General features: G+C 56.9%; 100 protein-coding genes and 2 tRNA genes (1 of these 102 running past the window's edge). 59 read left to right on the top strand and 43 right to left on the bottom strand.

What is annotated here, in order from left to right; genetic code table 11:
• The 6 genes in view from rho to ACR0NE_RS20410 are tightly spaced (at most 31 nt apart) and all read left to right on the top strand, a layout consistent with a single transcriptional unit that may run on beyond the window.
• A protein-coding gene (gene rho / locus ACR0NE_RS20435; RefSeq protein ID WP_170399438.1) for a transcription termination factor Rho crosses the window boundary here: on the top strand, nt 1-1200 show its 3' portion. The gene continues 72 nt to the left of window position 1, outside the view; 1200 of the gene's 1272 nt are visible here — the last part of the coding sequence; its start codon lies off the left edge, out of view; its stop codon occupies nt 1198-1200.
• Between the two features lie 31 nt (nt 1201-1231).
• Nucleotides 1232-2518, top strand: coding sequence for a tRNA uridine-5-carboxymethylaminomethyl(34) synthesis GTPase MnmE (gene mnmE / locus ACR0NE_RS20430; protein ID WP_170598486.1), 1287 nt, complete (start codon nt 1232-1234; stop codon nt 2516-2518).
• A 12-nt stretch (nt 2519-2530) separates the two neighbouring features.
• On the top strand, nt 2531-4399 hold the full coding sequence (mnmG, locus tag ACR0NE_RS20425) for a tRNA uridine-5-carboxymethylaminomethyl(34) synthesis enzyme MnmG (protein ID WP_170598489.1): 1869 nt from the start codon (nt 2531-2533) through the stop codon (nt 4397-4399).
• Nucleotides 4396-5019, top strand: coding sequence for a 16S rRNA (guanine(527)-N(7))-methyltransferase RsmG (rsmG, locus tag ACR0NE_RS20420; protein ID WP_170408802.1), 624 nt, complete (start codon nt 4396-4398; stop codon nt 5017-5019). Before mnmG ends, rsmG begins: the two co-directional genes overlap by 4 nt.
• Nucleotides 5012-5815, top strand: a complete 804-nt coding sequence (locus ACR0NE_RS20415) for an AAA family ATPase (RefSeq protein WP_170408801.1) — start codon at nt 5012-5014, stop codon at nt 5813-5815. Before rsmG ends, ACR0NE_RS20415 begins: the two co-directional genes overlap by 8 nt.
• 20 nt (nt 5816-5835) lie before the next feature.
• Nucleotides 5836-6729, top strand: coding sequence for a ParB/RepB/Spo0J family partition protein (locus ACR0NE_RS20410; protein ID WP_170399423.1), 894 nt, complete (start codon nt 5836-5838; stop codon nt 6727-6729).
• Here ACR0NE_RS20410 and ACR0NE_RS20405 read toward each other — a convergent pair.
• The 4 genes from ACR0NE_RS20405 to rph are packed head-to-tail and all read right to left on the bottom strand — an operon-like array spanning nt 6719 to nt 9544.
• Nucleotides 6719-7072, bottom strand: a complete 354-nt coding sequence (locus ACR0NE_RS20405) for a YbaN family protein (RefSeq protein ID WP_170408799.1) — start codon at nt 7070-7072, stop codon at nt 6719-6721. The two genes, ACR0NE_RS20410 and ACR0NE_RS20405, sit on opposite strands and share 11 nt — an antisense overlap.
• Nucleotides 7073-7075: 3 nt before the next feature.
• Nucleotides 7076-8230, bottom strand: a complete 1155-nt coding sequence (gene hemW / locus ACR0NE_RS20400) for a radical SAM family heme chaperone HemW (protein ID WP_170598493.1) — start codon at nt 8228-8230, stop codon at nt 7076-7078.
• Nucleotides 8220-8834, bottom strand: coding sequence for an RdgB/HAM1 family non-canonical purine NTP pyrophosphatase (rdgB, locus tag ACR0NE_RS20395; RefSeq protein WP_170598496.1), 615 nt, complete (start codon nt 8832-8834; stop codon nt 8220-8222). Before rdgB ends, hemW begins: the two co-directional genes overlap by 11 nt.
• Entirely contained in the window at nt 8831-9544 is a 714-nt protein-coding gene (rph, locus tag ACR0NE_RS20390; protein ID WP_170399411.1) for a ribonuclease PH, read from the bottom strand. Before rph ends, rdgB begins: the two co-directional genes overlap by 4 nt.
• Nucleotides 9545-9656: 112 nt before the next feature.
• Between rph and hrcA the strand changes: the two genes are divergently transcribed.
• Nucleotides 9657-10721, top strand: coding sequence for a heat-inducible transcriptional repressor HrcA (hrcA, locus tag ACR0NE_RS20385; protein WP_170399408.1), 1065 nt, complete (start codon nt 9657-9659; stop codon nt 10719-10721).
• A gap of 10 nt (nt 10722-10731) precedes the next feature.
• A complete protein-coding gene (locus ACR0NE_RS20380) occupies nt 10732-11295 on the top strand; it encodes a nucleotide exchange factor GrpE (protein WP_170399405.1) in 564 nt (187 codons plus the stop codon).
• 31 nt (nt 11296-11326) lie between these two features.
• Here the strand turns inward: ACR0NE_RS20380 and mutS are convergent, their stop codons facing one another.
• Nucleotides 11327-13939 carry a DNA mismatch repair protein MutS gene (gene mutS, locus ACR0NE_RS20375; protein ID WP_170598634.1) on the bottom strand — a complete coding sequence of 871 codons (2613 nt, stop codon included), beginning with the start codon at nt 13937-13939 and terminating at the stop codon, nt 11327-11329.
• 161 nt (nt 13940-14100) lie between these two features.
• Between mutS and ACR0NE_RS20370 the strand changes: the two genes are divergently transcribed.
• Together ACR0NE_RS20370 and ACR0NE_RS20365 are read left to right on the top strand one after the other, a co-directional pair.
• Complete coding sequence (locus ACR0NE_RS20370) at nt 14101-16356, top strand: NADP-dependent malic enzyme (protein WP_170426333.1); 2256 nt, start codon at nt 14101-14103, stop codon at nt 16354-16356.
• Nucleotides 16357-16359: 3 nt separating this feature from the next.
• Nucleotides 16360-17232 (top strand): ribokinase, encoded by an 873-nt coding sequence (locus ACR0NE_RS20365; RefSeq protein ID WP_170598499.1) that lies wholly within the window; start codon nt 16360-16362, stop codon nt 17230-17232.
• Here ACR0NE_RS20365 and msrA (ACR0NE_RS20360) read toward each other — a convergent pair.
• From msrA (ACR0NE_RS20360) to ACR0NE_RS20350, 3 genes are all read right to left on the bottom strand, one after another.
• Nucleotides 17229-17900, bottom strand: coding sequence for a peptide-methionine (S)-S-oxide reductase MsrA (gene msrA / locus ACR0NE_RS20360; protein ID WP_170598502.1), 672 nt, complete (start codon nt 17898-17900; stop codon nt 17229-17231). The two genes, ACR0NE_RS20365 and msrA (ACR0NE_RS20360), sit on opposite strands and share 4 nt — an antisense overlap.
• 91 nt (nt 17901-17991) lie before the next feature.
• Nucleotides 17992-18273, bottom strand: coding sequence for an SCP2 sterol-binding domain-containing protein (locus tag ACR0NE_RS20355; RefSeq protein ID WP_170598637.1), 282 nt, complete (start codon nt 18271-18273; stop codon nt 17992-17994).
• Nucleotides 18274-18408: 135 nt separating this feature from the next.
• A complete protein-coding gene (locus ACR0NE_RS20350) occupies nt 18409-19635 on the bottom strand; it encodes an argininosuccinate synthase (RefSeq protein WP_170408792.1) in 1227 nt (408 codons plus the stop codon).
• A 139-nt stretch (nt 19636-19774) separates the two neighbouring features.
• Here ACR0NE_RS20350 and ACR0NE_RS20345 point away from each other — a divergent pair, with 139 nt between their 5' ends.
• Together ACR0NE_RS20345 and ilvA are read left to right on the top strand one after the other, a co-directional pair.
• On the top strand, nt 19775-20542 hold the full coding sequence (locus ACR0NE_RS20345) for a hypothetical protein (protein ID WP_170408791.1): 768 nt from the start codon (nt 19775-19777) through the stop codon (nt 20540-20542).
• A gap of 57 nt (nt 20543-20599) precedes the next feature.
• Nucleotides 20600-21826 carry a threonine ammonia-lyase IlvA gene (ilvA, locus tag ACR0NE_RS20340; protein WP_170598505.1) on the top strand — a complete coding sequence of 409 codons (1227 nt, stop codon included), beginning with the start codon at nt 20600-20602 and terminating at the stop codon, nt 21824-21826.
• On the opposite strand, the gene ACR0NE_RS20335 is transcribed toward ilvA, so the two are convergent.
• A complete protein-coding gene (locus tag ACR0NE_RS20335; RefSeq protein WP_480459867.1) occupies nt 21823-22173 on the bottom strand; it encodes an Hpt domain-containing protein in 351 nt (116 codons plus the stop codon). The genes ilvA and ACR0NE_RS20335 overlap by 4 nt on opposite strands.
• Before the next feature lie 121 nt (nt 22174-22294).
• Between ACR0NE_RS20335 and ACR0NE_RS20330 the strand changes: the two genes are divergently transcribed.
• A complete protein-coding gene (locus ACR0NE_RS20330; protein WP_170598641.1) occupies nt 22295-23569 on the top strand; it encodes a SpoIIE family protein phosphatase in 1275 nt (424 codons plus the stop codon).
• On the opposite strand, the gene ACR0NE_RS20325 is transcribed toward ACR0NE_RS20330, so the two are convergent.
• Nucleotides 23566-24009, bottom strand: coding sequence for an NUDIX hydrolase (locus ACR0NE_RS20325; RefSeq protein WP_170399359.1), 444 nt, complete (start codon nt 24007-24009; stop codon nt 23566-23568). The two genes, ACR0NE_RS20330 and ACR0NE_RS20325, sit on opposite strands and share 4 nt — an antisense overlap.
• A 76-nt stretch (nt 24010-24085) precedes the next feature.
• On the opposite strand from ACR0NE_RS20325, the gene hslO reads away from it, so the two are divergent.
• The 8 genes from hslO to ACR0NE_RS20285 all read left to right on the top strand — a co-directional run bounded on the left by hslO (nt 24086) and on the right by ACR0NE_RS20285 (nt 33326).
• Nucleotides 24086-25072: an Hsp33 family molecular chaperone HslO gene (hslO, locus tag ACR0NE_RS20320; RefSeq protein ID WP_170399357.1), complete on the top strand. Its 987-nt coding sequence runs from the start codon at nt 24086-24088 to the stop codon at nt 25070-25072.
• Nucleotides 25062-25661 (top strand): CoA pyrophosphatase, encoded by a 600-nt coding sequence (locus ACR0NE_RS20315; RefSeq protein ID WP_170399354.1) that lies wholly within the window; start codon nt 25062-25064, stop codon nt 25659-25661. Before hslO ends, ACR0NE_RS20315 begins: the two co-directional genes overlap by 11 nt.
• A complete protein-coding gene (locus ACR0NE_RS20310; protein WP_170598508.1) occupies nt 25658-26812 on the top strand; it encodes a CCA tRNA nucleotidyltransferase in 1155 nt (384 codons plus the stop codon). The genes ACR0NE_RS20315 and ACR0NE_RS20310 overlap by 4 nt, the downstream gene beginning before the upstream one ends.
• Before the next feature lie 194 nt (nt 26813-27006).
• Nucleotides 27007-28845 carry an ABC transporter ATP-binding protein gene (locus ACR0NE_RS20305; protein WP_170598511.1) on the top strand — a complete coding sequence of 613 codons (1839 nt, stop codon included), beginning with the start codon at nt 27007-27009 and terminating at the stop codon, nt 28843-28845.
• Nucleotides 28842-30674: an ABC transporter ATP-binding protein gene (locus ACR0NE_RS20300; protein ID WP_170598514.1), complete on the top strand. Its 1833-nt coding sequence runs from the start codon at nt 28842-28844 to the stop codon at nt 30672-30674. The genes ACR0NE_RS20305 and ACR0NE_RS20300 overlap by 4 nt, the downstream gene beginning before the upstream one ends.
• A gap of 39 nt (nt 30675-30713) precedes the next feature.
• Nucleotides 30714-31937: a class I SAM-dependent RNA methyltransferase gene (locus tag ACR0NE_RS20295; protein WP_170598517.1), complete on the top strand. Its 1224-nt coding sequence runs from the start codon at nt 30714-30716 to the stop codon at nt 31935-31937.
• Between the two features lie 22 nt (nt 31938-31959).
• Nucleotides 31960-32745, top strand: a complete 786-nt coding sequence (locus tag ACR0NE_RS20290) for an ion transporter (protein WP_170515151.1) — start codon at nt 31960-31962, stop codon at nt 32743-32745.
• A 62-nt stretch (nt 32746-32807) separates the two neighbouring features.
• Nucleotides 32808-33326: a L,D-transpeptidase family protein gene (locus ACR0NE_RS20285; protein WP_170408782.1), complete on the top strand. Its 519-nt coding sequence runs from the start codon at nt 32808-32810 to the stop codon at nt 33324-33326.
• 7 nt (nt 33327-33333) lie between these two features.
• Here the strand turns inward: ACR0NE_RS20285 and ACR0NE_RS20280 are convergent, their stop codons facing one another.
• The 7 genes from ACR0NE_RS20280 to cysQ form a co-directional block, all read right to left on the bottom strand.
• The gene (locus tag ACR0NE_RS20280) at nt 33334-34767 is read right to left on the bottom strand and encodes a sulfotransferase family protein (RefSeq protein ID WP_170598520.1); all 1434 of its coding nucleotides are present in this window, start codon (nt 34765-34767) and stop codon (nt 33334-33336) included.
• A 6-nt stretch (nt 34768-34773) separates the two neighbouring features.
• Nucleotides 34774-36474 (bottom strand): DUF5927 domain-containing protein, encoded by a 1701-nt coding sequence (locus ACR0NE_RS20275; RefSeq protein WP_170598523.1) that lies wholly within the window; start codon nt 36472-36474, stop codon nt 34774-34776.
• A complete protein-coding gene (locus ACR0NE_RS20270; RefSeq protein WP_170598644.1) occupies nt 36471-37457 on the bottom strand; it encodes a glycosyltransferase family 2 protein in 987 nt (328 codons plus the stop codon). The genes ACR0NE_RS20275 and ACR0NE_RS20270 overlap by 4 nt, the downstream gene beginning before the upstream one ends.
• Nucleotides 37458-37603: 146 nt before the next feature.
• Complete coding sequence (locus ACR0NE_RS20265; protein WP_170598527.1) at nt 37604-38650, bottom strand: glycosyltransferase family 2 protein; 1047 nt, start codon at nt 38648-38650, stop codon at nt 37604-37606.
• Entirely contained in the window at nt 38647-39630 is a 984-nt protein-coding gene (gene galE / locus ACR0NE_RS20260) for a UDP-glucose 4-epimerase GalE (protein ID WP_170598530.1), read from the bottom strand. Before galE ends, ACR0NE_RS20265 begins: the two co-directional genes overlap by 4 nt.
• The gene (locus ACR0NE_RS20255; RefSeq protein WP_170598533.1) at nt 39627-40427 is read right to left on the bottom strand and encodes a 3-deoxy-manno-octulosonate cytidylyltransferase family protein; all 801 of its coding nucleotides are present in this window, start codon (nt 40425-40427) and stop codon (nt 39627-39629) included. The genes galE and ACR0NE_RS20255 overlap by 4 nt, the downstream gene beginning before the upstream one ends.
• Nucleotides 40427-41224, bottom strand: a complete 798-nt coding sequence (gene cysQ / locus ACR0NE_RS20250) for a 3'(2'),5'-bisphosphate nucleotidase CysQ (RefSeq protein ID WP_170426301.1) — start codon at nt 41222-41224, stop codon at nt 40427-40429. Before cysQ ends, ACR0NE_RS20255 begins: the two co-directional genes overlap by 1 nt.
• Nucleotides 41225-41346: 122 nt before the next feature.
• Here cysQ and ACR0NE_RS20245 point away from each other — a divergent pair, with 122 nt between their 5' ends.
• A complete protein-coding gene (locus ACR0NE_RS20245) occupies nt 41347-42174 on the top strand; it encodes an ABC transporter permease (protein WP_170567266.1) in 828 nt (275 codons plus the stop codon).
• 55 nt (nt 42175-42229) lie between these two features.
• Here ACR0NE_RS20245 and ACR0NE_RS20240 read toward each other — a convergent pair whose 3' ends face one another.
• Nucleotides 42230-42832, bottom strand: coding sequence for an alpha-ketoglutarate-dependent dioxygenase AlkB (locus ACR0NE_RS20240; RefSeq protein WP_170598536.1), 603 nt, complete (start codon nt 42830-42832; stop codon nt 42230-42232).
• A 213-nt stretch (nt 42833-43045) separates the two neighbouring features.
• On the opposite strand from ACR0NE_RS20240, the gene dnaK reads away from it, so the two are divergent.
• The 3 genes from dnaK (at nt 43046) to radC (ending at nt 47094) form a co-directional block, all read left to right on the top strand.
• Nucleotides 43046-44953 carry a molecular chaperone DnaK gene (gene dnaK, locus ACR0NE_RS20235; RefSeq protein WP_170399312.1) on the top strand — a complete coding sequence of 636 codons (1908 nt, stop codon included), beginning with the start codon at nt 43046-43048 and terminating at the stop codon, nt 44951-44953.
• A 74-nt stretch (nt 44954-45027) separates the two neighbouring features.
• A complete protein-coding gene (gene dnaJ / locus ACR0NE_RS20230) occupies nt 45028-46179 on the top strand; it encodes a molecular chaperone DnaJ (protein WP_170399308.1) in 1152 nt (383 codons plus the stop codon).
• A 159-nt stretch (nt 46180-46338) separates the two neighbouring features.
• Nucleotides 46339-47094: a RadC family protein gene (gene radC / locus ACR0NE_RS20225; RefSeq protein WP_170426295.1), complete on the top strand. Its 756-nt coding sequence runs from the start codon at nt 46339-46341 to the stop codon at nt 47092-47094.
• 3 nt (nt 47095-47097) lie between these two features.
• Here radC and ACR0NE_RS20220 read toward each other — a convergent pair whose 3' ends face one another.
• The 3 genes from ACR0NE_RS20220 to secA all read right to left on the bottom strand — a co-directional run bounded on the left by ACR0NE_RS20220 (nt 47098) and on the right by secA (nt 52415).
• Nucleotides 47098-48654 (bottom strand): phosphate ABC transporter substrate-binding/OmpA family protein, encoded by a 1557-nt coding sequence (locus ACR0NE_RS20220; RefSeq protein WP_170598538.1) that lies wholly within the window; start codon nt 48652-48654, stop codon nt 47098-47100.
• 25 nt (nt 48655-48679) lie between these two features.
• Nucleotides 48680-49597, bottom strand: a complete 918-nt coding sequence (locus ACR0NE_RS20215; protein WP_480459872.1) for a hypothetical protein — start codon at nt 49595-49597, stop codon at nt 48680-48682.
• A gap of 100 nt (nt 49598-49697) precedes the next feature.
• A complete protein-coding gene (secA, locus tag ACR0NE_RS20210) occupies nt 49698-52415 on the bottom strand; it encodes a preprotein translocase subunit SecA (RefSeq protein ID WP_170598541.1) in 2718 nt (905 codons plus the stop codon).
• Between the two features lie 176 nt (nt 52416-52591).
• Here secA and ACR0NE_RS20205 point away from each other — a divergent pair, with 176 nt between their 5' ends.
• The 3 genes from ACR0NE_RS20205 to mutT are packed head-to-tail and all read left to right on the top strand — an operon-like array spanning nt 52592 to nt 55066.
• Entirely contained in the window at nt 52592-53440 is an 849-nt protein-coding gene (locus ACR0NE_RS20205; RefSeq protein ID WP_170598544.1) for a peptidylprolyl isomerase, read from the top strand.
• 4 nt (nt 53441-53444) lie between these two features.
• Nucleotides 53445-54671 (top strand): bifunctional glutamate N-acetyltransferase/amino-acid acetyltransferase ArgJ, encoded by a 1227-nt coding sequence (gene argJ / locus ACR0NE_RS20200; RefSeq protein ID WP_170598547.1) that lies wholly within the window; start codon nt 53445-53447, stop codon nt 54669-54671.
• On the top strand, nt 54668-55066 hold the full coding sequence (gene mutT / locus ACR0NE_RS20195) for an 8-oxo-dGTP diphosphatase MutT (RefSeq protein WP_170334201.1): 399 nt from the start codon (nt 54668-54670) through the stop codon (nt 55064-55066). The genes argJ and mutT overlap by 4 nt, the downstream gene beginning before the upstream one ends.
• Before the next feature lie 16 nt (nt 55067-55082).
• On the opposite strand, the gene ACR0NE_RS20190 is transcribed toward mutT, so the two are convergent.
• Nucleotides 55083-55697 carry an LCCL domain-containing protein gene (locus tag ACR0NE_RS20190; protein ID WP_170598550.1) on the bottom strand — a complete coding sequence of 205 codons (615 nt, stop codon included), beginning with the start codon at nt 55695-55697 and terminating at the stop codon, nt 55083-55085.
• Nucleotides 55698-55781: 84 nt separating this feature from the next.
• On the opposite strand from ACR0NE_RS20190, the gene ACR0NE_RS20185 reads away from it, so the two are divergent.
• From ACR0NE_RS20185 to ACR0NE_RS20140, 10 genes are all read left to right on the top strand, one after another.
• Nucleotides 55782-57725, top strand: coding sequence for an AMP-binding protein (locus ACR0NE_RS20185; RefSeq protein ID WP_170598649.1), 1944 nt, complete (start codon nt 55782-55784; stop codon nt 57723-57725).
• A 75-nt stretch (nt 57726-57800) separates the two neighbouring features.
• A complete protein-coding gene (locus ACR0NE_RS20180; protein ID WP_170399285.1) occupies nt 57801-58619 on the top strand; it encodes an ABC transporter ATP-binding protein in 819 nt (272 codons plus the stop codon).
• A gap of 29 nt (nt 58620-58648) precedes the next feature.
• Nucleotides 58649-59635, top strand: coding sequence for a branched-chain amino acid ABC transporter permease (locus ACR0NE_RS20175; RefSeq protein ID WP_170408767.1), 987 nt, complete (start codon nt 58649-58651; stop codon nt 59633-59635).
• A 3-nt stretch (nt 59636-59638) separates the two neighbouring features.
• Nucleotides 59639-59896 (top strand): hypothetical protein, encoded by a 258-nt coding sequence (locus ACR0NE_RS20170; RefSeq protein WP_170408766.1) that lies wholly within the window; start codon nt 59639-59641, stop codon nt 59894-59896.
• 3 nt (nt 59897-59899) lie between these two features.
• Complete coding sequence (locus tag ACR0NE_RS20165) at nt 59900-60976, top strand: branched-chain amino acid ABC transporter permease (protein WP_170408765.1); 1077 nt, start codon at nt 59900-59902, stop codon at nt 60974-60976.
• 73 nt (nt 60977-61049) lie between these two features.
• Entirely contained in the window at nt 61050-62333 is a 1284-nt protein-coding gene (locus tag ACR0NE_RS20160) for an ABC transporter substrate-binding protein (protein ID WP_170408764.1), read from the top strand.
• 72 nt (nt 62334-62405) lie between these two features.
• Nucleotides 62406-63239, top strand: coding sequence for an ABC transporter ATP-binding protein (locus ACR0NE_RS20155; RefSeq protein WP_170399269.1), 834 nt, complete (start codon nt 62406-62408; stop codon nt 63237-63239).
• 19 nt (nt 63240-63258) lie between these two features.
• Nucleotides 63259-64476, top strand: coding sequence for an acyl-CoA synthetase family protein (locus tag ACR0NE_RS20150; protein WP_170598553.1), 1218 nt, complete (start codon nt 63259-63261; stop codon nt 64474-64476).
• A gap of 106 nt (nt 64477-64582) precedes the next feature.
• Nucleotides 64583-66247 (top strand): ABC transporter permease, encoded by a 1665-nt coding sequence (locus ACR0NE_RS20145; protein ID WP_170567252.1) that lies wholly within the window; start codon nt 64583-64585, stop codon nt 66245-66247.
• Nucleotides 66248-66325: 78 nt separating this feature from the next.
• A complete protein-coding gene (locus tag ACR0NE_RS20140; protein ID WP_170399260.1) occupies nt 66326-66676 on the top strand; it encodes a DUF2794 domain-containing protein in 351 nt (116 codons plus the stop codon).
• Here the strand turns inward: ACR0NE_RS20140 and ACR0NE_RS20135 are convergent.
• The 3 genes from ACR0NE_RS20135 to ACR0NE_RS20125 form a co-directional block, all read right to left on the bottom strand.
• Nucleotides 66673-67410 (bottom strand): NlpC/P60 family protein, encoded by a 738-nt coding sequence (locus ACR0NE_RS20135; RefSeq protein ID WP_170598556.1) that lies wholly within the window; start codon nt 67408-67410, stop codon nt 66673-66675. The genes ACR0NE_RS20140 and ACR0NE_RS20135 overlap by 4 nt on opposite strands.
• A complete protein-coding gene (locus ACR0NE_RS20130) occupies nt 67407-68789 on the bottom strand; it encodes a M17 family metallopeptidase (protein ID WP_170515411.1) in 1383 nt (460 codons plus the stop codon). The genes ACR0NE_RS20135 and ACR0NE_RS20130 overlap by 4 nt, the downstream gene beginning before the upstream one ends.
• Nucleotides 68790-68853: 64 nt before the next feature.
• Nucleotides 68854-69243 carry a hypothetical protein gene (locus tag ACR0NE_RS20125; protein ID WP_170399254.1) on the bottom strand — a complete coding sequence of 130 codons (390 nt, stop codon included), beginning with the start codon at nt 69241-69243 and terminating at the stop codon, nt 68854-68856.
• Between the two features lie 213 nt (nt 69244-69456).
• Here ACR0NE_RS20125 and ACR0NE_RS20120 point away from each other — a divergent pair, with 213 nt between their 5' ends.
• The 3 genes from ACR0NE_RS20120 to ACR0NE_RS20110 all read left to right on the top strand — a co-directional run bounded on the left by ACR0NE_RS20120 (nt 69457) and on the right by ACR0NE_RS20110 (nt 71653).
• A complete protein-coding gene (locus tag ACR0NE_RS20120) occupies nt 69457-69936 on the top strand; it encodes a phosphoribosyl-AMP cyclohydrolase (RefSeq protein WP_170399250.1) in 480 nt (159 codons plus the stop codon).
• Between the two features lie 86 nt (nt 69937-70022).
• A complete protein-coding gene (locus tag ACR0NE_RS20115; RefSeq protein ID WP_170408759.1) occupies nt 70023-70559 on the top strand; it encodes an SRPBCC family protein in 537 nt (178 codons plus the stop codon).
• A gap of 401 nt (nt 70560-70960) precedes the next feature.
• A complete protein-coding gene (locus ACR0NE_RS20110) occupies nt 70961-71653 on the top strand; it encodes a M48 family metalloprotease (RefSeq protein ID WP_480459875.1) in 693 nt (230 codons plus the stop codon).
• Between the two features lie 143 nt (nt 71654-71796).
• Here the strand turns inward: ACR0NE_RS20110 and ACR0NE_RS20105 are convergent, their stop codons facing one another.
• The 3 genes from ACR0NE_RS20105 to ACR0NE_RS20095 all read right to left on the bottom strand — a co-directional run bounded on the left by ACR0NE_RS20105 (nt 71797) and on the right by ACR0NE_RS20095 (nt 75155).
• Entirely contained in the window at nt 71797-72819 is a 1023-nt protein-coding gene (locus ACR0NE_RS20105; protein ID WP_170598560.1) for an aspartate-semialdehyde dehydrogenase, read from the bottom strand.
• Nucleotides 72820-72932: 113 nt separating this feature from the next.
• Nucleotides 72933-73967, bottom strand: a complete 1035-nt coding sequence (locus tag ACR0NE_RS20100; RefSeq protein ID WP_170598563.1) for a glycosyltransferase family 4 protein — start codon at nt 73965-73967, stop codon at nt 72933-72935.
• Nucleotides 73968-73982: 15 nt separating this feature from the next.
• The gene (locus ACR0NE_RS20095; RefSeq protein ID WP_170598566.1) at nt 73983-75155 is read right to left on the bottom strand and encodes an MFS transporter; all 1173 of its coding nucleotides are present in this window, start codon (nt 75153-75155) and stop codon (nt 73983-73985) included.
• Between the two features lie 145 nt (nt 75156-75300).
• Here ACR0NE_RS20095 and ACR0NE_RS20090 point away from each other — a divergent pair, with 145 nt between their 5' ends.
• Nucleotides 75301-76443: a DUF3095 domain-containing protein gene (locus ACR0NE_RS20090; protein WP_170598569.1), complete on the top strand. Its 1143-nt coding sequence runs from the start codon at nt 75301-75303 to the stop codon at nt 76441-76443.
• On the opposite strand, the gene ACR0NE_RS20085 is transcribed toward ACR0NE_RS20090, so the two are convergent.
• Nucleotides 76440-77849, bottom strand: coding sequence for a pyridoxal-dependent decarboxylase (locus tag ACR0NE_RS20085; RefSeq protein ID WP_170598572.1), 1410 nt, complete (start codon nt 77847-77849; stop codon nt 76440-76442). The genes ACR0NE_RS20090 and ACR0NE_RS20085 overlap by 4 nt on opposite strands.
• Nucleotides 77850-77976: 127 nt before the next feature.
• Between ACR0NE_RS20085 and hpaR the strand changes: the two genes are divergently transcribed.
• Nucleotides 77977-78411 (top strand): homoprotocatechuate degradation operon regulator HpaR, encoded by a 435-nt coding sequence (gene hpaR / locus ACR0NE_RS20080; protein ID WP_170408752.1) that lies wholly within the window; start codon nt 77977-77979, stop codon nt 78409-78411.
• A gap of 112 nt (nt 78412-78523) precedes the next feature.
• Nucleotides 78524-79489, top strand: a complete 966-nt coding sequence (locus tag ACR0NE_RS20075; protein WP_480780092.1) for a helix-turn-helix transcriptional regulator — start codon at nt 78524-78526, stop codon at nt 79487-79489.
• Here the strand turns inward: ACR0NE_RS20075 and ACR0NE_RS20070 are convergent.
• Together ACR0NE_RS20070 and ACR0NE_RS20065 are read right to left on the bottom strand one after the other, a co-directional pair.
• Nucleotides 79482-80696, bottom strand: a complete 1215-nt coding sequence (locus ACR0NE_RS20070; protein WP_170598578.1) for a DNA glycosylase AlkZ-like family protein — start codon at nt 80694-80696, stop codon at nt 79482-79484. The two genes, ACR0NE_RS20075 and ACR0NE_RS20070, sit on opposite strands and share 8 nt — an antisense overlap.
• 6 nt (nt 80697-80702) lie before the next feature.
• Entirely contained in the window at nt 80703-81728 is a 1026-nt protein-coding gene (locus ACR0NE_RS20065; protein ID WP_170598581.1) for a LacI family DNA-binding transcriptional regulator, read from the bottom strand.
• Nucleotides 81729-81842: 114 nt separating this feature from the next.
• Here ACR0NE_RS20065 and ACR0NE_RS20060 point away from each other — a divergent pair.
• Nucleotides 81843-81919 (top strand) — tRNA-Arg (locus tag ACR0NE_RS20060).
• Between the two features lie 88 nt (nt 81920-82007).
• Here the strand turns inward: ACR0NE_RS20060 and hmgA are convergent.
• Both hmgA and ACR0NE_RS20050 read right to left on the bottom strand, forming a co-directional pair.
• A complete protein-coding gene (gene hmgA, locus ACR0NE_RS20055; protein WP_170598584.1) occupies nt 82008-83369 on the bottom strand; it encodes a homogentisate 1,2-dioxygenase in 1362 nt (453 codons plus the stop codon).
• A 310-nt stretch (nt 83370-83679) separates the two neighbouring features.
• Nucleotides 83680-83766: transfer RNA gene (locus ACR0NE_RS20050), tRNA-Leu, on the bottom strand.
• A 197-nt stretch (nt 83767-83963) separates the two neighbouring features.
• On the opposite strand from ACR0NE_RS20050, the gene ACR0NE_RS20045 reads away from it, so the two are divergent.
• Complete coding sequence (locus tag ACR0NE_RS20045; RefSeq protein ID WP_170598587.1) at nt 83964-84947, top strand: complex I NDUFA9 subunit family protein; 984 nt, start codon at nt 83964-83966, stop codon at nt 84945-84947.
• Here ACR0NE_RS20045 and ACR0NE_RS20040 read toward each other — a convergent pair whose 3' ends face one another.
• Nucleotides 84948-85751 (bottom strand): undecaprenyl-diphosphate phosphatase, encoded by an 804-nt coding sequence (locus ACR0NE_RS20040; protein WP_170598590.1) that lies wholly within the window; start codon nt 85749-85751, stop codon nt 84948-84950.
• A gap of 228 nt (nt 85752-85979) precedes the next feature.
• Here ACR0NE_RS20040 and ACR0NE_RS20035 point away from each other — a divergent pair, with 228 nt between their 5' ends.
• The 7 genes from ACR0NE_RS20035 to ACR0NE_RS20005 all read left to right on the top strand — a co-directional run bounded on the left by ACR0NE_RS20035 (nt 85980) and on the right by ACR0NE_RS20005 (nt 97876).
• Nucleotides 85980-87413 carry an NAD(P)-dependent oxidoreductase gene (locus ACR0NE_RS20035; RefSeq protein ID WP_170598593.1) on the top strand — a complete coding sequence of 478 codons (1434 nt, stop codon included), beginning with the start codon at nt 85980-85982 and terminating at the stop codon, nt 87411-87413.
• 109 nt (nt 87414-87522) lie between these two features.
• A complete protein-coding gene (gene gltB / locus ACR0NE_RS20030; RefSeq protein ID WP_170598596.1) occupies nt 87523-92055 on the top strand; it encodes a glutamate synthase large subunit in 4533 nt (1510 codons plus the stop codon).
• Nucleotides 92056-92240: 185 nt separating this feature from the next.
• A complete protein-coding gene (locus tag ACR0NE_RS20025; RefSeq protein WP_170515346.1) occupies nt 92241-93191 on the top strand; it encodes a Hint domain-containing protein in 951 nt (316 codons plus the stop codon).
• A gap of 38 nt (nt 93192-93229) precedes the next feature.
• On the top strand, nt 93230-93970 hold the full coding sequence (mtgA, locus tag ACR0NE_RS20020) for a monofunctional biosynthetic peptidoglycan transglycosylase (protein WP_170598598.1): 741 nt from the start codon (nt 93230-93232) through the stop codon (nt 93968-93970).
• Nucleotides 93971-94030: 60 nt separating this feature from the next.
• On the top strand, nt 94031-94696 hold the full coding sequence (gene fzlA, locus ACR0NE_RS20015; protein WP_170399162.1) for an FtsZ-binding protein FzlA: 666 nt from the start codon (nt 94031-94033) through the stop codon (nt 94694-94696).
• Between the two features lie 76 nt (nt 94697-94772).
• On the top strand, nt 94773-95810 hold the full coding sequence (gene queG, locus ACR0NE_RS20010) for a tRNA epoxyqueuosine(34) reductase QueG (protein ID WP_170598601.1): 1038 nt from the start codon (nt 94773-94775) through the stop codon (nt 95808-95810).
• Nucleotides 95811-95872: 62 nt separating this feature from the next.
• Nucleotides 95873-97876 (top strand): hydantoinase/oxoprolinase family protein, encoded by a 2004-nt coding sequence (locus ACR0NE_RS20005; RefSeq protein ID WP_170598653.1) that lies wholly within the window; start codon nt 95873-95875, stop codon nt 97874-97876.
• 24 nt (nt 97877-97900) lie between these two features.
• Here ACR0NE_RS20005 and msrA (ACR0NE_RS20000) read toward each other — a convergent pair whose 3' ends face one another.
• Both msrA (ACR0NE_RS20000) and msrB read right to left on the bottom strand, forming a co-directional pair.
• A complete protein-coding gene (gene msrA, locus ACR0NE_RS20000) occupies nt 97901-98413 on the bottom strand; it encodes a peptide-methionine (S)-S-oxide reductase MsrA (RefSeq protein WP_170408742.1) in 513 nt (170 codons plus the stop codon).
• A complete protein-coding gene (gene msrB / locus ACR0NE_RS19995) occupies nt 98413-98859 on the bottom strand; it encodes a peptide-methionine (R)-S-oxide reductase MsrB (RefSeq protein WP_170399151.1) in 447 nt (148 codons plus the stop codon). Before msrB ends, msrA (ACR0NE_RS20000) begins: the two co-directional genes overlap by 1 nt.
• A gap of 143 nt (nt 98860-99002) precedes the next feature.
• Between msrB and ACR0NE_RS19990 the strand changes: the two genes are divergently transcribed.
• A complete protein-coding gene (locus ACR0NE_RS19990) occupies nt 99003-99524 on the top strand; it encodes a glutathione peroxidase (RefSeq protein WP_170598604.1) in 522 nt (173 codons plus the stop codon).
• Here the strand turns inward: ACR0NE_RS19990 and ACR0NE_RS19985 are convergent.
• The 6 genes from ACR0NE_RS19985 to ACR0NE_RS19960 form a co-directional block, all read right to left on the bottom strand.
• A complete protein-coding gene (locus tag ACR0NE_RS19985) occupies nt 99500-100387 on the bottom strand; it encodes a DMT family transporter (RefSeq protein ID WP_170598607.1) in 888 nt (295 codons plus the stop codon). The two genes, ACR0NE_RS19990 and ACR0NE_RS19985, sit on opposite strands and share 25 nt — an antisense overlap.
• Nucleotides 100388-100569: 182 nt before the next feature.
• A complete protein-coding gene (locus tag ACR0NE_RS19980; protein WP_170598610.1) occupies nt 100570-102117 on the bottom strand; it encodes a hypothetical protein in 1548 nt (515 codons plus the stop codon).
• Between the two features lie 174 nt (nt 102118-102291).
• Nucleotides 102292-102579 carry an HU family DNA-binding protein gene (locus ACR0NE_RS19975; protein ID WP_010442901.1) on the bottom strand — a complete coding sequence of 96 codons (288 nt, stop codon included), beginning with the start codon at nt 102577-102579 and terminating at the stop codon, nt 102292-102294.
• A 130-nt stretch (nt 102580-102709) separates the two neighbouring features.
• A complete protein-coding gene (locus tag ACR0NE_RS19970; protein ID WP_170399140.1) occupies nt 102710-104173 on the bottom strand; it encodes an AMP nucleosidase in 1464 nt (487 codons plus the stop codon).
• Nucleotides 104170-105972, bottom strand: a complete 1803-nt coding sequence (gene ade, locus ACR0NE_RS19965; protein WP_170598612.1) for an adenine deaminase — start codon at nt 105970-105972, stop codon at nt 104170-104172. Before ade ends, ACR0NE_RS19970 begins: the two co-directional genes overlap by 4 nt.
• A gap of 157 nt (nt 105973-106129) precedes the next feature.
• The gene (locus tag ACR0NE_RS19960) at nt 106130-107005 is read right to left on the bottom strand and encodes a LysR family transcriptional regulator (RefSeq protein WP_170598615.1); all 876 of its coding nucleotides are present in this window, start codon (nt 107003-107005) and stop codon (nt 106130-106132) included.
• 117 nt (nt 107006-107122) lie between these two features.
• Here ACR0NE_RS19960 and ACR0NE_RS19955 point away from each other — a divergent pair, with 117 nt between their 5' ends.
• Nucleotides 107123-107878: a class II aldolase and adducin N-terminal domain-containing protein gene (locus ACR0NE_RS19955; protein WP_170515321.1), complete on the top strand. Its 756-nt coding sequence runs from the start codon at nt 107123-107125 to the stop codon at nt 107876-107878.
• A 24-nt stretch (nt 107879-107902) separates the two neighbouring features.
• Nucleotides 107903-108889 carry a sterol desaturase family protein gene (locus ACR0NE_RS19950; protein ID WP_170399131.1) on the top strand — a complete coding sequence of 329 codons (987 nt, stop codon included), beginning with the start codon at nt 107903-107905 and terminating at the stop codon, nt 108887-108889.
• A gap of 65 nt (nt 108890-108954) precedes the next feature.
• Here the strand turns inward: ACR0NE_RS19950 and ACR0NE_RS19945 are convergent, their stop codons facing one another.
• Nucleotides 108955-109587, bottom strand: a complete 633-nt coding sequence (locus tag ACR0NE_RS19945) for a class I SAM-dependent methyltransferase (RefSeq protein ID WP_170598618.1) — start codon at nt 109585-109587, stop codon at nt 108955-108957.
• An 88-nt stretch (nt 109588-109675) separates the two neighbouring features.
• On the opposite strand from ACR0NE_RS19945, the gene ACR0NE_RS19940 reads away from it, so the two are divergent.
• From ACR0NE_RS19940 to katG, 3 genes are all read left to right on the top strand, one after another.
• The gene (locus ACR0NE_RS19940) at nt 109676-110533 is read left to right on the top strand and encodes an SDR family oxidoreductase (protein WP_170598621.1); all 858 of its coding nucleotides are present in this window, start codon (nt 109676-109678) and stop codon (nt 110531-110533) included.
• Nucleotides 110534-110579: 46 nt separating this feature from the next.
• Nucleotides 110580-111563: a glycosyltransferase gene (locus ACR0NE_RS19935; protein WP_170598625.1), complete on the top strand. Its 984-nt coding sequence runs from the start codon at nt 110580-110582 to the stop codon at nt 111561-111563.
• Between the two features lie 424 nt (nt 111564-111987).
• On the top strand, nt 111988-114189 hold the full coding sequence (gene katG / locus ACR0NE_RS19930; RefSeq protein ID WP_170598628.1) for a catalase/peroxidase HPI: 2202 nt from the start codon (nt 111988-111990) through the stop codon (nt 114187-114189).
• The last annotated feature ends 368 nt before the right edge of the window (nt 114190-114557 follow it).

Genomic DNA, 114557 nt, shown 5'->3' with positions numbered 1-114557 from the left:
GAGCTTGAGGTCGAAAACGCCTCAACCATGCGCAAGGGCGAGATGATGTTTCAGATTCTGCGCGAACGTGCGGATGAGGGCTGGACCATCGGTGGCGACGGCGTGCTGGAGGTTTTGCAAGACGGGTTCGGGTTTCTGCGTTCGCCCGAAGCGAACTATCTACCCGGACCGGATGACATTTACGTTTCGCCTGACATGATCCGCAAGCATTCGCTGCGCACTGGAGATACGGTTGAAGGTGAGATCAAAGCGCCTGACGAGAATGAACGTTACTTTGCGCTGACAAATGTCACCAAGATCAACTTTGAAAATCCGGACAAGGCCAAACACAAGATTCTGTTCGACAACCTGACGCCTCTGTATCCGGATGAGCGTCTGAAGATGGAAATCGAAGATCCGACCATCAAGGACAAGTCTGCTCGCGTGATCGATTTGGTTTCGCCGATTGGTAAAGGTCAGCGATCGCTGATCGTGGCGCCTCCGCGGACTGGTAAGACGGTGATCCTGCAGAACATCGCGCATTCCATCGAGCAGAACCACCCGGAATGTTATCTGATCGTCCTGCTGATCGACGAACGCCCGGAAGAGGTGACCGACATGCAACGCTCGGTGAAGGGTGAGGTTGTGTCTTCGACCTTTGATGAACCCGCGACTCGCCACGTGGCCGTGTCGGAAATGGTCATCGAAAAGGCCAAGCGCCTGGTCGAGCATAAACGAGATGTTGTTATTCTGCTCGATTCGATAACAAGACTTGGTAGGGCATTCAACACTGTGGTGCCATCTTCGGGTAAAGTTCTGACCGGTGGTGTGGATGCAAATGCTCTGCAACGGCCCAAGCGCTTCTTTGGTGCTGCGCGGAACATCGAAGAAGGTGGATCGCTGACCATCATCGCCACCGCCCTGATCGACACCGGCAGCCGGATGGACGAAGTGATCTTCGAAGAATTCAAAGGCACCGGTAACTCGGAAATCGTTCTGGATCGTAAGATCGCAGACAAACGCGTGTTCCCGGCAATCGACATCCTCAAATCCGGCACCCGGAAAGAGGATCTGCTGGTCGACAAGGGTGATCTGGCCAAGACATTCGTTCTGCGCCGCATCCTCAATCCGATGGGCACAACAGATGCAATCGAGTTCCTGTTGTCGAAGTTGAAACAAACCAAGACGAACGGCGAGTTCTTCGATTCAATGAACACCTGACAAGGTTCTGGCACTGACGCGGGGGCTATCAATGGATACGATATTCGCCCTGGCCAGCGCCCAGGGCAAAGCAGGCGTGGCTGTGATCAGGCTTTCTGGTCCGCAGGCATATGCCTCCGCCAATGAGTTGTCTGGCGGGGGCCTGCCAAGGCGTGGAATGACAGTACGAACACTCAGCGCGTCGGATGGATCGCGGTTGGATGAGGGCTTGGTTCTGACGTTTCAGGCCCCGTCCAGCTTTACCGGCGAAGACGTGGCCGAGCTTCAGATTCACGGAAGTATGGCGTCAGTCAACGCTGTGCTGACCTCTCTTTCGGATATGGACGATCTTCGGCTGGCCGAACCTGGTGAGTTCACGCGTCGTGCACTGGAAAACGGCAAGATGGATCTGGCGCAGGTCGAAGGCCTTGCTGATCTGATTGATGCAGAAACCGAAGCACAACGGAAACAAGCGCAGACGATTTTGGCTGGTGCTTTGGGCACATTAGCAGAAGGTTGGCGGCGTGATCTGATCCGCGCGGCCTCCTTGTTGGAAGCCGTGATTGATTTTGTTGATGAAGAGGTGCCGACAGATGTATCACCTGAGGTTCGGACGTTGATCTCTGGTGTGATGGCCGAATTGACCCAAGAAGCCAAAGGTGTTCGGATCGCCGAGCGCATTCGCACCGGCTTTGAGGTCGCCATAGTTGGTCTTCCGAACGCAGGAAAATCGACCTTGCTGAATGCGTTGGCAGGGCGGGAAGCCGCTATTACCTCGGAATATGCCGGGACAACCCGTGATGTGATTGAAGTTCGTATGGACTTGGACGGATTGCCTGTCACGCTGCTGGACACGGCCGGTTTGAGGCAAACCGATGATCACGTTGAAAACCTGGGAATTGAACTGGCGCGCAAACGGGCAGAGGCGGCCGATCTACGAGTATTTCTGTCGGATGAGCCTGATCAGCTAGGTGTACCGATGCAGGCAGATGACATTCATGTTCTGCCAAAATCTGACCTGCGTGAGCCCTTTTCCGGTGGTATATCGGGGAAAACCGGGCACGGGATTGACCAGTTGATAGACAACATATCGCGTGTACTGACTGTTCGAACAGCTAGCCATGGTATTGCAACGCGGGAACGTCACCGTATTGCGATGACTAAAGCATCGGACGCACTTGCGGCTGCGCGAGATGTTCTGGAATCAGGTCCGGACATGTATGATATAGCTGCTGAAGAGTTGAGAACGGCAATTCGGTCGCTTGAATCTTTGGTTGGCAGGATTGATGTCGAAACCCTTTTGGATGAAATCTTCGCAAGTTTCTGTCTGGGAAAATAGGGAGTGTTTCACGTGAAACATTCGAGATTTGATGTTGTAGTCATTGGCGCTGGACATGCCGGTACCGAAGCTGCCCATGCGGCAGCACGGATGGGTGCGAACACGGCGCTGGTTACTTTGTCCGAAAAGGACATTGGTGTCATGTCCTGCAATCCTGCGATCGGAGGGCTAGGGAAAGGTCATCTGGTCCGTGAAATCGATGCAATGGACGGGGTCATGGGTCGTGTGGCGGATCGTGCCGGCATTCAGTTTCGTCTATTGAACCGACGTAAAGGACCAGCTGTTCAAGGCCCAAGGGCGCAAGCGGACCGTGCGCTTTATCGGACCGCGATGAAGGAAGAAACGAAAAAACAAAACAATTTGTCGGTGATCACTGGGGAAGTGGTCGATTTCCTAATGGATGGTGACTACGTAATCGGTGTCAAACTAGCCGACGGTTCCGAGGTCCCAGCTCAGACAGTTGTTCTGACGTCGGGTACATTTCTGCGCGGTGTAATTCACATAGGAGACGTTACAAGGCCAGGTGGACGCATGGGGGATCGTCCATCGGTTAGGTTGGCTGAGCGCCTTGACGCTTTTGAATTACCGACGGCACGGCTGAAAACAGGTACGCCACCGAGGTTGGACGGACGAACCATAAATTGGGATATACTTGAACGACAGGATGGCGATGCAGAGCCAACACTGTTTTCATTCATGTCCCAAGCGGTGACGGCGCCGCAAATCGCCTGTGGAATAACTCATACCAATGCTCAGACGCACGGAATAATCGAGAAAAATCTATCGCGATCAGCAATGTATGGAGGTCATATTGATGGTGTTGGTCCCAGATATTGCCCTTCAATCGAAGACAAAATCGTCCGATTTGCGGAAAAAGAGTCACACCAGATATTTCTGGAACCAGAAGGCGTGCGGGATCATACGGTGTACCCAAACGGGATTTCAACGTCTTTGCCCGAAGATGTACAAGTCGATTATGTCCAATCCATCGTAGGATTGGAAAACGCGGTAATCCTACAACCCGGATACGCGATTGAATACGACTACGTTGACCCGCGCGTTCTATCTGCGTCTTTGTCTGTGCCCGATGTTCCTGGTCTATATCTTGCAGGACAGATCAATGGGACCACAGGATATGAGGAAGCGGCCGCGCAAGGCCTCGTTGCAGGTTTGAATGCAGCTCTGGAAACACAGGGGCGTGCGCCAATACATTTTACACGCTCAGACAGTTATATTGGCGTAATGATTGACGATTTGACAACACGAGGCGTTGCCGAGCCTTATCGGATGTTCACATCCCGTGCAGAGTTTCGCCTATCACTTCGCTCTGACAACGCAGATCAAAGACTGACCCCGATTGGCGAACAGCTGGGCTGTGTGGGTGAGCACCGCCGCAAGGTTTTTGCTGAGAAATCAGAAAAGCTTGTAAAAGCAAAGAATAAACTGACAGAGACCACATATACGCCAAAGCAAATTCGCGAGGCTGGTATCAGCGTAAATCAAGACGGAAACCGGCGCGATGGAATGGCGGTTCTTGCTTTTCCAGAAGTATCGTTTGAAGACATGGTTTTACTCGAACCCGATCTACAGAATACAGACGATGAAATTCGCCGTCAGGTCGAGCGCGATGCGTTGTATGCAAACTATATTGCGCGCCAACAACGGGATGTCGAAGCAATGAAGCGCGATGAGGCGCATGAGATTCCTCGGGATTTCAATTATTTTGCGCTTGATGGTCTGTCGAATGAAATGAAGCAAAAGCTATCGCAGGCGAAGCCTGCGAATATTGCGCAGGCGAGTCGGGTAGAAGGTGTCACGCCTGCGGCTTTAACTCTCGTCCTGGCGAAGCTCAGGCGCGATGTGAAAGCCAGAAAAGCATGAGTTATCAGAACGCCGTCTCTGCGGAGGCTCTGGATGTTTCACGTGAAACATTCGAACGCCTGGTGATCTATGTATCTCTGCTTGAAAAATGGAACCCAAAAATCAATCTGGTTTCAAGAAATAGTCTTGAAGAGATTTGGATCCGCCATATCAAGGATTCCATTCAAGTTTTTCAGAACGCAGATCGCGTAGATCATTGGGTGGATTTAGGCAGCGGAGGCGGCTTTCCAGGCATGGTTTGCGCCATCATGGCAATTGAATCTGCGCCTGAAACGCGTTTCACATTGGTCGAAAGCGACCAACGTAAATCCGCATTTCTTCGAAGTGTGACCAGAGAGAGTGGCGCCAATTGTTCCGTGATCTCTCGTCGAATTGAAGCCATTGATCCCTTGCATGCGGACGTGCTTTCAGCTCGGGCTCTGGCTGATCTGACCACTCTAATGTCATTTTGTGACAGGCATTTAAGTAAAAACGGTACAGCGTTGTTGCCAAAAGGCGCAACCTGGAAAAAAGAGCTGGAAGATGCGCGCAAAGAATGGAAATTCGAGGCTGAACCCATTAAGAGTTCAACAGAACCCCAAGCCGTTATCCTGAAAATCAAAGGAGTTGCACGTGGTTGATCTGTCTCGTCCTGCTGGGCCTCGGATTATCGCGGTTGCCAATCAAAAGGGCGGGGTCGGGAAAACCACTACAGCGATCAATCTGGCAGCCGGATTGGCCGAGGCCGGATGCAAGGTTCTTGTGGTCGATCTCGATCCTCAGGGAAATGCCTCTACGGGTCTAGGGGTCGAAGATCGCGACTGGACGACATATGATCTTCTTCTCGACGATGCACCATTGGAAGCTGTGGTGCAGGAGACCGAGATCGGTAATCTTTTTGTGGTTCCAGCGACCGTAGATCTCAGCTCAGCAGATATTGAGCTGATCTCGAATGAAAAGCGCAGTTATTTGCTGCATGACGCGCTTCGACAGACTGCAATTGATGCCTTCGATCTGGACTTTGTGCTGATTGATTGTCCGCCGTCCTTGAACCTGCTCACCGTAAACGCAATGGTAGCAGCGCATTCCGTCCTTGTTCCATTGCAAAGTGAGTTCTTTGCGCTGGAAGGCCTGTCACAATTGATGTTGACCATTCGCGAGGTTCGTCAGACCGCTAATCCTGACCTCAGAATCGAAGGTGTTGTGTTAACGATGTATGACAACCGCAACAACTTGTCCCGTCAGGTCGAAAAGGATGCGCGTGACAATCTGGGTGAGATGGTATTTAAAACCAAGATACCCAGAAATGTGCGGGTCAGCGAAGCACCATCTTACGCGCTTCCTGTGCTGCAATATGATTCGGGTTCGCTCGGGGCGATGGCGTACCGGTATCTCGCCCGAGAGGTTATGCACAAGAACAATAAGGTAGCCATTTAGGTGGCCGTGAGGAGGGCAACATGAATGCCAGGAAAGGAAAACCCCGAGGACTAGGTCGCGGGCTATCTGCGTTGATGGCTGATGTCGCACCAGAAGCTGACGGTCGGATTGTATCTGAACCCCGCCGTCCGGATCTCACGGTACCGATCGAAAAACTGCAGGCGAACCCAGATCAGCCGCGCCGCCGTTTCGCGCAAGAGCAATTGGATGAGCTTGCGGCCTCGGTCAAGGAAAAGGGTATTATCCAGCCGCTGATTGTCCGCAGCATCGATGGTGGCCAATACGAAATCGTTGCGGGTGAACGGCGCTGGCGTGCTGCGCAGATGGCGCAACTGCATGATATTCCAGTTATTGTTCGCGAATTTGATGACACCGAAGTGCTTGAGGTCGCGATTATCGAGAACATTCAGCGCGCAGATCTGAACGCGGTGGAAGAGGCGGCAGGCTTTAAGCAATTGATGGATCGCTTTGGTCACACGCAAGAAAAGCTGGCCGAAGCGCTTGGTAAAAGCAGAAGCCATATCGCCAATCTGCTGCGTCTTTTGTCACTGCCATTGGACGTACAATCCCTTGTAATAGAGGGAAAATTATCCGCTGGTCATGCAAGGGCGTTAATCACGGCAGAGAACCCATCGGAGCTGGCGAAACAGGTGGTTCGTGAGGGCCTTTCGGTGCGTGCGACCGAGGCATTAGTGAAAAAGCAGCAAGGTGGGACGGATAAGCCGGCTCCGAAATCCAGAAACCTGAATGCTGGGAAGGACGCAGACACCCGAGCGCTTGAAAAGGATTTGTCTGCGATTCTGGCGATGAAGGTGACGATCAACCATAAGGCCGGATCTGAATCCGGGCAGGTTGTGTTGGCTTATGAGAACCTGGATCAGTTGGATGATCTGTGCGCGAAGCTCAGCCGTTAGGTCGGGTCCAGATAAAGAGCATCACAGCGCTGAGCACAATGGCCTGAATGATCAGGACGTGAGAAGGAACCGACAGTAGAACCGATAAACCAAATACGGCGGCAACCGAAAGGGTGGCCGCCTTTTTTGCGCCGGGTCTGATCGCGCCAGAGCTTTGCCAATCGACGATCATAGGGCCAAAGGTTCGATGGCTCAGCAACCAGTTATGTAGCCGTGACGATGAGCGGGCAAAAAAGAACGCGGCCAACAGAAGAAATGGCACCGTCGGCAGCAGCGGCAGAGCGACTCCGATCATGGCAAGCGCAACGCATAACAACCCCAATCCGGCCCAGAGAAATTGCATCTGTTACTCCAACAGCTCTCGGATTACCGCATTGAGCACGGCGCGCCCGTTTGAAGTTGCGCGCAATTGATTGCGATCAAGGGTTAGCATGCCCAGATCGATCAGTGAATCAAGTTTGTCATGCGAAAGTTCTTCACCTGCAAGCCGAGTATATCTGTCTATATTAAGGCCCTCGACCAAACGCAGACACATCATAAGGTATTCTGAGGCTTGTTCACGTTGGCTAAGCTCGAACCGATTGCTTTCGCCGTGCCCGTTGGAGGCAGCCTTCAGCCATTTGTTTGGTGAAAGGTGAGTTTCTGTTGCGAATTTTTGGCCACCCTTTGTGATCCGCCCGTGCGCGCCGGGTCCAATACCGATGTAATCACCATAGCGCCAATAGATGAGGTTATGCCGTGATTCCGCTCCGGGCCGGGCATGGTTTGAAATCTCATAGGCAGGCAGCCCATGCGCTTCGCAGATTTCCTGCGTCGCCAGATACATATCCGCAGCGTTGTCATCCTCGGGCAAACCGCGCAGTTTGCCCAGGGCATAGCGATCACCAAAGGCTGTGCCTTCCTCAATGGTCAGTTGGTATAGCGACAGGTGATCAACTGCCATCGATAGGGCTTCGGTCAGCTCAGCACGCCAGGCGTCCAGAGTTTGATGCTGGCGGGCATAGATCAGATCAAAGCTCACACGGTCAAAGCAAGAGCGCGCGATATCGAAGGCAGCGCGAGCCTCGGCAACCGTGTGAATGCGCCCCAGACGACGCAGGTCATCGTCGTTCAAGGCCTGAACACCCATCGAGATGCGGTTCACGCCCGCATCATGATAGGCCGCGAACCGCCCGGCCTCGACCGAGCCTGGATTGGCCTCAAGCGTGATTTCCATTTCGTTGGCCGATCGCCAAAGGGCGCGGGCCTTGTCGATGATGGTGGCGACGGTCTCGGGGGCCATCAGTGATGGAGTTCCGCCGCCAAAGAAGATTGTGTTCAAAACCCGGTCAGGAGTTTCGATGGCCGAGCGGCTCAGTTCACTGAGATAACACTCAAGCCATTGTTTTTGATTAATATTCTTGGAAACGTGGCTGTTGAAATCGCAATAGGGGCACTTGGCCTCGCAAAAGGGCCAATGCACATAAAGGCCAAAGCCCCCGTTTCGCCAATCATCCGCCAAAGCAGCCTTTCACGAACATCTCCACCGCGCGCCCGCGATGGCTGATCTTGTTCTTTTCCCAGCGATCCATTTCGGCAAAGGTAATGACGTGCCCCTCAGGGACAAACATCGGGTCATAGCCGAACCCGTCCTTGCCACGGATCGGCCAAGTCAGGTGACCGGGCACGACGCCCTCGAACACTTCGTCATGCCCGTCGGGCCAGGCCAGAACCAGAGTGCAGCGAAATTGGGCCATACGCGGGTGGGGGGCGTTTTTCGCCTCTAGCTCATTATGGGCGCGAGTCATCGCCATCAGGAAATCGCGGCCATTGCCGGTTTCGGCCCAATCGGCGGTGTAAACACCGGGTGCGCCATCCAATGCATCGATGGTGATCCCGGAATCGTCCGACAAGGCAGGTAGGCCGGTCGCCTTTGCAGCTGCGTGGGCTTTGATCCGGGCGTTACCGACGAAAGTGTCCTCGGTCTCTTCCGGTTCTGGCAGGTTCATTTCGCCCGCGCCGACAACCGTTACGCCAAAGGGCTCAAGCAGATGCGCCATCTCCTCGAGCTTGCCTTTGTTGTGGGTGGCGACCAGCAGTCGATCACCTTCGAACCTGCGAGTCATGCGGTTGCAGCTTTCTGGGCAGCAGCAAGTTCACCCACGCCTTTCTCGGCCAGGTCCATCAGTTGATCCATTTGCGCGCGGCTGAAAACGGATCCTTCGGCGCTCATCTGCACTTCGATCAGCTTGCCCGAGCCGGTCATGATGAAATTGCCGTCAACGCCAGCTTCGCTATCTTCGGGATAGTCCAGATCTAGCACGGGCTGACCGGCATAAATTCCGCATGAAACGGCGGCAACAGGGTCTAATAAAGGGTCAGAGATCACATCGCCTGTTTTCATCAGCTTGTTCACGGCCAGACGCAGCGCCACCCAACCGCCAGTGATCGAGGCACAGCGGGTGCCGCCGTCGGCTTGAATGACATCGCAGTCAACAGTGATCTGCCGTTCTCCCAAGGCAACCCGGTCTACACCGGCGCGCAAGGCGCGGCCGATAAGGCGCTGGATTTCCACGGTGCGTCCGCCTTGCTTGCCGCTGGCAGCCTCGCGCCGCATCCGCGTATTGGTCGCACGGGGCAGCATGCCATATTCAGCGGTGACCCAGCCCAGGCCCGAGCCTTTGATGAACGGTGGCACGCGATCCTCGATTGTGGCGGTGCATAGCACATGGGTGTCGCCCATCTTGATCAGGCAAGAGCCTTCGGCATGTTTGGTGAACCCCGTTTCAATTGAAACGGCGCGCATTTCGTTTAGATCACGTCCTGAGGGTCGCATGAGAAATCCTTTATCTGCTGGGTTGGGGATACCGTCCTGCGGCGTTACGATGCAAGCCCGATTGACCTTTCATTTGCCTGCGATTTAATGACGATCCAGCAGAGGGCCGCCGATGAGCGAAGCAAGCAAAATTCTGGATGAGATGAATGACCGGTCGCGCGAGGTGTTCCGGTTGATTGTCGAAAGCTATCTGGAAAGCGGTGAACCCGTGGGCAGCCGGACTCTGACGCGCACATTGTCCGAGAAAGTCAGTGCTGCGACCGTACGCAATGTGATGCAGGATCTTGAATTTCTGGGTTTGCTCGACAGTCCGCATGTCAGCGCTGGTCGAATTCCAACACAGCAGGGGCTGCGCATGTTCGTGGACGGATTGCTGGAAATGGGCGATCTGGGTGCGGATGATCGGCAGAAGCTGGACGAAACACTAGGCTCTAACGCAGGCGATGTGGGTGGTATGCTCGATCGCGTCGGCGCGGCGCTATCACACGTGACACAAGGGGCTTCGCTGGTTCTGACGCCAAAGCATGAGGCCGAGATCAAGCATATCGAGTTCGTCTCGCTTGGTCATGACCGGGCCTTGGTGGTTTTGGTGTTTTCGGACGGGCAGGTAGAAAACCGGCTGTTTACACCTCCGCCTGGGCAGACGCCAAGCTCGATGCGCGAGGCCGCAAATTTCCTGAATGCACTGATCGAAGGACGTACGCTTGGCGAAGTGCGGCGGCAGATGCTGTCGCAGATCGACGCGCGGAAACAGGAAATCGATGTTCTGGCGCGTGAGATGGTCGAGAGCGGCATTGCCGCTTGGGACGGGGACGGCGGCGACTCGGCCCGGCTGATCGTGCGCGGGCGGGCGAATCTGTTAAATGAGCCGGGTCAGGCAGAAGAACTTGATCGAATCCGCACCCTGTTTGACGACCTTGAACGCAAACGCGATATCGCCGAATTCCTTGAATTGACCGAAGAAGGCGAAGGTGTGCGCATTTTTATTGGCTCTGAGAACAAACTTTTCTCACTTTCGGGTTCCTCTTTGGTGGTGTCTCCATATATGAACGCTGATCGTAAGATAATCGGTGCGGTTGGGGTCATTGGACCCACACGTCTGAATTACGGGCGAATCGTACCAATCGTGGATTATACGGCGCAACTGGTCGGCAAGCTGATTTCCGACCGGAGCTAGAGGGTAAGAGATGGCAGAGCCCAAGAACGAAGATTTTCTGGACGACATCATGTCCGCCGAGGCGGAAGAGTTTGCCGAAGATTTTGCTGAGATCAGCGATGAGGCGCTTGAGGTCGATCAACTGCGTGCTGAGCGCGATGATTACAAAGACAAGTTCATGCGTGCGCTGGCCGATGCCGAAAATGCGCGCAAGCGTGGCGACAAGGCGCGTCGGGATGCGGAACAGTATGGCGGGTCAAAACTGGCCCGCGATATGCTTCCGGTTTACGACAATATGAAACGCGCGCTTGAGGCCGCAACGGATGAGCAGAAAGAGGTTGCCGCCGGTTTGCTGGAAGGTGTCGAGTTGACCATGCGCGCGCTGAAGGATGTGTTCCAGAAGCATGGGATTGAGGTGATTACGCCTCAGGTCGGGGACAGGTTCGACCCGAATGTGCATGAGGCGATGTTCGAGGCCCCGGTGCCCGGAACCAAGGCCGGCGACATCATTCAGGTGTCGGCAGAAGGCTTCATGCTGCACGACAGGTTGTTGCGACCGGCGCAGGTTGGGGTGTCGTCAACGCCCGCAAGCTGAACAGTTCCTGGATCAACCGGGTTCGAGGTGGTCAGGATCTGGCCGCCTCTTTCAGTTTGTAGATCAAGTCCAAGGCTTCGCGGGGGCTGAGTTCATCTGGAAGGATGGTTTCCAGCATATCAGCAACGGGCGAGGTTTTTGGCGCAGGGGGAGGCGGCGGCGCAGCTGAAAACAGGGGCAGATCGTCGATAAGTGCTTTCTGCTTACCGCCTTCACGTTCGGTTTTTTCTAATTGATCCAACACGATACGGGCGCGGTCCACGACCGAGGCGGGCAAGCCAGCCAATTGTGCAACCTGAACGCCGTAAGACCGATCGGCAGCGCCTTTATGTACCTCATGCAGAAAGATGACTTCACCCTCCCATTCTTTGACTGCAACGGTCGCGTTTTCTACACCGTTCAGACTTCCAGCGAGTGCAGTTAATTCGTGGTAGTGGGTGGCGAACAATGCGCGGCATTGGTTTGCCGCGTGTAGGTGTTCCAGTGTGGCCCAGGCAATGGAAAGGCCGTCGTAGGTCGCGGTGCCTCGGCCGATCTCATCAAGGATTACGAGCGCGCGGTCGTCGGCCTGATTCAGAATAGCTGCGGTTTCGACCATTTCGACCATAAAGGTCGAGCGGCCCCGCGCCAGATCGTCTGACGCTCCGACGCGGCTGAACAATTGACTGACTAATCCGATTTGCGCCCGTTCCGCCGGAACATAGCTGCCCATCTGCGCCAGTAGGGCGATCAGCGCATTCTGGCGCAGGAAGGTTGATTTGCCGGCCATGTTGGGACCGGTGAGCAACCAAATTGCAGCGCCTGCATCGGCGCTCAGATCGCAGTCGTTGGCGATGAAAGCATCGCCGCTTTGCTGCCTCAGGGCATGCTCGACCACCGGGTGACAGCCTCCTTTGATGTCGAATGCGCGTGACCCGTCGACCTTTGGACGGCACCAGCTTTCGCCGCGAGCCAGATCGGCGAGTGCAGTGGTTAAATCCAGCTCAGCCAGTCCGCGCGCGGCCTGATTTAGCCGTGCGGCAATATCCAGAATAGCCCCAGAAAGCCTTTGATAGAGCCGTTTTTCGATCTCTAACGCGAGATTTCCGGCATTCAGAATCTTTGTTTCGATCTCGGACAGCTCCACCGTGGTGAAGCGCACCTGATTGGCGGTGGTTTGGCGGTGGATATAAGTCTCGCTAAATGGCGGGTTCAACATTTTCTCGGCATGGGTTGCCGTGGTCTCGATGAAGTAGCCAAGCACATTGTTGTGTTTGATCTTCAGTGACGTGATGCCGGTATGCTCGGCGTATTTCTGTTGGAAACCTGCGATGACCGAACGGCCTTCGTCACGCAAGGTACGCGCTTCATCCAATTCGGCATCAAACCCGGGGGCGATAAAGCCGCCATCGCGGGCCAGCAAGGGTGGATCAGCAACCAATGCTTCGTCCAGCAAAGCCAACAGATCGTCAAATCCGACAAGGTTCTGGACGGCAGTGGCCAGCAGAACAGGCAGATCCTGTGAGGCACAGGTTTCGGCGATTGTTGCGGCTTGTTCCAATCCATTGCGGATAGCGGCCAGATCACGCGGGCCGCCTCGATCCAGCGAAAGACGAGACAGAGCGCGATCCAGATCGGGTGTTTTGCGTAAAGCTTCGCGCAGATCTGAGGCGATCAGGTTATCTTCGACCGCTAAAGATACTGCGTCCAGTCGGGCGTGGATCACATCCAGATTACGCGAGGGGCTGGACAGTCGCTGTTCCAGAAGTCTTGCGCCACCTGGCGTTACTGTTCGGTCGACCACGGACAGCAGCGACCCGGCGCGCCCACCAGACAGCGACCGGGTCAGTTCCAGATTGCGTCGCGTTGCGGCGTCGATCTGAACCACGCGATCCTCGGATTCCTTTAAGGGCGTTTGCAGCAGGGGCAGTTTGCCCTTTTGCGTGATCTCCAGATAATCGATCAGCGCGCCCATGGCCGAAACCTCGGCGCGCCCGAAGTTCCCAAATGCATCCAGAGCGCCCACGTGAAACAACCCGCAGATGCGTTTCTCGGCTGCAGCGCTGTCAAAACTGGCGCGTCCGACAGGCGTAAGCGATATGCCAAGGTCCATGACTGTTTCATGCAGCTTTTCCTCGGACCCATCGGCCACGATCAGCTCGGACGGGGCCAGCCGAGCGAGTTCAGGGCTCAACCGGATTGACGTCAGCGGCATCACGTGAAACGCACCGGTTGAGATATCGGCCCAGGCCAGCGCGGCTTCGTCCCGAACCTCGGCATAGGCGGCCAGAAAGTTGTGCCGCCGCGCCTCTAGCAGGGCATCTTCGGTCAGTGTGCCGGGCGTCACCAGACGCACAACACCGCGCTTTACCACCGATTTAGAGCCTCTTTTCTTGGCTTCCGCCGGGCTTTCCATCTGCTCGCAGACCGCGACGCGGAATCCTTTGCGGATCAAGGTCAGCAAGTAGCCCTCAGCAGAATGCACCGGCACGCCGCACATCGGGATATCGTCGCCATTGTGTTTGCCGCGCTTGGTCAGCGCGATATCCAACGCCTCAGCCGCGTTCACCGCATCCTCGAAGAACATCTCGTAGAAGTCACCCATGCGATAAAACAGCAGGGCATCTGCATGAGCCTCTTTGATCTCAAGGTACTGCGCCATCATCGGCGTGACTGTGGACAAATTCGGCCCCCTTCTGGCGTGTTCCGGGCGCGACCTTACAAATCCCGCATCTTCAGTAAAAGGTGAAAACTCATTCTCGTTGAGGCGCGGCCCCGCCTGCGTTATGAGGCAAAAGCCCCAAAGTCATGGAAACGACCTGTAAGATGCCCAAAGCGAAGATCACCAAAGAAGAGGCGCTGGCCTTTCACCTAGACCCGACCCCCGGCAAGTGGGAGGTGCAGGCCACCGTACCCATGACCACGCAGCGCGATCTTTCGCTAGCTTACAGCCCTGGCGTTGCGGTTCCCTGTGAAGCCATCGCTGAAGCACCAGAGACGGCGTATGACTATACAAACAAAGGCAATCTGGTTGCTGTGATCTCGAACGGGACCGCCGTTCTGGGCCTAGGGAATCTCGGCGCGCTGGGCTCAAAACCGGTGATGGAGGGCAAATCTGTCCTGTTCAAGCGCTTCGCAGATGTGAACTCGATCGATATCGAGCTGGATACCGAAGACCCGGACGAGTTCTGTCGCGCTGTGCGCCTGATGGGCCCGACCTTTGGCGGAATTAACCTTGAGGACATCAAAGCGCCCGAGTGTTTCATCATCGAACAACGCTTGAAGGAAGAGATGGATATCCCGGTCTTCCACGATGACCAGCATGGCACAGCAGTGATTTGTGCGGCGGGCCTGCTTAACGCATTGCACATCTCGGGCAAAAAGATCGAAGATGTAAAAATCGTCCTGAACGGGGCAGGCGCTGCAGGAATTGCCTGTATCGAACTGCTCAAGGCCATGGGTGCACGGCACGAGAATTGCATCGTCTGCGACACCAAGGGCGTGATTTATCAGGGCCGGACCGAGGGCATGAACCAGTGGAAGTCGGCCCATGCCATCACGACTGATCTTCGCACTTTGGAAGAGGCCATGAAGGATGCGGATGTATTTCTGGGCGTGTCGGTCAAAGGGGCGGTGACACAAGACATGGTCGCCAGCATGGCTGACAATCCGGTGATTTTCGCCATGGCGAACCCTGACCCGGAAATCACCCCGGAAGAGGCGCACGAGGTGCGCGTTGATGCGATCGTCGCGACGGGCCGTAGCGATTATCCGAATCAGGTGAATAACGTTCTGGGTTTTCCTTACCTGTTCCGCGGTGCGCTGGATATTCATGCCCGTGCGATCAATGACGAGATGAAAATCGCCTGCGCCCATGCTCTGGCGCGATTGGCGCGTGAAGATGTTCCGGATGAGGTTGCCATGGCCTATGGCAAGTCGCTGACTTTTGGTCGCGACTACATCATTCCAACGCCTTTTGATCCGCGCCTGATCCACCGTATCCCGCCTGCGGTTGCCAAGGCTGGTATGGATACCGGCGCGGCGCGACGTCCGATCATCGATATGGACGCTTATGAGCTGAGCCTGAAATCCCGCATGGACCCGACCGCAAGCATCTTGCGCGGCTTGAACGCGCGGGCGCGTCAGGCGCAAAGCCGGATGATCTTTGCCGAGGGTGACGATCCGCGCGTATTGCGCGCGGCCGTAATGTACCAACGCTCGGGCTTTGGTAAGGCTTTGGTTGTGGGCCGGCCAGACGACGTAAAGGAAAAGCTCGAAGCCGCTGGTCTTGGGGACGCGGTGCGTGAAATTGATGTGGTGAACGCCGCCAACACCGCGCATCTCGAGGCCTATAAGGATTTTCTGTATCAGCGCCTGCAGCGTAAGGGCTTTGATCACAAAGATATTCACCGCCTCGCTGCACGGGATCGACATGTGTTTTCGTCTCTGATGCTGGCGCATGGTCATGCGGACGGTCTGGTGACCGGGGCCACACGCAAGTCGGCGCACGTGCTGGACCGTATCAACCATGTGTTTGACGCCGATGCCGCCCATGGCGCGGCTGGGGTTACCGCGTTGCTGCACAAAGGACGGATTGTCTTGATTGGTGATACGCTGGTGCATGAATGGCCGGACGAGAACGATCTGGCCAATATCGCTGAACGCGCCGCAGCCGTGGCGCGCCACATGGGGCTAGAGCCCCGGGCGGCCTTTGTCAGTTTCTCGACCTTCGGTTACCCGGTGTCTGAACGTGCTGAGAAGATGCACCGTGCCCCGGCAGTGCTGGACGAGCGCGGCGTCGATTTCGAGTACGAGGGCGAGATGACGGTTGATGTCGCCCTGAATGTTGATCAGCAGGAAGCCTATCCGTTCCAACGACTGACCGGACCAGCCAATATCCTGATTGTTCCTGCACGACACTCGGCCTCGATTTCGACCAAACTGATGCAGGAAATGGGCGGCGCCACCGTGATCGGCCCGATCCTGTCCGGCGTCGACAAGCCAATCCAGATCTGTTCGACGGTCTCGACCGCAAATGACATTCTGAACATGGCCATCCTGGCCTCCTGCGATATCGGGTAAATCATGACAATCTGGAACCTTGGCTCAATCAACGCGGATATGGTCTATGCCCTGCCGCATTTGCCCGAAGCGGGTGAGACACTGGCGGCCAGTGGGCTACAGAGGTTTCTGGGTGGCAAGGGCGCCAACATGTCTGTGGCGTCTGCACGAGCCGGATCGCGGGTATCCCATATCGGCGCGGTGGGCTCGGATGGCCTTTGGGCACGGGACCGGCTGACCGAGTATGGCGTGGACACGCGGCATATTGCCGAGGTGGATGTGCCGACCGGTCACGCCATCATCGCAGTAGATGCGCAGGGTGAAAACCTGATCGTTCTGTATCAAGGCGCCAACCATGCCATCTCGAACGACCAACTTGGGCAGGCGTTGTCTTCGGCTGTTTCTGGTGATCTGCTGGTGATGCAGAACGAAACCAATGCGCAGATTGAGGCCGCTAAACTAGGTTGTGAAATGGGGCTGACCGTCTGCTACGCCGCCGCCCCATTTCAGGCAGACGCAGTTCAAGCGGTTCTACCGTATTTGGATTTTCTGATCCTCAACGAAGTCGAGGCCGAGCAATTGCAGGATGCAACGGGTCTCGCCCCTTCAGACCTGCCGGTCGAACATGTGATCGTCACCTTTGGCTCAAAAGGTGCGCGCTACTATCAGCAAGATCATCAACCCCAAGCGTTTCAGGCCCATAAGGTCAACGCTGTGGATACCACCGGGGCAGGTGACACATTCACCGGCTATGTGTTGGCTGGAATGGACCGGGGTATGCCGATGGCGCAGGCGATTGCCCAAGCAAACCGTGCCGCGGCCCTGATGGTCACGCGGCACGGCACTGCAGATGTCATTCCTGATCTGAAAGAGGTGCGTGAAGCGCAGTTTGACTAGGACCCTGCAAAGGGCGCTTCGTTGCCCCACAATTGTTTGACCCGCGCATCGCGACCGCAGGCTTCGCGGTAGGCCTTATAGGCGTTCTTTTGGCGCTTGGGGCCAAAGCGGGTCAGTACCAGCTTGCTACCCTTGTAATAATCCTGGTGATACGCTTCGGCTGGATAAAACGTTCCAGCTTGCAGGATCGGCGTGACCACAGTCTGCCCCAGCGCGTTTTGTGCGCTGGTCTTGGCTTGCTGTGCCTGCGCCTTTTCCCCTTTGTTAGAGACGAAAATTGCTGTGCGATAGCTGTCGCCGCGATCGCAGAACTGGCCACCCGCATCCGTGGGATCGACTGAGCGGAAGAACATGTTCAGCAAGGTTGCACGGGAAACGCGGGCGGGATCGAAGGTGATCTGGACCGCCTCGTAATGCCCTGTTCCGCCTTTCGAGACCTGATCATAGCTGGGACTATCCGTCTTGCCACCGGTATAGCCCGAGACCGCGCCGATCACGCCGGGCACGGACTCGAAATCGGATTCCACACACCAGAAACAGCCACCGGCGACTGTTAGCGTCTCAGTGCCAGCGGCCGGAGCAGGTAAGGCGCGCAGCATTGCTGCCAACAAGATCAGCACAAACAGAAGTGAAGGTTTCAGGCAATCAAGGTAAGTGATCCGGGTCATGGCAGGTCTCCTTCCGAAACCAAGCTGCCCGCAGATTTTTGTGCTTGCAATGCGCTGACATGATTTGTCACGCGCTGGTGAGACGAGTTTATCAGCCCAGCAGCTGCCCCAGCTTCATCGCAACACCCATGTTGCCCGAGATTTTCAGCTTGCCCAGCGCAACCCCGGTCATTGGGTTCAGCTTACCGGTCAGCAACTTAGAGAGGTTCTCGCGCGAGATGCGGATGGTGCAGTCTGTGTCCCGATCCTGGGTTGAGGCAGTATTCTCCGCCAGAACGATCACGCCCTCGTCGCCACAATCGAACTTAAGCGATCCGTCAAAGTTTTTGCCGTTCAAACCCTTTTGAATTCCGTCGGCGATGTCTTGCAGCATTATCCGTCCTTCCCTGATTGACGTATGCGTAAAGTCAATCGCCTGATCCGGGCAAGCCCGACCCGACGGAAACCCGGCAAAGAAAAACCCCGGTGCCTGATCAGACACCGGGGCCAGATCTAAAATTCTAAACGCTTACTTGCTCAGCCGTTTGTCACGCGCGGCCAGAAGCTTCAGGCGCAGTGCGTTCAACTGGATGAAGCCTGCCGCATCTTTCTGGTCATATGCACCAGCGTCTTCCTCAAAGGTCACGTGCGCCTCGGAGTACAGCGAATGATCCGACCAGCGGCCCACGGTTGAGGCAAGACCTTTGTACAGTTTCACGCGAACGGTGCCGGTGACATGCTCTTGCGACTTGTCGATGGCTGCCTGCAGCATCTCACGCTCGGGCGAGTACCAGAAGCCGTTATAGATCAGCTCGGCATATTGCGGCATCAGCTGGTCCTTCAGATGCATCGCGCCGCGGTCCATGGTGATGGACTCGATCCCACGATGCGCTTCCAACAGGATGGTGCCGCCGGGGGTTTCGTAAATACCGCGCGATTTCATGCCCACGAACCGGCCTTCGACCAGATCGAGACGGCCAATGCCGTGCTTGCCGCCATATTCGTTCAGCTTGGTCAGGATGGTCGCGGGGCTCATCGCCTCGCCATTGATGCTGACCGCGTCGCCTTTTTCAAAACCGATCTCGATAAATTCCGGCTCGTTCGGCGCCTCCTCGGGGTGGACAGTGCGCTGATAGACATAGTCGGGTGCCATATCGGCGGGGTCTTCCAGAACCTTACCCTCGGACGAGGTGTGCAGCAGGTTGGCGTCAACCGAGAAGGGCGCTTCGCCGCGCTTGTCCTTGGCAATCGGGATCTGGTTTGCTTCGGCAAATTCCAGCAGACGGGTCCGGCTGGTCAGATCCCACTCACGCCACGGAGCAATGACCTTGATGTCGGGGTTCAGCGCGTAAGCGGCCAGTTCGAACCGCACCTGATCGTTGCCCTTGCCTGTTGCGCCATGGGCGACAGCGTCAGCACCGGTCGCTTCGGCGATCTCGACCAGACGTTTCGAGATCAGAGGCCGTGCGATCGAGGTGCCCAGCAGGTACAGCCCTTCGTACTGTGCATTGGCGCGGAACATCGGGAAGACGAAATCGCGGACGAATTCCTCGCGGATGTCTTCGATATAGATGTTCTCGGGTTTGATCCCCAGCAGCTCGGCTTTCTTGCGGGCGGGCTCCAGCTCCTCGCCCTGACCCAGATCGGCGGTGAAGGTCACGACCTCACAACCATACTCGGTCTGCAGCCATTTCAGAATGATCGAGGTATCAAGGCCACCGGAATAGGCCAGAACAACTTTCTTGGGCGCGGACATCTGACTTCCCTTTATGCGTAGAACGACTGGCCCCTAACGGGTTTTGGGCGTGGGGGCAAGCTGTGTGGATTGACGCAGCCCGGGAATTGGGGTGAAACGGGCGGATAGAGAACAAGGATTGGTTGAGAGGGCGGTATTTATGCTGGGATTAGAGATTTTCGTGCATTCGGTGAGGATGGTTCTTAGGAACCTGACGCAGGCGCTACAGATTTCAGTCGTACCGGCGCTCATTGGCGGCTTTTTAGCCATCGGCCTGTTCTTCCTGTTTGGCATCCCTTTCGAAGAATTCAACAGTGAAACCAACGGCTTCCCTGAAGGCGTAACGGCCGCGTCCTTCACCGGTTTTCTGCTCTGCCTTATGGCCGTTGTCTTTGGGGTCATGCTGTGGATTGTCGTGTCGTGGCACCGTTTTGTTCTACTTGAGGAATATCCAAGCGGTTTGGTTCCGCCTTTCAGGTTCGACCGTGTGCTCGCCTATTTCGGACGCCTTCTGATGCTCGGCCTAATCGCTCTTATCATCATGATACCGGGAGCGCTGATCATGGGCATGATGGCGCAATCCTCTGTGGCGCTGGGAATTCTGGTTTGGCTGGGTTTGATCATCATTCTCACGATCGGATTCTATCGGGCCTCCCCGATTTTACCCGGCGCAGCGATCGGAAAACCAATAAAGCTGTCTGAAGCGTGGCAAGCAACCTCGGGCGCAAGCGGAGCCATCGCACTTCTGGTCGTCTTATCCATCCTCTTCCAAATATTGCTTCAGCTACTGGCGTCTTTGCTGCTTTTCGTCCCGATCATCGGTGTCTTGATTGTCTTGTTTGCGAGCATGCTGATCGTCCCACTGATCAATGTCAGTATCCTGACGACGATCTATGGTGTGTTCATCGAAAAACGCGAGCTGGCCTAAGCCCGTACACATATGTATTCCTTGCCCTTTCGACGATGATGGGGCAGGGAATCCAACATGACTGATTTCACGATCCGCGCCCGCGCTGCCGAAAAGGCAATGCGCTCAGTGTTTCCGGCAACTCCGTTGCAGCGGAACGCCCATCTGTCCGACCGTTACGGCGCGGATATCTGGCTCAAGCGCGAAGACCTCAGCCCGGTGCGGTCGTATAAAATCCGTGGTGCGTTCAATGCGATGCGCAAGCAACAGGGGCAGGACCTTTTCGTTTGCGCCAGCGCTGGCAACCATGCGCAGGGCGTGGCCTATATGTGTAAGCATCTGGGTGTGCGGGGTGTGATCTTCATGCCGGTGACCACGCCGCAGCAGAAGATCCAGAAGACGCGCATTTTCGGCGGCGACAATATCGAGGTTCATCTAATCGGTGACTATTTCGATGACACGCTGGCTGCGGCGCAAAGCTGGTGCGCAGAACAGGGCGGGTATTTCCTGTCTCCGTTCGATGATGCGGATGTGATTGAGGGGCAGGCCTCTTTGGCGGTTGAGATCGAAGAGCAATTGGGCCGAGTGCCCGATCATGTAATTCTGCCGGTTGGCGGCGGCGGTATGTCTTCGGGGGTGGCGACCTGGTTCGGGGACCGGGCGCATTGCCTGTTCGTGGAACCGGCCGGCGGGGCGTGTTTGCGCGCGGCGCTGGCAGCGGGGCACCCGGTGGCGCTGGATCATGTGGATACATTTGTCGATGGCGCAGCAGTAGGCCGGATTGGTGAGAAACCGTTTGAATTGCTGAAATCGCGGCATCTGTCGGATGTGCTGACTTTGTCCGAAGACCGCATCTGTACCACCATGATCGAGATGCTGAATGTCGAGGGCATCGTTCTGGAACCTGCCGGTGCGTTGGCGGTTGAGGCTGTGGGTGACGTGCAAAGCTTTGTGCGTGGCAAGACGGTGGTCTGTGTCACCTCGGGCGGGAACTTCGATTTCGAGCGTTTACCAGAGGTCAAAGAGCGTGCGCAGCGTTATTCCGGGGTCAAGAAATACTTCATCCTACGCCTGCCGCAGCGTCCTGGCGCTTTGAAAGAATTTCTGGGTATTCTGGGGCCCGAAGACGATATCGCACGGTTCGAATACATGAAGAAATCGGCGCGCAACTTTGGCTCGGTCCTGATCGGAATCGAAACCCGAAAGCCCGAGAATTTCATGCGCCTGTTTGCGCATCTGGATGAAGCCGGGTTTACTTATACGGATATCACCGAAGACGAGACGCTGGCACAGTTTGTGATCTAGCGCAGGTTTTCGGCCAGACCGGCCTGAAACAGTTTTTTCGACTCGTCGTAGGTCGCGATAATCGCCGATAGATCAACGGCGGCGTTTTCACCTGCGGCTGCGCGTCGCTCACCGTCCTGGCACAGTTTCGAGAAACTATCAAAGCCAAGACTCAGCGCGCTGCCCTTCAGGAAATGCAGGTTCTGTTCGATCTCGGACCGGGTAGTGTCATCGCGTAGCTTAGTGATAACTTCCTGAACCTCGTCCAAAAAGATTTCGACAACCTCGGTGAACTCGTCTGCGCCGACTTCATCACGTAACTGTCTGACTCTGGACCACTGAATCATGCCACCCTCTTTCGGTTGCATATTGTTAGACCGTCGCGGGTAAAGATGGGGTTAAATCGCGGCGATTTGGTTTTTCATAGGATGTTAAGCTGAGAGGCATAGCGTTGCGACAACTGGAGAGTTGAGCAAGTACAGGGACTTCATGGTGCCGGATGCCAGTCAAGTAGAGGCCCGGGTCGAGCTGGATTTTGGCGCGATCCGCAAGGTTCTTGTTGTGGACGACAGCCGACTGCAGCGGCGCATTCTGGTGGCCTCGCTAAAAAAGTGGGGATTCGAGGTTCTTGAAGCCGACAGTGGTGAAGCCGCGATAGAGCTTTGCACCTCGGACCCGCCTGATCTTGTTCTAAGCGACTGGGTCATGCCAGGTATGGGCGGGCTTGAGTTCTGTCGGGCCTTCCGAGAGCTGGACAGTGAGCAATATAGCTATTTCATTCTTCTGACCTCAAAAAGCGAAAAGCAGGAGGTCGCGCGCGGTCTGGATGCTGGGGCAGACGATTTTCTGATCAAGCCGCTTGAGGCTGATGAGCTGCGTGCTCGCATATCGGCCGGGGCGCGTATTCTTGACATGCAACGCGAATTGTCCCGAAAAAACCAGTTGATCGAAACAGCGCTGAACGAACTGAAGCTTGCCCATGATGCGATCGATAAAGATCTAATGCAGGCCCGAAAGATTCAGGACTCGCTGGTGCCCGAATTGAAGGGAACCTTTGGCAACTCACAGGTCAGCCTGCTTCTGAAACCTTGCGGTCATATCGGCGGTGATCTGGTGGGGATGTTCTCGCCCGGTGTCAATCGGCTGGGGTTCTACAGCATCGATGTCTCCGGCCACGGGATCACCTCTGCGATGATGACGGCACGGCTGGGCGGGTATCTGTCCAGCACGCATTTCGATCAGAACATTGCGATGGAGCGTCGTTTCAATAAATTCTACGCCCTTCTGCCACCCGAAGAGGTCGCGTCGTTGCTCAACTCGCGTCTGATCGCCGATGCCGGGATCGAAGAATATTTCACCATGGTCCATGCCATCATCGATCTGCGCAACGGACATCTGAAAATGGTGCAGGCCGGACACCCGCATCCGCTGTTGCTGCGCCGTGATGGTAATACCGAATTTCTGGGAGAAGGCGGGTTGCCCATTGGTTTGCTGCCTGAGGCGCAGTTTCAGCAGACGGAAACCTATATGCAACCGGGCGACAAGCTGCTCTTGCATTCGGACGGGTTCACCGAATGCCAGCTCGCCGACGGCAGTCTGCTGGATGATGACGGGTTGAAGGCGATGGCTGTTGAATGCGCCGCCGATCACGGTGGACCGGAATTCCTGGATGACATGTTCTGGCGTCTCACACAGGTTATGTCACCGGACAGCGGAATTGCGGATGATGTCTCTGCAGTGTTTTTTGAATATAACGGACCTTAAAGCCCATGCAGGTGGCGCTGGGCGAAATGGGCGTCGCCCTCGTTGCCCAACAGATGAACGGCATCTGCGGTCTCCATCCAAATGGCCTCGTGAAGGTCTTCGGTCGGAGGGCCTAGGCGTCTGACCGGGTGGGCGCGGTAAATCAAGCAGACCTTCTCGGCCCACAGATCGTATTCCGGCATGTAGGTATATCGACGAAACGCACCCACTCTCCGGGGCGCGGCGATCAGCCAGCCGGTTTCTTCGTAAACCTCACGGTGAAGCGCTGTAATGGGTGATTCCCCCGGATCGATGCCGCCGCCCGGCAGCTGCAGATCGGGTCCGGGTTCCAGTTGACAGGTCAGCAGCAATCGGTTGCCTTGTGGCAATAGGGCATAAACGCCGACCCGCCGAGTGTATTTTCGCTCTGCCTCGGGGCTTTCACCGAACCGTCTGATCATGTAAGGCCCCTTTCAACCCAAACTGTTCAACCTATATGGTGGCGGTATGCCAACCTGTGGCGCTTAAGGAAACCCCATGTCTATTGGAACCAAAATCGCGTGGGACGATACCGTCCTGCCCTTTCAACTCGATATACCCGACATGCGAGGCCGCGTGGCCCGGCTGGACGGCGTGTTGGGCGGCATCTTGAAGCAGCACGACTACCCCGAGGTGGTCGAGGCGCTGGTGGCCGAGATGGCCCTGCTGACTGCATTGATAGGGCAAACGGTATCGCTGCGCTGGAAGCTGTCTCTGCAGGTGCAATCCAAGGGCGCGGTGCGGATGATCGCAACCGATTATTATGCGCCACAGGTCGAGGGCGAACCCGCGCAGATCCGCGCATATGCGAGCTTTGACCGCGACCGGCTGACCGATGCGGCCCCTTTCGATCAGGTGGGTGACGGGTACTTCGCCATCATGATTGACCAAGGTGAAGGTACACAGCCTTATCAGGGCATCACCCCACTGGCCGGGGGATCACTGAGCGCGTGTGCGGAAGCCTATTTCGCGCAGTCCGAACAGCTGCCGACCCGGTTTTCGCTGAGCTTCGGCAAATCGACCGAACCCGGCGTCGGTGAACACTGGCGCGCTGGCGGGATCATGCTGCAGCACATGCCCAAAGCCTCGCCCTTTGCCGCTTCCGGGGAGGGCAGCGGAGAGATCCTGTCTGCCTCGGATTTGGTGGATGGTGAAGAGGGCGAGAACTGGGATCGCGTCAACATCCTGCTCGACACCGTGGATGATCTGGAGATGATCGGGCCATCCGTTGCGCCAACCGACCTTCTGGTGCGTCTGTTTCACGAGGAACAGCCTCGCGTCTATGATGCACAGCAGGTAAAATTCGGTTGCACTTGTTCCGAAGATCGCGTGCGCCAAAGCCTGTCGATCTATTCGGCGCAGGATATTGCGACAATGACCACGGACGAAGGCACCGTCACAGCAGACTGCCAATTCTGCGGTGCGCACTATGTGCTGGACCCTGCGACCGTCGGGTTCGAGGCCGAAGGCCCGGATGGCGCGTGATCTGATCACAGACCTGACCGAGGCGCTGAGCCGTGATGGGTCCGGGTCCAGTGACTTTGATCTGAACCCGGAAACGGTGCTGCCGGCGGGACGCAAACTGCGCCCTGCAGGCGTGTTAGTGCCTGTTTCCGTGACCGGAGACGCACCCAGATTGATCCTGACCAAACGCTCTTCGGCGTTGAAACACCATCCGGGCCAGATCGCCTTTCCGGGTGGAAAACAGGATGAGGGCGACATCGACGTTACTGCGACAGCTTTGCGCGAAGCACAGGAAGAAATTGGTCTTCCGCCAGAACTACCCAGTATTCTGGGTCATCTGCCGACTCATGAAACCGTGACGTCCTTTTCGGTCACGCCGGTTGTTGCGATCCTTGAAGCCAGTTTTGAACCAGTCGCCGAACCGGGCGAGGTGGATGAGATCTTCTTCGTTCCGCTTGCGCATGTCCTGAACCCAGAGAATTATGTCGTCGAGTCGCGCCGTTGGCGTGGCCAAAGACGGTATTACTATGCTGTGCCCTATGGCCCCTATTATATCTGGGGTGCGACGGCACGGATGCTGCGGGGATTGGCAGCGCGGATGAGTGAATGAAGCGGATCACAGAAGATTGGTTAACCGACCAAGCCACGCAGGATGTATGCACCGCCCTGACCAACGGCGGGGCGCAGGCGCTATTCGTTGGTGGCTGTGTGCGCAATGCTCTGCTGCAGGCGCCGGTTTCTGACATTGATATCGCCACAGACGCCGAGCCGGAACACGTCGTGGAACTGGCGCAGAAAGCTGGGCTGAAGCCGATACCAACAGGGATAGACCATGGCACCGTGACGATTGTCAGCAAAGGTATCCCGCACGAGGTCACGACGTTTCGCCGTGACGTCGAAACGGATGGTCGGCGTGCTGTCGTCGCCTTTTCCGACAAGGTCGAAGAAGACGCCGCGCGTCGTGATTTCACCATGAACGCGCTTTATGCCAAACCTGACGGCACAATCCTTGACCCGCTGAACGGTCTGCCGGATCTACAGGCGCGTCGCGTGCGGTTCATCGGGGAGGCCTGTGATCGCATCCAAGAAGACTACCTGAGATCGCTCAGATATTTCAGGTTTCATGCTTGGTACGGGGATGCGGACGGTGGCTTTGACCCCGCTGCACTGGATGCAATAGCTGCAAATTTGGACGGGTTAGAGACACTTTCGCGCGAACGGGTCGGGGCCGAGATGCTTAAACTGCTCGCAGCGCCTGACCCCGCGCCGTCGGTTGCCGCCATGCGCGTCACTGGCGTTTTGGCGCAGCTTTTGCCCGGGGCTGATGACCGGGCGCTGGCGATCCTGGTTCAGCTGGAACAAGACGCCCATGCAGCGCCCGAAGCGATTCGTCGTTTGGCCGCGATTGCATCGCCCGAAGTGGCCAAAACCCTGCGTCTTAGCCGCGCGCAACTGCAGCGTCTGGCTCGGATGCGCGACGAAGCGATGGCGACGACCAGTGTCGCAGAATTGGGTTATCGCTATGGGTCGGAAGGCGGATTGCACGAGACACTTTTGCGTCATGCATTTCTTGAACAGCCTTGGTCCGAAGACCTGAACCGAGCTTTGCAAAAAGGGTCCGCGGCCAGTTTCCCGATCAAGGCGGCGGATTTGATCCCCGCCTTCTCGGGCCCCGCGCTGGGCGCAAAACTGGCCGAGCTTGAGGCGCGTTGGATCGCGTCGGATTTCGCGCTTAGCCGCGAAGAATTGCTGGCCGACTGATTTGAAGTCTCAAAAAGGGATGACAAACCCGATTTGATTTGGCAGGGTGCGCCTGACTCATATGGAGGGAGGAATGCGAATGTATTACGGGATCTGGTTCGGCTAAAGCCCGGAACACTTTGACCCGTAGGGGTGGTGTTCTGGCGCCATCTTTCTTCGCATGACCTATTTTCTGCTCAATCGGAGCACTCTCCATGTTTCGCTACTTCGAAAATCTCATTGACCCTTTTGTTGCCTATGAACAGGTTGACAAGCCACCGACGCGGCTGTGGCCTTTCATGCTGGGATACTCGCAGCCTTTCAAACGCGTTTTTGTATTGGCCGCGCTGATGTCCGTGGTCGTTGCTGCTGTCGAGGTCGGGCTGATCTTTTATATGGGTCGCGTTGTGGACCTGTTGGGCAGTTCTCCTGCTGAATTCTGGCAGGCGCACGGGACTGAATTGGTCGTGGTTGCCGCCTTGATCCTGTTTATTCGTCCCATCCTTCAGCTTGTTGACGTCTTGCTGCTCAACAACACAATCCTGCCGAACTTTGGCACTCTGATCCGTTGGCGGGCGCATAAACATGTTCTGCGTCAATCGGTTGGCTGGTTCGAGAATGACTTTGCCGGGCGCATCGCAAACCGGGTCGTGCAGACCCCACCCGCCGCGGGCGAGGTGGTGTTTCAGGTCTTTGACGCGATTTCATTCTCGATCGCCTACATGATCGGCGCGGCCATTTTGCTGATGGCAGCTGATCCGCGCCTGTTGCTGCCGTTGCTGATTTGGCTGGTGTTCTATGGGGCCTTGGTGCGGTGGACCGTCAAGCGGGTCGGCCCCGCGTCGCAGGCGGCGTCGGATGCAAGATCTACCGTGACGGGCCGGGTGGTGGACAGCTATACCAACATCCACTCCATCAAGATGTTTGCCCATGACATTCAGGAACAGGACTATGCGCGCGAGGCGATTGCGGAAACCCGCCGCACTTTCCAGATCGAGATGCGGATTTTCACCATCATGGATGCAGCACTAGTTGCGCTGAACGGTGTACTGATCGTGGGAGTCGTTGGTTGGGCGATCTTGCTTTGGACGCAAGGTAGCGCAACGGTCGGTGTGGTGGCCGCCGCCACAGCCTTGACGCTGCGGCTGAATGCCATGACCGGTTGGATCATGTGGGCGCTGACCAGCTTCTTTCGCGAATTGGGTATCGTTGCCGAGGGTATGCAGACCATCGCGCAGCCCATCGATCTGTTGGACGAACCTGATGCGAAACCTTTGCGGCTTGGTAATGGCCAGATCGAAATACGCGATCTGTCTCATCACTATGGACGGGAAACCGGTGGTTTGGATCACGTCAACTTGACCATCCGGCCAGGCGAAAAGATCGGCCTGATCGGTCGCTCAGGTGCGGGAAAATCGACCCTAGTAAAGCTGCTTTTGCGGTTTTACGACGTCGAGAAGGGTGCGATCCTGATCGATGGCCAGGATATCTCGAAGGTCACGCAGGACAGTTTGCGCAGCCATATCGGGATGGTCCAACAAGACAGCGCTCTTCTGCATCGATCGGTGCGGGCTAACATCCTCTATGGTCGTCCTGATGCGACCGAGGAACAGATGGTCGCCGCTGCGAAACAGGCCGAGGCGCATGATTTCATCCTTGACCTGCAGGACCCGGAGGGCCGCACCGGCTACGATGCGCATGTGGGCGAGCGGGGCGTGAAACTCTCGGGTGGTCAGCGACAGCGGGTGACGCTTGCGCGGGTGATCCTCAAAGATGCTCCGATTTTGCTGTTGGATGAGGCCACATCCGCCCTAGATTCCGAAGTCGAAGCGTCGATACAGGAAACACTCTACGGCATGATGCAAGGCAAGACCGTGATCGCCATCGCGCACCGGCTCAGCACGATTGCTCAGATGGATCGCATCCTTGTGATGGATGGCGGCCGGATCGTTGAACAAGGTGGTCATTCCGATCTGTTGGCGCAAGGAGGGCTTTACGCTCAGTTCTGGGCGCGGCAATCTGGAGGCTTCCTAAACCCGGAGGCCGCTGAATGAGGATTGCCGACCTCATCCAACCGTTCAAAGACACCGAAACGCCCCCGCCGCAAACGCTGGGGGCGTTCATCCGTTGGAGCTTGTCCGGCGCCTGGCCAATGCTGTTCGTCGCAGCAGCCTTCTCGGCGATCGCGGGTGCGATGGAGGCTGGCACCGCCTGGGTCCTGGGCCGCGTCATTGATCTGACCACCAACAGCAGCCCCGAGGCGTTTCTGACCGGCGGCAATCTCGCGATCATTTTGGGTGCTGTCGCATTCTTCATGCTTCTACGCCCCGCACTGTTCGGCCTGTCGTCGGTGGCAAACAACTACATCGTCATGCCCAACATCACGCCGTTGGTTTTGGCAAAACTGAACCGCTGGACGCTGGGCCAGTCTGTGACCTATTTCGATGACGATTTCGCCGGACGTATCGCCCAAAAACAGATGCAGACATCGAACGCCATGACGCAAGTGGTGTCCGAAACAATCAGCGCTATTGTCTTCGCTATTGCCTCACTTGCAGGCTCATTGCTTTTATTAGGGTCTATTCACCCGCTTGTGATGCTGCCATTTGTTGCCTGGCTTGTTGTCTATTTCCTGCTGGTGCGCTGGTATCTTCCACGCATCCGCGTACGCTCTGCCGCGCGGGCGGGGGCGCGGGCAATGGTGTCGGGGCAGGTGGTCGATACGATCACTAACATCAAGACCGTCAAGCTGTTTGCCCATTCCGAGTTCGAAGATCATACCGCCCGTAATTCCATGGTCGACCTGCGTGAACGGTCGCTGGAATTCGGCAAGCTATCGGCCAGTTTCCGGTTCATCCTAATGACTCTGGCGGGGGTGCTGCCGGTCCTGTTGATCGGCGCGACACTGTGGTTGTGGCAGGTGGGTACCGCGACGGCCGGGGACATCGTGGCGGCCGGGGCCGTGGCGATCCGCATCTCGCAAATGACCGGCTGGGTCAGTTTCACACTGATGGGTCTTTACGCAAATGTCGGTGAGATTGAAAACGGAATGCACACACTGACCAAGCGCGTTCGGGTCGAGGATGCTCCGAACGCATCGACACTTGTGGTCTCAGAGGGCGAGATTGCCTTTGACAGCGTCAGCTTTGCCTATGGCCGCGATATCGGTGGTGTTGCTAATCTTAATTTCACTGCCGCACCGGGTGAAAAGCTGGGCATAGTCGGGGCCTCAGGTGCGGGGAAATCCACTTTGGTTTCACTTTTGCTAAGGCTCTATGACGGGGAACATGGCGTTATTGCCATCGACGGGCAGAATGTCTCTCACGTGACTCAGGACAGCCTGCGTCAACAGATTGGGATGGTCACGCAGGAAACCGCGATGTTCAATCGTTCAGCGCGCGAGAACATCCTCTATGGTCGTCCTGACGCGACCGACGATGAGCTGATAGAGGCAGCGACCAAAGCCGAGGCGCATGAATTCATTCTCGGTCTAGAAGATGCGCAAGGACGCAAGGGCTATGACGCGCATCTGGGCGAACGCGGCGTGAAGCTGAGCGGCGGGCAACGACAGCGGATCGCTCTGGCTCGCGCTATCCTGAAAGACGCGCCGATATTGGTTCTGGACGAGGCGACGTCGGCGTTGGATTCCGAGGTCGAGGCAGCGATTCAGACGGCACTGCACCGGGTGATGCAAGGCAAGACCGTGCTGGCTATTGCCCACCGCCTGTCCACGCTTAGCGAGATGGATCGGATTATTGTTCTGGATCACGGTCATATCGTTGAAAGCGGGACGCACGAGGCTCTGCTGGAGCGTGGAGGGTTGTACGCCCGGTTCTGGCATCGCCAATCGGGCGGGTTCATTCAGGCCGAGGCTGCAGAATAAGGGGTTTTGTTGCGCTCAAACCCCAGTTATCAGGCCTCCATGACGCAGCAATACACAATAAGCCGCCTTGGACATCAGGGCGACGGAATCGCCGATGGTCCGATCTATGTGCCACGCACTCTGCCGGGTGAAGTGGTCAGCGGTACGTTGCTGGGTCAGTTTCTGAACGATATTCGCGTCGAAACACCCTCGGATCAGCGGGTCAAGGCACCCTGCCGTCATTACAAGGCCTGCGGCGGCTGCCAGTTGCAACATGCGACCGATAATTTTGTCGCCGAGTGGAAAATTGAGGTGGTGCGCAACGCGTTGGCCGCGCAGGGGCTCAATGCCCCGATGCGGCCCATTCACACTTCGCCTGAACGGTCCCGCCGTCGGGCCACCATCGCCGTGCGGCGCACCAAGAAGGGTACGCTGGCCGGGTTTCATGGTCGCGCTTCTGACACGATTACCGAAATCCCGGATTGCCATTTGCTGCACCCAACCTTGATTGCTGCCATCCCGGTGGCCGAAGCCTTGGCGTTGTTGGGTGGCAGTCGGAAAGGTGTGTTGGCCGTAACGCTGACCCTGTCCGAAGGCGGTTTGGATGTTGCGGTCAAGGGCGGCAAACCGCTGGATGGACCGTTGGAGCTGGCGCTCGCGCAAGCGACCGAGCATCACGGTCTTGCCCGGCTTAGTTGGGATGATGAGGTTATCGCCATGCGTGAGCCTCCGATCCAACGCTTTGGAACCGCTGGCGTCACCCCACCGCCCGGCGCGTTTTTACAAGCCACAAAAGACGGAGAACAGGCTCTATTACAGGCTGTTTCCGACGCTACGTCGGGGGCAAAGCGGATTGTCGATCTGTTCGCCGGATGCGGGACATTCTCGCTGCCGCTGGCACAGACTGCTGAAGTTCATGTAGTCGAAGGTGAGGCCGAGATGACGAAGGCCTTGGATCAGGGCTGGCGCAAGGCGCAAGGCTTGAAACAGGTCACAGTCGAGGCCCGAGACCTGTTCCGCCGCCCGCTCATGCCCGATGAACTCAAGAAATTCGACGCCGTTGTGCTTGACCCGCCGCGCGCTGGGGCTGAGGCGCAGGTGGCCGAGCTGGCGCAGGCCATGCGCCCGGTGGTTGTTTATGTCTCGTGCAACCCGATCACCTTTGCCCGTGACGCAAAAATGCTGGTTAACGCCGGATATGCCCTTGAATGGGTACAGGTGGTTGACCAATTTCGATGGTCGTCACACACCGAACTTGCCGCTCGGTTCATTTTGAACAAATAACCCTGAGATAAGGACCGCCCGCATGGTGATCGCCCAACGACTGCTGCCCATCATCGAAGCACCGGCTTTCGGGAAATTCATCACCGGTGTGATCCTGTTCAACGCGGTACTGCTGGGGATGGAGACATCGCCCACGCTGATGGACGCAGCGGGCCCGCTGATCGTGACGTTGGACAAGCTGTGCCTTACCATATTCGTCATCGAAATCGTCATGAAACTGATCGCCACAGGGCGCCGGTTCTTCACCAGCGGCTGGAATGTGTTTGATTTCGTGATCGTGGGCGTGGCCCTAGTTCCCAGTGCAGGGGCGCTTTCAGTTCTGCGGGCACTGCGTATCCTCCGGGTCCTGCGCGTCATCTCGGTCGCGCCGCGCCTGCGCCGAGTGGTCGAAGGCTTCATCTCAGCCCTGCCGGGCATGGCCAGCGTGTTCCTGCTGATGGCGATCCTGTTTTACATCGGCGCTGTGATCTCAACCAAACTTTTCTCGGGCACGTTCCCCGATTGGTTCGGCGATCTGGGTCTGTCGGCCTATACGCTGTTCCAGATCATGACGCTGGAAAGCTGGTCCATGGGCATTGTCCGCCCTGTGATGGAGGTGTATCCCTACGCTTGGCTTTTCTTTGTTCCCTTCATCATGGTGACCACCTTTGCGGTGGTGAACTTGCTGGTCGGTCTCATCGTGAACTCGATGCAGGATGCCCACCATGCCGAGGATGAGGTCAAGACCGATGCCTATCGTGATGAGGTTCTTGAAAGGCTGGAATCGATCGAACGCCGCCTGACGGAACAGTCGAACAGCAAAAAGTGATTTAAGTTTCGCGAAAATCTGGCATAATAATTGACAAAAAAGAGCATCAGGCAGTGAAAATAATGGATCGTCGAGCATTCGGAATGGGCGCAATGGCAACGCTGAGCCTTTCAGCATGTGCCTCAGCCAAACCCAGATTTCTTTCTTATCGCGGGCCCGAGGTGACCTCGATGGTCATCAACAAAGGTGCACGCAAGCTGTATTTGCTCCATAACGAGCAGATTTTGCGGGAGTATGATATCGATCTAGGATTTGCGCCCAACGGCACGAAAAACAAAAAAGGCGATGGTCGTACGCCCGAGGGTACCTATCTGATCGACCGCCGCAATCCGCGCAGCAGGTATCATCTATCGTTGGGTATATCGTATCCCAATTCGGAAGACTTGGCTAAAGCCAAGGCCGCAGGTGTTGATCCGGGCGGCGACATCTTCATTCACGGACAACCCAATCTGCGATCCGAGTTCAAGCGGGCTAAGAAGACCCCGGATTGGACGGCAGGTTGTATTGCGGTCAAGAATGATGAGATCGAAGAGATCTACGCCATGGTGAATGAAGGAACCGTGATTACCCTGCGCCCCTAAGCAAGGTTCAAAGCGGTTTCCAGTCACCAAATCCAAATACAGTATAGTCGCGCTGGTACGCTTCCTTCGCCAGCGCTTCAAGCTGTGCGTCGTAAATCTGATCAAGTGCAAACGGCGCGTCCGGCTTGGCCTTGTTTGGGGTTGGTGGGGCTGTATGCCCAATTTTGTAGGCAAGGTCGGGCAAGGCGGTTTCCATCTCATCCTCGCGAAGGATCAGGTCGGGCATGGTGAAACCGGCCATGCCTTCCAGCGTCTGCGCCTGTCCGCACCATTCCCCATCCACACGGATCGGGGTTTGACCCGCCAGAATACTGCGCAGCATGCCCAGAAAGGCCGCGAACGCCTCGGAATGCTGATCGCGGGTATAATTGCTGAGATCACCCTTGGCAGGTAGAGGCACCTTGTACCGTCGGCTCAGCATATTGCGAATGCTGACATATGCGCCGGGGCCTGTGTGCAGAATACGGTCGCAGAACACAGCGTGCGCGCGCGCCAGCGGATGGCGTAGCACCGTGAATTTGCGGTGACCGGGATGATCCTGCATCCATTGACGGGTCTGTTTTTGATTGCGGCCGGTGATCAGGTCGGCTTGAGACACCCCGTCCAGATCGGCAATCCACCGCACCACTTCAGCCTCGGGGCCGCCGCGCACCGGAAGGTACATCAGCGAAGTTTGCGCAGCACCCACATAGCGCGAAACAGCCGGTCCGCGGTGCGGCTCGTAACTTGGGATATGGTGTACCTTGAAGCGGTCACGTTGCGACAGGGCCAGCTCCATATCATCCGGATTGGTCACTTTCGACAGGGCAGGCGCTGGGTTTTGGCGTTTGAGATGCTGGTTCAGCTCCTTAAGACGTGCGCTGACGCCAAGCCACGCGGCAAGGCCGTTCAGAACGTCCAAATCTGTTAGATCGTCATAGTCGATGTAAAACGGTGTTTGCCCGGTGGTCTGCAGATGTTTGAGCACTGTTTGTTGAAATGCTTGCCGCTGGTCGAGCTGTTCGGCGAATTCTTCGGCATCGAAGTTGATCTGAGCCTCCCGCCGTTGCTTGATGTTCACCAACCGCCACTGCTTTGTTTCCAAAGCGATTTTCCACGATATGTAGCTATCCAGAGGGTTGCGCATCAGAATGATTTTGGCGCAGCGCGGATCATCCAGCGCCGGTGGCAGCGCCCGCGCATCGTGGTCGCTGAAAAAGCGAAAGCCGTTCATCTCGCCCGGCGCGTTTCGGATGGCGTCGATCAGCGCCATCGGGTCGCGTTCACGATCTTCCAGGGTAAAGCCCAGAACGCTGTCCAGTTTTGGCAGGCCGACGAAATAGGGGTTAAACGCTTCTCCGTGACACGTGACGCCATCCAGCGTGTTCAGCTGTAATTCAAGCAGGTTCGAACCGGTGCGCATATCGGCCAGAACGATGAAATAATCGAAGCGGCGGGTCATTTTATGTTACTGCACCAAATAGGGCTTCTTGAACGATTTGGATTGCGCGCCAAACACGTCATTCACAGGGAAATCCCCCATCAGATAGGGATGCATCCCTTGGTTCTTGAGGTTTTGCAGGAACTTTCCGAACCCGGTCAGATCCACCATCGTCGGTGCCTCGGTCAGATGGGTGGGCTTGGGCGCGCCCATGTCTTCCAGAACGGTCTGCAGTTGCTCCATAGGGGATTCCACAAACTCTGCCATCGTCCATATTCGAATGCGCGTCTTTGCGCGGGCGGCATCCAGCAGCTTGAGCTGTTTACTTTCGATCTGTTGTAGGCGGGCAGCTTCGCACCGGATATCGGCAAAATTCAGGTTCGAACGGAACAATGGAACCGCCCAGGCCCCCGAGATGACCGCAATATGTGCATTCTGGTCTTGCGTCAGGAATTCATTGATTTTCTGAATATCCGTTGGCCCGAATTGAAAGCACTGACGCTCGCCTCGTGTATTCCAGATGAGGTTCGACAGAAAGGCCGAGGGGTTATAGTCGCGTAGCGTGGCGCAATCGCTGAGCGCACCGTTGATGATCGTCTCATCTTCGGCAAATTGCGCCCGTTCGGAACCGAACAGGTGCCCATGCACCCGCCCGCCGATGGCGTTTGTCAGCCAGGGTTCGAAATCTTCGAACAACTCGGTAAAGCCTTGAAACACCGAATAGGGAAAGGCTGTCAGGCTGCGTTCCGTAGCCGCGCGGGGGAAGCGGCTTTGCATATAAAGACCATCTCGTCCGCGAACGCGCCGTTCGACCGCTTTGGAAAACACCCGGTCGATCTTGCCGGGGTTGGGCTCGGCCGGGGTCAGTGCGCCTTCGTGGTCGGTCAGGAAGGTCTGATACAACCGGTTCGCGCTGTGCCAGACTTTGCGCGCCACGAAACAGTCGGACCGGCGCAGCAATTGCAGGTGATCGTCGTAGAACATGTGCGGCCGACCTTGATAGTCGAACTTCGACAGGGTCAGCGATCGGCTTTCGACATGGGTGGAATAGAGTCGTGCCAGTGTCTGAAAATAGCTTTCATCGGGAATCCAGACCTGGCGGAAATAGCGATCATATTCGGCGCGCTTGGGATCCTGAAGGATGGCCGACAGGGTTTGGCGGGTCAGACACCACCACTGGCTGCCCATATGGGGCACCAGACCGTCTGGAATTCTGCGGCGCAGACCGAGGGCGCGTTGCAACCGCACGTAATTGTCAAACAGTTTTCGTTGCCTGCGCCACGAGAAGGGGAACCGCAGGGTGAAACGTTCCAGATCCAGACCGCCAATCGTCCAGCTGACGTCGCGCGTGGTTGCGCTTTCGATGAAATCGACACGGGGCCGGTCGGCCAGATAGTCGATCAGATCAGCGACCGGACGCAGCGGCAGACACGCGCCCGAGGACAGATATACATGCCGGACATCCGGAAACCTCTCCAACATCAGCGATGCGGCGGATTGCGATGCTGCGACAATACCCCAGCCGCCCCATTCGCAGACATGGCGTTTTGAAAACAGGATCAGCGGTTCATCCGAACAAGCGGCGACAAAATCGGAATAAGCCGGATCGCCGACTTTCTGATCTATATGAATGACCACAGGACAGCCCGAGGCGGCCCAATGGCGTGCCACCTGCTCAACCCGATCCAGCGCGGTGTGCACCAGCATTACGATGCCCAAGCTGCTCATGCCCAGTTCCCCTTGGACATCAGGCCGAGGATCTCAATCTGTCGCCAGTTGATGTATTTCTCGGACCATTTGTTCCAGAAAACCGGATTATCCTCTAACTGCTTGGCATAAGCCTTGTACTCGCCCGACGCAGCATAATGCTGTCCGCGTAGCAACTCTTCTTTAGCTTTTTCCCCAAGCGTATTGATCAGCTTTGCATGCAGCAGCGCTCCGCTGGTTTTTTCACCGCCCTGCTCTTCATAGACCTGATTGAGCCCGCGCGGCAGCAAGGCGTGGGTTGAGCTGACATAAGCGTAGCGCCGGTGCCATTTCACAAGAGGTATCTTGTTCAGGGCCGGAGCCTTCAGGGGATTGTTCTGAAAGAAAACCCGTGCGCGTGCACCGCCTTGAATCCACAGATTCCCATAGGTCGGGTTGCGGGTAATCATGAAGTTGCCTGAATCGAACCAAGGCGCGACTTCAAAGGGGTTCTGGCCCTCATGATAGGGCGAATCCATGATTCCGGTTTCGGGATACATGTCGATCAGCATGGTGCCGAAACTGCGCACACCAGTATCGTCCAGCCAGTCGGTCAGGGCGCGGATCGGGCGGGTATCGCAAAAAGGATAGATAAAGAATTCATCCGGATCGACCGTCAGAACCCAGTGCTTATGCGCATAGCGGCGCAGCAGGTAGTTGGACCAATCCAGACCAAAGGTCGCATTCTTGTAACCTACATCCGTCCACCACAGCGAAACGTCCGGCTGGCCGCTCAGGTATTCGTGGGTGCCGTCATCGCTGTTGTTGTCCACGCACAGGAAGTGATTGATGCCAAGCTTTCGATAGTAGTCTAAGAAATAGGGAAGGCGGATCTTTTCGTTCCGCATCACACTCATCAACAAGATGTCGTTTTCTTTGATCTTGTTGGTGTTATCTTGCACCGCTTTCAGATCCCGACGCCGACGTAGGCAACGCAGCAGGCGGCGCTTGCGCCGCAATCTCATGCGATAGGAATCCAAAAGGCTCACGCGGCTGCCCAACCTTTTTTGATACGCGCGTCTGCCCGGGGCCGCCTGAGGCCTGAGTGGTGCCGGACATTAACGTTTTATGACATCTCTGCACCTTGTGAGGCAACGGGTTTAAATCCGGTTTACTTCCCCCCTGTGGCAGGAAATCCGCCCGCGTTCATGAGCCCAAGGTCTTGTAACTGTTGCCAATCACCTAGTTTGACCGAGTCAGAAGTCCAAAGATCAGGCCCGCTGATGATCCCGTCATAATAGGCGCCGAACCGATCGGGGTCGTGAAAATGTTGCCGCCTCTGTTTTTCGATCCGCGATTTGTCGACAACCTCAGGCAGGAATTTCGTGTGGAGCAACACGCCCGAGGCGGTCTGCCCACCCGGACCGTCATATTCAAAATTCAAGAACCGGGGCAGCGCGGAATGGCACGAATTCACATAGGCCGTATGTCGTGACCACCGGGTCAGAGGGATCTTGTTCAGCGTCGGTGATTTTTGGGGCTGATCTGCAAAAAACACCCGCTCGCGTACGCCTCCCTGAACCCAAAGGTTGCCCATCGGCCTTTGGCGCTGGGCACGATAGGGGCCGGGGTCAAACCAGTTCAGGCAATCGGTTGGATCGGAATGCGGATCATAACTTTGCTTGCCCAACCGACCTTTGGGATAGAGGTCCAGCATCATCGCCCCAAACGTGGTTTGACCGCGCGCGTCCAGCCATGCAGCTAAATCGCGCATCGTATGGGTGTTGTGATGGGCGTAGATCAGCAACTCATCGGCGTCGACCATCAACGTCCAGTGGTCGTGCCCAAATTTCCACTGCAGCCAAGTCAGCCAATCCAACCCGAACCGAGACGCGCGATAGCTTGCCGTAGTCCGCCACAGCGACACATCCGGCTGTTTAAGCAAATACGGGACTGAGCCGTCATCGCTGCCATTATCCACCATCAGAAAATGATCAATGCCCAGCGTGCGATAATGGTGAAAGAACCACGGCAGGCGGGTGATCTCATTCCGCAGCGTGGTAAAGGCCAGAATGGCGCCGGGTGTGATCTTTTGCGTGTTGTCAGTCAACGACTTCAGTTGATGGCGGCTGCGAAAGGATCGCCACAACAGCCGCTTGCGTTTCAGGCGCAGCCTGTAACGCTCCACCCAGGTCAGCGGCTGATCCTCAAGGCTCACTTGGTGTAGCTACCATTCTGATGCCAGCGCCAGGCATCCGTGATCATCGTCTCTAACGTTGATCTTTTTGGTGTCCAGCCCATCTCTTCCTTGGCTCGGACCGAGCCTGAAACTAGACGCGTGCAATCCCCGGCTCGGCGCGGGCCGATGCTATACGGCACCGCACGGTTGGTGACGGCTTTGGAATGCTCGATGATTTCCATCACCGAAAACCCCGACCCGGTGCCCAGATTGAACACGCGGCTTTCTTTGCCCTGTTCTAGCCACTTTAGCCCCAGTACATGTGCATCGACCAGATCACAGACGTGTACATAATCGCGGATGCAGGTGCCGTCGGGTGTGTCGTAATCGGTGCCGAATACAGTCAAGCCACCCCGCTTGCCATCGATGGCGTCCAGCATCAGCGGCACCAGATGGGTTTCTGGTTGGTGAAACTCTCCAACTTCGGCATCCGGGTCGGCCCCGGCCACGTTGAAATAGCGGAAGATCACGTGCTTCAGGCCATATGCGGCTTGGAAATCACGTAAGATGTCCTCGATCGCTCGTTTCGAGGCACCATAGGCATTCAATGGCTGCTGCTGAGTGCTCTCGTCCAGCACAACGTTGTCATGTTCGCCATAGGTGGCGCAGGTCGACGAGAACATAAAGTTCAAACATCCCGCATCCACAGCCGCCTGTATCAGTGTCAGCGAACCGGTGACATTGTTCGACCAATACGTTCCGGGCTCAACCATCGCTTCGCCGACCTGACTGAGGGCGGCGAAATGTATCACGGCGGCGGGTTGGTATTTGGCGAACACTTCGTCCAGCCGGGCGCGGTCCAGCAGGTCGCCCTGCTCGAAAGGGCCGAATTTCACCGCGTCCTGCCATCCGGTGACAAGATTGTCATAGGTTACGGGCGTATACCCCGCCCTTGCCAGTGCCTTGCAGGCATGAGAGCCGATATAACCTGCGCCACCTGTAACCAGAATATTTGTCATTCAAGCCCCATAGCGGCCATCATTTCTTCGATCTTGGCCACGTCCTGCGGGTTGTTCAGCTCCCAGAACTGACGACCTTTGGCTTCAACTTCGACACACAGAACCTTGCGGCCGTTTTCCATGAAGCGCAGCTGTTCCAACCCTTCCAGTGTCTCCAGCGGACCGCTAGTCCAGCCCGGATAAGCAGTCAGAGCGTCAGGCCGATAGGCATAAACTCCGACGTGGTGGAATACCGGTGTCGGGCCACTGCTGGCATAGGTCTCGGCTGTGAAAGGGATCACTTCTTTCGAGAAGTAAAGCGCGCTGTGGTCATTGCCGAACACCGCTGTAGTGCCCCCGACCCGGCCTTGCTTGCGATCGTTCAGTAATCCGTTCAGGGCGTCCCCGTCACAGCGCAGCACGGGGGTGGCCACACCCGCATCCGGCGCGTTGCGCAGACCCGAGATCAGGTCTTCAACAAACCAATGCGGGGTCAACGGCGCATCCCCTTGTAGGTTGACGACGATGTCATAACCGCCACCCAGCGCCGAGTGCGCCTCGGCGCAGCGTTCGGTACCGTTGCGGCAGGTTTCTGAAGTCATCACCACCTCGGCACCGAACCCCTCTGAGGCTTCGCGGATACGGTCATCGTCGGTTGCTACAACCACGCGATCTACGCCTGACACGGAAATCGCAGCGCGCCAGGATCGTTCGATCAGAGTCATGCTGGTTCCGTTTGCCCCGGTCAGCGGAACCAGAGGTTTGCCTGGATAGCGGGTCGAAGCGTAGCGCGCGGGAATGGCAATCAATACTGACATCAGGCTTCCTTCAGCTCAACGCCTGGAGCATAGGCGATGAAAAATGGATTGGCATAGCCGTCTTTGCCATAGGTCAGCGGCGAATGGTCGTCAAAGCGCACCACATGTCCGCCCGCACCGGCCAGAACCGCGTGGCCCGCAGCGGTGTCCCACTCCATGGTGCGGCCAACACGGGGGTAGAGGTCGGCCTCTCCTGTCGCCACCAGACAGAACTTCAGCGACGACCCGGCACTTTTGCTGTCGCGCACCTGATATTTGTTGATGTAATCCTCGGTCGCCTGATCCCGATGCGACTTGGATGCAACGATCATCAGCGCCGAATTGTTTGGTTTAGAGACTGATATTGGCGTTGACGCACCCGGCTGATCTTTGTCCAGATCCCCGATTTCTTCAACCGATTGCCCGTCAGCTTGCGTATAGAACATCCGGCCGCGTGCAGGGGCGTAGACCACGCCACGCGTCGGTACGCCGTTTTCGACCAAAGCGATATTTACGGTAAAATCGCCGCGCCGATTTATGAATTCCTTGGTGCCGTCCAGTGGATCAACAATCAGAAAGGTCTCGCCCTTTTCGGAATGCGAAGCCGCCTGTTCCTCGGTCACCAGCAGGATATCTGGAAAAGCCTCGCGCAATCCGGCCGAGATCAAAGCATCCGCCGCCTCGTCCGCCTCGGTTACCGGGCTTGAGTCTGACTTGACCTTGACGTCGAAATCATCCGCTTCGTAGATCTGCATGATCTTGTCGCCTGCCTGCAAGGCCAGCCGCCGGATGACGGGAATAAGCGCGTCATAAGTCACAAAAAAGCTCCGTTCCTGTGGTTTATTGATCAGGGCATCTCACGGACTTATGATGCGATGGATACGGAACAGCAAGAATTTCGTGCCAATTTGCGGCTGACACAGCAGGAAAGAGTAGTCGAGTGTTTCACTTCAAGAGAAATCAGTCATTGCTGGGCGGGGCTTTCACCACCGCCGAGCTAATATTCCATGCAGTAGTTCGCAATATCCGGTCGCAGCACTCCAACGCGGTGATGGCAATCCTGATCAACATTGTTCAGGTCGTCCTTCTGGTGACGGCGTTTTATATACTTATGACGCTAATTGGTCGAATGACTGGCATGGCCAAAATCCGGGGCGAGATGGTTTTGTTCCTGCTCTCCGGTGTTTTTTTGTTCCTGACGCATATCAAGTCTGTCACTGCAATCGCCGGGGCTGGATCCGGCAACAATCCGATGACTCTGCACTCGCCAATGACAATGATGGTGATGTTGTCAGCATCTGCCTTCGGTATACTTTATACGCAGCTTATCTCGATCCTTGTCATCCTGTTCGTCTACAGCGTAGCCGTCTCGCCTCTTGTGATCCAAGAGCCCGGCGGTGCATTTGGGATGCTTTTGCTGGCCTGGTTCACGGGATGCTCGGTCGGTTTAGTGTTGTTGGCGCTGAAACCCTGGTTTCCCAATACGGTAAGCATCCTGAAAAATGTGTACCGTCGATTGAACATGATATTTTCGGGCAAGATGTTCGTTGGCAACGCGCTAGGTGGGTTCATGCTGACCTTGTTTGCCTGGAACCCACTGTTTCACATCATCGATCAATGTCGTGGTTTTGTGTTCCGAAATTATTTTCCCCGGAACACCAGTTGGGAGTACGCGCTTTGGGTCGGAATAGTTTTAACAATGATCGGCCTGCTGGGTGAGTTCTATACCCGCAGGCAGGTCTCGAAAAGCTGGGATGCGCGACGCTGATGTTTGCTGTGCGAGCTGTATTCTGAAAACCTGTTCCCGGATATTGGATCGCACTTCACGTTGCGACCCTCAATGTCAGGTTGATGCGTCCGCCTTTTGGCAAAAGTTTGGATGAGCCAAACCGGATGCGATCCACCCCGTGATAGGTCAAGCGTGCCAGGCCGCCCATGATCGCCACATCGCCCGAGCTCAGCCAGATCGACTCGGTCTTGCCACCCCGTGTGGCGTTACCGATACGGAACAGCGCGTCATCGCCCAATGAGATCGACAGGACGGGCCACGAGAAATCGGCCTCATCCTTGTCCTGATGCAGGCCCATCTTGGTGCCTTCACCGTAATAGTTGATCAGACAGCAATCGGGCTGGCGATCCGCGCCGGTCAGGTCCTGCCAGATGGTCAAAATCTCATCTGGAATCGCGGGCCATGTCATGCCCTTTGGGTGCGTGTCCTGATACCGATAGCCCGCCCGGTCAGTGACCCATCCCAGCGCCCCGGCCGAGGTCATGCGCACTGACATTTCCTTGCCCGAAGGTGTCACGGGCCGATAAAGCGGTGCCACTTTCAGAATCGGCCTAAGCAGGTCAACTAGATGCGACTGCGCCGCCGCATCCAAATAGCCTTTCCGAATATCAAATCCGCGCAATAACAGCCGCGCCATTCCAGAATCCCCAAACCTTGCCAAAACCTTGCCAAAAAAGGCCACAGATTCCCGAAAACCTGCGTTTCTGAACGCTTGCAGGCCCCTGTTCTCGCCCTTATATACGCCTCGACGCGCGATGGTGTAGTGCTGTCGCGCACATCAATCGGGGGCAGGATGCCGCAACGGGTCCAACCCTCGGGACATCGCCTTGAATGGAAAGGGATTGAAAATATGGGAAAAGTAATCGGGATTGACCTCGGTACCACCAACTCGTGTGTGGCCATCATGGACGGCTCGCAGCCGAAGGTCATCGAAAACGCCGAAGGGGCGCGGACCACGCCCTCGATCGTCGCTTTTACAGAAGATGAGCGTCTGGTCGGTCAGCCTGCAAAACGTCAGGCGGTCACCAACCCCGACAACACGATCTTTGGCGTCAAGCGTCTGATCGGTCGTCGTGTGGATGATGCAGAAGTCGAAAAAGACAAGAAAATGGTGCCCTACGCCATCGTTGATGGCGGCAATGGCGACGCGTGGGTTGAAGCCCGCGGTGAAAAGTACTCCCCAAGCCAGATCTCGGCCTTCACTCTGGGCAAGATGAAGGAAACCGCAGAAAGCTATCTGGGTGAGGAAGTCACGCAAGCAGTCATCACCGTTCCGGCATACTTCAACGATGCTCAGCGTCAGGCCACCAAAGACGCCGGTAAAATTGCCGGTCTGGAAGTGCTGCGGATCATCAACGAGCCGACAGCGGCTGCTCTGGCCTATGGTCTGGACAAGGAAGAAACTCAAACCATCGCGGTTTATGACCTTGGTGGTGGTACTTTCGACGTAACCATTCTGGAAATCGACGACGGTCTGTTCGAAGTCAAATCGACCAACGGTGACACCTTCCTGGGTGGTGAAGACTTTGACATGCGCATCGTCAACTACTTGGCGGATGAGTTCAAAAAGGAACACGGTGTCGATCTGTCTGCCGACAAGATGGCCCTGCAGCGTCTGAAAGAAGCTGCTGAAAAAGCCAAGATCGAGCTGTCCTCGACCTCGCAGACCGAGATTAACCAGCCGTTCATCTCGATGGGCTCGAACGGTCAACCGCTGCACATGGTCATGAAACTGACCCGTGCCAAGCTGGAATCGCTGGTTGGCGACCTGATTAAGAAGTCGATGAAGCCTTGCCAGGCTGCCCTGAAAGACGCGGGCCTGTCGGCTGGCGACGTGGATGAGGTTGTTCTGGTCGGTGGTATGACTCGCATGCCGAAAGTGATCGAAGAGGTCACCAAGTTCTTCGGTAAGGAGCCGCACAAGGGTGTGAACCCGGACGAAGTTGTTGCTATGGGTGCCGCCATTCAGGCCGGTGTTCTGCAGGGCGACGTCAAAGACGTGGTTCTGCTGGACGTGACCCCGCTCAGCTTGGGCATCGAGACGCTGGGTGGCGTATTCACCCGTCTGATCGACCGCAACACGACCATTCCGACGAAAAAGTCCCAGGTCTTCTCGACCGCCGAGGACAACCAGAACGCCGTGACCATCCGCTGTTTCCAGGGTGAGCGCGAAATGGCTGCGGACAACAAGATCCTGGGTCAGTTCAATCTGGAAGAGATCCCGCCCGCACCGCGCGGCATGCCTCAGATCGAGGTGACTTTTGACATCGACGCCAACGGCATTGTCTCGGTTTCGGCCAAGGACAAAGGCACTGGCAAAGAGCAGAAGATCACCATTCAGGCCTCGGGCGGTCTGTCGGACGAAGATATCGACAAGATGGTCAAGGATGCCGAGGAAAACGCCGAGGCGGACAAGGCGCGCAAAGAGCTGGTCGAAGCCAAGAACCAGGCCGAAAGCCTTGTCCACGCGACCGAGAAATCGATCGAGGAACATGGCGACAAGGTCGACCCGTCGACCGTCGAAGCGATCGAGCTGGCCGTTGCTGCGCTCAAGGATGAGCTGGAAACGGACAATGCCGACAAGATCAAGTCGGGCATCCAGAACGTGACCGAAGCGGCCATGAAACTGGGTGAGGCGATCTATAAGGCACAGGCGGAAGAGGGCGAAGATGAGCCCGCAGCCGCAGATGCCGCGCCGGGTGACGATGACATTGTCGACGCCGAGTTCGAAGATCTGGACGACGACAAGCGTAACTAACGGGTAACCGGGCCAATTTGGGCCGGTCCGGTTGCCGGGCCGGCCCGATTACGTTGAGGCAGAAGGAAATACTGATGTCCAAACGCGACTATTACGAAGTGCTCGGCGTGTCCAAGGGCGCTTCTGCGGATGAGATCAAGAAAGGCTTTCGCTCGAAAGCCAAACAGCTGCATCCCGATCGCAACAAGGACAACCCCGATGCCGAAGCGCAGTTCAAAGAGGCCAACGAGGCTTACGATGTTCTGCGCGATGCTGACAAGAAAGCCGCTTATGACCGCTTTGGTCACGCCGCGTTTGAAAACGGCATGGGCGGAGGCGGCGGCCGTCCCGGTGGCGGCTTCGGTCAGGGCGATTTCTCCAGCGCGTTCTCTGACGTGTTCGACGACCTGTTCGGCGACTTCATGGGTGGCCAGCGTGGGGCAGGCGGGGGCCGTCGCGCCGCACGCGGTTCAGACCTGCGCTATAACCTGCGGGTCACGTTGGAAGAGGCTTATGCAGGCCTGCAGAAAACCATAAACGTTCCTACGGCTGTGGCCTGTTCCTCTTGCGAGGGAACTGGTGCCGAAGGTGGTGTTGAACCTACCGCATGTCCGACTTGTTCCGGCATGGGCAAGGTTCGCGCGCAACAGGGCTTTTTCACGGTTGAGCGCACCTGCCCGACCTGCTCTGGTTTGGGTCAGATCATTAAGAACCCTTGTAAGTCGTGCCAAGGTGCGGGGCGCGTTGAAAAAGATCGCGCATTGTCCGTGAACATCCCTGCCGGTGTCGAGACCGGCACCCGGATTCGTCTGGCTGGTGAGGGTGAGGCCGGAATGCGTGGTGGTCCTCCGGGTGACCTCTATATTTTTGTCGAAGTTTCCGAGCACAAGCTGTTCGAACGTGACAGCGTGAACCTCTATTGCCGTGTGCCAGTCAGCATGGCCAAGGCAGCACTTGGCGGTTCGATCGAGGTGCCGACCATCGACGGTGGTCGCGGTCGTGTACAGATTCCTGCCGGCAGCCAGTCGGGTCGCCAGATGCGCCTGCGTAGCAAAGGCATGCCCGCCCTGCGTGGCGGAGGCATCGGGGATATGTTCATCGAACTTGCCGTGGAAACTCCGGTCAATCTGACCAGTCGTCAGAAAGAACTTCTGCGTGAGTTTGACGATTTGGGTGAAGATAACCACCCGGAATCTAAAAGCTTTTTCTCTTCTGTAAAGTCCTTCTGGGATGGCATGAAGGGTTAAACGGTTAAGCAGGGGGGCTCTGCCCCCCATCGCCCTTTGGGCGACCCCCCCGAGATATTTATGGCCAGATGAAGCAGGGGATCCGTGTGTTGCCGATCCGGCGGGCAGGGATAAGGCGCGTTAACTTTTCGGAAACCGATTCTGCGTCAGAGTGGTGTTATGACCCAAGACGCCTTTGCCGAAGCCCCCATGCTGTTCGATACGGATGAAGCACCGGCGCAGCCGCTGCCCGTTGGTCGGTTACCCTCCTACATCAAAGACCATCGCAAGCGGCTGCGCGAAAGGTTCATGTCTGGCGGATCAGCAGCGATGCCGGATTATGAACTGCTGGAACTTGCTCTGTTCCGATCCATCCCGCGTCAGGATGTGAAACCGCTGGCGCGCGCGCTGATGGAAGCGTTTGGTGATTTCAATCGTGTGTTGACGGCACCCGAGGAACGGCTGCGTCAGATCAAAGGGGTTGGGGACACGGTGATTACCGATCTGAAAATCCTTGAGGCCTGTGCCCATCGCATGGCGCGTGCCCGGGTGATGCAACGGCATGTGATCTCGGGATGGGATGCGCTTCTGGACTATTGTCACACCACGATGGCGCACCGCGAGATCGAGCAGTTTCGTGTGTTTTATCTAGATCGCAAGAATGTGCTGATTGCGGATGAAGAGCAGGCCAAAGGCACGGTGGATCATGTGCCGGTCTATCCGCGAGAGGTCGCGAAGCGGGCGTTGGAACTCAATGCCTCGGCTCTGATCCTGGTCCACAATCATCCATCCGGTGATCCGACGCCGTCGCAGTCGGATATCGATATGACCAACCGGATTCAGGATGCGTGTTCCGCCCTTGGGCTGACTTTGCATGATCACCTGATCATCGGGAAATCGGCTGAACTGAGTTTCCGCTCGCAAGGCTATTTGTAAGGGTTATCGGATCCAAACTTCGACCCGACGATTCACCTTGCGGCCCCATTCGGTGTCGTCGCAGGCCATCGGCATGGCCTCGCCAAAGCCCTCGACACTGATTTCGATGCTGTCGGGGAGGCTGGTTTCGACCGATGCCAGCACTGCGTTTCGGACGGTTTTGGCTCGCTGCAGGGCAATACGTGAATTGGCGACCGCCGCGCCCTCGCCGTCACTAAACCCAACAAAGATCAATTGACGCGCCTCCAACGTTCCGCTTTCCAAAGCTTGCGCAAGGTTCAAGATGTTTGACCGGGACTGAGCATCGGGTCGCGACGACCCCGGTTCGAACCGAAAGGACAAAGATAGCCGCGAAAGTGGACGGAGGGTTTCGATCATGCGCTGCAACTCTTCCAACCCGACCTCAGCTCCACCGGTGCTGATCGCATTGGCCAGCCGATCGCCTTGCAGCCCAACCTGGATTGTTTCAAGGGATTGATCGACAAATCCGGCTTGCCGGATGACCATCTGTGCGGCGCTGCTTTGGGTATAGGCCAAAAACTGTCGCGCGACTTTGGGCAATCGTCTTTGTGGCAAATAGAAAAACATGGGTGAGGTCAGCGGATAATCTTCGGTCTTGACCGATTGCCGTGTTGCCGACAGGGCATGTCCGCACCCACCGGTCAGAGGCAGGGCGCGCACAGTCCCGGCCTCGGCAAGACTGGCGACGCCGAGCGCGAACGGGTCGTTCGAGACCTTGCGCACCAGATCGCTGTTTCGATCGTGGCGCGTGATCTGAGCGGTCATATGTGCGTTGGCAGGTGCTAACAGCAAATCCTCGACCGCCTGATCCAGCCCGGAACCGACCTGTGGCAGATGCAGAGAGATCGGCGCATCAGGCCCACCGAGATCGCCCCAATTTGCGACCTCGGCGGTGAAAACCTTCACCAGATCAGCAAGCGATATCTGGCGCACGGGATTGTCGGCCGACACGATTGGCACGATTGCATCCAGAGCCAAGACGCGCGACCGGCGGGTTTGCGTCAGATCTCCGAGCCCAGCGGCTTTGGTCAACTCCAGTTCGTCTGATCGAATTTCCCGCTGCGCCAACACGACATCTGCGGTGTTCTCAACCAGATCGATAAAGCCGTCAGCCGTATCCTTTGCACGAAATATGAACCTCGCCAAAGGCGCCTGCCGATCAGGCTGATTCAGGGCGTAGATCCGCAGGTCTCCGGTGCCCTCGGGCTGTGACAGGGTTAACCCTTCCTCGATGGCAAAGCCCTGTGCAAGGGCGGGCAGCAGTGTCTCGGCGATCACTGATGAGCCAGAGAAACGAACTTCGGCCACAAAATCCGTCAGGTTGGGGCAGGCTGGGCCGTCGCAGGTGACCCCCGATCCATCGACCGTCAGCTCTCCGAATTGCGTATCGACACGGTAGAATTCACCGTCGTAACCAAGAAGGGTGCCGACCACTTCTACCTTGCCGTCATGCGAGGTCAAAGTGATGTCCTGCGCGAATACGCTTTGTGCCAAGGATAAGGCAAAAAGCGCGGCGAACGCCGCACGAAGAATGTTCATTGGAAACCGTAGATCTGCCTGCTGCTTATTTGGCAGCGATTGTCAGGTCTGAGAACAGATTATTCAACACCAGAAAATCGCCAGCTGCCTCACAACCGGGCATATCCAGCGACAGGTCGCGTGAGCGTAGCCGTTCCGCGCGCCATTCCAACGATTGCACGCTTAGGGGCTTGCCGCAATTTGCTTCGGTGACCTCAGTTTCAACCGACAGAGTGATACTTCCGGCCTCGGTTGCGGTCTCGATAGGGTATGAATAAACCTCGATATTGCGCGCGACGTCCGAACCGCCCTGACCCAGATGGATCACCGAGCCCGCGCCGCCGGTCTGGGACCCGGACCACACGTGGCCTTCTTCCCCGTAACCTGCGCCGAATTCCAGCGCATGAAGCTGCAGATCGGTTTCGCCCTGCCACTGCAAGGCAACCCGGTTGAAGCTGTTGATCTCGGGCACATGCGTCGTCGCAACGGTGCCTTTCTCATCCGGCAGCGAGATCAGGAAAATAGCGTATTCCGACAGCGCCGGGATGGTCAGGTTCAAGCCGCCAAGCGCATCGGTCTCGGTGCTGAAAACCAGCCCGTTGTGATGAACCTCAATGGTCTCATTGGCATGGCAGGGGGCCTTGACCCGCAGCCGTACGTTGGCGCCGGGCACAGCCATGGCGCGCGCGCTCATATCGCAATTCGAAGGCAAACGGCTGGTTTCTGGCGCTGAGCGTATGGATTGAGATAGATCCTTGGGACGCGCTTCTGTCGGGGAAGAAGAGGTCAGGACAACGCTTTCCAGTCCGGTCAGGTCCGAGTCCTGTTCCGAGATCGAAGCGACGCGTTCAACGCTCGGCTCAGCATTGGGTTGCTGCGCCGATCCGCTTTGCATCAAATATCCAATGGCCAGAGCGCAGGCAACGGTTCCGCCCGTGGTCACGTAGTTCTTAATGACAAACAAGACACCCTCCCCAGTTGAAGGAGCGAGTCGCAATTTGCTTCCCAATCAAGGCCAATATGTGGCCGTGAGGCGGACTCATTGTGGTGGAAAGCAGGTGACGTTAAGTCAACCTGCCGTGGCAATGTTTGAATTTTTTCCCCGAGCCACAGGGGCAAGGATCATTGCGTGACGGGTTACCCCAAGTCGAAGGATCATCCTCGACAAAACCCGGACGACTGTCACCAGACGCTTCAGCTTCGGCGATCACCTCAGCATTCCCGGCAGCTTGATCCACAGCTTTCTGCGCCTGTGCCTGTTGCGCCGCCATCTGCGCGAGCATTTCCTTCTGTTCTTCTTCGCTCAGCGGGCGCACGCGCGACAATTGCTGAGTGACGGTTTCGCGCAAGGAATCTAGCATCCCTTCGAACAGCTGGAAGCTTTCGTTTTTGTACTCGTTCAGCGGATCGCGCTGTGCATAGCCACGGAAACCCACGACCGAGCGCAGATGTTCCAGCGTCAAAAGATGTTCGCGCCATTTGCCATCGATAGTCTGCAGCAGAACCTGCTTTTCGATGTTGCGCATGTTTTCCGGGCCAAAGGCCACGGCCTTCTGCGCCATCATTTCATCGGCGGCCTTGATCAGACGTTCGCGGATTTGCTCGTCATCCACGCCTTCCTCGGCGGCCCAGCCCTGAACCGGCGCATCGATGGTCAGCTTGTCTTTGACCGCTTCGTGCAGACCTTCTGTATCCCATTGATCTGCATATGATTTTGGCGGCATGAATTCGTCGATCATATCGTCGATCACCTGCTCACGCATATCGGACACGACATCCGACAGATCATCCGCTGACATGATTTCACGCCGCTGGCTGAACACGACTTTCCGCTGATCGTTCATTACGTCGTCGAATTTCAGAACGTTTTTGCGCATGTCAAAGTTGCGACCTTCGACTTTGGATTGCGCCCGTTCCAGCGATTTGTTCACCCAGGGGTGAATGATTGCCTCGCCCTCTTTCATGCCCAGCGTGGTCAGGACCTTGTCCAGACGTTCCGAACCGAAGATGCGCATCAGGTCATCTTCCAGGCTCAGGTAGAACACGGTGCGGCCCGGGTCACCTTGGCGTCCCGAACGCCCGCGCAGCTGGTTGTCGATCCGGCGGCTTTCATGACGTTCGGACGCCATTACGTAAAGACCACCGGCCTGCAGCACCTTTTCCTTTTCTTCCGCGTGCTTGGCTTCTTCTGCCGCACGCAACTCGGCCGGGTCAGCCTCGGGGTTTTCGGCCAGCGCCTGCAGCACCTTCATCTCAACGTTACCGCCCAGCTGGATGTCAGTACCGCGACCCGCCATGTTGGTGGCGATGGTCACCGCACCCAGACGGCCGGCATCTGCCACGATCTGGGCTTCCTGTTCGTGCTGACGGGCGTTCAGCACATTGTGCTCGATACCCTCCTTAGTCAGCATCTGGCTGATCACTTCGGACTTTTCGATCGACGTGGTGCCGACCAGAACCGGCTGACCTTTTTCACCGGCCTTTTTGACCTGTTCAATAATGGCACCGTATTTTTCGGCTGTCGTGCGATAGACCTGGTCGTCTTTGTCCTCACGCGCGATTGGTTTGTTGGTCGGAACCTCGACCACACCCAGACCATAGATTTCCTGAAATTCTTCCGCCTCGGTCAGCGCAGTGCCGGTCATGCCGGACAGCTTGTCATAGAGGCGGAAATAGTTCTGGAATGTCACGCTGGCCAGCGTCACATTCTCGGGCTGAATCTGTACGCCTTCCTTGGCTTCGATGGCTTGGTGCAGACCTTCCGACAAGCGGCGGCCCGGCATCATCCGACCGGTGAATTCGTCGATTAGCACCACATTGCCATCCCGAACGATATAGTCCTTGTCACGTTGGAACAGTTTATGTGCGCGCAGGCCCTGATTGACGTGATGCACTACAGTGGTGCTTTCGGGGTCGTACAGCGAATGCCCCTCGGGCAGCAGACCCGCTGAAAGCAGTTGCTGCTCCAAAAACTCGTTGCCTTCATCGGTGAACGTCACGCTGCGGCTTTTTTCATCGAGCGAGTAATGATCGTCCTGCAGCGTCGGGATCACGGTATCGATGGCAGTATAAAGGTCCGATCGGTCTTGTGCCGGCCCCGAGATGATCAGCGGCGTCCGCGCCTCATCAATCAGGATCGAGTCGACTTCGTCGACGATCGCGAAATTGTGGTGCTTCTGATAGACCTGTTCCAGATCGGCCTTCATGTTGTCGCGCAGATAGTCGAAGCCCAACTCATTATTTGTGGCATAGGTGATGTCACACTTGTACGCCGCCATCTTCTCGGCATCCGGTTGGCCCGACCAGATCACACCGGTCGTCATGCCAACGGACGCAAACACCTTGCCCATCCATTCCGAGTCGCGCTTGGCCAGGTATTCGTTCACCGTGACCACATGCACGCCCTTGCCGGTCAGTGCATTCAGATAGGCGGGGAAGGTGGCGACCAGGGTTTTGCCTTCACCCGTTTTCATTTCCGAGATATTGCCCTGGTGCAGGAACAAACCACCCATCAACTGCACATCAAAGGCCCGAAGACCCAGGGCGCGCTTGGCCCCTTCGCGGACATTGGCAAATGCTTCCGGCAGCAAGTCATCCAGTTTTTCACCGTCCAGCGCTCGTTTGCGCAGCTCAGCGGTTTTCTCGATCAGGCCATCGTCGGTCAGGATCTCGAACTCCGGCTCCAGCGCATTGATCTTTTCGACCAGCGGGCGGGCCGCCTTGATCTTGCGGTCGTTCGGTGTTCCGAACACCTTTTTGGCGAGCGTTCCGAGTCCCAGCATGTTCACTCCAGCGGATCTGTTTTTTTCTTGGTTGCGACAGGCTTGCCCACCTTGCGCGCAGCCCCTAGATACGGGGGGTGAAAGGCGGCCCTGTCCAAGGCTTCAAAGCGATGTAAGGGGCAGGTTCCACAGTGTCAACGCTGCGCCCTGTCGCGGCAAAGAAATAGGATAATTCCATGCCCAAAGGCCTCACTTTTCTGCCATCGCTTGCGCTTGCTGCCGTGATGGCGTTGCCGCTGGCCGCCCAGGACGCACCGGATGCCAACACCGTGGTTGCGCGCGTGAACGGCGACGAGATCACATTGGGTCACGTCATCGCCACCGCCTCGGCGCTGCCGGCGCAGTATCAGCAGCTTGAAGATGAGGTGCTATATGATTTCATCCTCGAGCAACTGGTCCAGCAGCACCTGCTGAGCCTTGAACAGGAAGAGCTGAATACACTCAACGCCCTTCGACTGGAAAACGAAACCCGGTCCCTGCGCGCCGTGCAAACCGTCGAAGCGCTGACAGCCGCCAGTGTCACTAATGAGGCCATACAGGCCGCCTATGACACGCAATTCGCCGAGTTTCAGGGCGAAGACGAGTTCAATGCCAGCCACATTCTGGTCGAATCCGAGGACGAAGCCAAAGCTGTCAAAGCCCAACTTGAAGAAGGCGCAGATTTCGCTGAGCTAGCGAAAGAAAAATCCACAGGACCCTCTGGCCCCAATGGCGGTGCGCTGGGCTGGTTCGGCAAAGGCCAGATGGTGCCCGAGTTTGAAGGTGCCGTGCTTGGCCTTGAAAAGGGTCAGGTCTCGGATCCGGTGCAAACCCAGTTCGGTTGGCACGTGGTCACGCTGAACGACAAGCGCAAGACCGAGGCCCCCGAATTGGCGGTCGTGCGCGATGAATTGGCTCAGACCATTCGGCAAGAAGCAATTCAGGCCAAGATTGACGAGTTGACGCAGCAAGCGCAGATCGAGCGTCCCGCGCTCGAGGGCGCTGGCCCCGAGGTCATGCGCCAGCTGGAGCTGCTGCAGGAGTAACCCCGTGGCCACGATAACCAAGGTTTCACCGCTGGCCCCGGCGGCCTTCCCCGAATTGCCCGCGATCGACGGTGTGCGCTTCGCCACTGTCGAGGCTGGTGTCCGATATCAAGGCCGCACCGATGTGATGCTGGCCGTTCTTGATCCGGGCACTTCGGTGGCGGGGGTGTTCACCCGCTCGGCCACCCGTGCGGCCCCCGTTCTGGATTGTCAGGACAAGATCGGCGGGCCCCGCGACGGGCCTGCAGCGATCCTTGTGAATTCGGGCAACGCCAATGCGTTTACCGGCCATTACGGGCAGACCTCAGTGGCCGAGGTGACGCAAGCCGTCTCCAAAGCTACCGGAGTCGCGGTAGATCGGGTTTTTACCTCGTCGACCGGTGTCATCGGCGAGCCGCTGCCCCATGACCGCATCGTTGCACAGCTTGAGGCGTTGAAGGCGGGCCTCAGCCGTCACGCGATCGAGGACGCGGCGCGCGCGATCATGACCACCGACACCTTCCCGAAGGGGTCGTCGGCGCAGGTCGATATTGGCGGCCAAACAGTCTCTATTGCAGGGATAGCGAAGGGTTCCGGCATGATCGCGCCCGATATGGCGACGATGCTGGTTTATATCTTCACCGACGCTCAGATCGAGCAAACAGCGCTGCAAGCGATGCTGGGCGCGCAGACCGACCGGACCTTCAACTGCATCACCGTGGATAGCGATACCTCGACATCCGACAGCCTCTTGCTTTGCGCCACCGGGGCATCGGGCGTCGATGCCACCGGCAATGCCGCTTTCGCGCAAGCGCTGGAAACAGTGATGTTGGACCTTGCGCAGCAAGTGGTCCGCGACGGCGAAGGGGCCACGAAATTCGTAGAAATTCGTGTGACCGGCGCCGCCACGGATGCTGATGCCAAAACCCACGGGCTGGCTATCGCCAACTCCCCGCTGGTCAAAACCGCCATCGCGGGCGAGGACCCGAATTGGGGCCGCATCGTCATGGCCATCGGCAAATCCGGTGCTGCTGCAGACCGCGACCTTTTGAGCATATCGTTCGGAGACATCCTTGTGGCTGAAAAAGGCTGGGTCAGCCCCGACTACCGCGAGGAAGACGCTGCGGCCTATATGAAAGGTCAGGATTTGGTGATCGCAGTCGATCTGGGACTGGGTCAGGGCGCTTCCACCGTCTGGACCTGCGATCTGACCCACGGCTATATCGAAATCAACGCGGATTATCGCTCGTGAAGACAGTGTTAGTGTCTGCCGTGGCTCTGATCGACATCGAGGGCCGCGTCCTACTGGCTCAACGCCCCGAAGGTAAATCCATGGCCGGTCTCTGGGAATTCCCCGGCGGCAAGATCGAACCCGGAGAAACCCCCGAGGCCGCCCTGATCCGCGAATTGCACGAGGAACTGGGCATCGACACCTGGGCCTCATGCCTCGCGCCGCTGACCTTTGCCAGCCACAGCTATGACGATTTCCACCTGCTGATGCCGCTGTTTGCCTGCCGCAAATGGGAGGGGATACCGCAATCGAAAGAAGGACAGGCGCTGAAATGGGTGCGGGCGAATGATCTGAGGAACTACCCGATGCCTGCGGCAGATGTGCCGTTGATCCCGATTTTGCGGGATTGGCTATAAGCCCTTAAAAAAGACTCTAATCTGACTCAACTGGCAAAACGACAAAGCTTGGCAAATCACTGTGGTGCATGTCATTGCTGAACATATCGTTACGAAGGCAACCGACGTATTCTGCTTGAGGTTCCCGTTGTTCGATCCGGACTGGCCCGCCCTCACGCGTAGCAATTCCCGCATGCACCGCGGCCATACAAATGTTGCTCCACCAAGCGTACACTTCGCATCCCTGTACATTGAACGGCCGTATCCGTTGCGCCTCTTTTGTGCACATGCACTCAATGGGTAAGTCAAGTTCACCAATATGGCCGGGGCAATCCTTTAGCTCATCGGCTGAAATCGGTCCACTCCCGCTACCAGCGATCACAAAAACCGCGATGGCCACAAATATGATCTGTTGAGCTCTATGCATTATCAATTCTATCACGAACTCACGCGTTGCCCAAAAAAATGCGGCGGTTGTATTCGCTTTTGGCAGCGCTGGTTTATCCAGTTCAACGATTTTTACATCTTGTACAACTCGGAACTTCACCCCTCCACCCCTGTTACAATTCGTAAGAATTGAGAAAACATCAGGCAAAACTTGACGCTGATCGTTACGACGTCCCTTATCGGGGCATTGGCGTTCGGGCACCATCCCGAACCCGCCATTTTCGGCCCGGGGAGGGGTCGGATGGGGAGGAGAGAAAGATTGGCTCAGACGCAGTCGGGCGCTGAAGGGATGGACTCTCTTCCGGCGCTATTACACCGCAATGTGACCCAGTTCGGGGATGCCCCGGCCTATCGGGAAAAGGAATTCGGGATCTGGCAATGCTGGACCTGGGCGGAAGCCGCCAAAGAAATCCGTGCCATCGCGCTTGGGTTTCTAGAACTTGGCGTTGAAAAGGGTGACCATATTGCCGTGATTGGTCGGAACCGTCCCGCCCATTACTGGTCGATGGTTGCCGCTCAGATGGTAGGCGCGGTGCCGGTGCCTCTGTATCAGGATTCGGTCGCCGAAGAGATGGCCTATGTGCTGGAGCATTGCGGCGCGAAATATGTCGTCTGCGGTGACCAGGAGCAGGTCGACAAAGTCATCGAGATTCAGGAAAACCTGCATCAAGTCAAACACATACTCTATACCGACAAGCGCGGGATGCGGAAGTATGACCACTCGCAGATGAACGCGCTTGAGGACATCATGGCCGAGGGCAGTGCGGGGCACGCGCGGTTTGATGCGGAACTGGACAAGCGCATTGCGGCGATCACTTACGATGATACCTGCGTGATGCTTTATACCTCGGGCACCACGGGCAAGCCCAAGGGCGTGGTGCTGTCGAACCGCAATGTTATCGAAAGCGCTAAGAACTCGGCGGAATTCGATCATCTGACCCGGAACGAAGACATCCTGTCTTACCTGCCGATGGCTTGGGTTGGCGATTTCATATTCTCGATTGGTCAGGCTTATTGGTGCGGCTTCTGCGTGAACTGCCCCGAAAGCGCCGACACGATGATGACAGACCTGCGCGAGATCGGGCCGACCTATTTCTTTGCCCCGCCGCGGGTGTTCGAAACCCAGCTGACCAACGTGATGATCCGGATGGAGGATGCGGGCAAGCTGAAGCAGCGCATGTTCCATTATTTCATGGCCCATGCCAAGAAGGTGGGTGGCCTGTTGCTGGACGGCAAGGCGGTGGGCTTTGGCGACAAGCTGAAATACACGCTGGGCAATTTGCTGGTCTATGGCCCGCTGAAAGATACGCTTGGCTATGGCCGGTTCCGTGTGGGCTATACGGCGGGTGAAGCGATCGGGCCGGAAATTTTTGATTTCTACCGCTCTTTGGGCATTAACCTGAAGCAGCTTTACGGTCAGACCGAAGCGACCGTGTTCATCACCGTGCAGCCGGATGGCGAGGTACGGGCGGATACGGTTGGTGTTCCGGCCCCAGATGTCGAGCTGAAGATCGATGATAAGGGCGAGATTCATTACCGCTCACCTGGCGTGTTCGTCGAGTATTACAACAACCCGGATTCGACGGCTTCGACCAAGGATGCCGAAGGTTGGGTGGCGACGGGGGATGCCGGGTTCATCGAGGAGAATTCCGGCCATCTACGGATCATTGACCGTGCCAAAGACGTGGGCAAGATGGCTGATGGTTCGATGTTCGCGCCGAAGTATGTCGAGAACAAGCTGAAGTTTTATCCCGATATTCTTGAAGTCGTGCTGTTCGGGAATGGCAAGGATCGATGCGTGGCTTTCATCAATATCGATTTGACAGCGGTTGGAAACTGGGCGGAACGCAACAACGTGGCCTACGCGTCCTATCAGGAACTTGCGGGACATCCTCGTGTGTTAGAGACGATTCGGAGCCACGTTGAAGAGGTAAACAAGTCGGTCGCGGCGGATGAAATGCTATCGGGCTGTCAGGTGCATCGCTTTGTGGTTCTGCACAAGGAACTGGATGCCGATGATGGCGAGATGACTCGGACCCGCAAGGTGCGGCGTGGGTTTGTCGAGGACAAATTCAGCGACATTATTGCGGCGTTGTATGACGGGTCGTCGAGCGTTTCGACCACGACTGAAGTGACCTATGAAGATGGTCGTAAGGGATCGATTTCTGCGACGTTGGAAATTGTCGATGCGCCAGTGGTTCCGGTCGCGCAGCACAAGGTGGCGGCGGAATGAGTGGGCTGACGCGCGCCGCTCGACCTGCGGTCATCGCCCCGCCCGCCGTCCCGTTTTTGTGTCAGGGAGGTTCTGATGCTGGATAACTCCGAAGGATATGTCACCGAAGACGGCCGCAAGATCGGCGGTGTGGTGATGGAGATGAAGAACATCACCCTGCGCTTTGGCGGCGTGGTGGCTATCAAGGATATCTCGTTCGACATCCGTGAGGGTGAGATCCGTGCGATCATCGGGCCAAACGGGGCGGGTAAGTCCTCGATGTTGAACGTGATCTCGGGCTTTTATGTCCCGCAAGAAGGTGAGGTTTGGTTTCACGGCTCCAAGCGCCCTCCGATGCGGCCGTTTGAGGTGGCGCAGCAGGGGATCGCGCGGACGTTTCAAAACATCGCACTGTTCGAAGGCATGAGCGTGTTGGATAACGTGATGACCGGGCGTTTGGGTTTTATGAAGACCAATATTCTTCAGCAAGCGCTGTGGAAGGGCAAGGCCGAGGCAGAAGAGACCGAGAACCGCGAGGCGGTCGAGAAGATCATTGATTTCCTTGAGATTCAGCACATCCGCAAAACGCCAGTGTCCCGCCTGCCCTACGGGTTGAAGAAACGCGTCGAACTGGCGCGCGCGCTGGCGGCGGAACCGAAACTGCTGCTGCTGGATGAGCCGATGGCCGGGATGAACGTCGAAGAGAAAGAGGACATGAGCCGCTTTATCCTCGACGTGAATGACGAGTTTGGCACCACGATTGCGCTGATCGAGCACGATATGGGCGTGGTAATGGATCTGAGCGACCGTGTGGTTGTGATGGATTACGGCAAAAAGATTGGTGACGGCACCCCGGATGAGGTGCGCAACAACCAAGAAGTCATTGATGCCTATTTGGGGGTCAGCCATGACTGAGGTCCGGGCAGAATTGGGGAGGGGCTGGCATGCCTGAACAATTAATCTTCGCGATGGAGGTCATCCTCAACGGTCTGATGGCTGGGGTGCTGTATGCGCTGGTCGCGCTGGGCTTTGTGTTGATCTACAAGGCGTCGGGGATTTTCAATTATGCCCAAGGGGTTATGGCCCTGTTTGCGGCGATGACGCTGGTCGGAATCATGAACGGGCAGGTGCCTTTTGCGCACCTGATCAACGCGACTTTCGGCACGCACGTCTATAATTTTGGTTGGAATGTGCCCGCGTTGCTTGCGATTATTCTGACCATGGCCGTGATGGTGTTGCTGGCCTGGTGCGTGCAACGGTTCGTCATGCGCCATCTGGTCGGGCAAGAGCCGATCATCCTGTTCATGGCGACCATTGGTCTGGCCTATTTCCTTGAGGGCGTCGCCGACCTGATGTGGGGGTCCGAGATCAAGACGCTGGATGTGGGTCTGCCGCAGGGTATCAACCTGTGGATTGACGAGACGACCTTTAATATCTTCGACTACGGTTTCTTCATCGACAATCTGGACATCGTGGCCACGATCATCGCAGCACTTCTGGTGGCGGCTCTGGTCGCGTTCAGCCAGTACACCAAGCAGGGTCGGGCGATGCGTGCGGTGGCGGATGACCATCAGGCGGCGCTATCGGTCGGGATTTCGCTGAACTTCATCTGGATCATGGTCTGGTCGGTCGCCGGGTTTGTGGCGCTGGTCGCGGGCATCATGTGGGGCACCAAATCGGGCGTTCAGTTCTCGCTGTCGCTGATCGCGCTGAAGGCGCTGCCGGTGCTGATGCTAGGCGGATTCACCTCGATCCCCGGAGCCATCGTCGGTGGCCTGATCATCGGTGTGGGTGAGAAACTGTTCGAGTTCGCCATCGGCCCAATGGTTGGCGGTGCGACTGAGAACTGGTTTGCCTATGTATTGGCGCTGATATTCCTCGTGTTCCGACCTCAGGGCCTGTTCGGCGAGAAGATCATCGAGAGGGTTTAGGGCGTGACCAAGCTGATTGCTATCATCAACGTGATCGCATGGGCGGGGTTTTGGGCTTTCGGCTACATCGCCCTGACATCGAGCGATCTGACCGAGGGCCAACTTGTGATCGCTGTAATTCTGGCCTTTGCCGGGCTGGTCATGGGCATCCTGGCTTACATGAAACTGGTGCGCGCTTCCGAGGCCACCGGATATGCCAAAGGGTCCAATCAACTGGACGCCGCTGCCCGCAATCGGGCGCAGGAAGAATGGGGAAAGTAAGATATGTTCTATCGTGAGGCCGGGGATTTCAAAACCTCATATATCGCCGACAGCCAGACTTTCCCGATCAAGTTTGACCGGTATCGGTATTATGTCGTGCTGGCGGTGGCGTTCGGAATAATTCCGTTCATCATCAACGATTATTGGGCCAATGCGCTGCTTCTGCCATTCCTGATCTATGCCATCGCTGCGATCGGGCTGAACATTTTGGTGGGCTATTGCGGGCAGGTGTCGCTGGGCACCGGCGGGTTCATGGCTGTGGGGGCCTATGCCTGTTACAAGTTGATGACGGCTTTTCCGGATGTCAGCATGTTCATCCATGTGATCCTTGCAGGCGGCATCACCGCGATCGTGGGTGTCCTCTTCGGCTTACCTTCTCTGCGGATCAAAGGATTCTATCTGGCGGTGGCCACGCTGGCGGCGCAGTTCTTCCTTGTGTGGCTGTTTAACCGGGTGCCGTGGTTCTACAACTACTCGGCCTCGGGACAGATCAATGCGCCGGAACGCGATGTGTTCGGTATCATTATCACTGGCCCGAATGCTCCGGCATGGGCGACTTATTTGTTCTGCCTGATCTTCTTGACCGTCTGCGCAATCATCGCGCGTAACCTGACCCGCGGCACCACTGGTCGTACCTGGATGGCAATCCGCGACATGGACATCGCGGCCGAGATCATCGGGGTGAACCCGCTCAAGGCCAAGCTGACCGCCTTTGCTGTCAGTTCGTTCTTCGTGGGCGTGGCCGGCGCGCTGTTCTTTGCGGTCTATCTGGGCGCGGTCGAGGTTGGAGAAGTGTTCGGCATTCAAAAATCGTTCCTGGTGTTGTTCATGGTGATTATCGGCGGATTAGGGTCTATTTTTGGGTCCTTTGCCGGTGCCGCCTTCCTCGTGCTGCTGCCAGTCGTTTTGAAACTGCTTGGCGTCGATCTGCTGGGCTGGCCCACAGATATCGTGGCGCACCTGAACCTCGTCATCGTCGGTGCTCTGATCATCATGTTCCTGATCCTCGAACCGCACGGTCTGGCGCAGCTTTGGCGTGTGGCGAAAGAGAAACTCAGACTCTGGCCGTTCCCGCACTAGGGACCGGCCCAACGAAAAGACGGGTGTGAAACCCGAAACCCAACATCGGATCAACCAAGGGAGGAGACACCCGATGAAAAAGAAACTGGCAACCCTGGCGCTGGGCGCCGTGATGGCCGCAGGTCCGGTCATGGCCGACCTCGTATTCCCGTCGCTCAGTTACCGGACCGGGCCTTATGCGGCCGGCGGTATCCCATTTGCGGACGGATATGCCGACTACTTCACACTGCTGAACGAACGCGATGGCGGTATCGGCGGTGTTGCGGCCAACGTGATCGAATGCGAGACCGGATATAACACGGAAAAAGGCGTGGAATGTTATGAATCGACCAAGGGCGAAGGTGCTTTGGTCTATCAGCCCCTGTCCACCGGCATCACCTATCAGTTGATCCCTAAAGTGACCGCAGACGGCATTCCGCTGCACACGATGGGTTATGGCCGCACCTCGGCGGCGAACGGTAAGGTGTTCAGCAACGTGTTCAACTATCCTGCCAACTACTGGAACGGGGCGTCGGGCGCGATCAACTATCTGCTGGACGAAAACGGTGGCGACTTGAGCGGCAAGAAGATCGCGCTGGTCTATCACAACTCGGCCTATGGCAAGGAACCGATCCGTACGCTGGAAACACTGGCTGAAAAACATGGCTATGACCTGACCCTGCTGCCGGTCGACCACCCCGGTCAGGAGCAGAAGTCGCAGTGGCTGCAAATCCGCCGGGAAAAGCCCGACTATGTGATCATGTGGGGCTGGGGCGTGATGAACCAGGTCGCCGTGCAAGAAGCCGCCAATATCCGCTTCCCGATGGAGAACTTCATCGGTGTCTGGTGGTCCGGGGCCGAGTTTGATGTTGAGCCTGCGGGTGATAAGGCCACCGGCTACAAAGCGCTGACCTTCACCGGTCTGGGCGACGACTATCCTGTCTATGACGACCTGAAGAAATATGTCGTCGATGCGGGCAAAGCTGCAGGCGCCGGTGATCAACTGGGTACGGTGCAGTACAACCGCGGCCTCTATGCTGCGATGCTGGCCGCAGAAGCAGTGAAAACCGCGCAAGAGATGCACGGCACTGCCGAGATCGACGCATCGATGATGCGCGATGGCATGGAGGCGCTGGAGATCACCAACGCCAAGATGGAAGCGCTGGGTATGGCCGGTTTCGGACCTGAATTCGCGGTCTCATGCGAAAACCACGGCGGCCCAGGCCTTGTCGGCGTTGTTCAGTGGGATGCAGCGGCGGGTACCTGGAACTCGATTCAGGGCTTCGAACCGACTGACGCTGAGGTCATCAACGCACTGATCGACGAAGACTCGGGCGCATATGCTGCTGAGAACAATATTTCTCAGCGCTGCGAATAAGGTGCTCTGAACCAAACGGGGCGGCGGATCGCTGCCGCCCCGAACCCCACACTCGCACAAGGACACGCGCTGATGTTGGATGCGGCACAAACCACTGACGTGCAGGCGGAAACCCTGCTTGAGGTTAACAATATCGAGGTGATCTACAACCATGTGATCCTTGTTCTGAAAGGCGTCAGCCTGACTGTGCCCAAGGGCGGCATCACAGCCCTACTGGGTGGCAATGGTGCGGGCAAGACAACCACATTGAAGGCCGTGTCGAACTTGCTGCATTCGGAACGGGGCGAGGTCACCAAAGGCTCGATTAAATATCGCGGCGAGGGCGTGCATGAAAGCGACCCGGCTGCCTTGGTTGAGAAGGGCGTCATTCAAGTCATGGAAGGCCGCCACTGTTTCGAACACCTCACAGTCGAAGAAAATCTGCTGACCGGTGCCTATACCCGTAAGGACGGGTCTGCCGCGATCCAGCAGGATCTGGAACTGGTCTACAATTACTTCCCGCGCTTGAAGGAACGCCGCCGTAGTCAGGCCGGTTATACTTCGGGTGGTGAGCAGCAGATGGTGGCGATGGGCAGGGCTCTGATGTCACGGCCCGAAACCATCCTTCTTGATGAACCCTCAATGGGTCTGGCTCCGCAACTTGTCGAAGAGATTTTTGGCATCGTAAGGGACCTGAACGAGAAGGAAGGCGTGTCCTTCCTGCTGGCCGAGCAGAACACAAATGTGGCTCTAAGGTTTGCTCATTACGGTTATATTCTGGAATCTGGCCGCGTGGTGATGGACGGCCCCGCCGCTGAATTGCGCGAAAACCCGGACGTAAAGGAATTTTATCTCGGCATGTCTGACGAAGGCCGCAAGAGCTTTCGAGACGTGCGCTCATACCGCCGCCGCAAGAGATGGCTGTAAGCGGGTGGAGGATATTTCAATGACCTATTTTGATAAGCTTGAAACCCGATCCGCTGACGAGCGCACCGCTGATCACGCGCGCGCCTTGCCAGAACATATTGCCCGCGCGCAAAAAGCGCCCGGATATGCCGGCATCCTGTCCAACGTGGACGCCGGCACAGTGACAGACATGCAGGCGCTGGCACAACTGCCGGTTCTGCGAAAATCCGATCTGACAAAGGCGCAGGGCACCCGACCTCCGTTTGGAGGGTTCACCGTCAAACCAGCGCGGAATTTCCAGCATGTCTTTCAATCTCCGGGTCCGATTTACGAGCCCGGCAGCACTGATCACGACTGGTGGCGCATGGGCCGGTTCCTGAATGCTGCTGGGGTTGGTCCAGGCGATATCGTTCAGAACTGTTTTGGCTATCACCTCACCCCCGCGGGCATGATCTTTGAAAGCGGCGCGCAGGCCGTTGGCGCGTCGGTCCTGCCTGCAGGTACAGGTCAGACCGAGTTGCAGGTGACAGCTGCGCGCGATGTGGGTTGCACCGCATATGCAGGTACGCCTGACTATCTGAAAGTCATTCTGGATAAAGCCGAAGCCATGGGCGTCGCGCTGAAATTTTCCAAGGCCGTTGTGGGTGGCGGGGCGCTGTTTCCAAGCCTACGACAGGATTACGCCGATCGGGGCATCGTCTGCCTGCAATGCTACGCGACCGCTGATCTGGGCAACATAGCTTATGAAAGCCCTGCGATGGAGGGTATGATCATCGACGAACACGTGATCGTTGAGATCGTCACCCCCGGCACAGGAACCCCGGTTGCACCTGGTGAAGTAGGTGAGGTGGTTGTGACCACGCTGAACCCCGATTACCCGTTGATCCGTTTTGCCACCGGTGATCTGTCGGCGATCATGCCCGGAGAGTCTCCGTGCGGGCGCACAAATATGCGTATCAATGGCTGGATGGGTCGCGCCGATCAGACCACCAAGATCAAGGGCATGTTCGTCCGCCCCGAACAGGTGGCCGCGCTGGTCGACAAGCATGATGAAATCGTCAAGGCGCGTGTCATTGCGGCGCGACAGGGCGAGATGGATACCATGACCGTTCAGATCGAAAGCCCCTGCGAGAACGATGGTGCCTATGCAAAATCGGTGGTCGAAGTCCTGAAACTGAAAGGCGCGATTGAAGTTGTGGCGCCGGGCTCTTTGCCCAAAGATGGCTTGGTGATCGAGGATCAGCGCGTTTATGAATAGGGATCTGCGGCAAACATTGCCGCAGTTTTTGTTAGTCGGCCCACTGGTGTTTCTTAGAGTTTTAGTCGATTAAAGGCAGACCCTATGGGATTCTCAGTCAGACGCCATGGCCGAAGTCGAATATTCAGAACACGGAACGCATAATCGCGGCGCCTTAGGTACACGCTTTGTGGGCGGCATTGCCTATGTCGTGGCGGCCGCTTGTCTGTTGCCAATGGTGGCGGTTGTTCTGGCGGCGGTGACCGGTGGCACCGACACAATTTCCCATTTGTTAGAGACTGTTTTGCCTGGCTATGCGCTGACCACGGTGATCCTGGTGGTGCTGGTCGCAGCAGGGACGTTTTCGATTGGTGTCGGCGCTGCCTGGCTGGTCACGATGACCCGCTTTCCCGGAGTGCGGTGGCTGGAAATCGCTCTGGTCCTGCCGCTGGCCTTTCCGGCTTATGTGCTGGCCTATGCCTATACCTTCATTCTGGATCACCCCGGAATCGTTCAGACCACGCTGCGGGATGTGACCGGCTGGGGCCCGCGCGACTATTGGTTCCCCGAGATTCGCTCGACCGAGGGAGCGGCGGTGATGTTGATCCTGGTGTTGTATCCCTATGTCTATTTGCTGGCGCGCGCGGCATTTCTGCAGCAAAGCGCCACGGCCTTTCTGGCGGCCCGGGCGCTGGGCAATGGCCCCTGGCATGCCTTTTGGCGCGTATCCCTGCCGATGGCACGCCCGGCGATTGCGGGGGGCGTCTTGCTGGCGGTTATGGAAACCATCGCCGATTTCGGCACAGTCGCCTATTTCGGAGTGCAGACTTTTGCCACAGGCATCTACACAAGCTGGTTTTCCATGGCTGATCGCGCTGCTGCGGCGCAACTCGCCCTTTGTCTGTTGGGTTTTGCGCTTGTCATGGCCGTGGCCGAGCGGACACAGCGCGGCAAGGCCAAATACTATCAGGCAGGCAAGCGCCACGCAGGTCTGCCAGCGGCGCAACTCAAGGGATGGCAATCACTCGCGGCATTTCTGCTATGCGCAATTCCCGTCCTGTTCGGATTCCTTCTGCCTGTGGTTATCCTTGTGCAGATGGGGTTGGAATCCGAGCAGAACCTGCTGTCGCGCCGATATATCGGGTTCATACAGAACTCGCTGACACTGGCGGGGACTGCGGCGGTTATCACCGTCAGCGCGGCGATTTCGATAGGATTCTTCCAACGCCTGCGCCCCGGGCGCGGGTCCGCCATGGCGGCTTATGTGGCGCGGTTGGGCTATGCGGTGCCGGGTGGCGTGATCGCCGTGGGGCTGATCGTCCCCTTTGCGGGATTCGACAACGCACTGGATGCGTGGATGCGCCAAACCTTTGGTATCTCGACCGGACTGCTGGTCACTGGATCCATCTGGTTGTTGATCGCGGCCTATATGGTGCGCTTTTTGGCCGCCGCGCTCAGCGCCTATGAAGGTGGGCAGAGTACCGTTCACGCCAATATGGATGCCGCCGCGCGGTCACTGGGTCAAACCCCGTTAGGAACGCTGCGCCGGGTACATCTGCCGATCCTTACGCCTTCATTGCTGACGGCACTGTTGATTGTCTTTGTGGATGTGATGAAAGAGCTGCCCGCGACCCTGATCATGCGGCCTTTTAACTTCGACACGCTAGCAGTGCAGGCCTATCGTCTGGCCTCGGATGAGAGGCTTGAAGGTGCAGCGGTTCCGTCGCTGGTTATTCTGGCTGTCGGGTTGCTGCCGGTGATCTTGATTTGCCGTCAGGTTGGGCGCAGATAGCGGGCGGGCGATCCAAAAATACAACACCTTGATGCCAGTGGGCTTGATTCGACGGCGATTTCCGGCAAGGCTTGTCATATGAACATGCAGCCTCCCAGCCGGTTCGGGTCCGGCTCTGCCCAGATGCCGGTCGCGTTTGACCGGCGCGAGATGTCTCAAATCCTGTCTGTTTATGGCCGAATGGTTGCTGCCGGTGAATGGCGCGACTACGGAATCTCGAACCTGCGGGATATGGCGGTGTTTTCGATCTTTCGGCGCACGGCGGAACATCCCATTTACAGGGTCGAGAAGCACCCGCGCCTGCGGCTACGTCAGGGCATGTATTCCGTGGTCGGCATGGATGGGCGTATATTGAAGCGCGGGCACGATCTGCGCGCGGTTCTGAGGGTTCTGGAACGCAAGCTTATCCGTGCGGTTGACCTGGATTAGAGCCTTTTGTGCGCTGTAACCGGCCCGTCACCCTGGGCAGCGATCCGGGCAATCGCTTGATCCATCGGTTCGAGCGCGACGGCCATGTGATAGGCGTTGGCGTGAAGTAGAAGGTTTTCGGCGGCAACCCAGGCAACATGGCCTTTCCAGAACAGCAAGTCTCCGCGCCGTGCGTGATCGCCCTCGGGCACCGATCCACCAACTTCGCGTTCCTGATCGCCGCTGTCTCCGGGACAAGGAACGCCGCAGGCGAGCAGTGCGAGCTGTACGAGGCCCGAGCAATCCAGCCCGAATCGACTGTTACCACCCCAAAGATAAGGGGTGCCTAGAAAAAGTTCGGCCGCGGAAACGGGATCGGTCAGCAGGGAATAGGCGGGCACGGCATGCACCCCCGGAATGAACCCGATTGGCGTTTCCAGAAACCCGCCCTCCTCAGACAGAGCCCTGATTTTACTGCCAAAGCTCAGCGAGGTCAGATCGCGGCTTTTAATATCGGGCTTCTCATAGGCATGGGTCGAAGCGGCGACGATCCAGTGAGTCTGTGGCTCAATTGGTCCCAGATGGTCTGTCGCCACCCATCCGGTATAGCCGTCCTTGCTGGCTGAGATCTTGCTCCAGCCGCTTTGGTCGTCCAAAACAGTGACCGTGTCGCCAAACAACAATTGTCGGTCGCGCGGACCGTCAGGGTGGCGTAGCAGGTCTATGACCGGTTGAATGATGCGCGCCTGAGTCATAGGCCAAGGATCTCTGGCAAAGCCCCCAGGAGGGCACGCGGGCCTTGGCCCAAACCACCCTTGCTGCGACCGGGTTCCTTACTGCGTTGCCACGAATAGATGTCAAAATGCATATAGCGACTTTCGGCAGCGAACCGGCGCAGGAACAGTGCCGCGGTGATAGAGCCTGCAAATCCACCAGAAGGCGCATTGTCGAGGTTAGCGATGCCGGGTTCGATCATCGCTTCATAGGGGTCATGAAAAGGCATACGCCAGACCGGATCAGCGGCAGCCCGGCCAGCACGCGCCAGCACGTCCGCGGCTTTGTCGTCATCGGTATAAAACGGGGCCAGATCAGCGCCCAATGCAACCCGGGCCGCGCCAGTCAAAGTGGCCATCGAGATGAGCAGGTTTGGTGCCCCTTCATGCGCCAGAGCAAGGGCATCGGCCAGCACCAACCGACCCTCGGCATCAGTGTTGTTGATCTCAACCGTTAGCCCATTACGCGCCGTCAGGATGTCGCCGGGGCGGAAAGCATTGCCCGCTACTGCGTTTTCGACCGCCGGGATCAGGACCCGTAATTGCACCTTCAGATCCAGCGCCATGATCATACGGGCCAGACCCAGCACATTGGCCGCTCCGCCCATATCTTTTTTCATCAACCCCATCGAAGCACCGGGTTTCAGATTCAGGCCGCCGGTATCGAAACAGACCCCTTTCCCAACTAATGTTAGTTTTGGCCCTTGATCGCCCCAGTTCATCTCGATCAGACGCGGGGCCTGTTCGGCAGCACGCCCCACCGCGTGGATCATCGGAAAATTCTGTTCCAGCAACGCATCGCCTGAGATGACCGAGATGTCTGCGCCGTGTTCCCGTGCCAGTGCCTCAACCGCGTGTTGTAATTGCACCGGGCCCATGTCCGAAGCGGGTGTGTTGACCAGATCCCGTGTCAATGCCTCGGCATTGGCCATGATTTCGATCCGCCGGGCATCTACGCCCTCGGGCGCGATCAGCGTGGCGTTGGCCGGGCTTTGCGCTGCATAGCGATCAAAGGCATATCCCGTCATCAGCCAGCCCAGGCATTCAGCCTCAAGCACATCTGCGGGAACGCCCGAGGCGATATGATAGGTGCCCTTGGGCAGCGATTCTGCGGCAGCGGCTAGCGGAAATCGCTTGCGTACCCGTTTTGCCGCGCTGCCATATCCCGCCATGGCAATCTGCGGATTACCATCTGTGCCGGGCACCAGAAGTGTTTGACCCAGAGCTCCGGAAAACCCATCGGCCGCAACCCAAGCTCGGATATGATCCGGCTGATCGGTCAGCCAGCTTTCAAAATCTGATTGCTCTAACACATGTAGTGGCAGCGATGGGTCGGAGGCAGGGGCGAAGGACAGGGTCATGCGTGTCTCGGCTGGTTGGATTTTCGCCCAGACTATCTGTCTGCGGCGCACTCGCAACCCCCTCTCAGACAGATAGATCTTGTTGGTCCCAGACGGCAGTCAGCGATCGCTCGCCCACCCGGATCAGGCGGCTCAGAGTCGCCCCTGTCGCGACCGCATCGCCAGCGTCGACAGTACAGGCTACATCGCCTGCCACACGTGCCAGTGCTGTCATGCCGATTTGCTCGGATATGGCTACGAGAGATTTTGCGCATTTGCGCAGCCCGGCCCAATCGCGTTGCCGCCAAAACCGTTCACAATTCGACAGCCGCAACGCCAGTTCTTCAACCGTGCGGCACAGCACGTCCATCGCGTTGGTGTCGCCAAGCTGATTGTACAGGCTGCTCAGGCGGTCCGGGTCCAGACGCACGGGTTCTTTCTGTTCCAGTGTGATAATCTTGTCCACCACATTCACCCCAATTGAAATGCCCCCACGGCACTGTCAGAGATTGGCGGCAAATACTTTGCAAAACCTTGCACCGGTTCAAAAGAATGGGTCGAATTTTCTGAGAATTCAGGCTTCCACGCGGTTCTGTGGGCAAAACCGGGCGAGAGTCCGGTCACACCTCTTGCGTTGACGCTCACTTGCTGCCAGTACCATAGAAACCGGACAGAGAAGGACAGGATCATGCCGATTACCACTGACGAGCTGGCCGCTGCCCGTACCGCCTGGGGCGATGGGTTGATTGCGATCTCCAAAGCTTTTGAAGACGGTGGGATCGATGCGGCCCGTTCCGTTGCCGAGGGTGTTCTGGATGCGGCATACGGCTATAATCTGGGTCCGGTCCTGTTCAAACCAACTATGGCGTCCGGAGATCAAACCTTTCGCCCGACTCGCCACGGTGCACTGGCCTATTTTGTCGGTCACGATGCCGAATTTCCGCTTGATGGCGGTTTCGGAATCAAGGGTTGGCGCGAAATGGCAAGTGAGACATCGGCCAGCTTCGTCGAAGGCGATGTCGCCATGTGGATGGGCAAGGTCATTCTGACGGATAGCCAAGGTAACATCACGCAAGTCGACAAAAGCTTCGGCTACAAAAAGGACGCTGACGGAGTGCTTCGCATCGTGCTGCACCATTCGTCGCTGCCTTACCAGCCACCGGCCTGATCCTGCGGGTCATACGATCGGGCCTCTGAAATTACGTCGATTTTTTGATATGTTTCCGATGATGTTTTCAGAATCGGATCGAGCTCATGAAATTGATTAAACGCATTCTCGTCACCCTACTGGTGATCATTCTGGCGCTTGTCGGAGTATCATATCTTTTGCCTGGTCAGGCCGAGGTGTCCCGCAGCATCACAATCGACGCACCAGCCTCGGCGATCTTTCCCTATGTGAATTCGATGCAGGAGACCGAGAAATGGTCCCCCTGGCTGTCCCGAGACCCCGAAACCAAGCTGAGCTATAGTGGCCCGGAAGCGGGTGTCGGAAACACGCTGAACTGGGCCTCGGACAACCCGCAGGTGGGAACCGGTTCGCAGGAAATCACCGAGAGCACCCCGGATCAGTCCGTGCAAACCGCACTGGATTTTGGCCCGATGGGGACAGCCACCGCCTCGTTCCAGTTGCGGCCAGAAGGATCAGGCACACAGGTTACCTGGGGATTCGTATCCGACCTTGGTATGAACCCCATGTCCCGCTGGATGGGCCTAATGATGGACAATTGGGTCGGCGGAGATTACGAGCGCGGGTTGGAGAATTTGAAGACGCTGGTTGAGGGACAGGGGTGAAGGATCAGGCAGGAGGCATCTCTCTGATGACTGCTTTGAGGCCATACCAGAAACGATTGTTGAAATGTACGTGCGCCCATAGCAGTCCCTTTGCCGCGCAGGAGGCTGGGATCAAGCCATCGTGCAGCGCAAATAACCTCCGCTGACGCGGTGTTCAACTCGGTTCAAGCCCATACAGAACGGGGCGTGGATCGTTTGGTCCTTCGCTTCAATGCCATTTGTAGTGCCTACCATTTTGACGACAGCTTAATCGGGGCGACCACCGACAACCCGTCTGTTATTGAATATCAAATCGTGAAGACCGTAGGTTCGAATGTGCAAGTTGGTTTCTCGAAAGCCACAGATTCGATTTTGATGCTCTGAACATTTGGAAAGGTGTGTTTATGAGGCGAACGGTATTGATGTTAGCTGTTTTGGCATTAGCGGGATGCGCTTCAACCACCACTCCTCCATCAGCACCTATTCCAAACCCCGGTCGCGCGAGCGCGCCCGTCAGTTCACAACAGGCACAAATAAGGTTCCGTCAGGTCGCCTCACGAATAGAACCTGTGGCAGAACGAGAATGCCTCCGCCGCACTAAGAATGTGAATTGTGATTTTTTGATCCGCATTGATCCAGACAAAAAAGCACCCTCAAACGCGTATCAGAGTTTAAGCAGGTCGGGGCGCCCCGTTATCACAATGACTCAAGCGCTGATACGGAATGTAAACAACACTGACGAACTTGCATTTGTTATGGCGCATGAGGCCGCTCACCACATTCAAGGGCATTTGGCGCGACAGGCCCAAAATGCGGCGGCTGGTGCGGTGCTTTTGGCCGGTCTAGCAACAATTGCGGGGTCGGGGCCGAATGACATTGCCGCAGCACAAGACATTGGAGCCTTTGTTGGCGGCCGCAGCTATTCAAAGAACTTTGAATTGGAAGCTGATCGACTAGGCACTGTAATAGCCTACAAAGCGGGTTATGATCCACTCAAGGGTGCGCTGTACTTCGCACGAGTTCCTGATCCTGGTGATCGCTTTCTAGGGACGCATCCCCCAAACTCTCAAAGATACCATGCGGTAAAAGCGACAATGTCCCAGATCGGTGGCTGACCAACTGGTGCTGGATAGGCAATGGCAACGCATGCACAGGGCGGCTTTGCCCCGCAATATTGCCATCTCTGCCCGTCCACAAAATAATAAACCCCACTGGCGGTACAGCGGGGTTTAATAGAGTCATAACCAACTGGCGAAGGTTACCCCTTCTTCAGAACTTCACGGCCCAGCAATTCTGCAATTTGAACAGCGTTCAATGCCGCGCCTTTGCGCAGGTTGTCCGAAACGCACCACAGGTTGATGCCATTCTCAACCGTCGAATCCTGACGGATGCGGCTGATGAACGTGGCGAAATCGCCCGCGCATTCGATGGGCGAGACGTAACCACCGGCTTCACGCTTGTCGATTACCATGATGCCCGGTGCTTCGCGCAGGATGTCGCGGGCTTCGTCTTCGTCGAGGAACTCTTCGAACTCGATGTTCACGGCCTCGGAGTGGCCAACGAATACCGGAACGCGAACGCAGGTTGCGGTGACCTTGATCGACGGATCGACGATCTTTTTGGTCTCGACAACCATCTTCCACTCTTCCTTGGTCGAGCCGTCTTCCATGAAGACGTCGATCTGCGGAATGACGTTGAAGGCAATCTGCTTCTGGAATTTCTTCGGTTCAACCTCGGTCGTGGGATTATAGATGGCCTTGGTCTGATCCCAAAGCTCATCCATGCCTTCCTTACCGGCGCCCGACACCGACTGATAGGTCGACACAACCACGCGCTTGATCTTGGCACGGTCATGCAGAGGCTTCAGCGCGACGACCATCTGCGCGGTCGAGCAGTTGGGGTTGGCGATGATGTTTTTGTTTTTATAGTCGTGGATCGCCTCGGGGTTACATTCCGGCACGATCAGCGGAATGTCCGGGTCATAGCGATAGAGCGAGCTGTTATCGATCACCACGCAGCCAGCCGCTGCCGCCTTAGGGGCGTAAACCTTTGTGGCCTCGGAACCCACAGCAAATAGCGCCATGTCCCAACCAGTGAAATCGAATGTGTCCAGATCTTTGGTAGTGAGCGTCTTGTCGCCAAATGTCACCTCAGTACCCAGCGAACGACGGCTTGCCAGAGCAGCAAGTTCATCGACAGGGAACTGGCGTTCCGCCAGGATGTTCAGCATTTCGCGGCCCACGTTACCCGTGGCGCCGACGACTACGACGCGATAGCCCATTTCATGTCTCCAAAGTTAAGGACGCGCGTTCATAGCCGCGTTGCGGCAAAGAAAAAAGAGGCGTTTCGGCTTATTTCACCCCGTCACACCGATTTGACACAGTTCAGTACCGTTCAGGGTTGTTTCAGCAAGGATCGATAAACCTCGACAATCGCCTGCGCTTCGCCTTCGATTCGAAAATTCTGCTCGACATGGGCGCGCGCGGCTAGTCCCGCAGCGGCCAGCGCGGCGCGGTCCTGCACCATATCCTCCAGCGCGTCGGCCAGTGCAGGGGCATTGTCTTTCTCAACCAGTCTTCCGGTCTCACCATCCTTGATTTGCGCACTGAACGCTCCGACCCCGCGACTGGCTATGGCGGGCACGCCCGAGGCCATCGCTTCAAGCGGTGTAAGGCCGAACCCTTCGTGCCGTGCGGGCGCAACGAACAGATCGAGCGCGCAATAGGTCTCGACAATCTCATCCCAAGGGCGCTCACCCAGAAAATGAACGCGGTCGCCCAGCCCGGCGTCCTGCAGCTTTTGCTCCTGCTCAGCCTGAAACGCCTCAAATTCGTTGGTGGTACGCCCGGTAAAGATCACATGCGCATCGGGGTGATTAGGCAGCATCTTCAGGGCGGCATCGACCAGCAAGTCGACCCCTTTCTGAGGGCGGATACGGCCAAAACACCCGATCAGCAGCCCGTCTGGCAGGCCAAGTTTTTGGCGCAGGGCGCTTTTGTCCTCGGCTGGGTGAAACAGCTCGGTGTTGACGCCATGCATGATGACAGTAGCGGGATGCTCCAGAAAGGAAGCGGCCTGAGGCGTCGTCGCGATCAACGCGTCCATTTTCGAAATCAGCCGCTTGGTGAACCCGGAATGATCACGTTGCGCGGCTGAGGTAAATAGCAGTTTGTAGTTGCGCCGAAGCACAGTGCGCAGAAACAGACCCATCAACATCTCGGTATTCCGGCGCGCATGCCAAACCCGTTTGCGATTGGGTAGAAACAACAGTTTCCAGAGTCTGATATGGGGCAAATCTGGCGGCAGGCCGGGACCGGTGGCACGGATGCCGATCATTTTCTGCTGGATTGGCAGCAGTCGGATCACCGTCGTTGTCACGCCCGACAGGGAATGCTTCAGATTGGGTGCAATCACCTCAATGTCCTGCACGGGCGGTCTCCGGTTTCAGTCCACGCTGTCCCGACTGAATAGATAGATCACGCAGCCAATGGCAAGGGTGACCGCGAAAAAGCCGAAGATCGCCGTATAAGGTGCGGAGGGGCTGATCCCGGCGCTGGCCGCATGGATGCGCCCGGTGGCAAATTGCGCCAGACCAACGCCGCCAACGCCAAAAAGGTTCAGCAGGGTAACGCCCCGCCCGACCAGATGCGGCGGCACGAAGGCCCGGCCATGGGCCATGATCACCGGAAAACTGGCGCCCAGAAAGCCGATCACTGCCAACAGCAGCACCGAGACCCAAACGCCGCTGTCAATCCACAGGCACAGCAGGCCCAGTGCTGCGACTCCCAAGATATTACCGCCCAGGATCACCCATTTCCGGGTGCCCAGGATACGGTCCAGCGGCCCATAGGCGAAGGTTCCTGCGATCATCGCGGCCCCCATGATCAACGTTGCCGTCCCGATCTGAGCGGTGCTGAGCCCGAACACGTCATTCAAATACGGCCCGGCCCAAAGCCCTCGGATCGCACCCGATGGCGCATAAGACACAAGCATGAGCGGCAGAATGGTCCACAGCGCAGGTTCTTTCAGCAGGTCTAGAAGTGATCCTTTTTGCTCGGTTTTTACCTTTTCAGGGTCATGCACCGTCAGCCAGATCCCCGCAGCCACCGCAGCAGAGATAATCGCCAGACCGGCCAGCGTCGCGCGCCAGCCCATCAGCTCGACCGCCAGCGCCGTGGGGTATGAGGCGACCAGATTGCCGACAGATCCCACACCCAGCATCACCGCGGCGAGCGTGGCAAATTTGGCGGGTGGAAACTCTCGTGCGAAGATGTAGTAGGATGCCATCAGAACCGGCGAGCATCCTACCCCGATCAGCGCCATGGCGAGCGCCACATGGAACGGGGTCGTTGCGACCGCGAACAGGCCAGCCCCGCCAGCCCCGCCGATCAGTAGCAGCACCGCAGAACTGCGCCGAGGACCGACGCGGTCCAGTGCCCAGCCCACCGGAATCTGCATCGCCGCAAAGATTAGAAACCAAAGACCTGAAGCAAAGGCGAGGTCTTCGGGTGTTGCGCCGATATCGCGTCCCAGATCGGTAGTCAAAACTGCCAGAAAAGCGCGGAAAAACTGGCTGAGTACATAGGCCAGACACAAGATCACCAAACCTGCCTGCATTTCTTGACCTATTGTCTAGCTGCCCCGCCCCGATGCTTTGCACGCCGCGTTGATCGGCACAAGTGCCATGATTGAATCGATTGGGGCGGACATTCTTCACAATTGAGCTATCATCACGGCAGATTTTGGATTTCCCGAGTGTGTTATGACCCTCTCAGACTCTGTATTTTATGACTCCGTCCCCATTTCGGACAATTTCCTCAGCCTCAGTGACCCCGTGCAGTTCACACCTTTGCCAGAGACATGGGTTCTGGGCGTCGCCGATATCGTAGATTCGACCGGTGAAATCGCGCGGGGCCGGTACAAGACCGTCAACATGGTGGGGGCGGCCGTGATTTCAGGCATGATCAATGCGCTGGGTGGGCGCATATTTCCGTATGTCTTCGGTGGTGATGGTGCTGGATTCGCCGTATCGGGTGAGGATGCCGAGATCGCGCGGGATACGCTGGCAACATTGCAAAGCTGGGCCGAAACGGAATTCGCCATCACTCTGCGCGCGGCGCTGGTTTCGGTGGCCGACATCCGCGCCGCTGGACGTGATCTGCGTGTTGCTCGCTTTGCGCCTTCCACCGGCGTTGACTATGCGATGTTTACCGGCGGGGGACTGGCCTGGGCCGAGGCTCAGATGAAAGCCGGGCAACGTGTTGTGCAACCAGCCGGACCTGACGCGCAGCCCGATCTGACCGGCCTATCTTGTCGTTGGTCCAACAGTCCAGCGAGGGTTGGTCAGATCGTTTCACTGGTTATTCAGCCTACATCAGAGTCTAATGAGGCTGAATTCGCCGCCCTGACCCAATCCATCCTGTCCGTCGCCGAAGGGCTAGAACGCGCCGGTCACCCGGTTCCGGCCAAAGGACCTCCGATGAGTTTCCCTCCGCCCGGCGTCGATATCGACGCCCATGTCTCACGCGCAGGTCGGAATCTTCTGATGCAGAAAACACGCTTGATGATCGGGAATATGTTGATCGGCTTGTTGTTCAAAACCGGGATGCGCCTGGGTCAATTCGAACCCAAGCATTACAAAGAGATGGTCAGTCGCAACGCTGATTTCCGAAAGTTTGATGACGGTCTGAAAATGACGCTGGATTGTGACTCGAGCACGTTGGAACAGCTCACTCAGATGCTGGACGACGCGCAAACAAAAGGCAAAATCAGATATGGAATGCACGCCCAGCAAGAGGCGATGATGACCTGCTTTGTTCCCTCGGCCATGCGCGACGACCATGTGCATTTTGTTGACGGGGCCTCGGGGGGATACGCGCAGGCTGCAGCGTCAATGAGGGCCTAAAGCCCTCGAGCGATTTCAGTGATCACGTCATAGGCCATCATCACGTCCTGTTCTGTGGTTTCAAACTGACCGGCCTGAAAGCGGATGACCAGATCGCCATCCACGCGGGTCTGTGTCAGGTAGATCCGCCCATCATCATTGATTGCATTCACCAGCCGCAGGTTCAGATCATCCAGATCGTCGGCCCCATCCGGCTCGTATCGGAAGGTCCAAAGAGACCACATTGGAGGCGTCACGATCCGAAAATCCGGTTCTGCTGCTAAACGGTCATGCAGCGCGCGCGACCAATTGACGTGATTCCGCAGCCGTTCGCGCAGCCCCTCCAGCCCATAGGTGCGGATGACGAACCACAGTTTCAGCGCGCGGAACCGACGTCCCAATGGCACCGACCATTCCGAGTAATTGATGATCCCGTCCTTGCCGTGGGTTTTCAGATATTCCGGGCTGATCGCAAGCGTGCGGACCAGATCATCGGGGTTCTTCAGAAAATGCGCACAGCAATCGAATTGCACGCCCAGCCACTTATGGGGATTGAATACAATGCTGTCGGCCTGATCGATCCCCGGCCAGTAGTGACGATATTCGGGGCAGATCATCGCCGACCCCGCCCAGGCTGCATCGACATGGGTATAAAGGCCGTATTTCTGTGCAATCGCTAGGCAGTGATCCACTGGATCAGTTGCCCCGGTTCCGGTCCCTCCAACACAAAGGATCACGCCCGCCGGGTGGAAACCAGACTCTAAATCTGATTGTATCGCTGCTTCAAGCGCCTCGGGGTTCATTCCACGCCAATCACCTTGCACGGGGATGCGCACCAGATTGTCCTGTCCAATCCCCGCAACCCAGATGGCGCGGTCGATTGAGGTATGAACCTCGGAAGAGCAATAAATGCGCAGTGGCTTTTGACCGAACAGCCCCAGCGTGTTGCCCTGCCAGTTCATCGCCTTCTCGCGCATGGTCAGCACAGCCGCCAATGTCGCAGATGACGCCGAATCCTGAATGACCCCGGCAAAACCTTTGGGCAGGTCCAGCGCTTCGCGCAGCCAGTCCATCATTCGTGTTTCCATCTCGGTTGCGGCGGGCGAGGTCTGCCACAGCATACATTGCGGCGCGATGGCGCTGGCCAGGAACTCGGCCAGAACAGACGGGGCCGAGGCGTTCGAATTGAAGTAGGCGAAGAACCGAGGGTGTTGCCAATGGGTAATGCCGGGCATCACGATTTGTTCGAAATCATGAAAGATGTCCTCGATCGGCTCGCCCTGCTCAGGGGGATGCGCGGGCAGAGCGTTCTGGATATCGCCCGGCTCGGTCCGGGCGCGCACGGGCTTGTCGACCACCGTCAGGTGATAGTCTTGCGTCCACTCGGCAACCTTCTTGCCCCAATCGGAGAATTCATTCCATTTCATCTTATCCGCCTCGGTAGCCTTTTTGTCAGTATCATATGCTAAACAAGTTAAGTAAAGCCCAGTAAACGAAACTCAACCACAACCAACGTTCTATTGCGAAATATTTGGAATTGCGCGAAAATTCCATATGTCAAAGAACTTACCACAGACGTCCCGATCATTGCCGATAGCGCTGTTGCGCGCTCGGGAAAGGGTGATGGGGCCTATTCGTGGTGTGCTAACGGATGCTGGCGTCACCGAGCAACAATGGCGCGTTCTGCGCGTTTTGCAGGAAGAAGGGCCTCAGGAGCCTACTCAGATCGCCGAGCGCGCCTGCCTCTTGTTGCCCAGCCTGACGCGCATTCTGAAAAAGCTCGAAGACAGCAAGCTGATCATGAGGCGGCCGGATACCAAAGACCGCCGCCGACAGATTGTCGAAATCAGCGAGAATGGGTTGCAAATTATCGACGCAAATCTGGCGGAAATGTTGGAGTTGGCGGAACACACCCGCTCTTTGCTCGGGGCAGAGCAGCACGAGAAGTTGCTGGACCTTCTGGTAGAGCTTCACCAGCTGGAAGGCTGAGCGCAATGCTCAGAACAGGCTCTAACCAAGTTGTTTGCCGTCGTTCAGACCTCGTTTAAGGCCCCAAACGATAAGCATTGTGGGCGGAGAAGGTAATATTCGTTGCCCGTTGATGGTTCGCGTCGTAGCCTCATCCTTACCTTTAACAAACGGTTCAATGCAGATGGATGGGCCCAAACCGCCAGAACCGGCACCGCCTGCACATATTGCAAAGCAGGATTTAAGCGAGCGAGTGGGCGCGCGAGTACGCCGGGCGCGTCAAATGCGAGGCATCCCGCGCCGGATCCTGTCTGAGAACTCGGGCGTTTCCCCACGCTATTTGGCACAGCTTGAGGCGGGTGAGGGCAACATCTCGATCGGCGTGTTGCACCGTGTCGCACAGGCACTGGATTACAAAGCCGAATGGTTGATTGCTGAAGATGATCCGTGGGATTCGGATGCTTTGCAGATAGTTGAGCTTTTCCGACAAGCCAGCGACGACGTCAAAGAAAGCGTCAGGCGTGCATTGCAACCTCACTCAGATGAGGATGCACGTGCGCATCGGGTTTGTCTGATTGGATTACGCGGAGCGGGTAAGTCAACTCTTGGCGCTATGCTGGCCGCTGCACAAAGACTGCCGTTTGTTGAGCTCACAGCCATGATTGAAGAGATGGCCGGCATGCCCATGTCTGAAGTGATGGCGTTCTACGGGCAAGACGGGTATCGCAATCTGGAAGCGCAGGCGCTGGATCGGGTGATTGCAGAGCATGATCGGGTCGTGCTGGCAGTCGCGGGCGGGATCGTATCAGAGCCTTCGACCTATGCGACCCTGCTTGGCCGGTTTCACACCATCTGGCTGCGCGCGTCACCGACCGAGCATATGGACCGCGTGCGCGCCCAAGGCGACGAACGCCCGATGGCTGGAAATCCCAAGGCGATGGAGCAGCTCAAGAACATATTGGCCAGTCGCGAGGCTTTGTATGGGCGGGCAAATGCGCAGCTGGATACATCGGGCAGGGCGCCCCATGTTTCGCTGAACGAGCTGCGCCTACTGATTGAGGAACAAGGTTTCCTGATCGAAAAATTGGGTTCTATTTAGGATCTTTCAGCCAATCCTTTTCAAATTCCACCCCGTCCAGTTCCGCAAATCGCCGTACCCGGTCCAATTCGGCCTGCAGGCGGCGGGTTCTTGCGTCAGACCAACGCACCGACCGTTCTGGCCATACGGATCGGACTTGCAACAGTCCACGGTCTCGCTGGGCCTTCATGTCGATGCGTCCGATCAACCGGTGCCCCTCAAGCAACGGAAAGACATAATAGCCGTAGGTACGCTTGGGTTCGGGGACGAACACCTCGATCCGATAGTGGAATCCGAACAACCGCTCGGCCCGGTTCCGGTCACGCAACATAGGGTCAAAAGGGCTGAGAACTCTGATCCGGCCCGGCGCATCGGGCAGCTCTGTAGCGTGTTCACATAGACCGGGGCGGGCGAACACTTTTCGTTCCCGCCCGTCTGCGCATTCGACGAAGATCTCTTCGATTTCACCCTGTGTTAGAGCCTGTTGACACCAGGATTTTGCCTCGGCAGCGCTTACCGTATCCCAGAACGCGGCAAGCTCTCCCGATGTGGCGAACCCCAGCCGGTCGAGTGCGGCGTTACACAACCAATCCACAGTTTCATTTGAGTCGCAGTGCAAATTGCCGGGGCAAAGTTGAGTTTCTATAACCCGCTCTGTCAGGTCATAGCGTTTCTGAAACCCATCGCGTCCAACCACGGTCAGCGCGCCGGATCGCCAGAGATATTCCAGCGCGGTCTTGGATGGATGCCAGTCCCACCAACCGCCAGATCCCTTTTTCTCGTCTTTTCCCACATCGGACGAGCCAACCGGACCATGGTCGCGGATATGTTGCAGGACGGTTTCGAACTTTTGCTCAAACCCGTCACGCCGCCAGTTCTTCCAGCGAGCTTTCAACATGTCGGCATCGCGCAGGAACCGCAGATGCCAATGGCGATAGAATTCCATTGGGATCACCGCCGCATCGTGCGTCCAATGCTCAAACAGCGCACGGTCGCGTTCGTAGAGCTGCTTGAGGTAGCGCGAACGATAGCTGGGCTTACGCGCATATAGGATCATGTCATGCGCGCGGGCGACGGTGTTGATACTGTCGAGCTGGATAAACCCTAAACGATGGATCAGCTGTAACAAGTCATCGCCTTTGGAACTTCCAGTAGGCTGCTCCAAAAGCGCGTGCCGATCCATGAACAGCGCCCGCGCCGCGCGGTTGTCCAGACGTTGCTGCGCCATCTGGCGTTATCGCCGTTTCAGCGTGTCGCCATAGCTGATCTTGGGGGTTAGGGTAACGCGGGTTTCAACCTCGGAATCCGGATCGGCCAGCTTCGCCGCAATGATCTCGGCCGCGGTGCGCCCAATCTCGGTCCGGCAGGCATCCATGGTGGCCAGCTTGCGTGGTAGTCCCTGCAGCAGCTCTACGTTGTTGAATCCGGCCAATCCGATCTGACCGGGCACATCGATCCCTTGGTCCAGCAAATACAGCAGCCCACCCGCGCCGATCATATCGTTGGAATAATACAGAAAATCCAACTCGGGCGAGCGTTCCAGCATCGCTTGTGTCATCTCGCGCCCCTTGGCCAGCGCTGAGCCACCCGAATAAAATTCACGGTCCTCAATCTCGATCCCGTGCTTGCCCAATACTTCGGTGAAGCCTTCGAACCGTTTACGGGCACGGTGGTCTAACGGCATCTTGGTGCCCATAAACCCGATATGCTCATAGCCCGCCTTCAGGATTGCCTGTGCCATTTCGCGCCCGGCGCGGCGGTGAGAGATTCCCACCATCGCATCCACCGGTTTGCCATCAGTATCCATGATCTCGACCACTGGTATGCCAGCTGAATCCAGCATAGCGCGCGCGGCTTCGGTATGCTCAAGCCCGGCAATGATCACGCCTGAGGGCCGCCACGAGAGCATCTCGTACAGCACTTTTTCTTCTTTTTCTGGCAGATAGTCCGTGACGCCAACCACCGGCTGCAGTTCAGTACCTTCCAGCACCTGATTGATACCGGTTAGAACTTCGGGGAAGACCATATTTGACAATGACGGGATGATCACAGCGACCAGATTCACCCGGCTTGACGCCAATGCTCCCGCGATCTTGTTGGGCACATATCCCAGCTCTTTTGCGGCGGCCAAAACACGGGTACGGGTGGCATCCGACACATCCCCGCGATTACGTAGCACCCGGCTAACGGTCATTTCGGATACTCCGGACGCTTCCGAGACATCACGAAGGGTAAGCGGGCGTTTTGTTTCTGTTGTCACCGAGATACCTGCATTGTTTGTTTGGCCGATGGTAGCGTGAACAGGGCGAATTGTTCAACTGTTGTGCAAAGCCCATGACAATCTGAAAAAACCCCGCTAGAGAAAACGACGCGCGGCCCCGTGGCTCAACTGGATAGAGCAGCCCCCTCCTAAGGGGCAGGTTGCAGGTTCGAATCCTGCCGGGGTCGCCAAGCTTTTCTGAACGTACCCGATTAAATGCGTTACAGACCAAGCGTTCTAATTCTCTGCCCTTTGGGTGACGAAGGAATTATACCCTCGTCACTTCTTGCCGGGTGTGCCGTCGAATTTCTTTTCGATGTCGCTCCAACAGTCGATGTAGTCGTCCTGCAGCGGTGCCTCATTGGCGGCGAACGCTGTGAGATGCTGCGGAAAGCGGGTTTCGAACATGAAGGACATGGTGTTTTCCAGCTTGTCTGGCCCCAGGTTTGAATTCGACGCCTTTTCAAAGGCTTCGCGATCCGGTCCATGGGGCAGCATCATGTTGTGCAGGCTCATACCGCCGGGAATAAAGCCCTGCGGTTTCGCATCATATTGGCCGTAAATATTGCCCATCAGTTCGGACATGATGTTCTTGTGGTACCAGGGCGGACGGAAGGTATCTTCCATGACCATCCAGCGCTCGCGGAACAGAACAAAGTCGATATTTGCGGTGCCGGGCTGGCCTGAAGGTGCGGTTAGAACGGTGAAGATCGACGGGTCCGGATGATCGAACAGGATGGCTCCGACCGGGCAATAGGTACGCAGGTCGTACTTAACGGGTGCATAGTTGCCGTGCCACGCCACTACATCCAGTGGGCTGTGACCGATCTTGGTCTGGTGAAGCTGGCCGCACCATTTGACGGTCACGGTTGAGGGCACCTCGCGGTCCTCAAACGCCGCTACCGGGGCTTTGAAATCACGCGGGTTGGCCATGCAGTTGGCACCGATCGGACCGCGGCCCGGCAGTTCGAATTTCTGGCCGTAGTTTTCGCACACGAACCCGCGCGCAGGGCCTTCCACAACTTCGACCCGGTAGACAAGACCGCGGGGGAGAATGGCAATTTCCTTGGGTTCGAGGTCGATGATCCCCAATTCGGTGTAGAATCGCAGAACGCCCTCTTGCGGCACCACCAGCAGCTCGGAGTCAGCCGAGAAGAAGTAATCATCCTGCATCGAAGTGTTCACCATATAGATATGGCTTGCCATCCCGACCTGAGTGTTCACATCCCCGGCAGTGGTCATGGTGTGCATGCCCGTGACCCAGGTTGTCTGTTCACCGGTATGGGGCACCGGATCCCAGCGGTACTGTCCCAAGCTGACAACGTCAGGATCGACATTGGGCGCTGATTTCCAATAGGGAACATCGATTTTTTCATAGCGATGTGAATGCTTTACTGACGGGCGGATACGATAGCACCAGGTGCGCTCGTTCTGGTGCGAGGGTGCCGTAAACGCAGTGCCTGAAAGCTGCTCACCATAGAGGCCGTAATTGCATTTCTGCGGGCTGTTCATACCCTGGGGCAGAGCATCAGGAAGCGCTTCGGTTTCGTAATCGTTGCCAAAGCCCGGCATGTACCCTTCGTGCGGCCCTTTCAAGGATGGGGCAACTGTCATGCGTTCATTCTTGGTCAGCTCATTCATTTTGCACGTTCCTTCCGGACAGATACGATCGAATTTAATCGGTGTGGTAATAGTTGACTTTGTAACTAACAAGCGTGACGGGAAGGTATCTTCAAAAAAGATGAGTTTGATTTGCAGGAAATTGCCATAGCCTTGCACCATGTCCTTCTTAGACTGGCAAAAGGTAGTGCAACAGAGATTGTTAATTCCGGTAGCTACGGGTCGATTCTCGGGGTCAAACAAAGAAATTGACTCAGACAGGCCAAACCAGTCTGATTGTACATCGGTCAAGTGACCGGAAGTGCCAGGGGTTCAAATTTTATGGAAATTTTGGTGCCCAGGAGAGGACTCGAACCTCCACGTCCATACGGACACTAGCACCTGAAGCTAGCGCGTCTACCAATTCCGCCACCTGGGCAGGTGTCGTGGAGGGGCGTTTAAGCTGACTGGCAGGGGGCGTCAACCAGATTCGGGGGGTTTTTGAAAGTTTTTTGATGCGTGCCCCAACTTCTGGTTCACGCGACGGATTTTCAGAGAAGCGCGGCGTTATTGCGCCTTGTTCGACGGGCTCGTGGGCGCTAGATCAATTCAGACCAAGACAGCAGGAGCGCCATCATGTCGAAACTCGTCACGATTTACGGTGGATCGGGCTTTGTCGGCCGATATATCGCGCGGCGTATGGCTGCCGAAGGCTGGCGTGTCCGCGTCGCTGTCCGGCGGCCCAATGAAGCGATGTTCGTCAGACCCTATGGCGCGGTTGGTCAGGTCGAGCCTATCTTGTGCAATATCCGTGATGACGCCTCGGTCGCTGCAGCGATGCATGGTGTGGACGCAGTGGTGAATTGCGTAGGCGTATTGAATGAGCTGGGCAAGAATGCGTTCGACGCAGTGCAGGCCGAAGGTGCCGAACGGATCGCCCGGCTGGCGGCCGCTCAGGGTATCGACCGCATGGTTCATATCTCGGCCATCGGTGCGGATCCCGAATCCGACAGCGAATATGCGCGCACCAAAGCGCAGGGCGAGGCGGGCGTTTTGCAACACATGCCGGGTGCCGTCATTCTGCGCCCATCAGTCATTTTCGGCACCGAAGACCAGTTTTTCAACCGCTTCGCAGGAATGACACGGATGAGCCCGTTCCTGCCGCTTGTTGGGGCGGAAACGAAATTTCAACCTGTCTATGTCGATGATGTTGCGCAAGCGGCAGTTCAAGGCGTTCTGGGCAAAGCGTCTGCCGGTGTTTATGAACTGGGCGGGCCAGAGGTAAAGAGTTTCCGCGCCTTGATGCAGCAGATGCTCGACGTAATTCATCGCCGCCGGATCATCATCGGGATGCCTTTCTGGGCGGCGAAAATTATGGCGGGTGTGTTGGATATCGCGAAGTTCGTCAGTTTTCAGTTGTTTCCGAACAATATCCTGACCCGTGACCAGCTTAAAAATTTGCGGCGCGATAATGTGGCGGCGGATGACGCTAAAGGTTTTTCAGACCTCGGGATCGAGCCCGCAACGTTGGAGTCGGTGCTGCCAGAATATCTGTGGAAATTCCGCCCCGCGGGTCAGTATGACGATATTCAGAACTCGGCCAAGAACCTGCGCATCTGATCAGCTATAGGCAATCACCAGCAGGATTGCTCCGAGGATGACCCGGTAGATCACATAGGGTGTGAAACTGACGCTGCGCAGAAGCCGCATCATCAGGTTAAGCGCGAGCAGAGCCGAAACAAAGGCGAAGGCTGCGGCAATCGCGCCGTCCTTGGCCAGCTGTGTGTCCGCCTCACGGACGACGTCGACCGAAAGCAGGACGCCCGAAGCGACAATCGTTGGTATCGACATCAGCATGGCAATCCGCGCACCATCTTCGCGTGTATAGCCAAGCTGGCGAGCGCCTGTGATCGTAATCCCCGAGCGTGAAGTCCCCGGGATCAAGGCCAACATCTGCCACAACCCCATGATCATTGCGTCCTTTAAGCCCCAGTCCGAACTACGTTTGGTTTGTACCCCCTTTTGATCCATCCAATACAGCACTAACCCGAAGCCAAGCATCGCCCATCCGATGACGGCGACTGAACGTAGAGTCTGCTCAAGCCCCGTCAGGTACACGATCCCGCCCGCAATGACTGTCGGAATCGTGGCGATGACCAAGCCCAGTGCCAACCGCGCCTGAGGCGTCTCAATTCGTCCTCGGATAATTTGGGGTATCCCGGCTAGGGCTTGTTTCACATCTGACCAGAAATAAAGAATAACCGCGCCAAGTGTTCCTACATGGACGGCGACATCGATTGCCAGGCCTTGATCAACCGCGCCAGTCAGGCGGGGCAACAGGATCAGGTGCCCTGATGAAGATACAGGCAAGAATTCGGTGACGCCCTGAATGATCGCCACAAGAATCAAGTGAAAAAGGCTCATCTGCTCTGCCGGTACCGTGCTCGTTTTGTTGAGAACAATGGGTATAAGCGGGCAACGGGAAAGTGAAGTGCTCAGATAGGTCCGAATCGGAACTAAAAACACGACAAATTTCTCTGAAAAAACATCGAGCGATGCAGTTTTCTCAATATAGGTCAGTACCGTTGACTTTTCATCCAGAATGACATCACTTAAAGAACCCTGACCAAGCCAATTCATGGAGTCTGACCCGTGGCCAAGCAACCGATGCTGAAATTTGTGCAGATCGATCGTGTCATGCCTGAAAAGCGTGCCGCCAGTGACCGCAAAGAGGACTTCGATGAAATCTATGCCGAGTACGCCGCGGAGAAGGCGGCCGAACAGGCCAGCCGATGCAGCCAGTGCGGAGTGCCCTATTGCCAGTCCCATTGTCCGCTGCACAACAATATCCCTGATTGGCTGAACCTGACGGCAACCGGGCGGTTGGAAGAGGCGTATCAAACAAGCCAGGCTACCAACACTTTCCCTGAAATCTGCGGTCGCATTTGCCCACAGGACCGTCTGTGCGAAGGCAATTGCGTGATCGAGCAATCAGGCCACGGTACGGTCACCATCGGCTCGATCGAGAAATACATTACCGATACAGCCTGGGATAAAGGCTGGGTCAAACCCGTTCAGCCCCGTGCCGAGCGCGACGAAAGCGTGGGTATCATTGGCGGTGGACCCGGTGGATTGGCTGCGGCGGATATGTTGCGCCGGGCGGGTATTCAGGTCACGGTCTATGATCGATATGACCGTGCGGGGGGGCTGCTGATGTACGGCATTCCCGGATTCAAGCTGGAAAAGGATATCGTCCAACGCCGAAATGACCTGCTGGCAGATGGTGGTGTTGCATTTGAGCTGAACTGCGATGTGGACGCCGCGAAATTCGCGGAAATCCACGCGAAACATGATGCGGTGATTATTGCAACGGGCGTCTACAAATCCCGTGATCTGTCCATGCCCGGCAGCGGTCTGGGTGGGATTGAAAAGGCGATCGATTTTCTGACAGCCTCGAATCGCAAAAGTTTTGGCGATGCGGTTGATGACTTCGACAATGGCCGCCTGAACGCGGAAGGTAAGAAAGTGGTCGTCATCGGCGGGGGTGATACCGCGATGGATTGCGTGCGCACGTCGATTCGTCAGGGTGCGACGTCGGTCAAATGCCTCTATCGTCGGGACCGCGCCAATATGCCGGGCTCGCAGCGCGAGACCCAGAATGCCGAGGAAGAAGGCGTGATCTTCGAATGGCTTAGCGCACCCAAAGGCTTTACCGGCGATGAGCAAGTGAACGGTGTTATGGTGCAGAAGATGCGCTTGGGCCAGCCCGATGCCTCGGGCCGTCAGGCTCCCGAAGTGATTGAGGGCGCAGACTATGTCGAAGAGGCCGATCTGGTGATCAAGGCGCTTGGCTTCGAACCCGAAGACCTGCCCACCTTATTCGGCCAACCTGATCTGCCTGTGACCCGCTGGGGTACAATCAAAGCTGCGTTCCAGACCGGTGCAACCGAGATGGAGGGCGTTTATGCCATCGGCGACATCGTGCGCGGTGCTTCGCTGGTGGTCTGGGCGATCCGTGACGGGCGCGATTGCGCAGATGCCATAATTGAGCGTTTTAACGCCAAATCCGTCATCGCAGCCGAGTGAAACAAAACGCAAAAGCAATTCGAAAAATCCCGGCGGGTATGCGTTCGAAAGCGAACGCCGACAGATGAACAAAAGCCTGTGTGCCCCCTTGGGAAGAAGGAGACAGCCAATGACCAAATATGATGCCGATTGGGTGCGGGCCGAAGAAGCCAAGCGCAAATGGATGGCAGAAAACGGTCTCTATTCAGAGGAAGAAGAACATTCCTCGTGCGGTGTGGGCCTTGTTGTGTCCGTCGATGGTAAGCCGTCACGCAAGGTGGTGGATGCCGGGATCGATGCGCTAAAGGCAATCTGGCATCGCGGCGCGGTGGATGCGGACGGTAAAACCGGGGATGGCGCAGGTATCCATGTGCAGATCCCGGTCCCATTCTTCTATGATCAGATTCGTCGCACGGGTCATGAACCAAACTTGGATGAACTGATTGCTGTCGGTCAGGTTTTCCTGCCCCGCACGGATTTTGGCGCGCAGGAACAGTGCCGGACCATCGTGGAAACCGAAGTTCTGCGCATGGGTTACTATATTTATGGCTGGCGACATGTGCCGGTTGATGTGACCTGTCTGGGCGAAAAGGCCAACGCGACCCGGCCCGAGATCGAGCAAATTCTGATCTCGAACTCCAAAGGCGTGGATGAAGAGACATTCGAGCGTGAGCTCTATGTCATTCGTCGCCGTATTGAAAAAGCGGCGCTGGCCGCAGGAATCTCGGGGCTGTATCTGGCATCGCTGTCTTGCCGGTCGATCATCTACAAAGGCATGATGCTGGCCGAGCAGGTCGCTGTTTTCTACCCCGACCTGATGGATGAGCGGTTCGAGTCTGCTTTTGCCATTTACCACCAGCGCTATTCGACCAACACGTTCCCGCAATGGTGGCTGGCTCAGCCCTTCCGTATGTTGGCCCACAACGGTGAGATCAACACGCTGAAAGGCAACATCAACTGGATGAAAAGCCACGAGATCCGCATGACCTCGGACAGCTTTGGCGTCTATGCCGAGGATATCAAACCGATCATAGCGGGCGGATCGTCGGATTCCGCCGCATTAGACTCGGTATTCGAGGTCTTGGTGCGTGCTGGGCGCTCGGCGCCGATGGCGAAAACCATGCTGGTTCCGGAAAGCTGGTCCAAGCAAGCTATCGAGCTGCCGCAAAGCTGGCGCGACATGTATTCCTACTGCAATTCAGTGATGGAACCTTGGGATGGCCCTGCTGCGCTGGCAATGACGGATGGCCGCTGGGTATGTGCCGGTTTGGATCGGAACGGTCTGCGCCCGATGCGCTATGTGGTAACCGGCGATGGTCTGGTTATCGCGGGCTCCGAGGCGGGTATGGTGCCGATTGATGAGGCCACCGTGACCGAAAAAGGCGCGCTGGGACCGGGCCAGATGCTGGCTGTCGATATGAAAAAGGGCAAGCTGTACCGCGACAAGCAGATCAAGGACAAACTGGCCCGAGCACTGCCGTTTGGCGACTGGGTCGGCAAGATCAACGATCTGGACGAGTCACTTGCGGGCGTGACGGAACACCCGAAATTCATCGGAGAAGAACTGCGCAAGCGTCAGATCGCGGCCGGGTATTCTGTAGAAGATCTAGAACAGATTCTTGCCCCGATGGCAGAGGACGGCAAAGAGGCGCTGGCTTCGATGGGGGATGATACGCCCTCGGCTGTTCTGTCCAAGCAATACCGCCCGCTTAGCCACTTTTTCCGGCAGAACTTCAGCCAGGTGACGAACCCTCCGATCGACAGTTTGCGTGAATACCGTGTGATGTCGCTGAAGACGCGGTTCGGCAACCTTAAGAACGTGCTGGACGAAGACAGCAGCCAGACCGAGATCATCGTTCTGGAAAGCCCCTTTGTCGGCAATGCACAATGGGACACCCTGGTCAATCAACTGGGTTCACCCCTTGCGGAGATCGATTGTAGCTTTGAACCCGGCCGAGGCGCTCTGAGCGCCGCCTTGGCACGTGTTAGAGCCGAAGCAGAGGAAGCCGTGCGCTCGGGCGCGGGTCACTTGGTTCTGTCTGACATGAATTCAGGGCAAGGTCGTGTGGCGATGCCGATGATCCTGGCCACCAGTGCTGTGCATTCGCATTTGACCCGTCAGGGTTTGCGGACCTTTTGTTCGCTGAACGTGCGGTCTGCTGAATGTGTTGATCCTCATTACTTTGCGGTTCTGATCGGCTGTGGCGCGACTGTTGTGAACGCCTATCTGGCCGAAGATTCACTGGCTGATCGCATTGACCGTGGTCTGCTGGACGGCACCCTGACCGAAAACGTTGCGCGCTATCGCGAAGCCATCGACCAGGGTCTGCTGAAGATCATGGCCAAGATGGGTATTTCGGTGATCTCGTCCTATCGCGGTGGTCTGAATTTCGAAGCCGTGGGTCTCAGCCGCGCGATGGTGGCCGAGTATTTCCCGGGTATGACCAGTCGTATCTCCGGCATCGGTGTCACCGGCATTCAGACCAAAGTCGAAGAAATTCATGCCAAAGCGTGGGACAGCGGTCTGGATGTTCTGCCCATCGGAGGTTTCTACAAAGCGCGTAAATCGGGTGAGACCCACGCGTGGGAAGCAACCTCAATGCACATGATGCAAATGGCCTGTAACCGCGCCTCATATGAGCTGTGGAAACAGTATTCGGCCAAGATGCAGTCCAATCCTCCGATTCACTTGCGCGATCTGATGGATTTCAAGCCGCTGGGCAAGCCGGTGCCGATCGAAGAGGTCGAATCGATCACTTCAATCCGCAAACGCTTTGTCACTCCAGGCATGTCGCTGGGCGCGCTCAGCCCCGAGGCGCACAAGACACTGAACGTGGCGATGAACCGGATTGGCGCGAAGTCGGATTCCGGCGAAGGTGGTGAAGACCCGGCGCATTTTGTGCCTGAACCCAACGGTGACAACCCTTCGGCCAAGATCAAACAGGTGGCCTCGGGCCGGTTCGGCGTGACCGCCGAATACCTGAACCAGTGCGAAGAACTTGAGATCAAGGTGGCCCAGGGTGCGAAACCGGGTGAGGGCGGTCAGCTGCCGGGTATGAAAGTCACAGACCTGATCGCGCGTCTGCGGCATTCTACCAAGGGCGTGACCCTGATCTCACCGCCGCCGCACCACGACATCTACTCGATCGAGGATTTGGCGCAGCTGATCTATGACCTGAAACAGATCAACCCGCGCTGCAAAGTGACGGTTAAGCTGGTGGCGTCCTCGGGCGTTGGCACGATTGCTGCCGGTGTGGCCAAGGCGAAAGCCGATATTATCCTTATTTCGGGTCACAATGGCGGCACTGGGGCCTCACCTGCGACCAGCATCAAATATGCCGGCCTGCCATGGGAAATGGGCCTGACTGAAGCCCATCAGGTTCTGGCGATGAACAACCTGCGCGACCGTGTGACTCTGCGGACGGATGGTGGCCTGCGCACCGGTCGTGACATCGTCATGGCCGCGATGATGGGCGCTGAGGAATACGGCATCGGTACCGCCGCCCTGATCGCAATGGGCTGTATTATGGTGCGTCAGTGCCAGTCGAACACCTGTCCGGTGGGCGTGTGTACGCAGGACGAATCGTTACGTGCCAAGTTTACTGGCAACGCGGACAAGGTGGTGAACCTGATCACCTTCTACGCACAGGAAGTGCGAGAACTGCTGGCTAGCCTCGGCGCACGTTCGATTGACGAAATCATCGGTCGTGCTGATCTGCTAGCACAGGTCAGCCGCGGATCGGCGCATCTGGATGATCTGGACCTCAACCCGCTGTTGATCACCGTCGATGGCGCACATGATATCGTCTACAACCGCGACAAGGATCGTAATGCAGTGCCGGATACGCTGGATGCCGAGATTGTGCGCGATGCGGCGCGATTCCTGAAAGACGGTGAGAAGATGCAACTATCTTACGCGGTGCAGAACACGCATCGGACCGTGGGTACACGTGTCTCAAGCCACATCGTCCAGAATTTCGGCATGCGGAACACGTTCCAGGACGATCACTTGCATGTGAAACTGCAGGGTTCGGCCGGCCAGTCGCTGGGGGCTTTTGCCGCTCCAGGTCTCAAGCTGGAGGTCTCGGGTGATGCCAACGACTATGTCGGCAAGGGGCTTTCGGGCGGCATGGTCGTCGTACGTCCGCCGCAGGTGAGCCCGCTCAGGGCGGAATATAACACCATCATTGGCAACACCGTCCTATACGGTGCCACCGATGGCCACCTATTTGCGGCAGGCCGCGCAGGTGAGCGGTTCGCGGTGCGAAATTCAGGTGCCAGAGTGGTGATCGAAGGCTGCGGCTCGAACGGATGTGAATACATGACCGGCGGCGTTGCGGTTATTCTCGGCGATATCGGTGCCAACTTTGGTGCGGGGATGACGGGTGGTATGGCTTATCTGTACGACCCCGAAGGCAAGGCCGAAGCGCTGATGAACATGGAGACGCTTGTCACCTGTCCGGTGACAGTGGACCATTGGGAAGATCAGCTGAAAGCAATGATCGAGCGCCATGTCGCAGAAACCAATAGCCGCAAAGCCATTGATATCTTACAGCATTGGGATGTGGAAAAGACCAACTTCCTGCAGGTTTGCCCGAAAGAGATGTTGAACAAGCTCAGTCATCCTCTGACCACCGAGGTGGCGGCGGTTCCTGCAGAATAGGTCTTGAGAGATCTAAATCTTTGGCCCGGCGTGTCGTTCCCAACACGCCGGGTATTCTTTTGTCTGGCCATATTGTTTCCAATTCTTGTGTAATGCCGTGCATAACGCCTAGCTTTAGTCATAGTTTATTCGGGAAATGCAGGCATGCTGCTATCCCAATGATGTGAGTGAAGTGGAATATCGGTGTGCCCACGACGTATACAGACCAGTTTTTTGTGCTCGACCCGGCCAATCCGGGTGCGAACGGAACCGTTGTTGGATCCACGCTGAACGTCGAGTTCTTTGATATCATCGATCAGAATGACGATGATCTGGTCAACCGGCTGAATGGAGACTCGGTTGACGGATCTGACATCACTGCGTCTTACTTCAATGATATGGTGACGATCGAGTTGCCAGGTGGTGCGCAGGTTACATATACCGGCGTTACCTTCTACCTTGCTGACGGGCGCGAGGTTTTTACCCCGACGGACGGATCGGTTCTGCAGCAAGGCACGTTTGTTTCTTCTTCAGTCACCGATTTTAGCGATGATGGGGCTTCGTTTGGTTCGGTCGATATCGCCAACGGTGATCTCGGTCCGCCCTGCTTTACGCCCGGCACATTGATTAATACCCCCGATGGGCCCCGGCCGGTCGAGGACCTGAAACTTGGAGATCTGGTTACGACCGCGGATAGCGGCGCTAAACCTGTGCTCTGGATTGGTCGGACCAAGGTAGCAGCCGAGGGTAAACTGGCCCCAATTCGGTTCGAGACAGGGATGTTCGGGCTCACGCGCCCTCTGCTTGTTTCGCCGCAGCACAGGATGCTGATCGATGATTGGCGTGCACCCTACCTGTTTGGCCATGAAGAAGTTCTGATCGCTGCCCATTGTCTTGTGAACGGAACAACAGTCACGCGTGTCGAAGGGGGCGAGGTGGATTATATCCACATTCTGTTCCGGCGACATGAGATCGTGTTCGCCAATGGCGCCAAAAGTGAAAGCTACTACCCGGGACATGCACTGACCCAGGCCGAGCGTCGGACGCAAGCAGAAGTATTGGCCTTGTTCCCGGAGTTGGCGGCGCGCGGAGCAGCCTCAGTCAGAACTGCACGCCCGGTTGTGCGACCGCGCGGCGGACAGATGTTGTCGAAATAATCCGTTTCAAATACGCCCTTCGCGGCGTATAGCAAGGCATGGCAAAAAAAGCAGTCCGCAAACCGCGCGGTAAGAAAAAGAAGGCGTCCAGATCAAACAAAACAACAGGCCCCATCGCTCGGATACGGCGCTGGGCCCTTCGTGTTGTTCTGGCGATGGTCGTGGCTTTTGTGTCTTTGGTTCTGATCTATTCAGTCGTGAACCCGCCGGTCACGCATACGATCTGGTCCGAGTGGCGTCGGCTTGGGAAGGTTGATCGCGAGTGGGTGCCGATCGAAGAGATTGCACCGATCATGGCGCGGTCGGTCGTAGCAGCCGAGGATGCCAACTTCTGCCTGCATTGGGGCTTTGATGTCGAAGCGATCCGCGATGCGCTGGAAGATGGCGGCAGCCGGGGTGCATCGACCATCACGCAGCAGGTGGTCAAGAATGTATTTCTCTGGCAAGGGCGCAGCTGGGTCCGCAAGGCGCTTGAAACCTCGATGACTCCGGTTGTTGAAATCGTCTGGAGCAAGCAGCGCATTCTCGAAGTGTATCTGAACGTCGCGGAAACCGGACAAGGGATCTTTGGCGTCGAGGCCGCGGCGCAGAAGTACTATGGGGTAAGTGCGGCAAAGATGTCTCCGACACAAGCGGCGCGTGTGGCGGCGATTCTGCCATCGCCGCGCAACCGGTCGGTTACGGATCCATCGGTGCGGACCCGCAGGCGTGCCGCGTCAATTCTGGATGGAGCGGCCACCATCCGCGCAGATGGACGCGCCGCGTGTTTCGAGGATTGAAACCCAGACCCCTCAGCGGCTAAAGCTTGAAGGGTACTCTACTGGTTCGAATGGAAGTTCATGGCGCGTCTGTTTCACGTCCCCCTCTCGCCCTATTGCCGCAAGGTTCGCCTGTCTCTGGCCGAAAAGAAGATCGAGGTTGAGCTGGTCGAAGAACGATACTGGGAACAGGACCCGGATTTTTTGCGCCGCAACCCGGCGGGTAAGGTTCCTGTGCTGCGACTGGATGGTCAGATCATGGCCGAGAGCGCCGCGATCTGCGAATATATCGAAGAGACCCGACCCGAGCCACCCTTGATGCCTAAAAAAGCCGAAGCACGTTATGAGGTGCGGCGTTTGGTAGGCTGGTTTGATGACAAGTTTCACCACGAGGTGACCTCAAAGCTACTCTATGAGCGGGTGAACAAGAAAGTAACGGGGCAAGGCTATCCGGACAGCAAGAACGTCAAGGAAGGCGCGCGCGCGATCAAGTATCATCTGGATTATATGGCCTGGCTGCTGGATCACCGTCGCTGGCTGGCCGGAGATCAGATGACATTGGCCGATTTCGCCGCGGCGGCGCATCTGTCGGCGCTGGATTACATTTCGGACGTAGATTGGAACCGAAGCTCTGCGGTGAAGGACTGGTACGCCAAGATCAAATCCCGCCCGGCGTTCCGCTCGATTCTGGCGGATCAGGTTCCGGGATTCCGGCCACCGCCACATTACGCGGATCTGGATTTCTGATAGATTGAGGGGTAGGGGGCTGTCCGCCCCCTCTTGGCCATTGGGCCAATTCACCCCCGAAGGTATTTTTGGCCAGATGAAGAGCGGATCGGAGTTGAAACAGCGGTTGGTGGAGCAAGCCTTGTCTGAGGGGTTTGTCGCCTGTCGGGTTTGTCGTCCTTGGGATGTGCCCCGTGTTCCCGAACGGTTGGATGCCTTTCTACAAGCCGGATATCATGGCCAGATGGGCTGGATGGCTGAGCGGGCTCATTGGCGCGGTGATCCGTCTGTGCTGTGGCCTGACGCGCGGTCGGTGATCATGCTTGCGGAGAGCTATACGCCCGAGCATGACCCGACTGCGGTGCTGGCGCATTCCAACTTGGGCGCCATTTCGGTTTATGCGCAGAACAAGGATTATCACGATCTGGTTAAGAAGCGCCTCAAACGATTGGCGCGCTGGCTGATTGCCGAGGGTGGGGGTGAAGTGAAGGTGTTTGTCGATACTGCTCCGGTGCCAGAGAAGGCGCTGGGGCAGGCCGCTGGGCTGGGGTGGCAGGGCAAGCATACCAATCTTGTCAGTCAGGATTGGGGAAATTGGGCCTTTTTAGGGTCTGTTTTCACAACTTTGGATTTGCCTGTGGATGGCGCTGAGGTCGACCATTGTGGCTCATGCCGCGCGTGTTTGACGGCCTGTCCGACCGACGCGTTTCCGGCACCGTATCAGTTGGATGCGCGGCGCTGTATTTCGTATCTGACCATCGAGCATAAGGGGCCGGTGGAGGAAGAGTTGCGCGCGCTGTTGGGCAACCGAATCTATGGCTGCGATGATTGTCTTGCGGCCTGCCCGTGGAACAAGTTTGCGGTCGCGGCCAGTGACCTTCGCTATGCGGCGCGGGAGGAGCTAAAGGCGCCTCCGTTGGCGGAACTGGCGCAGCTGGATGATACAGCATTCCGCGCGATGTTCTCGGGCTCGCCGATAAAGCGGATCGGCCGGAATCGGTTCGTGCGGAACGTGCTTTATGCGATTGGGAACTCAGCGGTGCCGGCGTTACTGCAGGTTGCACAGGCGCTGACCGATGATCCGGATCCGACCGTGGCTGATGCCGCGCGCTGGGCGGCATCCCGGTTGTCGTAAACAGGCTGGACGCGCCGCAGGAAAACGCTACACCCGGTTCTGGCGAACAGATGGAGGACCCGATGGCGTTGGCTTTGGGGGTGGATACGGGCGGAACCTATACGGATGCGGTGCTGATCCGGGATGAGCGCGAGGTGATCGCATCGGCCAAATCGCTGACCACACGAGCGGATCTGGCGATTGGTGTGGGCCGCGCGGTTTCTGCTGTGCTAGAGACGGCTGATGTGTCTCCGGATCAGATTGGGATGGCATCGTTGTCGACAACGCTGGCCACCAATGCGTTGGTCGAAGGCCAGGGCGGGCGCGTGGCGTTGATCTATGTCGGGTTTCGGGAAAGCGACCTTGAGAAACACGGTCTAAGAGAGGCGTTGAAGGGCGATCCGGCTTTGGTACTGACCGGGGGGCACAACCATGCCGGGGGTCAGGTCGCCGAATTGGATGTTGCAGGGCTAGAGGCCTTTTTAGACTCACATTCAGGCATTTCCGGCTATGCGGTTGCGGCACAGTTCGCGACCAGGAATCCGGCGCATGAACTGGAAGTGGCGCGCGTGATTTCCGAGCGAACGGGAGTGCCGGTCACGTGCTCTCATCATCTGTCGGCCAAGCTGAATGGGCCAAAGCGTGCGGTGACCGCCGTGCTGAATGCACGATTGATCGGGATGATCGACCGCTTGATCGGGCGCGCGCAGGATCAGTTGCGCGCGCAGGGCATCACCGCCCCAATGATGGTTGTGCGCGGGGATGGCGCTTTGATGAGCGCCGAGCAGGCGCGGGAGCGTCCGATTGAAACGATCCTAAGTGGCCCTGCGGCCTCTATCGTTGGCGCGCGCTGGCTGACTGATGTTGAGAACGCGCTGGTGTCCGATATCGGCGGGACTACGACCGACGTCGCGCTGATCAGAGATGGCAAACCTGCCATCGACCCCGCAGGCGCGCAGGTTGGCGGTTTCCGGACCATGGTTGAAGCGGTTGCGATGCGGACTCATGGTTTGGGCGGTGACAGTCAGGTGCATGTGGTGACCGAAGGCTTGGGCGGCGGTGTCTTCCTTGGGCCGCGTCGGGTGCTGCCGGTGTCGCTGATCGCAGCTGAGGCCCCGGATGTGGTACATGCGGCATTGGATGAGCAATTGCGGGCGACGACCGTAGGTGAACATGACACGAGGTTTGCCCGTCGTGTGTCGGGTATCCCCGCCGATGGGGTCGGGCCGCGTGAATCAGTGTTACTGGACCGGTTGGAGGATCGTGTTGTGCCGCTCAGCAGTCTGTTGCAAACCCGGATGGAGCATGGGGCACTGGGTCGTTTGGTGGATCGCGGGATCGTACAGGTCTCGGGTGTCACCCCTTCGGATGCCAGCCATGCTCTGGGGCGGCTTGCGGATTGGGACTGCTCGGCAGCGCTCAAGGCGCTGGAACTGATGGCGCGTAAGCGGGTTGGATCAGGGGACAAGCTGGCAGCATCGCCTGAAGCGCTGGCTCAGCTCATTGTCGATCAGTTGACGAAACAAACCTCATTGACCTTATTAGAGACTGCTTTTGCCGAGGAAAGCCATGGGTTTGACCAGCCTGCAAGAGATCTGGCCCGGCATGTTCTGACGCAGCGCGGGCTGGCGAAACACCGTGGGTTGTTGGCATTGGATGCCGCGCTGAATGTGGATGTAGTGGGCCTTGGGGCTTCGGCCCCCAGCTATTACCCGGCAGTCGGAGAGCGGTTGCATTGCAAGATGGTCCTGCCAGAGCATGCCGGTGTTGCAAATGCCATCGGTGCGGTTGTCGGGCGGCTGACCCTTCGGCGGGCCGGTTCAGTTACGTCCCCGGCCGAAGGCCGCTATCGGGTACATCTGGAAGAGGGGCCGCAGGATTTCTCGGACTCGAATTCCGCTCTGCAGCTGCTTGAAGAGGTGCTGCGCAACGAGGCTGAGGGCGCGGTGCGCCAAGCAGGTGCCGAGGATATACGCGTGACAGTCGACCGCGATATCCGCACCGCCAAGATTGAGGCGCAAGAGGTATTCGTCGAAGCGTTGATCACGGTTGAAGCGAGCGGACGACCTCGGGTGGCGGTCGGATAGCCCCGCAAGGGGCTACCGCGCATATCATTCTGCCGCACTGGAGCGTTTTGGCAGCACCCAGTCCGGGCGCGGGAAATGGCAGGTGTATCCGTTGGGGATGCGCTCTAGGTAATCTTGATGCTCGGGCTCGGCTTCCCAGAAATCGCCGACGGGTTCGACTTCGGTCACCACATTGCCGGGCCAAATGCCGCTGGCGTTGACATCGGCAATTGTATCTTCGGCCACCTGTTTCTGGGCATCGTCCACATAGTAGATCGCCGAGCGATAACTCATTCCGCGGTCATTGCCCTGACGATTCAGGGTAGTCGGGTCGTGGATCTGGAAAAAGAACTCTAGCAGATCGCGATAGGTGATCTGGGTCGGGTCGAACCAGATTTCGATCCCTTCAGCATGGGTGCCGTGGTTGCGATAAGTTGCGTTTGGCACATCGCCGCCGGTGTATCCGACGCGGGTGCGCGAGACGCCGGGCAGTTTGCGGATCAGGTCCTGCATGCCCCAAAAGCAGCCTCCGGCCAGAACGGCGCGTTCATCGGTCATCAGATATCCTCCACATGGATCAGAAATTCGCCATACCCTTCGGCCTCCATCTCGTCGCGATGAATGAACCGCAGCGAGGCGGAATTGATGCAATAGCGTAGCCCGCCATGTTCGCGGGGGCCATCGGGAAACACGTGGCCCAGGTGGCTGTCGCCGTGTTTCGAGCGGACCTCGGTCCGGATCATGCCATGAGTGGTGTCGCGAAACTCTTCGACATGTTCATGTATGATTGGCTTGGTGAAACTGGGCCAGCCGCAGCCGGATTCGTATTTGTGGGTCGAGGCGAACAACGGTTCGCCCGAGACGATATCCACGTAGATGCCCGGTTCCTTGTTGTTCAACAGCTTGCCAGTGCCCGGGCGTTCGGTGCCGCTGCGCTGGGTGACGTGAAATTCTTCAGGTGAGAGGGCCGCAATGACCTCGGGGTCTTTGGTATAACGGGACATGGATCCTCCGGTGTTTGAATGATGATGTCCTATTTGGGCATAGATGCGCAGGAATCAAAACCATATTACAGCGCGCTCGCGGGTCTGTGCAGTTGATCCAAACGAATGCACGGCGCGTATGATTTATAACAGGAGGTGAAGTGATGTTCCGTATGGCTCTGTTGACTGCTCTGATCTTGTTGGGCAAAGCCCTTCAGGCGGCACCACTGACGGGCGAATTTTCATCAATCGATGGTGGGACAATATCACTGGAAGACTGGCGCGGACAGCCCGTGCTTGTGGTCAACACGGCGTCACTTTGCGGCTTTACCGGACAATACGCAGCGTTGCAGGAGCTGCACGAAACATATGAAGAACGCGGGCTGGTGGTACTGGCGGTCCCGTCGAATTCGTTCAAACAAGAGCTGGCGTCGTCGAAAGAGGTCAAGAATTTTTGCGAACTAAATTATGACCTTACGCTTCCGATGACGGATATCACTCCAGTGAAAGGTTTGGATGCCCATCCGTTTTACCGAGCTGTTGCTGCGCAGACTGGCTTTGTCCCGAAATGGAACTTTAACAAAGTGCTTATTGGCCCCGAGGGTGAGGTCGTTGCCACCTATGGGTCAAGCACCAAGCCAAATGCGCCTAATTTGATAGATCAGGTCGAGGCGTTGCTGCGCTGACCGGGCTCGCGCGACAGCTGTACGGCAAGAATACCCAGTGTTGTGATCAGAACCCCCACCGCATCCAATGGGCCCAGCTTCTCACCCAGTAAAATGGCGGCGATGGTCACGCCGAATACCGGGTTGAGGAAATGGAACGTTGCTGCACGGATCGGGCCGATGCGATCCAGTAGCAGGAACCAGATGAAAGTTGCCAGAAGGCCCGGGAATAACGTGGTGTAGGTGAAAGCCAGCATAAAAGGCAGTGTGGCGTGGATATGAATAGACTCGAACACCGGGGCGGCGAGAAACAGCACCGCCGATCCGATAAGCATCTGCAGCCCAACCACCATCATGAAGTTACCGCCCGAAGTCGCCCCCCGAACAGCCAAGGTGGCAAAGGTCAGCGCCAGCGCCCCGATTCCGCAGAGCAGAACCCCGAACAGATCGACACCAGCGTTAATCCGGCTACCCATGATTAGCGCGACACCGACAAAACCTGCCAGCAAGCCGACGATGCCCAGCGGGCGCATCCGCTCACCCAATAGCAGCCAGCCGGCTAGGGCTACCAGCAGGGGCATAGTCGAGGCGATAATCGCCGCGACCGAAGCCTCGACTGTCTGCATCGCATAGAAGTTTAGACCCAAATAAAGGGCATTTTGGCAGATTCCGAACAGAATAGTGGCGCGCCATTGGTTGCGAGTCAGGCGCCAGCTTTGCCCCATGGCGCGTGCGATCGCCACGCCCATTAGTCCCGAAATCAGAAATCGCAGCGCCAACGAGAACAAAGGCGAGGCATCGGCAACGATGATCCGCGCCGAGCTGAAGGCCGAAGACCAGATGAGGGCGAAAACAAGCCCCATGGCGATGGCGCGCAGGTCCATTACGGCCTCCTGATGAAATTCGGGCGACTGTTCCTGATTTTAACATGAGCTGCAAGGACCCATTGCGTCGAATAGCGGGGTCGCCCGATAGTTGGCATCAATGAGCTTGCGCGCAATGAGAATGAGCAGAGCTTTTTGTAGAAAAGCGCTGCTCATCATTATGATTCAGCTTGTCGCTTGATTCAGGCGAAAAAGCTAAGATCGTCCATCGAGAACCAACCCGCGTTCTCGACATGGTCATTGGTAATTTCACCTCCCGATGCAACGAACTCGACGTGATCAATATCGCGCCAGTCAAACTCGTGTGTGACGTGATCGAATGTCAGATCGACCTCTGCGGAGTGCACCAGCTCATCGCCATTATAGGCATTGATTGTGACTTGGTTTGCCCAGTTCGATTCAGGAATATACGTGGTGTCCGATCTGGAAGCATTGGCCAAGGAAACGCTGTTGAAGTTGAATTCTTCGCCATCGCTTTTGGAGAAGCCAACCGTTGCCCCCCAGGAATTGAATGCCTCCAGGTCGGGGTCGGGGTTTGAGCCACCGTATTCGTATGGGGTTAGAATGCCATCAGTGTTGCTCTGCCCTTTGCTAACACTTGCAATAAATACACCATTCAGCACCTGATCATTGTCTTTGATGCGGGTTCCGTCATTGAAATCCAGCACGAACTCTTCAAGCGGGTCAGGCGGGGTCAGTTCCGGGAAGTATTGGAACAAGGATTCAGGGATGTCCTCGACCTTTTCATACAAAGAAATCTCTTTCCCGGCTGCGTCTGGATAGCTGGTGACTTTCAATGCCCAAGAAGCACTGTCGTCCCCGTCCAGTTGCAGCACGTCAGAACGTTTTCCATCCGCATAAAGTGTAACGGTTACGTCCCCATTATCTTTCTCCAGCCGACGTTCCGAGATTTGTCCGTCCTGATAGGCGGTCGTGATCGAATCCCAGGATTTCGCATCCAGCTCATCAGTCTGGCTGATGCTGATGCGCTGGCCATTTGACCAGATCTCATGTTTCACGACTCCATTGTCATATGTCGTTGTCTTTTCAGATTTCTTTCCACTGCCATCAAATGAGGTGCTGATGGTTTCCCACGACTTTATGTCGCTTCCGTCTGTCTGCGTTACGTTGCTACGCTGTCCGTCTGTCCACGTTTCCTGTTTGACAATTCCATTGTCATAGGTGGTCGTCCGTCCGGTTGTCTCTCCGTTGACATCGAAGAACGTGTCGATCCGATCCCAGGATTTGGTTTGTAGAAAGTCCTGAACAGTACTGAAATGACCGGGCGCGAAGGCTTCAACCGTCCGGGCACCATTATCGTTTGTTATCGTGCGGCCTATGATATTGCCCGACGCATCATAGCGTAGAACGATCTGGTCCCAGGGTTTTGCACCGTCTCCGAAAAACCCATCTTGGATGAGAATCTCATCCGGAACACCATTTTGAAAGGTCTCGGTCACGCGGATACTGTCTGGATAAACCGTTCCGCGTTCGGTCATTATGCCATTGGCGTCATAGTCAATGAACCGATTATCAAAGCCCAATGCCTCTTCTGTTCCGACATAAAATTCCTGACGCAAAACGCCGTCTTCGTAAGTCCCGAAGACCTCGTATCCGGCATCAAAAGTCGTCCGCGTTGCAACGACAACATCGTCTTCAATCGTGTATTGGATGTTTGCCCAGTCGAATTGATTTTCTGTATCGAATTCAGTGGTTTGATATCGTGCCATAAATCGAGATTCCTCAATAATACTTCCCATTAAGCGAGTGGATGAGGAACATGACACAACTATGGCGATAGCGGCAAAAACTCGATATTAATCAGATGCTTACATAACTTATTCAGACAAAAAAAGGGCCGCCCGGTGGCGACCCCTTCGATCTTGCGATCTGTCTTCGGCGAATTAGCCGTTGACGCTGTCTTTCAGAGCTTTCGCGATGGTCATTTTGACCACTTTGTCGGCTTCTTTCTTGAACTGCTCGCCGGTGGCGGGGTTGCGCACCATGCGCTCGGGGCGCTCGCGGCAGTAGATTTTGCCAACGCCGGGCAGGGTGACTGCACCACCGGCCGAAACTTCGCGAGTGATAAGGCCGGTCATGGCCTCCAGCGCGGCATTTGCGGATTTCTTGTCAGTTCCCATTTCCTCAGCGAGAGCAGCCACCAGCTGAGTCTTTGTCATAGGCTTTGCCATTTCTTGGTCTCCTTAACGTGCCCGATCTATAGGGCCTCACCGCGTAACTGTAACGGGATATTGTGGCTGAACACAACGAATAGTAGCACTAAAAACCCCAAAAATAGGGGAAATTCGTTGCTTTTTTGCTTCAGAGAAAGGCCGTTTCGTCAAACGAACGCAATTTCCGGCTGTGTAACCGTTCCAGCGGCATGCCGCGCAAGTGCTCCATCGCCCGGATTCCGATCGCCAAATGACGACTGACCTGAGTGGTATAGAACGCCGAAGCCATGCCGGGAAGCTTTAATTCACCATGCAAGGGCTTATCCGAGACGCACAGCAAGGTGCCGTAAGGAACCCGGAACCGATAACCGTTGGCTGCGATTGTTGCACTTTCCATATCCAGCGCAATCGCACGGGACTGGCTGAGCCGTTGCACCGGGCCGGACTGATCGCGAAGCTCCCAATTGCGGTTATCGACCGAGGCGACTGTACCTGTTCGCATGATACGTTTCAGCTCGTAGCCTTCCAACTCGGTTACCTCGGCCACAGCCTGTTCCAGCGCGACCTGGACTTCGGCCAGCGGTGGGATCGGCACCCAGACGGGCAGGTCGTCGTCCAGCACTTTGTCCTCGCGCAGGTAGGCATGTGCCAGTACGAAATCCCCAAGCGCCTGCGTGTTGCGCAGACCGGCGCAGTGGCCGACCATCAACCAGGCGTGCGGGCGCAGAACCGCAATGTGGTCGGTGGCCGTTTTGGCATTCGATGGCCCGACGCCGATATTGACCAGCGTGATCCCAGACCCATCCGCGCGTTTCAGGTGGTAGGTTGGCATTTGCGGCAGTTTAAGGGGCTGTTCCAGTACGGCTTCGGCGTCCGTGATCTCAACATTCCCGGTCGAGACAAAGCTGGTATAGCCGCTGTCGGGATCAGCGAGTTGCGCCCGTGCGTAGCTCTCAAATTCCGAGACATAGAACTGATAGTTGGTGAACAGCACGTGGTTCTGGAAATGACCGGGGTCAGTCGCGGTGTAATGCGAAAGCCTTGCCAACGAATAGTCCACGCGCTGGGCCGTGAACAGCGCAAGGGGCCCGGCTTCGTTTTCCAGCTCGTGCACGCCATTCACGATATCGTCGTTTGTTGTATTCAGGTCCGGTACATCGAACGCATCGCGCAGAGTGAACCCAGCTGCACCCTGATGCGGGACAACCAGATCCGGGTTATTGGCGACAGCGAAATGGACCGGGATCGGCGTTTCCGAAGCTCCGATTGTGACCGGTTGATCGTGGTTCTTGATCAAAAGCGCGATCTGCTGGGTCAGGTAGGACCGGAACAGATCGGGGCGCGTCACTGTCGTGGCGTGCGTGCCCGGCTCGGACACGTGACCGAAGCTCAGCCGGCTGTCGACCTGCGCGTAAGACGAGGTCCTGATCCGGATTTCGGGGTAGAACGCCCGAAACCTCTCGGTAGGAGCGCCGTTCTTAAGTGCATTTGCAAACCTATCGCACAGGAATTTTGTCGCCTGTTCATAGAGCTCTTCCAAACGTGCGACAGCTGCAAGCGGATCGCTAAATTTCTCGGGGTTGGGAACGTCAGGTGTTCGGATAGTAGTCATGCAAGGGGTTCCAGAAGATCGATCTTTTCAAATGTGCGCACGTCCACCAGCCCAAGATCCGAGATCCGCAGCTCAGGGATCACAACCAAGGCCAGCAGAGAGTGCTGCATATAGGCGTTGTTAAGCTGACAGCCGCAGGTCTTCATCGCCTCGACCATTTGTTCAGCCTTGGCGGCAACGTCAGTCGCTGGGCTGTCGGACATCAGGCCTGCGATAGGCAGTTCCACCAGGGCCAGTTCTTCACCATCGCGAAAGATTGTGATGCCTCCGCCCACTTCGGCCAGCCTGTTCGCGGCCAGTGCCATCTGTTCACGGTCGGTACCGACAACAATCATATGGTGGCTGTCATGCGCAACGGTCGAGGCCATGGCCATTTTGCCTTGATACCCAAAGCCCGAGACAAAGGCGTTGGTCACACCTCCGGTAGCGCGATGCCGTTCGACCAATGCGATTTGGCACACATCGCCTTCGCCTTCAACAAGCCCTTCGATAATGGGCAGCTCCGATTTCAGTGCCTGCGTCGGGGCCTGATTTTCAACCACCCCGATCACGTTGGCCGTGACACGGTTCGCTCCGGCAGGGGCTGCGATCTCAAAGTCTGTCGAGGTCAGCGCGTGCCCTAGGTGTACGGTATTTCGCGCCTTATCGGGCCAGTTCAGATGCGGGCATTCGACCGTTACCGTCCCGTTTTCAGCCACAATCTGACCGCGCGCGACCACGGTTTCGATCGGAAGCTCTACCAGATCAGAACTCAGGATAATGTCAGCGCGCCGCCCGGGTGTGATCGAGCCGATCTCGCGTTCCAACCCAAAATGGGTCGCCGTGTTGATCGTCGCCATTTGCAGCGCAACCAGAGGATCGCAACCACAGGCAATCGCATGTCGCACTACGCGGTTCATGTGTCCGTCATTTACCAGCGTTCCCGAATGGCAGTCGTCGGTGCACAAGATGAAGTTGCGCGGGTCCAGCCCTTTTTCAGTCACCGCAGTAATCTGGCTTTCCACATCATACCAGGCCGACCCCAACCGCATCATTGACCGCATTCCCTGACGGACACGTGCGATGGCGTCGGCCTCGCAGGTGCCTTCATGATCATCGGCAGGGCCACCAGCGACGTAAGCGGCAAATTCAGGCCCTAAATCAGGCGAAGCGTAGTGCCCGCCAGCGGTTTTTCCGGCGCGCTGTGTGGCCGCGATCTCTGCCAACATCTTCGGATCGCCATGAATGACACCGGGAAAGTTCATCATCTCACCCAGACCGATGATACCGGGCCAAGACATCGCCTCAACCACATCCTCGGCGGTGATCTCATACCCTGTGGTCTCAAGCCCCGGTGCTGAGGGTGCACAGGACGGCATCTGGGTGAAGATGTTCAGCGGCTGCATCAGCGCCTCGTCATGCATCAGTCGCACACCTTCTAACCCCATCACATTGGCGATCTCATGCGGGTCGGTGAACATCGAAGTTGTGCCATGCGGAATGACTGCGCGGGCAAATTCTGCCGGGGTCAACATGCCCGATTCGATATGCATATGAGCATCGCATAACCCCGGCACCAAATAGCGACCGTGCGCCTCGATGATCTGAGTCTCAGGACCGATACAATGCGCGGCGTCCGGCCCCACAAAAGCAACGCGCCCCGCAGCGATCGCCACGTCATGGTCAGGCAGGGTTTCGCGGCTATGCACATTGACCCAGACGCCGCCACGGATCACCAAATCGGCAGCCTCGCGGCCAGCAGCCACGGCGATGAGACGAGGGGCGGTATCGGGCCAACTTGGGAAGGGAGTGTATTCCATGACCCAACTTTCCCGAATGCGGCGCAAGGTGCAACCCCCACTATTAAGGTATCATGGAATCATCACAAAACCTGCCATCCGCAGCGCGCCAGCGCTGCCACGCCCAACCAGAGGAGATGCCCAAAGGGCATCAACGATGGGCGGGAGCGACCCGCGATTAGTTGTGGCGATCGGCTTCAATCTCTGCGCGCAGCCAGTCGACAAACGCCAACGCGCCCGGCGTTTCCTCGGCTTGGGGCGATAGCAATAGATAATAGGCCTCGGGCATAGCAGCGCGATGGATGAACGGCGCGATCAGGCGGCCTTCTTCAATCAACCGTTTTGCGATCATGTCGTGGGCTAAACACAAGCCTCCTCCGGCCATCGCAACCGACAGGCTGACCAGATAGGTCGTCGAATAGGTCACCTTAGGTTTCCCCCAAGTTAGACTCTGATCTGTGATCCAGCTCTCCCAATTCGACAACAAATTTGAACAGTCGAACAGGGGCTGTTCCTGCAGGGTTTCCAGCGTCACCGGGAAGTCGGGGGCACAGACAGGATAGTAGTGATCTGTCCGTAGCAATTCCGTTCGCACCGTATCGGCCGGGCGCAGCGAATAGCGGATTTCCACCGCCGCGCCTTCGGCCATTTCGCGCGGCTCCCAGAGCTCAGTAAAGATATTCAGATGTACATCCGGATGCAGTTCCCGAAACCGGGGTAGGCGCGGAGCCAGCCAGTTGACGGCAAATGTGATGTTGCTCTGGACCTGAACCGCGTTTTGTTGTGCGCCCGTGACGGCTTGTGTCCCCCTTACCAGAGTTCGAAAGGCTTCACGCACGACCGGCAGATAGGTGATACCAGCTTCGGTCAGCTCCAATGCACGCGGACGACGTAGGAATAATGGCTGACCCAAATAGCCCTCTAGTGATTTGATTTGCTGGCTGACTGCGCTTTGCGTCATGTTCAAATCCCGCGCCGCCCCCGTGAATGACAAATGACGGGCCGCCGCTTCAAATGTGCGTAGCCAGCCGAGCGGTGGAAGTGATTTCTGCATGCTCATAACTCTGCCAGTAGTTTTACTAATGAACTAGGCATGTTTTTTTCGTTGGTCAAACGTTTGCGGTGAAGGCACGATTTCCCAGAAGTCAATTGACCAGCGAAGGAGCCCGGCATGAGCGTTACAAACCTGCGTCCCAACATCGATCATTGGTCCGAACGCGTGGACATGGCCGCCGCATTCCGCTGGACCGAACGGTTGAACATGCATGAAGGGGTGGCGAACCATTTCAGCCTTGCGGTGAACGAAGACGGCACGCAGTTCCTGATGAATGCCAACCAGATGCATTTCGCGCGTATCAAGGCGTCAAATCTGCTGCTGCTTGATGCCAATGACAAAGATGTCATGGACCAGCCCGGCGCACCGGATCCGACGGCTTGGGGGCTCCACGGATCGATCCACCGCCATTGCCCGCATGCGCGCTGCGTGATGCACGTGCATTCGATTTTTGCGACGGTTCTTGCCTCGCTGGCAGACAGCAGCTTGCCGCCGATCGATCAGAACACCGCAACTTTCTTCAATCGCTACGTAATCGATGAAGAATTCGGAGGTCTGGCTTTTGAAAACGAAGGTGAGCGCTGTGCCGCGATGCTGTCGGACCCGAAAAAGAAAGTCATGATCATGGGCAACCACGGGGTTTTGGTGATCGGCGACAGTCCGGCAGATGCCTTTAACAGACTCTATTATTTTGAACGCGCCGCAGAAACGTACATTCGTGCTCTTCAAACCAGGCAACCTTTGCGCGTTCTGTCCGATGAGATTGCTGAGAAAACCGCGCAAGAGCTTGATGAATATCCCGGTCAGGCCGAAGCACATCTACGCGAAATCAAATCTGTTCTGGATGCCGAAGGCTCGGATTACGCAACCTGAAGCGCACTGTTAGGAGTTTCAGCCATGACCGATATGCATGATGCAGAAGCCGCCCGATGGAATTACCGCCCCGAAGGGCCCGTCGGTTTGAACCCTTTGTTCAACTGGCCGCCGCGTCCTGCGGCTATCCTGAACTGGTACAAAGGGGCTTGGCTTCCCCTTACGTCGCTGACGCTTTGCATGGTGATGGCTTTTGCCGCCTATTTCGTGTTTTTACCTCCATTAGAGACCATGCAGAGTTTCGCGCCCGGCTGGATGTTCCGTATCTGGCTGCTGAACATGGTGCCTCAGATCATGATAGCAGGAGGTCTGCATTGGTGGCTTTACATGCGCAAAGGGCAGGGCATGTACAAGAAATTCGACCGGCGTGATCTGACACGTGACAATGGGTCGTTTACCTTTCGAAATCAGGTTTTGGATAACATCTGGTGGACGCTGGGAAGTGCGATGACTGTGGCGACGGTCTATCAGTGGCTGATCTACTGGGCGATGGCGAATGGCTATGCGCCAGTGATAACCTGGGCCGCGGCCCCCGTTTGGTTCGTGATCTGGATGCTTTTCATCCCGATGTGGTCAGGGCTTCATTTCTACTGGGTGCACCGATTGGAACATCACCCGAAACTCTACAAGCACGTTCATGCTGTGCACCATCGTAACGTCAATATCGGACCATGGTCGGGAATATCGAACCACTGGTATGAAAACCTTCTTTATTTCACCACCTACTTCATCCATCTGATTGTACCCTCGCATCCGCTGCATCTGCTATTTCACGCCTACTTCCAGCAGATCAGCCCGGTACTGTCTCACTCGGGTTTCGAAAAGCTGAAGGCTGGTGAAACGGATGCCGCGCGGGCCGGGGATTTCTTCCACCAGCTTCATCACCGGTATTTCGAGTGTAACTACGGCACATCCGAGATTCCGTTCGACAAGTGGTTCGGCACTTATCACGATGGTTCAGCCGAGGCGACAACGCGGACACGGGCTTTCAAGAAGCAGATGTATACTTAGACACAAGGGCGTTCTGCCCCGCCGAGTTCTGCATAGGTCCGTATATGACCTACGCAGAGCTTTGGTCAGGTTTTCTCAAACAACGCGATCAAAGCGACGTCATCTTTGTTGGGGCCGGCAGCAAGATCGCCGTAAATCCGGACCTGCGTTAAAGATAAGTCTCTGATCTGATCCGCCTCGAGCCGGCGGAAGGTATCGGCAAACCCGAGCGCCTCAAAGTGTTTTGCGTTGATCGACAGGGCGAACTGCGCACCGTGGCGTGCGACACGCAAGAGCGCTGGCAAAACTTCTGGCCCAAGATGGCCATGGGTGAACGTTCCGGACGAGACGACACCGGCATAGCTGCCGCGCGGAACCGGCAGGCCCTGATTGAGATCGGCTTCGATCGCGTCGCGATAGATATCCTTGCGCATCGCCTCGTCCAGCATTTCGGCGCTGATATCGGTGGCGTCGATCGGACCCACGCCTAACCCGGCCAGAATAGCTCCGCATAACCCCGTGCCCGCGCCTACATCCAATACCGGGCCTTGTCCGCCTGCACCCACAAAAGCGCGCGCCGTGTGGTTGTGGAGTTGATAATCCTCAAGCGCTGCGAAACTGTCGTCATATTCCCCTGCCCATTCCGCATAAAGGCGCTTGTTCTCCTCGGGCGATTTCAGGGAGTAGGCTGCGTGCAAGTCAGGTGTCTTTTTGGTCATTTCTCAATGAATGCGCATCAGAGGATTCGAATCAAGTGCGTCCATCCGGCGCTTGCATCCACGTGCCGGGCAGATCATCAAAGGGACCATGACACAGACACTATTCTCCTTCGGCCACGGCTATTCTGCCCGAGCGATATCGAAGCAACTGGATCCAACCGCATGGCGGGTCATCGGAACCACGCGTGATTCCCAACAACTTGAGACAATTCGCGATTCGGGTGCCGAGCCTCGTGTCTGGCCAGGGGATCGGCCTGATCTGGACGGGGTGACGCATCTGCTTGTCTCTACAGCACCCACAGCCGAAGGTGATCCGGTGCTGGCGGAATTGAAGGATGAGATCGCCGCGCGGATCGGACAGTTCAAATGGGTCGGCTACCTGTCGACCACAGCCGTTTACGGGGATCACCAGGGAGGCTGGGTGGATGAGACGACGCCCGCCACACCGACGGCTGAACGTGGCCTTTGGCGCGTGCGTGCCGAGGAGCAATGGGGCGGCATTCCGGGCCTGCCCTTGCATATCTTCCGACTGGCAGGGATTTACGGGCCGGGTCGCGGGCCGTTTTCAAAGCTGAAACGCGGTGGGTTGCGGCGGATCATCAAGCCGGGCCAGGTGTTTTCGCGCATTCATGTTGACGACATTGCACAGGTTTTGATCGCGTCGATGGCCAAACCCAATCCGGGTGCGATCTACAATGTCTGTGATGATGAACCGGTGCCGCCGCAGGATGTGATCGGCTATGCCGCCGAATTGCAAGGTCTGCCGATGCCACCTGCTGTTCCGTTTGATGAGGCTGATCTGACCCCGATGGCGCGCAGTTTCTATAATGAGAACAAGCGCGTTCGGAATGACAGGATCAAGGATGAACTGGGCGTCTCATTGCTCTATCCGAACTACCGTGTAGGGTTGGAAGCACTGATGCAGCATCAGAAGGATGCCACTTGATCACCGCGCCTTGCCAAGAAACCGGCACGGATTGTATGGGATTTCGATGAAAGACCGCTCTGTCCCGCTGAACATTACCGTTTCGACCCTGACCCGGCGGCGGCCCGAGATGCTGGCCGCTTTGATTCGAAGCTGGGGAGAGATGAAGCTGCCGCCCGACTGCTCGGTGCGATGTTTGGTGGTGGAAAACGACAGCGCCGCGCTCAGCGAAGGTACCGTGCAGGCAGTAGGGGAGAAGCTGCCTAATGGAGCAAGTCTGAACTATGTCCTTGAGACCGAACTCGGCATCCCGTTCGGACGCAACCGAGCCGCACGCGAAGCGTTGGAGAATGGCTCGGATCTGCTCTGTTTTGTCGATGATGACGAAGTGGTGGCGGTCGATTGGCTTGAAAGGTTGGTCGCCGGGTATCGCAACAGCTCTGCCGTGCTAATGGGCGCTCCGCTTCGTGCGGCGGGGCCATCGGGGCAGGAGACCGCGATTCAGCGGCTGATGTTGCGCAATATCAGCAATCGTTACCTCGACAAGGAAAACGCGGCTGCAAAGAAAGCCACGTTGAACAGTACCGGTGGCGTGACCATCGTGACAAACAACTGGCTGGGCGAGACACGCCTGTTCAGCGAAACCGGCCTTTGGTTCGATGAAACCATGCGGATGACCGGCGGGACGGATGCAAAGTTCTATGCCGAGACCGTTGCTGCAGGCTTACCGGTCGGCTGGGTGCCCGACGCTTTTGTGTACGAGACCATTCCTCCCGAAAGGTTGTCATTCTGGTATCAGACCGCCCGGGGAAGGGACCAGTCCAACACCCATATGCGCCGTAAGCTTGATCAGAAGCCAACAAAGGCGATCTTGGGGTTTTTGAGCACCCCCTTCCGCTTGTTGGCGCTGTTAGGGGCAATCCTTCTGTTTCCGTTCCAACCAGATCGGCGATTGATCCAGATCGCCCGAACGGTTGGGTGGCTTGTCGGGGTATTGGGAATTCCCTTCGGCTATAAATCGGCCCTTTATAAGAAGGTCAGTGGCCACTGAATCTGGGCCGGTCAATCCGTTTTGCGTTAGACTCAGTTCAGTCGTTTCATGCGCGGCCATCATCGTAAGCTTATTTGCGTCTACTCTCTCTCGTGCCCGACTTGCGAGGCATGGTTAAGCTTGGCGGTGCAATCGCAATCACGCGCTTCAGGGTCAGGCTGCGCGCAGATGTTCAAGTGATAGCCCTGGATTATCAATATCATCAAAAAACAAAACTTATATGAATGGCTTGGATTTGCTAAATCTACATCCAAACAGAAAGAACGAGTCGTTAATGCTATTTCCTACAATGAAGGCAGGGCCGATCTGCGCGATCCCGCGTAATGCCCATTCCAAGGACGAGCGCAAAAACACTCAAGACCCCTGTTTCTCGTTTCAAAGTTAACCGCGCGACGCACACATCTAGCCAGGACTGGAGATCGATATGGACGGAAGTGATACCCCCAACATGGGCAAATGCCCGGTAATGCATGGCGCCGAGGCCCGGTCCAACCGGGATTGGTGGCCGAACCAACTGAACCTGTCGATTCTGCATCAGCATAGCCCTGCATCGAACCCGATGGGCGAGACATTCGACTATGCCGAAGAGTTCAAGAAGCTCGACCTGAAGGCACTGAAGGAAGACCTGTATGCGCTGATGACAGATTCGCAAGATTGGTGGCCCGCAGATTATGGTCACTATGGCGGTTTGTTCATTCGTATGGCCTGGCACGCAGCGGGCACCTACCGCACGGCAGATGGCCGCGGTGGCGCATCGACCGGCAATCAGCGGTTCGCTCCGCTGAACAGCTGGCCGGACAATGGCAACCTGGACAAGGCGCGCCGTCTGCTTTGGCCGATCAAGCAGAAGTACGGCAACCAGATCTCGTGGGCTGACCTTTACATATTGGCGGGCAACTGCGCGATCGAATCCATGGGCGGTACAACATTTGGATTCTCCGGTGGTCGTGAAGACATCTGGGCACCCGAAGAAGACATTTATTGGGGTGCCGAGACCGAATGGCTGGCCCCAACTGAGAACCCGCACAGCCGCTATTCGGGCGAACGTGATCTGGAAAACCCGTTGGCCGCTGTTCAGATGGGTCTGATCTATGTGAATCCCGAAGGTCCAGATGGTCAGCCAGATGCCTTGGCTTCAGGTCGCGATATTCGCGACACCTTTGGCCGAATGGCGATGAATGACGAAGAAACCGTTGCTTTGGTTGCGGGTGGCCACACCTTTGGTAAGGCCCACGGCGCCGGTGATCCCGGTCTTGTCGGTCCCGAACCCGAGGCCGCCCCGATGGAGGCGATGGGCTTTGGCTGGATCAACGATTTTGGCAGCGGCAAGGGTGATGATACCACCACCAGCGGCATCGAGGGTGCCTGGACCGCAAACCCGACCAAGTGGGACAACGGTTACTTCGACCTGCTGTTTGGCTACGACTGGAACCTGACCAAGAGCCCAGCGGGCGCGTGGATCTGGGAACCTGTTGGGGTCAAGGAAGAGGACATGGCCCCGGCAGCGGGTGATCCATCGAAAAAGGTCAAGACTATGATGACCACCGCCGACATGGCGATGCGCATGGATCCGATCTATGGCCCGATCTCGAAGCGCTTCCACGAAAACCCGGACGAATTTGCCGATGCCTTTGCTCGCGCGTGGTTCAAACTAACCCACCGCGACATGGGTCCGCGTGCGCGTTATCTTGGAGCCGAGGCTCCCAGCGAAGAGCTTATTTGGCAAGACAACGTCCCGGCCGTCGATCACGCGCTTATTGACGACGCTGATGTAGCCGATCTGAAAGCCAAGATACTCGCGACGGGATTGTCTATCTCAGATCTGGTGTCGACCGCATGGGCTTCGGCCTCGACCTTCCGGGGATCGGATATGCGTGGCGGTGCCAACGGTGCGCGCGTTCGTCTGGCCCCGCAGAAGGATTGGGAGGTCAACGAACCGTTGAAACTGTCCAAGGCGCTGGATGCGCTGGAAGGCGTTCAGAAAGCGTTCAATGACGCACAGTCTGGTGGCAAGAAGGTCTCATTGGCAGATGTCATTGTCTTGGGTGGTGGTGCTGCCATCGAACAGGCAGCCAAGGCTGCAGGTCATGACGTTGATGTTCCCTTTAGCCCCGGCCGCACCGATGCTTCGCAAGAGCAGACGGATGTCGAGTCTTTCACGGTGATGGAACCGATGGCGGACGGTTTCCGCAACTACCTGCACAAGGAATACTCGGTTCCGGCCGAGGCCCTGCTGGTGGACAAAGCGCAACTGCTGACGCTGTCGGCACCGGAGATGACCGCGCTTGTAGGTGGGATGCGTGTGCTGGGCACAAACTTTGACGGAACTTCTCATGGTGTGCTGACCGAACGGGTCGGCACGCTCAGCACCGATTTCTTCGTGAACCTGCTGGATATGGGCACCGAATGGAAACCATCCGGTGACGGCGTCTATGAAGGCCGCGACCGCGCAAGTGGTGACGTGAAGTGGACAGGTACCCGCGTGGATTTGGTCTTTGGGTCGAACTCGCAGCTGCGGGCACTGGCCGAGGTCTATGGTCAGGACGACGCAGGTGGCAAATTTGTCTGCGATTTCATCTCGGCCTGGAACAAGGTGATGAACGCGGATCGTTTTGATCTGAAGTAACCCTATAACCATCGCAGTAAATTGCGCCGCCCGAGGAGAGTCGGGCGGCGTTTTCATGCGCCTGACTCAGGGCGCGTACCAAGCATTGGGTACGATTCCGCCGAGAGACTGTTCTTTCTCTTTCTATAAACCTCCTTTTTGTGAGTTCTCGGGAGGATTTGTTAAGCTAACCTGTTGTTTTTATTAAGGTGAAGAAGAAGGTGGTCGGAAATGTGAAGTTTTTTCAAATTGGGGGTTGCAGGTCCCAGACCTAATCCGTAAATACCCCTTCACCGGCGCTGCTGAGGTGCTGGGACGCGGTGGAAGCTGCGGAGACGCTCGGGAGAGACTGGGGGCATCTGAGGTTTTTGATTGGGCGGTGGCGCTGA

Source organism: Ruegeria sp. C9 (assembly GCF_056537585.1).
The sequence above is the reverse complement of the archived record's forward strand: the minus strand, read 5'-3'. Positions and strand labels throughout refer to the sequence as shown.

What these genes read in the sequence shown, in the direction of transcription:
- mnmE (WP_170598486.1), top strand. Translation starts at nt 1,232, where the DNA reads ATGGATACGATATTCGCCCTGGCCAGCGCCCAGGGCAAAGCAGGCGTG.
- rsmG (WP_170408802.1), top strand. Translation starts at nt 4,396, where the DNA reads ATGAGTTATCAGAACGCCGTCTCTGCGGAGGCTCTGGATGTTTCACGT.
- ACR0NE_RS20410 (WP_170399423.1), top strand. Translation starts at nt 5,836, where the DNA reads ATGAATGCCAGGAAAGGAAAACCCCGAGGACTAGGTCGCGGGCTATCT.
- ACR0NE_RS20405 (WP_170408799.1), bottom strand. Translation starts at nt 7,072, where the DNA reads ATGCAATTTCTCTGGGCCGGATTGGGGTTGTTATGCGTTGCGCTTGCC.
- rdgB (WP_170598496.1), bottom strand. Translation starts at nt 8,834, where the DNA reads ATGACTCGCAGGTTCGAAGGTGATCGACTGCTGGTCGCCACCCACAAC.
- rph (WP_170399411.1), bottom strand. Translation starts at nt 9,544, where the DNA reads ATGCGACCCTCAGGACGTGATCTAAACGAAATGCGCGCCGTTTCAATT.
- hrcA (WP_170399408.1), top strand. Translation starts at nt 9,657, where the DNA reads ATGAGCGAAGCAAGCAAAATTCTGGATGAGATGAATGACCGGTCGCGC.
- ACR0NE_RS20380 (WP_170399405.1), top strand. Translation starts at nt 10,732, where the DNA reads ATGGCAGAGCCCAAGAACGAAGATTTTCTGGACGACATCATGTCCGCC.
- mutS (WP_170598634.1), bottom strand. Translation starts at nt 13,939, where the DNA reads ATGATGGCGCAGTACCTTGAGATCAAAGAGGCTCATGCAGATGCCCTG.
- ACR0NE_RS20370 (WP_170426333.1), top strand. Translation starts at nt 14,101, where the DNA reads ATGCCCAAAGCGAAGATCACCAAAGAAGAGGCGCTGGCCTTTCACCTA.
- ACR0NE_RS20365 (WP_170598499.1), top strand. Translation starts at nt 16,360, where the DNA reads ATGACAATCTGGAACCTTGGCTCAATCAACGCGGATATGGTCTATGCC.
- msrA (WP_170598502.1), bottom strand. Translation starts at nt 17,900, where the DNA reads ATGACCCGGATCACTTACCTTGATTGCCTGAAACCTTCACTTCTGTTT.
- ACR0NE_RS20355 (WP_170598637.1), bottom strand. Translation starts at nt 18,273, where the DNA reads ATGCTGCAAGACATCGCCGACGGAATTCAAAAGGGTTTGAACGGCAAA.
- ACR0NE_RS20350 (WP_170408792.1), bottom strand. Translation starts at nt 19,635, where the DNA reads ATGTCCGCGCCCAAGAAAGTTGTTCTGGCCTATTCCGGTGGCCTTGAT.
- ACR0NE_RS20345 (WP_170408791.1), top strand. Translation starts at nt 19,775, where the DNA reads ATGCTGGGATTAGAGATTTTCGTGCATTCGGTGAGGATGGTTCTTAGG.
- ilvA (WP_170598505.1), top strand. Translation starts at nt 20,600, where the DNA reads ATGACTGATTTCACGATCCGCGCCCGCGCTGCCGAAAAGGCAATGCGC.
- ACR0NE_RS20335 (WP_480459867.1), bottom strand. Translation starts at nt 22,173, where the DNA reads ATGCAACCGAAAGAGGGTGGCATGATTCAGTGGTCCAGAGTCAGACAG.
- ACR0NE_RS20330 (WP_170598641.1), top strand. Translation starts at nt 22,295, where the DNA reads ATGGTGCCGGATGCCAGTCAAGTAGAGGCCCGGGTCGAGCTGGATTTT.
- ACR0NE_RS20325 (WP_170399359.1), bottom strand. Translation starts at nt 24,009, where the DNA reads ATGATCAGACGGTTCGGTGAAAGCCCCGAGGCAGAGCGAAAATACACT.
- hslO (WP_170399357.1), top strand. Translation starts at nt 24,086, where the DNA reads ATGTCTATTGGAACCAAAATCGCGTGGGACGATACCGTCCTGCCCTTT.
- ACR0NE_RS20315 (WP_170399354.1), top strand. Translation starts at nt 25,062, where the DNA reads ATGGCGCGTGATCTGATCACAGACCTGACCGAGGCGCTGAGCCGTGAT.
- ACR0NE_RS20310 (WP_170598508.1), top strand. Translation starts at nt 25,658, where the DNA reads ATGAAGCGGATCACAGAAGATTGGTTAACCGACCAAGCCACGCAGGAT.
- ACR0NE_RS20305 (WP_170598511.1), top strand. Translation starts at nt 27,007, where the DNA reads ATGTTTCGCTACTTCGAAAATCTCATTGACCCTTTTGTTGCCTATGAA.
- ACR0NE_RS20300 (WP_170598514.1), top strand. Translation starts at nt 28,842, where the DNA reads ATGAGGATTGCCGACCTCATCCAACCGTTCAAAGACACCGAAACGCCC.
- ACR0NE_RS20295 (WP_170598517.1), top strand. Translation starts at nt 30,714, where the DNA reads ATGACGCAGCAATACACAATAAGCCGCCTTGGACATCAGGGCGACGGA.
- ACR0NE_RS20290 (WP_170515151.1), top strand. Translation starts at nt 31,960, where the DNA reads ATGGTGATCGCCCAACGACTGCTGCCCATCATCGAAGCACCGGCTTTC.
- ACR0NE_RS20285 (WP_170408782.1), top strand. Translation starts at nt 32,808, where the DNA reads ATGGATCGTCGAGCATTCGGAATGGGCGCAATGGCAACGCTGAGCCTT.
- ACR0NE_RS20280 (WP_170598520.1), bottom strand. Translation starts at nt 34,767, where the DNA reads ATGACCCGCCGCTTCGATTATTTCATCGTTCTGGCCGATATGCGCACC.
- ACR0NE_RS20275 (WP_170598523.1), bottom strand. Translation starts at nt 36,474, where the DNA reads ATGAGCAGCTTGGGCATCGTAATGCTGGTGCACACCGCGCTGGATCGG.
- ACR0NE_RS20270 (WP_170598644.1), bottom strand. Translation starts at nt 37,457, where the DNA reads ATGAGATTGCGGCGCAAGCGCCGCCTGCTGCGTTGCCTACGTCGGCGT.
- galE (WP_170598530.1), bottom strand. Translation starts at nt 39,630, where the DNA reads ATGACAAATATTCTGGTTACAGGTGGCGCAGGTTATATCGGCTCTCAT.
- ACR0NE_RS20255 (WP_170598533.1), bottom strand. Translation starts at nt 40,427, where the DNA reads ATGTCAGTATTGATTGCCATTCCCGCGCGCTACGCTTCGACCCGCTAT.
- ACR0NE_RS20240 (WP_170598536.1), bottom strand. Translation starts at nt 42,832, where the DNA reads ATGGCGCGGCTGTTATTGCGCGGATTTGATATTCGGAAAGGCTATTTG.
- dnaK (WP_170399312.1), top strand. Translation starts at nt 43,046, where the DNA reads ATGGGAAAAGTAATCGGGATTGACCTCGGTACCACCAACTCGTGTGTG.
- dnaJ (WP_170399308.1), top strand. Translation starts at nt 45,028, where the DNA reads ATGTCCAAACGCGACTATTACGAAGTGCTCGGCGTGTCCAAGGGCGCT.
- radC (WP_170426295.1), top strand. Translation starts at nt 46,339, where the DNA reads ATGACCCAAGACGCCTTTGCCGAAGCCCCCATGCTGTTCGATACGGAT.
- ACR0NE_RS20220 (WP_170598538.1), bottom strand. Translation starts at nt 48,654, where the DNA reads ATGAACATTCTTCGTGCGGCGTTCGCCGCGCTTTTTGCCTTATCCTTG.
- secA (WP_170598541.1), bottom strand. Translation starts at nt 52,415, where the DNA reads ATGCTGGGACTCGGAACGCTCGCCAAAAAGGTGTTCGGAACACCGAAC.
- ACR0NE_RS20205 (WP_170598544.1), top strand. Translation starts at nt 52,592, where the DNA reads ATGCCCAAAGGCCTCACTTTTCTGCCATCGCTTGCGCTTGCTGCCGTG.
- ACR0NE_RS20190 (WP_170598550.1), bottom strand. Translation starts at nt 55,697, where the DNA reads ATGGTGCCCGAACGCCAATGCCCCGATAAGGGACGTCGTAACGATCAG.
- ACR0NE_RS20185 (WP_170598649.1), top strand. Translation starts at nt 55,782, where the DNA reads ATGGACTCTCTTCCGGCGCTATTACACCGCAATGTGACCCAGTTCGGG.
- ACR0NE_RS20180 (WP_170399285.1), top strand. Translation starts at nt 57,801, where the DNA reads ATGCTGGATAACTCCGAAGGATATGTCACCGAAGACGGCCGCAAGATC.
- ACR0NE_RS20175 (WP_170408767.1), top strand. Translation starts at nt 58,649, where the DNA reads ATGCCTGAACAATTAATCTTCGCGATGGAGGTCATCCTCAACGGTCTG.
- ACR0NE_RS20165 (WP_170408765.1), top strand. Translation starts at nt 59,900, where the DNA reads ATGTTCTATCGTGAGGCCGGGGATTTCAAAACCTCATATATCGCCGAC.
- ACR0NE_RS20160 (WP_170408764.1), top strand. Translation starts at nt 61,050, where the DNA reads ATGAAAAAGAAACTGGCAACCCTGGCGCTGGGCGCCGTGATGGCCGCA.
- ACR0NE_RS20155 (WP_170399269.1), top strand. Translation starts at nt 62,406, where the DNA reads ATGTTGGATGCGGCACAAACCACTGACGTGCAGGCGGAAACCCTGCTT.
- ACR0NE_RS20150 (WP_170598553.1), top strand. Translation starts at nt 63,259, where the DNA reads ATGACCTATTTTGATAAGCTTGAAACCCGATCCGCTGACGAGCGCACC.
- ACR0NE_RS20145 (WP_170567252.1), top strand. Translation starts at nt 64,583, where the DNA reads ATGGCCGAAGTCGAATATTCAGAACACGGAACGCATAATCGCGGCGCC.
- ACR0NE_RS20140 (WP_170399260.1), top strand. Translation starts at nt 66,326, where the DNA reads ATGAACATGCAGCCTCCCAGCCGGTTCGGGTCCGGCTCTGCCCAGATG.
- ACR0NE_RS20135 (WP_170598556.1), bottom strand. Translation starts at nt 67,410, where the DNA reads ATGACTCAGGCGCGCATCATTCAACCGGTCATAGACCTGCTACGCCAC.
- ACR0NE_RS20130 (WP_170515411.1), bottom strand. Translation starts at nt 68,789, where the DNA reads ATGACCCTGTCCTTCGCCCCTGCCTCCGACCCATCGCTGCCACTACAT.
- ACR0NE_RS20120 (WP_170399250.1), top strand. Translation starts at nt 69,457, where the DNA reads ATGCCGATTACCACTGACGAGCTGGCCGCTGCCCGTACCGCCTGGGGC.
- ACR0NE_RS20115 (WP_170408759.1), top strand. Translation starts at nt 70,023, where the DNA reads ATGAAATTGATTAAACGCATTCTCGTCACCCTACTGGTGATCATTCTG.
- ACR0NE_RS20110 (WP_480459875.1), top strand. Translation starts at nt 70,961, where the DNA reads ATGTTAGCTGTTTTGGCATTAGCGGGATGCGCTTCAACCACCACTCCT.
- ACR0NE_RS20105 (WP_170598560.1), bottom strand. Translation starts at nt 72,819, where the DNA reads ATGGGCTATCGCGTCGTAGTCGTCGGCGCCACGGGTAACGTGGGCCGC.
- ACR0NE_RS20095 (WP_170598566.1), bottom strand. Translation starts at nt 75,155, where the DNA reads ATGCAGGCAGGTTTGGTGATCTTGTGTCTGGCCTATGTACTCAGCCAG.
- ACR0NE_RS20090 (WP_170598569.1), top strand. Translation starts at nt 75,301, where the DNA reads ATGACCCTCTCAGACTCTGTATTTTATGACTCCGTCCCCATTTCGGAC.
- ACR0NE_RS20085 (WP_170598572.1), bottom strand. Translation starts at nt 77,849, where the DNA reads ATGAAATGGAATGAATTCTCCGATTGGGGCAAGAAGGTTGCCGAGTGG.
- hpaR (WP_170408752.1), top strand. Translation starts at nt 77,977, where the DNA reads ATGTCAAAGAACTTACCACAGACGTCCCGATCATTGCCGATAGCGCTG.
- ACR0NE_RS20075 (WP_480780092.1), top strand. Translation starts at nt 78,524, where the DNA reads ATGGTTCGCGTCGTAGCCTCATCCTTACCTTTAACAAACGGTTCAATG.
- ACR0NE_RS20070 (WP_170598578.1), bottom strand. Translation starts at nt 80,696, where the DNA reads ATGGCGCAGCAACGTCTGGACAACCGCGCGGCGCGGGCGCTGTTCATG.
- hmgA (WP_170598584.1), bottom strand. Translation starts at nt 83,369, where the DNA reads ATGAATGAGCTGACCAAGAATGAACGCATGACAGTTGCCCCATCCTTG.
- ACR0NE_RS20045 (WP_170598587.1), top strand. Translation starts at nt 83,964, where the DNA reads ATGTCGAAACTCGTCACGATTTACGGTGGATCGGGCTTTGTCGGCCGA.
- ACR0NE_RS20040 (WP_170598590.1), bottom strand. Translation starts at nt 85,751, where the DNA reads ATGAGCCTTTTTCACTTGATTCTTGTGGCGATCATTCAGGGCGTCACC.
- gltB (WP_170598596.1), top strand. Translation starts at nt 87,523, where the DNA reads ATGACCAAATATGATGCCGATTGGGTGCGGGCCGAAGAAGCCAAGCGC.
- mtgA (WP_170598598.1), top strand. Translation starts at nt 93,230, where the DNA reads ATGGCAAAAAAAGCAGTCCGCAAACCGCGCGGTAAGAAAAAGAAGGCG.
- fzlA (WP_170399162.1), top strand. Translation starts at nt 94,031, where the DNA reads ATGGCGCGTCTGTTTCACGTCCCCCTCTCGCCCTATTGCCGCAAGGTT.
- queG (WP_170598601.1), top strand. Translation starts at nt 94,773, where the DNA reads ATGAAGAGCGGATCGGAGTTGAAACAGCGGTTGGTGGAGCAAGCCTTG.
- ACR0NE_RS20005 (WP_170598653.1), top strand. Translation starts at nt 95,873, where the DNA reads ATGGCGTTGGCTTTGGGGGTGGATACGGGCGGAACCTATACGGATGCG.
- msrA (WP_170408742.1), bottom strand. Translation starts at nt 98,413, where the DNA reads ATGACCGATGAACGCGCCGTTCTGGCCGGAGGCTGCTTTTGGGGCATG.
- msrB (WP_170399151.1), bottom strand. Translation starts at nt 98,859, where the DNA reads ATGTCCCGTTATACCAAAGACCCCGAGGTCATTGCGGCCCTCTCACCT.
- ACR0NE_RS19990 (WP_170598604.1), top strand. Translation starts at nt 99,003, where the DNA reads ATGTTCCGTATGGCTCTGTTGACTGCTCTGATCTTGTTGGGCAAAGCC.
- ACR0NE_RS19985 (WP_170598607.1), bottom strand. Translation starts at nt 100,387, where the DNA reads ATGGACCTGCGCGCCATCGCCATGGGGCTTGTTTTCGCCCTCATCTGG.
- ACR0NE_RS19980 (WP_170598610.1), bottom strand. Translation starts at nt 102,117, where the DNA reads ATGGCACGATATCAAACCACTGAATTCGATACAGAAAATCAATTCGAC.
- ACR0NE_RS19975 (WP_010442901.1), bottom strand. Translation starts at nt 102,579, where the DNA reads ATGGCAAAGCCTATGACAAAGACTCAGCTGGTGGCTGCTCTCGCTGAG.
- ACR0NE_RS19970 (WP_170399140.1), bottom strand. Translation starts at nt 104,173, where the DNA reads ATGACTACTATCCGAACACCTGACGTTCCCAACCCCGAGAAATTTAGC.
- ade (WP_170598612.1), bottom strand. Translation starts at nt 105,972, where the DNA reads ATGGAATACACTCCCTTCCCAAGTTGGCCCGATACCGCCCCTCGTCTC.
- ACR0NE_RS19960 (WP_170598615.1), bottom strand. Translation starts at nt 107,005, where the DNA reads ATGCAGAAATCACTTCCACCGCTCGGCTGGCTACGCACATTTGAAGCG.
- ACR0NE_RS19955 (WP_170515321.1), top strand. Translation starts at nt 107,123, where the DNA reads ATGAGCGTTACAAACCTGCGTCCCAACATCGATCATTGGTCCGAACGC.
- ACR0NE_RS19950 (WP_170399131.1), top strand. Translation starts at nt 107,903, where the DNA reads ATGACCGATATGCATGATGCAGAAGCCGCCCGATGGAATTACCGCCCC.
- ACR0NE_RS19945 (WP_170598618.1), bottom strand. Translation starts at nt 109,587, where the DNA reads ATGACCAAAAAGACACCTGACTTGCACGCAGCCTACTCCCTGAAATCG.
- ACR0NE_RS19940 (WP_170598621.1), top strand. Translation starts at nt 109,676, where the DNA reads ATGACACAGACACTATTCTCCTTCGGCCACGGCTATTCTGCCCGAGCG.
- ACR0NE_RS19935 (WP_170598625.1), top strand. Translation starts at nt 110,580, where the DNA reads ATGAAAGACCGCTCTGTCCCGCTGAACATTACCGTTTCGACCCTGACC.
- katG (WP_170598628.1), top strand. Translation starts at nt 111,988, where the DNA reads ATGGACGGAAGTGATACCCCCAACATGGGCAAATGCCCGGTAATGCAT.